84 protein-coding genes, 1 other RNA gene and 1 pseudogene (2 of these 86 running past the window's edge) are annotated in these 115,343 nt (G+C 41.9%); 32 read left to right on the plus strand and 54 right to left on the minus strand.

Annotation, left to right across the window (positions count from 1 at the left end; translation table 11 throughout):
• Positions 1–419 carry the start of a TonB-dependent receptor gene (locus MURRU_RS02515; RefSeq protein ID WP_014031845.1) on the minus strand. It extends 1,327 nt beyond the left edge of the window, so 419 of the gene's 1,746 nt are visible here — the first part of the coding sequence; its start codon is at positions 417–419; the stop codon falls past the left edge of the window.
• A 12-nt stretch (positions 420–431) separates the two neighbouring features.
• Complete coding sequence (locus tag MURRU_RS02520; protein WP_014031846.1) at positions 432–3,455, minus strand: tetratricopeptide repeat protein; 3,024 nt, start codon at positions 3,453–3,455, stop codon at positions 432–434.
• A gap of 312 nt (positions 3,456–3,767) precedes the next feature.
• Between MURRU_RS02520 and MURRU_RS02525 the strand changes: the two genes are divergently transcribed.
• The 4 genes from MURRU_RS02525 to ppgK all read left to right on the plus strand — a co-directional run bounded on the left by MURRU_RS02525 (position 3,768) and on the right by ppgK (position 7,065).
• Positions 3,768–4,313 (plus strand): LemA family protein, encoded by a 546-nt coding sequence (locus MURRU_RS02525; protein ID WP_014031847.1) that lies wholly within the window; start codon positions 3,768–3,770, stop codon positions 4,311–4,313.
• A 15-nt stretch (positions 4,314–4,328) separates the two neighbouring features.
• Positions 4,329–5,432: a DUF3137 domain-containing protein gene (locus MURRU_RS17280; RefSeq protein ID WP_014031848.1), complete on the plus strand. Its 1,104-nt coding sequence runs from the start codon at positions 4,329–4,331 to the stop codon at positions 5,430–5,432.
• 93 nt (positions 5,433–5,525) lie between these two features.
• The gene (locus MURRU_RS02535) at positions 5,526–6,209 is read left to right on the plus strand and encodes a cell division ATP-binding protein FtsE (protein WP_014031849.1); all 684 of its coding nucleotides are present in this window, start codon (positions 5,526–5,528) and stop codon (positions 6,207–6,209) included.
• A gap of 97 nt (positions 6,210–6,306) precedes the next feature.
• Positions 6,307–7,065 carry a polyphosphate--glucose phosphotransferase gene (gene ppgK, locus MURRU_RS02540; RefSeq protein WP_014031850.1) on the plus strand — a complete coding sequence of 253 codons (759 nt, stop codon included), beginning with the start codon at positions 6,307–6,309 and terminating at the stop codon, positions 7,063–7,065.
• Between the two features lie 212 nt (positions 7,066–7,277).
• On the opposite strand, the gene typA is transcribed toward ppgK, so the two are convergent.
• The 4 genes from typA to MURRU_RS02560 form a co-directional block, all read right to left on the minus strand.
• Positions 7,278–9,077, minus strand: coding sequence for a translational GTPase TypA (gene typA, locus MURRU_RS02545; protein WP_014031851.1), 1,800 nt, complete (start codon positions 9,075–9,077; stop codon positions 7,278–7,280).
• A 99-nt stretch (positions 9,078–9,176) separates the two neighbouring features.
• Positions 9,177–9,716, minus strand: coding sequence for a hypothetical protein (locus tag MURRU_RS02550; protein ID WP_014031852.1), 540 nt, complete (start codon positions 9,714–9,716; stop codon positions 9,177–9,179).
• A gap of 54 nt (positions 9,717–9,770) precedes the next feature.
• Positions 9,771–10,328, minus strand: coding sequence for a hypothetical protein (locus MURRU_RS02555; protein ID WP_014031853.1), 558 nt, complete (start codon positions 10,326–10,328; stop codon positions 9,771–9,773).
• Positions 10,329–10,393: 65 nt separating this feature from the next.
• The gene (locus tag MURRU_RS02560; protein ID WP_014031854.1) at positions 10,394–10,975 is read right to left on the minus strand and encodes a hypothetical protein; all 582 of its coding nucleotides are present in this window, start codon (positions 10,973–10,975) and stop codon (positions 10,394–10,396) included.
• Between the two features lie 73 nt (positions 10,976–11,048).
• Between MURRU_RS02560 and kdsA the strand changes: the two genes are divergently transcribed.
• The 6 genes from kdsA to MURRU_RS02590 all read left to right on the plus strand — a co-directional run bounded on the left by kdsA (position 11,049) and on the right by MURRU_RS02590 (position 17,436).
• Complete coding sequence (kdsA, locus tag MURRU_RS02565; protein WP_014031855.1) at positions 11,049–11,867, plus strand: 3-deoxy-8-phosphooctulonate synthase; 819 nt, start codon at positions 11,049–11,051, stop codon at positions 11,865–11,867.
• A 164-nt stretch (positions 11,868–12,031) separates the two neighbouring features.
• Positions 12,032–14,494, plus strand: a complete 2,463-nt coding sequence (locus MURRU_RS02570) for a TonB-dependent receptor (RefSeq protein ID WP_014031856.1) — start codon at positions 12,032–12,034, stop codon at positions 14,492–14,494.
• A gap of 10 nt (positions 14,495–14,504) precedes the next feature.
• Complete coding sequence (locus MURRU_RS02575) at positions 14,505–15,221, plus strand: DUF4198 domain-containing protein (protein ID WP_014031857.1); 717 nt, start codon at positions 14,505–14,507, stop codon at positions 15,219–15,221.
• A gap of 69 nt (positions 15,222–15,290) precedes the next feature.
• Positions 15,291–15,557: a hypothetical protein gene (locus MURRU_RS02580; RefSeq protein ID WP_148261467.1), complete on the plus strand. Its 267-nt coding sequence runs from the start codon at positions 15,291–15,293 to the stop codon at positions 15,555–15,557.
• Positions 15,558–15,560: 3 nt separating this feature from the next.
• Positions 15,561–15,860, plus strand: coding sequence for a hypothetical protein (locus tag MURRU_RS02585; RefSeq protein ID WP_014031859.1), 300 nt, complete (start codon positions 15,561–15,563; stop codon positions 15,858–15,860).
• A 4-nt stretch (positions 15,861–15,864) separates the two neighbouring features.
• Positions 15,865–17,436, plus strand: coding sequence for a PepSY-associated TM helix domain-containing protein (locus tag MURRU_RS02590; RefSeq protein ID WP_014031860.1), 1,572 nt, complete (start codon positions 15,865–15,867; stop codon positions 17,434–17,436).
• Here the strand turns inward: MURRU_RS02590 and MURRU_RS02595 are convergent.
• The 3 genes from MURRU_RS02595 to MURRU_RS02605 all read right to left on the minus strand — a co-directional run bounded on the left by MURRU_RS02595 (position 17,433) and on the right by MURRU_RS02605 (position 19,251).
• On the minus strand, positions 17,433–17,801 hold the full coding sequence (locus tag MURRU_RS02595; protein ID WP_014031861.1) for a DUF1801 domain-containing protein: 369 nt from the start codon (positions 17,799–17,801) through the stop codon (positions 17,433–17,435). The two genes, MURRU_RS02590 and MURRU_RS02595, sit on opposite strands and share 4 nt — an antisense overlap.
• 22 nt (positions 17,802–17,823) lie before the next feature.
• Positions 17,824–18,693, minus strand: a complete 870-nt coding sequence (locus MURRU_RS02600) for a DUF808 domain-containing protein (RefSeq protein ID WP_014031862.1) — start codon at positions 18,691–18,693, stop codon at positions 17,824–17,826.
• Positions 18,694–18,792: 99 nt separating this feature from the next.
• Positions 18,793–19,251, minus strand: coding sequence for a COG2426 family protein (locus MURRU_RS02605; RefSeq protein WP_014031863.1), 459 nt, complete (start codon positions 19,249–19,251; stop codon positions 18,793–18,795).
• Between the two features lie 214 nt (positions 19,252–19,465).
• Between MURRU_RS02605 and MURRU_RS02610 the strand changes: the two genes are divergently transcribed.
• A complete protein-coding gene (locus MURRU_RS02610; protein ID WP_014031864.1) occupies positions 19,466–20,581 on the plus strand; it encodes an Sb-PDE family phosphodiesterase in 1,116 nt (371 codons plus the stop codon).
• A 1-nt stretch (position 20,582) separates the two neighbouring features.
• On the opposite strand, the gene MURRU_RS02615 is transcribed toward MURRU_RS02610, so the two are convergent.
• Both MURRU_RS02615 and MURRU_RS02620 read right to left on the minus strand, forming a co-directional pair.
• Positions 20,583–20,762, minus strand: coding sequence for a hypothetical protein (locus MURRU_RS02615; RefSeq protein WP_041801249.1), 180 nt, complete (start codon positions 20,760–20,762; stop codon positions 20,583–20,585).
• A 170-nt stretch (positions 20,763–20,932) separates the two neighbouring features.
• Positions 20,933–22,138, minus strand: coding sequence for an NAD(P)-dependent oxidoreductase (locus MURRU_RS02620; RefSeq protein WP_014031866.1), 1,206 nt, complete (start codon positions 22,136–22,138; stop codon positions 20,933–20,935).
• Positions 22,139–22,437: 299 nt separating this feature from the next.
• Here MURRU_RS02620 and ssrA point away from each other — a divergent pair.
• The 3 genes from ssrA (at position 22,438) to MURRU_RS18050 (ending at position 24,160) form a co-directional block, all read left to right on the plus strand.
• Positions 22,438–22,838: a transfer-messenger RNA gene (gene ssrA / locus MURRU_RS17565) on the plus strand.
• A 197-nt stretch (positions 22,839–23,035) separates the two neighbouring features.
• Positions 23,036–23,536 carry a phage integrase SAM-like domain-containing protein gene (locus tag MURRU_RS18045; protein WP_049789082.1) on the plus strand — a complete coding sequence of 167 codons (501 nt, stop codon included), beginning with the start codon at positions 23,036–23,038 and terminating at the stop codon, positions 23,534–23,536.
• A gap of 87 nt (positions 23,537–23,623) precedes the next feature.
• The gene (locus tag MURRU_RS18050; protein ID WP_245545054.1) at positions 23,624–24,160 is read left to right on the plus strand and encodes a site-specific integrase; all 537 of its coding nucleotides are present in this window, start codon (positions 23,624–23,626) and stop codon (positions 24,158–24,160) included.
• 565 nt (positions 24,161–24,725) lie between these two features.
• Here MURRU_RS18050 and MURRU_RS02635 read toward each other — a convergent pair.
• Positions 24,726–24,983: a type II secretion system F family protein gene (locus MURRU_RS02635; protein WP_041801253.1), complete on the minus strand. Its 258-nt coding sequence runs from the start codon at positions 24,981–24,983 to the stop codon at positions 24,726–24,728.
• Between the two features lie 422 nt (positions 24,984–25,405).
• On the opposite strand from MURRU_RS02635, the pseudogene MURRU_RS18255 reads away from it, so the two are divergent.
• Positions 25,406–25,564, plus strand: a pseudogene (locus tag MURRU_RS18255) (transposase); the annotation flags it as partial.
• A gap of 103 nt (positions 25,565–25,667) precedes the next feature.
• The gene (locus MURRU_RS02640) at positions 25,668–26,819 is read left to right on the plus strand and encodes a transposase (protein WP_245545055.1); all 1,152 of its coding nucleotides are present in this window, start codon (positions 25,668–25,670) and stop codon (positions 26,817–26,819) included.
• Between the two features lie 164 nt (positions 26,820–26,983).
• On the opposite strand, the gene MURRU_RS02645 is transcribed toward MURRU_RS02640, so the two are convergent.
• Genes MURRU_RS02645 through MURRU_RS02670 form a run of 6 tightly spaced genes read right to left on the minus strand, consistent with a single transcriptional unit; the run spans position 26,984 to position 37,157 of the window.
• Complete coding sequence (locus MURRU_RS02645; RefSeq protein WP_014031868.1) at positions 26,984–28,375, minus strand: Ig-like domain-containing domain; 1,392 nt, start codon at positions 28,373–28,375, stop codon at positions 26,984–26,986.
• Between the two features lie 16 nt (positions 28,376–28,391).
• Positions 28,392–30,161, minus strand: a complete 1,770-nt coding sequence (locus tag MURRU_RS02650; protein ID WP_014031869.1) for an Ig-like domain-containing domain — start codon at positions 30,159–30,161, stop codon at positions 28,392–28,394.
• Between the two features lie 20 nt (positions 30,162–30,181).
• Complete coding sequence (locus MURRU_RS02655) at positions 30,182–31,666, minus strand: SLC13 family permease (protein ID WP_014031870.1); 1,485 nt, start codon at positions 31,664–31,666, stop codon at positions 30,182–30,184.
• Positions 31,663–32,436, minus strand: coding sequence for an SGNH/GDSL hydrolase family protein (locus tag MURRU_RS02660; RefSeq protein WP_148261468.1), 774 nt, complete (start codon positions 32,434–32,436; stop codon positions 31,663–31,665). The genes MURRU_RS02655 and MURRU_RS02660 overlap by 4 nt, the downstream gene beginning before the upstream one ends.
• Positions 32,437–32,469: 33 nt before the next feature.
• Positions 32,470–33,888, minus strand: a complete 1,419-nt coding sequence (locus MURRU_RS02665; RefSeq protein ID WP_014031872.1) for a SusD/RagB family nutrient-binding outer membrane lipoprotein — start codon at positions 33,886–33,888, stop codon at positions 32,470–32,472.
• A 17-nt stretch (positions 33,889–33,905) separates the two neighbouring features.
• Positions 33,906–37,157, minus strand: coding sequence for a SusC/RagA family TonB-linked outer membrane protein (locus MURRU_RS02670; RefSeq protein WP_014031873.1), 3,252 nt, complete (start codon positions 37,155–37,157; stop codon positions 33,906–33,908).
• 169 nt (positions 37,158–37,326) lie between these two features.
• On the opposite strand from MURRU_RS02670, the gene MURRU_RS02675 reads away from it, so the two are divergent.
• A complete protein-coding gene (locus tag MURRU_RS02675) occupies positions 37,327–38,487 on the plus strand; it encodes a hypothetical protein (RefSeq protein ID WP_014031874.1) in 1,161 nt (386 codons plus the stop codon).
• 9 nt (positions 38,488–38,496) lie between these two features.
• On the opposite strand, the gene pckA is transcribed toward MURRU_RS02675, so the two are convergent.
• The 9 genes from pckA to MURRU_RS02720 form a co-directional block, all read right to left on the minus strand.
• Entirely contained in the window at positions 38,497–40,113 is a 1,617-nt protein-coding gene (gene pckA, locus MURRU_RS02680) for a phosphoenolpyruvate carboxykinase (ATP) (protein ID WP_014031875.1), read from the minus strand.
• 96 nt (positions 40,114–40,209) lie between these two features.
• Complete coding sequence (locus MURRU_RS02685; protein ID WP_014031876.1) at positions 40,210–40,425, minus strand: hypothetical protein; 216 nt, start codon at positions 40,423–40,425, stop codon at positions 40,210–40,212.
• Between the two features lie 381 nt (positions 40,426–40,806).
• The gene (locus MURRU_RS02690) at positions 40,807–42,897 is read right to left on the minus strand and encodes an alpha-L-fucosidase (RefSeq protein ID WP_041801745.1); all 2,091 of its coding nucleotides are present in this window, start codon (positions 42,895–42,897) and stop codon (positions 40,807–40,809) included.
• Between the two features lie 55 nt (positions 42,898–42,952).
• Positions 42,953–43,654: an LrgB family protein gene (locus tag MURRU_RS02695; RefSeq protein WP_014031878.1), complete on the minus strand. Its 702-nt coding sequence runs from the start codon at positions 43,652–43,654 to the stop codon at positions 42,953–42,955.
• On the minus strand, positions 43,651–43,983 hold the full coding sequence (locus MURRU_RS02700) for a CidA/LrgA family protein (RefSeq protein ID WP_014031879.1): 333 nt from the start codon (positions 43,981–43,983) through the stop codon (positions 43,651–43,653). The genes MURRU_RS02695 and MURRU_RS02700 overlap by 4 nt, the downstream gene beginning before the upstream one ends.
• A 186-nt stretch (positions 43,984–44,169) precedes the next feature.
• The gene (locus MURRU_RS02705; protein WP_014031880.1) at positions 44,170–46,770 is read right to left on the minus strand and encodes a sodium:solute symporter family protein; all 2,601 of its coding nucleotides are present in this window, start codon (positions 46,768–46,770) and stop codon (positions 44,170–44,172) included.
• Positions 46,760–48,811 (minus strand): family 20 glycosylhydrolase, encoded by a 2,052-nt coding sequence (locus MURRU_RS02710; protein ID WP_041801255.1) that lies wholly within the window; start codon positions 48,809–48,811, stop codon positions 46,760–46,762. Before MURRU_RS02710 ends, MURRU_RS02705 begins: the two co-directional genes overlap by 11 nt.
• A gap of 42 nt (positions 48,812–48,853) precedes the next feature.
• On the minus strand, positions 48,854–50,452 hold the full coding sequence (locus tag MURRU_RS02715; protein ID WP_014031882.1) for a sialidase family protein: 1,599 nt from the start codon (positions 50,450–50,452) through the stop codon (positions 48,854–48,856).
• Entirely contained in the window at positions 50,452–51,618 is a 1,167-nt protein-coding gene (locus MURRU_RS02720) for a n-acyl-d-glucosamine 2-epimerase (RefSeq protein WP_014031883.1), read from the minus strand. The genes MURRU_RS02715 and MURRU_RS02720 overlap by 1 nt, the downstream gene beginning before the upstream one ends.
• 128 nt (positions 51,619–51,746) lie before the next feature.
• On the opposite strand from MURRU_RS02720, the gene MURRU_RS02725 reads away from it, so the two are divergent.
• Positions 51,747–52,475, plus strand: coding sequence for a FadR/GntR family transcriptional regulator (locus MURRU_RS02725; protein ID WP_014031884.1), 729 nt, complete (start codon positions 51,747–51,749; stop codon positions 52,473–52,475).
• Between the two features lie 299 nt (positions 52,476–52,774).
• Here MURRU_RS02725 and MURRU_RS02730 read toward each other — a convergent pair whose 3' ends face one another.
• From MURRU_RS02730 to MURRU_RS02740, 3 genes are all read right to left on the minus strand, one after another.
• Positions 52,775–54,277, minus strand: a complete 1,503-nt coding sequence (locus MURRU_RS02730) for a RagB/SusD family nutrient uptake outer membrane protein (protein WP_014031885.1) — start codon at positions 54,275–54,277, stop codon at positions 52,775–52,777.
• A gap of 10 nt (positions 54,278–54,287) precedes the next feature.
• Entirely contained in the window at positions 54,288–57,593 is a 3,306-nt protein-coding gene (locus MURRU_RS02735) for a SusC/RagA family TonB-linked outer membrane protein (RefSeq protein ID WP_014031886.1), read from the minus strand.
• Between the two features lie 87 nt (positions 57,594–57,680).
• Entirely contained in the window at positions 57,681–58,604 is a 924-nt protein-coding gene (locus tag MURRU_RS02740) for a dihydrodipicolinate synthase family protein (protein ID WP_014031887.1), read from the minus strand.
• A 414-nt stretch (positions 58,605–59,018) separates the two neighbouring features.
• Here MURRU_RS02740 and MURRU_RS02750 point away from each other — a divergent pair, with 414 nt between their 5' ends.
• Positions 59,019–59,642 (plus strand): HPP family protein, encoded by a 624-nt coding sequence (locus MURRU_RS02750; RefSeq protein ID WP_049789084.1) that lies wholly within the window; start codon positions 59,019–59,021, stop codon positions 59,640–59,642.
• Between the two features lie 259 nt (positions 59,643–59,901).
• Here the strand turns inward: MURRU_RS02750 and MURRU_RS02755 are convergent, their stop codons facing one another.
• The 8 genes from MURRU_RS02755 to MURRU_RS02790 all read right to left on the minus strand — a co-directional run bounded on the left by MURRU_RS02755 (position 59,902) and on the right by MURRU_RS02790 (position 75,975).
• Positions 59,902–61,725 (minus strand): helix-turn-helix domain-containing protein, encoded by a 1,824-nt coding sequence (locus tag MURRU_RS02755; protein WP_014031889.1) that lies wholly within the window; start codon positions 61,723–61,725, stop codon positions 59,902–59,904.
• Positions 61,726–62,275: 550 nt separating this feature from the next.
• A complete protein-coding gene (locus tag MURRU_RS02760) occupies positions 62,276–65,632 on the minus strand; it encodes a VCBS repeat-containing protein (protein WP_014031890.1) in 3,357 nt (1,118 codons plus the stop codon).
• A gap of 132 nt (positions 65,633–65,764) precedes the next feature.
• Positions 65,765–67,519, minus strand: coding sequence for a RagB/SusD family nutrient uptake outer membrane protein (locus MURRU_RS02765; RefSeq protein ID WP_014031891.1), 1,755 nt, complete (start codon positions 67,517–67,519; stop codon positions 65,765–65,767).
• 22 nt (positions 67,520–67,541) lie between these two features.
• Positions 67,542–70,748: a SusC/RagA family TonB-linked outer membrane protein gene (locus MURRU_RS02770; protein WP_014031892.1), complete on the minus strand. Its 3,207-nt coding sequence runs from the start codon at positions 70,746–70,748 to the stop codon at positions 67,542–67,544.
• 249 nt (positions 70,749–70,997) lie between these two features.
• Complete coding sequence (locus tag MURRU_RS02775; protein WP_014031893.1) at positions 70,998–71,705, minus strand: gluconate 2-dehydrogenase subunit 3 family protein; 708 nt, start codon at positions 71,703–71,705, stop codon at positions 70,998–71,000.
• 4 nt (positions 71,706–71,709) lie between these two features.
• Positions 71,710–73,431 carry a GMC family oxidoreductase gene (locus MURRU_RS02780; RefSeq protein ID WP_014031894.1) on the minus strand — a complete coding sequence of 574 codons (1,722 nt, stop codon included), beginning with the start codon at positions 73,429–73,431 and terminating at the stop codon, positions 71,710–71,712.
• 141 nt (positions 73,432–73,572) lie between these two features.
• Positions 73,573–74,775, minus strand: coding sequence for a multiheme c-type cytochrome (locus MURRU_RS02785; protein ID WP_148261469.1), 1,203 nt, complete (start codon positions 74,773–74,775; stop codon positions 73,573–73,575).
• Positions 74,776–75,081: 306 nt separating this feature from the next.
• Positions 75,082–75,975, minus strand: a complete 894-nt coding sequence (locus tag MURRU_RS02790) for a 3-keto-disaccharide hydrolase (RefSeq protein WP_014031897.1) — start codon at positions 75,973–75,975, stop codon at positions 75,082–75,084.
• A 612-nt stretch (positions 75,976–76,587) separates the two neighbouring features.
• Between MURRU_RS02790 and galK the strand changes: the two genes are divergently transcribed.
• On the plus strand, positions 76,588–77,742 hold the full coding sequence (galK, locus tag MURRU_RS02795; protein WP_014031898.1) for a galactokinase: 1,155 nt from the start codon (positions 76,588–76,590) through the stop codon (positions 77,740–77,742).
• Positions 77,743–77,812: 70 nt separating this feature from the next.
• Here galK and MURRU_RS02800 read toward each other — a convergent pair whose 3' ends face one another.
• The 3 genes from MURRU_RS02800 to MURRU_RS02810 form a co-directional block, all read right to left on the minus strand.
• Positions 77,813–81,139 (minus strand): VCBS repeat-containing protein, encoded by a 3,327-nt coding sequence (locus MURRU_RS02800; RefSeq protein ID WP_014031899.1) that lies wholly within the window; start codon positions 81,137–81,139, stop codon positions 77,813–77,815.
• A 121-nt stretch (positions 81,140–81,260) separates the two neighbouring features.
• Complete coding sequence (locus tag MURRU_RS02805; RefSeq protein WP_014031900.1) at positions 81,261–83,138, minus strand: RagB/SusD family nutrient uptake outer membrane protein; 1,878 nt, start codon at positions 83,136–83,138, stop codon at positions 81,261–81,263.
• A gap of 10 nt (positions 83,139–83,148) precedes the next feature.
• Entirely contained in the window at positions 83,149–86,373 is a 3,225-nt protein-coding gene (locus MURRU_RS02810) for a SusC/RagA family TonB-linked outer membrane protein (RefSeq protein ID WP_014031901.1), read from the minus strand.
• A 345-nt stretch (positions 86,374–86,718) separates the two neighbouring features.
• On the opposite strand from MURRU_RS02810, the gene MURRU_RS02815 reads away from it, so the two are divergent.
• From MURRU_RS02815 to MURRU_RS02855, 10 genes are all read left to right on the plus strand, one after another.
• The gene (locus MURRU_RS02815) at positions 86,719–87,690 is read left to right on the plus strand and encodes a GntR family transcriptional regulator (protein WP_245545056.1); all 972 of its coding nucleotides are present in this window, start codon (positions 86,719–86,721) and stop codon (positions 87,688–87,690) included.
• 43 nt (positions 87,691–87,733) lie between these two features.
• Positions 87,734–90,940: a beta-galactosidase, LacZ type gene (gene lacZ, locus MURRU_RS02820; protein ID WP_014031903.1), complete on the plus strand. Its 3,207-nt coding sequence runs from the start codon at positions 87,734–87,736 to the stop codon at positions 90,938–90,940.
• Between the two features lie 57 nt (positions 90,941–90,997).
• Positions 90,998–91,930, plus strand: a complete 933-nt coding sequence (locus tag MURRU_RS02825) for a hydroxypyruvate isomerase family protein (RefSeq protein WP_014031904.1) — start codon at positions 90,998–91,000, stop codon at positions 91,928–91,930.
• A 15-nt stretch (positions 91,931–91,945) separates the two neighbouring features.
• Positions 91,946–92,905, plus strand: a complete 960-nt coding sequence (locus tag MURRU_RS02830) for a formylglycine-generating enzyme family protein (protein WP_014031905.1) — start codon at positions 91,946–91,948, stop codon at positions 92,903–92,905.
• A gap of 25 nt (positions 92,906–92,930) precedes the next feature.
• Positions 92,931–94,262: a Gfo/Idh/MocA family protein gene (locus MURRU_RS02835; protein ID WP_014031906.1), complete on the plus strand. Its 1,332-nt coding sequence runs from the start codon at positions 92,931–92,933 to the stop codon at positions 94,260–94,262.
• Positions 94,263–94,573: 311 nt separating this feature from the next.
• Positions 94,574–94,705: a hypothetical protein gene (locus MURRU_RS18125; protein ID WP_014031907.1), complete on the plus strand. Its 132-nt coding sequence runs from the start codon at positions 94,574–94,576 to the stop codon at positions 94,703–94,705.
• 607 nt (positions 94,706–95,312) lie between these two features.
• Positions 95,313–96,287, plus strand: coding sequence for a fatty acid desaturase family protein (locus tag MURRU_RS02840; protein WP_014031909.1), 975 nt, complete (start codon positions 95,313–95,315; stop codon positions 96,285–96,287).
• Between the two features lie 6 nt (positions 96,288–96,293).
• The gene (locus MURRU_RS02845; RefSeq protein WP_014031910.1) at positions 96,294–97,448 is read left to right on the plus strand and encodes a DEAD/DEAH box helicase; all 1,155 of its coding nucleotides are present in this window, start codon (positions 96,294–96,296) and stop codon (positions 97,446–97,448) included.
• A 27-nt stretch (positions 97,449–97,475) separates the two neighbouring features.
• Positions 97,476–97,670 carry a cold-shock protein gene (locus MURRU_RS02850; protein ID WP_014031911.1) on the plus strand — a complete coding sequence of 65 codons (195 nt, stop codon included), beginning with the start codon at positions 97,476–97,478 and terminating at the stop codon, positions 97,668–97,670.
• 31 nt (positions 97,671–97,701) lie between these two features.
• The gene (locus tag MURRU_RS02855; RefSeq protein WP_014031912.1) at positions 97,702–97,896 is read left to right on the plus strand and encodes a cold-shock protein; all 195 of its coding nucleotides are present in this window, start codon (positions 97,702–97,704) and stop codon (positions 97,894–97,896) included.
• A 213-nt stretch (positions 97,897–98,109) separates the two neighbouring features.
• On the opposite strand, the gene MURRU_RS18130 is transcribed toward MURRU_RS02855, so the two are convergent.
• From MURRU_RS18130 to MURRU_RS02885, 8 genes are all read right to left on the minus strand, one after another.
• On the minus strand, positions 98,110–98,238 hold the full coding sequence (locus MURRU_RS18130) for a hypothetical protein (protein WP_281023860.1): 129 nt from the start codon (positions 98,236–98,238) through the stop codon (positions 98,110–98,112).
• Positions 98,239–98,274: 36 nt separating this feature from the next.
• Positions 98,275–98,415 (minus strand): hypothetical protein, encoded by a 141-nt coding sequence (locus MURRU_RS17870; RefSeq protein WP_187289868.1) that lies wholly within the window; start codon positions 98,413–98,415, stop codon positions 98,275–98,277.
• A 75-nt stretch (positions 98,416–98,490) separates the two neighbouring features.
• Positions 98,491–100,095 (minus strand): fibronectin type III domain-containing protein, encoded by a 1,605-nt coding sequence (locus tag MURRU_RS02860; RefSeq protein WP_014031913.1) that lies wholly within the window; start codon positions 100,093–100,095, stop codon positions 98,491–98,493.
• Positions 100,095–101,465 (minus strand): (R)-1-hydroxy-2-aminoethylphosphonate ammonia-lyase, encoded by a 1,371-nt coding sequence (gene pbfA, locus MURRU_RS02865; protein ID WP_014031914.1) that lies wholly within the window; start codon positions 101,463–101,465, stop codon positions 100,095–100,097. The genes MURRU_RS02860 and pbfA overlap by 1 nt, the downstream gene beginning before the upstream one ends.
• Positions 101,443–102,711, minus strand: a complete 1,269-nt coding sequence (locus MURRU_RS02870; protein ID WP_014031915.1) for a ComEC/Rec2 family competence protein — start codon at positions 102,709–102,711, stop codon at positions 101,443–101,445. The genes pbfA and MURRU_RS02870 overlap by 23 nt, the downstream gene beginning before the upstream one ends.
• A 2-nt stretch (positions 102,712–102,713) precedes the next feature.
• The gene (locus tag MURRU_RS02875; RefSeq protein WP_245545057.1) at positions 102,714–104,351 is read right to left on the minus strand and encodes an alkaline phosphatase family protein; all 1,638 of its coding nucleotides are present in this window, start codon (positions 104,349–104,351) and stop codon (positions 102,714–102,716) included.
• Between the two features lie 41 nt (positions 104,352–104,392).
• Positions 104,393–105,847 (minus strand): SusD/RagB family nutrient-binding outer membrane lipoprotein, encoded by a 1,455-nt coding sequence (locus MURRU_RS02880; protein WP_014031917.1) that lies wholly within the window; start codon positions 105,845–105,847, stop codon positions 104,393–104,395.
• A gap of 19 nt (positions 105,848–105,866) precedes the next feature.
• Positions 105,867–109,154, minus strand: coding sequence for a SusC/RagA family TonB-linked outer membrane protein (locus tag MURRU_RS02885; RefSeq protein ID WP_014031918.1), 3,288 nt, complete (start codon positions 109,152–109,154; stop codon positions 105,867–105,869).
• A 281-nt stretch (positions 109,155–109,435) separates the two neighbouring features.
• On the opposite strand from MURRU_RS02885, the gene MURRU_RS02890 reads away from it, so the two are divergent.
• The gene (locus tag MURRU_RS02890; RefSeq protein ID WP_014031919.1) at positions 109,436–110,002 is read left to right on the plus strand and encodes a helix-turn-helix domain-containing protein; all 567 of its coding nucleotides are present in this window, start codon (positions 109,436–109,438) and stop codon (positions 110,000–110,002) included.
• On the opposite strand, the gene MURRU_RS02895 is transcribed toward MURRU_RS02890, so the two are convergent.
• From MURRU_RS02895 to MURRU_RS02915, 5 genes are all read right to left on the minus strand, one after another.
• Positions 110,003–110,677, minus strand: coding sequence for a phosphonatase-like hydrolase (locus tag MURRU_RS02895; RefSeq protein ID WP_014031920.1), 675 nt, complete (start codon positions 110,675–110,677; stop codon positions 110,003–110,005).
• The gene (locus tag MURRU_RS02900) at positions 110,674–111,846 is read right to left on the minus strand and encodes a TIGR03364 family FAD-dependent oxidoreductase (protein WP_014031921.1); all 1,173 of its coding nucleotides are present in this window, start codon (positions 111,844–111,846) and stop codon (positions 110,674–110,676) included. Before MURRU_RS02900 ends, MURRU_RS02895 begins: the two co-directional genes overlap by 4 nt.
• Positions 111,836–113,116, minus strand: coding sequence for a DUF5690 family protein (locus tag MURRU_RS02905; RefSeq protein WP_014031922.1), 1,281 nt, complete (start codon positions 113,114–113,116; stop codon positions 111,836–111,838). Before MURRU_RS02905 ends, MURRU_RS02900 begins: the two co-directional genes overlap by 11 nt.
• Positions 113,117–113,379: 263 nt before the next feature.
• On the minus strand, positions 113,380–113,898 hold the full coding sequence (locus MURRU_RS02910; RefSeq protein WP_014031923.1) for a DUF5004 domain-containing protein: 519 nt from the start codon (positions 113,896–113,898) through the stop codon (positions 113,380–113,382).
• A 467-nt stretch (positions 113,899–114,365) separates the two neighbouring features.
• Positions 114,366–115,130 (minus strand): 3-keto-disaccharide hydrolase, encoded by a 765-nt coding sequence (locus MURRU_RS02915; protein ID WP_014031924.1) that lies wholly within the window; start codon positions 115,128–115,130, stop codon positions 114,366–114,368.
• 163 nt (positions 115,131–115,293) lie between these two features.
• Here MURRU_RS02915 and trxA point away from each other — a divergent pair, with 163 nt between their 5' ends.
• Positions 115,294–115,343, plus strand: the 5' end (the start) of a protein-coding gene (trxA, locus tag MURRU_RS02920) for a thioredoxin (RefSeq protein ID WP_014031925.1). It continues 250 nt past the right edge of the window; the window shows 50 of its 300 coding nt (coding positions 1–50); its start codon is at positions 115,294–115,296; the stop codon falls past the right edge of the window.

A 115,343-nucleotide genomic window follows, 5' to 3' on the forward strand; every position in this document is an offset into this window, starting at 1 on the left:
TCGCCACGTGACGAGTTGTGGGAGAGACCAAAATCCAACAGGTCTTCCCCTCTGTTAAAATCCCTACTGGTATAGAAATCCACCAAAGCATTGTTATAATTGCCCAAACCAACCGATGCATACGAATTGTACAAAGTGGGCGGTGGTGTTCTTTCAACTCCAGAAGCCTTGCCCTTTGCAGGCGTAAAGGTTGATGCCACTGGAACGGAAAATATGCTGTAATTGATTTTCTTCTTTTGAAGCACAATGGAATCGTTCAGCGATGGAGATGATTTGATTTTAAAGGCATCCGAAACGGTAGGGGAATACGGTTTTACCACCGTTACCGTTTCTGTACCAATGTTATCTTCTTCTTGGGCGATAACGGCTCCACAAAGGCTCAAAAAAAGTAATGAAAATATATAGGTTCTCTTTTGCATGCTGTGTCTCGTTTAATTTTCGTTGGGGTCTACGGATGAATTGCTTTCGGCTTCTTTGGCTTTGATCGTGGCCAGTTCAGTTTCTGCATCCGAAACGATTTCCTCAAATTCGGAAAAGTTGGTAATTACGCTTTCCAGAATATAGGTGGCCTGAAAAGCATCTCCCAAGTTGTAAAAATTCTTGGCCATGATCACCAATCCCTTTCCTGCCCACTCTTTGTAGGCTGCATAATCCTTGGCCAGTTTTTGAACGGATTCGTTGGATGCTTCAAAAGCCTGTTCCTTATTTTTAAAATAAGCATCGTAGTACCAAGCTTCGGCAGCGAGTTCTCCAGAAGCAATCTTTTTCACATCCTGGTAAGCCGTTTTTGCCAAAGTTTCATTATCGATGGCAATGGCAGAACGCGCTATCATTATCTGCGCATCACTCCTGATGCGGTCATCAATTTTAGGGGCGTTCAACACTTTTTCGGCATAAGCTATGGTCTGTGAGTAATCTTTTTGACCATAAAAACCTTTCATCAAATTGGATTGGGCAAAGGTTTTGTTCTCAGAAATATCTGCTGTGCCTTCCAACCTCTTCAAATAGGGAATGGCACTATTGTAATCTTGTTTTTCCACATAAATTTCGCAAACACGGGTCAAGGCCTGTTCGGTATATTCACCGTTTCCTCCATCGGCTACCGCTTTATACTTTGGCAGGGCCCTATCTTTTTCGCCATTGGCAAAATACAATTGTGCCAGAGCAAAATTGACGTTCTGGGTGTGCAATCCATTCGGGAATTCTTTCAGGTAATCTTCGTACCCGCGAATGGCTGCTGGGATTTTACCTTCAATTTGCTTTCTTTCGGCAGATTCAAAACTGGCATTGTCAAGTTCCCTATCTGTTACCTCGACAAAATCCAAGTTCCGCGCCCAAGCGGCATATTCGCTTACCCGACCTTCGTCCACATAAACCAATTTGGCTGTGGCAACGGCCTGTTTGGCTTCTTGGGTGTTGGGATATTTTTGAACCACTTCCTTGAGTTTGTCCAAAGCTTGCTCGTTACGGTTGGAATTGTAATAGACCAATCCAGACCGCAACAATCCGCGTGGTGCAAATTTGCTGCCCGAGTATTCATCCACAATGCGGTCGTAGGTTTGAAGCCCTAAATTTTCTTGGTTATTGTTGATATAGGAATTCCCCAATTCAAACAAGGCATCATCCCGTAGTGATGAGCTTGGGTACATGGTCAAAAATTCATTCAGACCATCAATTTTTGCTGAATTATTGCCTAAAAACCCATCACAAAGTGTTTTTTGGAATGCTGCATAATCCCGCTCGGGACCATTCATTTTTGATGAAGTATCGTAAGCCTTCATGGCCAATTGGTATTTGCTTGTCACAAAATAGCTGTCCCCCAATCGCAGATATCCATCATTTTTTCTTTGGTCGTCAATAGCATTGGAATTGACCACATTTTTAAAATAGGATATGGCATTATTGTAATCTTTTAATTTGAAATATGAGTATCCCAAATTGTAATCCAATTGAACATATTCCGGAAGCGATTTTGCCACCGGGGAATTTTGAAACTTAACAAAACCGACCAAGGCCTCCTCGAAACGGTTCAATCTGTAGGCAGATTCTGCCTTCCAATACAAGGCACGAGCTTCAAAACTGGAGTTTTCTGCACTTTTTAAGGATTTATCCAAGTTTTCCCAAGCTTCTTCGTAATCACCATCTATAAAAAGTTCTATTCCTCGATAGTAGGCCACTTTTTGATAGGTTTCTTTGCTAGCATAGTTTTTGTTCTCCTCCAATAGCTGCATCGCACCTTCAAAATTTCGGGAGGTAATGTAGGAGTCCACCAAAAGTTCTTGAATTTCCAATTGATGCTCATCCTTTGGATATTTTTCCAGATAAGTGGTCAACACCTGTGGAACGGGTTCGTAAGCATTACCTATTTCGTAGCTCAAACGGGCATAGTTCAACCAGGCATCTTTTTGGATTTCTGGACTGAACTCCATTTGCGAAGCATTTCGGAACGCGTTCAAAGCTTCTGACTTTTTATCCAGCTTTAAATAGCACTCCGCCAAATGGTAGTATGCATTTTGGGAAACTGCATTGCTTCCGCCCACAATTTTATTGAATTGCTGGATGGCTTTTTGATAATCGCCCAACTTGTAATGGCTGTAACCCAACAAATAGTAATCGGTGTTGTTCCATTTGCCACGTTTGCCCTTGTATTCTTCCAAATAGGGAATGGCCTCCGCATATTGTTCCAAATTGAAGTAACTCTCCCCGATAATTTTGTTGAGTTCTGAAACTTCTTGACGATTGGATTTTGGCAATTGCTTTTTGGCCATGGCGATGGCTTCTTCAAACTTACCGAGCTTAAAATTCAGGTCAGCTTGATAGTAGGACAGCTTCTCATCGAGCAATTCGGGGTCTTGAATTTGGTCGAATCGGGCGCTCGCGGAACTGTAATCGTCCTGTTCATAAGCAATGTACCCCAAATAATATTTGGCCTGTGAACCATATTTTTGGGAGGTGGTGACCTTATTCAAATAGCGTTCAGCTTCCTTTGGACGTTTAGATGCGTACAAAGCGTATCCGTTGTTAAAATTAAAACGGTCACGCTCCGAATACGGCATGGAATTTTCGTCCACCTTTTTGTACCATTTTAAAGCGTAAGGGTATTTTCCTGTCTCAAAATAGTAATCGGCCACGTCAAGAAATGCAGAGTTTCGTTTTGTGGATGTAGGATAACGCTCCACAAAATCTTCCATCATTTTATCGGCTCCCCGCTGATTTAGCCTTATGGCAGCATTTGCAGCATAATAAGCACTATTAGCTTCGGTTTCACCATCCTTGGTATTGGCCTTTACGGACTCAAAAATGTGCTGCGCGGCTTGGTACTGCTCATTATTATAGAGCGCCAAAGCATCTTGATAGGCTTTGTTTTCGTGGGTATAGATCTTGGTTTCCTGTGCTGAAAGCACAAAAAAACTTCCCATTAAAATGGGAAAAATAAAGAGGTTTTTTCGATTCATAGTGTTCTACGCTGTTCTCGATTGACTTTACTCATAACGTCAAAATTAAAGCCAAAGTATATTTAAAATGTCATTTGCCGAAATTTACGAACATCTGCTTGTACAACATCCATTAATTGTTACTTTTACCACCAAGTTGCCAGACAACCTCACTGGCCTGATGTTCCAAAAATACTTTTTCAGAGGATAATTCCTTTCGTTTTTGGAACAACAAATCCAAACCTCAACATTTTAGAATAAAGCATTAACCCCTTCAGCTTTGAAAAAAGGACAATCCAAGATTGTCCCAAGCGTTTAATGTAAATTTTTATTATGACCTACTTAATTAGTATTGTACTGGTCTTTTTGTTGCTTTTTATTTTTATATACAACAATCTGGTCAGCAAAAAGAACAAGACCGAAGAGGCTTACAGCAGCATTGATGTGATGTTGAAAAAAAGAACGGATCTTATTCCGCAGCTTGTAAATGCCGTAAAAGGCTACATGAAACACGAGAAGCAAATCCTGACGGACATTACGAAGCTAAGACAGCGAATAGTTGATCAAAAGGTGGACGATCGCGAGAGAATACAACTCGAAGACCAGTTGGGCGACAAACTTGGCAAGCTCCAAGTATCCGTTGAGGCCTACCCAGACCTCAAGGCCAGCGAAAATTTCCTTTTGTTGCAGAGCAGTTTAAATGAAGTGGAAGAACAACTTTCCGCTGCAAGACGGTCTTACAATGCAGCGATATATGCTTTCAATTCCGCTTTGGAGATGTTTCCTTCCAACATTGTTGCCAAATTGATGGGATACACCCAAAAACCCATGTTCACCATTGAGCCTTCGGAAGCCGAAGTTCCTAAAGTTTCAATCTAAAACTAACTTGTCATAATGGATTTTAGCAGCATTAAAAAACAACTGCTCCCTTTGCTGGTAGAGGCTGAACCACTTAGAAGAAAGTATCGCAAATACAAAGCGGTAAGCTTCTTTTTTATGCTCTTATTTTTAAGTGTTATAATAGCCCTTCCTCTTTTAATGTACTTTTTCAATTATAAATATATTGAATGGTTTGGGGGTTTGCACAAAAGTGAAATATGGCTCACATCCCTGCAAATGCCAATGTTTCTCTTTATTGGTGTTTTCTATGCTGTATATGCCATGGCCAACTCCCAAAAAAGAAAATACCTGGCTGTTGAGAAAGAAATCATGAGAAGTCTTTTGGAAAAAATTGTTCCCACATTCCAATTCGATGCGAACAAACAAATTGATGCCCGGGAAATCGCAAACAGCGAATTGCTGGCCAAGCACAACCCTTTTGTACAGGACAAGTCAAGGGAACAGATCTACAATATGAACCAAGGTGTGCTTTCCGGAAAAGTGGGCAGCACCTTTATTTCCATGGGAAACATCAAGATTGTTGGGCTACAAGTCAGCCCCTACCTTATGTACATTCCCTTCTATGCGCACATATACATGGCGTACACCTACCTAAAGCCCTGGTTCAAAAAAGGAAAAAGTATCGATGAAATGGGAAGCAGCTTTGTGGGGATGTTTGCCACTATGGATTTCAATAAAAAATTCAATGGCACCACCATTGTACTGCCCGATCAATATGAAAAAAGGATTGGGTACATGGCCAAGACCCTACAGTCCATGAACCTCAACCGAAATCAATTGGTGAACATGGAAGATACCGAGTTTGAAAATGAATTTGTGGTGTATAGTACCGACCAAACGGAAGCCCGTTACATCCTATCGCCCTCCTTAATGCAGCGAATCACTGCTTTCAAGAAAAAAGTAGGGAACTCAGTGCTTATGTCATTCAAAAACGACAAGCTTTACATGGCAGTCCAACTACCGTATGGCTTTCTGAGTTTACGGCAAAACCAAAATTTGGTCACCTCCAACGTACTTGAACTTTTTTATGAGGATATTACAACGGCCGTAGGCATCGTGGAAGACCTTAACCTGAATACCAAGATTTGGACAAAATAACATCCAGTTTTTCCAAAAAATAAGCTTTAACCATAAATTTTGATGTTGATCTCTTAATTTCAAATACTTTTGTGTAGCTTTTGAATTGAAATTATGCCCGAGACCATTGTTAAATTACAAGACGTAGCCGTATTCCAGAACGAGAACTTGGTTCTCAACAATATTGACCTTGAGGTTAAAAAAGGGGAGTTTGTTTATGTAATAGGAAAAACCGGTAGCGGGAAAAGTAGCTTTATGAAAACGCTTTATGCCGACCTTCCCCTAAAGCAAGGCACTGGGCAAGTAGTGGATTTTGACCTGAAAACACTCAAAGAAAAAGATATTCCCTTTTTACGCAGAAAACTGGGCATCGTTTTTCAGGATTTCAAGTTACTGCCAGACCGAAATATCAACAATAACCTGCGCTTTGTCCTGAAAGCAACCGGATGGACAGATTCCACCAAAATGGACGAAAAAATAGAGGAGGTATTGAATAAAGTCGGGATGAAGACCAAGGGTTTTAAGTTTCCGCACGAACTCTCTGGCGGCGAACAACAACGTATTGCCATTGCCCGTGCCCTTTTGAACGACCCAGAACTTATTTTGGCCGATGAGCCCACTGGAAACCTTGATCCACAGACCAGCGTAGAGGTCATGAAAGTGTTGCAGGATATCAATCAAAATGGGCGGACGATTATTATGGCCACACACGACTATGCCCTGATTTTGAAATACCCGCACAAAACCCTAAAATGTGATGGCAGTAAGGTTTTTGAAGTGATTCAAAAAGCGATATAATCATCAAAATATACGTGTAGCTCATTGATTTTCAATGCAATTACTTGATCACCAAAAGTTTTTGTTACTTTGTTCAAACTAATATTGCTTCCTATATATGGAAATTCTTGGTATAGATATAGGCGGATCGGGCATAAAAGGTGCCTTGGTAAACGCCGAAACTGGTGAAATGTTGACAGAACGTTTCCGAATTCCTACTCCAAAATCAAAAAAACCGAAAGACATGGCCAAAGTGGTGGCAGAAATTGTGGACCACTTTAATTACAAAGGCCCTGTAGGCTGTGGATTTCCATCCATAGTTAAAAATGGAATTTGTAAATCTCCGGGAAACTTAGACCCAAGTTGGGTTGGTGTAAATATTGATGAGCTTTTTACCGAGTACACAGGTCAAGAATTTACCGTTCTGAACGATGCCGATGCCGCAGGATATGCATCTATGAACTATGGTGTTGGAAAAGGTAAAGATGGGTTGGTCATTATGATCACCATCGGAACCGGACTGGGTAGCGGCGCTTTTTACAACGGCATACTTATCCCCAATTTTGAATTGGGACAAATTCCCTACAAAAAACACAAGAAAATTGAAAAATGGGCGGCTGCATCTGCCAAAGAAAAAGAAGATCTCGGTTTTAAAAAATGGGGTAAACGCTTCAATAAATTTTTAAAATTGGTGGAACTTATTGTATGTCCTGACCTTATTATCGTGGGTGGTGGAACCTCTAAAAAATGGGAGGAGTTCAGTCACCACATCAAAATTGAGACCAATGTGGTAAAGGCCGAGCTAATGAACCATGCCGGTATTATTGGAGCTGCCGTGTCCTGCTTGCGGGAACAGCATCATGGACATTTGCATTAATCTTTAGATCCAGGACTTACAGGAATCAAGAACCAAGACTTCCAGTGGTCATTCTGAATGAGCAAAGTGAATGAAGAATCTCAAAAATCCAGTTTCCATAAATGGATTCCGTGTCGAAGCACGGAATGACAGAGACCTCCATCTTTAAATGAAAAAAGCGAATGAAGATTAGTTTCCTCACTCGCTTTCCTAAAATTTAAAGCTGTTTATGATTAAACCACTTTATTTCTTTTTCTGTCCACCTCTTTTAGGTATATTTTTCTAATCCTTAGGTGATGTGGCGTTACCTCAACGTATTCATCTTTTTGGATGTATTCCAAAGCTTCTTCCAAGGAAAATTTGATAGCTGGCACAATCTTGGCCTTATCATCAGCTCCGGAAGAACGAACGTTGGATAGTTTTTTGGTCTTTGTTACGTTCACTGTCATATCATCTTGACGAGAGTTCTCACCGATTACCTGACCTTCATAAATATCCTCTCCTGGGTCAACAAAGAATTTACCTCTATCCTGAAGTTTATCAATAGAATAAGGAATCGCTGTTCCGTTTTCCATAGACACCAAAGAACCGTTCAATCGCTGTGGGATATCTCCTTTTAAGGGTTGATACTCCAAAAAACGGTGCGCCATAATGGCCTCACCTGCTGTAGCTGTCAACAATTGGTTTCTAAGACCGATGATGCCCCTGGATGGAATGATGAATTCACAAACCATTCGGGAACCTCTGGCTTCCATACTGGTCATTTCTCCTTTACGGATGGATACCATTTCCACAGCTTTACCGGATACTTCTTCCGGTAAATCGATGGTCAAGTTTTCCACAGGCTCACATTTTACACCATCAATCTCCTTGATGATTACCTGAGGCTGACCAATTTGAAGCTCGTAACCTTCCCTTCGCATGGTCTCTATCAATACAGAAAGGTGCAATACACCACGTCCATAGACCAAAAACTTATCGGCACTATCGGTTTCCTGAACGCGAAGTGCCAAGTTTTTCTCCAATTCCTTTTCCAAACGCTCCTTGATGTGACGGGAAGTAACAAACTTTCCGTCCTTACCAAAAAACGGACTATCGTTGATCGTGAAAAGCATACTCATGGTAGGCTCATCAATCGCGATGGTTTTTAGTTTTTCAGGATTTTCAAGATCCGCAACAGTATCACCAATCTCAAAACCTTCCATTCCCACAATGGCACAGATATCTCCTGCAACTACTTCTTCCACTTTCAAACGTCCCAGACCTTCGAAGGTGAAAAGTTCTTTGATTCTGGTCTTCACAATGGAACCATCTCTTTTTACCAAAGAAACCTGTTGTCCTTCGCGAAGTTTACCCCTTTGCAATCTACCAATGGCGATTCTTCCTGTAAACGAAGAAAAGTCCAGCGAGGTAATCAACATTTGGGTTGTACCTTCTTGTGGTTTAAATTCTGGTACATGCTCAATGACCATATCCAACAATGGCTCGATGCTTTCGGTAGGCTCTTTCCAATCCTCGCCCATCCAGTTGTTCTTGGCGGAACCATAAACGGTTGGAAAATCGAGCTGCCATTCTTCTGCACCCAATTCAAACATAAGGTCGAACACCTTTTCGTGCACTTCCTCCGGGGTACAGTTTTCTTTATCCACTTTGTTGATGACTACACAAGGCTTCAAACCAAGGTCAATCGCTTTTTGAAGCACAAAACGGGTCTGTGGCATTGGACCTTCGAAGGCATCTACCAGCAACAAAACCCCATCGGCCATGTTCAAAACACGCTCTACCTCACCACCGAAATCGGCGTGACCAGGGGTATCTATAATATTGATCTTAGTGTCTTTGTAAACAACGGAAACGTTTTTGGAAACGATGGTGATTCCGCGTTCCCTTTCCAGGTCGTTGTTGTCCAATATCAGGTCACCTTTGTTCTCGTTATCGCGGAACAACTGGCAATGGTACATAATTTTATCAACCAAGGTAGTCTTACCGTGGTCTACGTGTGCAATGATTGCAATGTTTTTGATTTTGGACATAACCTAAATTTTAAGCCCGCAAAGATACTGCTATTTTTTTCTTGTAAGCACACCTAAATGTTATTTTTATCTTATTGATTTAGTGGGAGTTCCGAAATACTATCCCCTTCTCACAACCCAACCGAGCTTTAAGGCAAGAAAAATACCGAAGTTGCTTTCAAATTCATCAAAGAAATAACCGGGGCCAACCTCGAATCGAAATTGCAGTCCTTTCTGACCTGTACGCTGTAGACCATAAACGGCACCAATGGCTCCAAAGTAATCGGAAACATAGTCCAAATCCCCGATTATCGCCTTCCCTCCTTGTATGGCGATGGTGGGTGCAATGTAGTTTCCCGTATTGCCTGCAATGTTTTTTCCTTTTGCTAGTCGTCTAGCAAAATTATAGTAATGTCGGTATTGTAGCCTCCCGATCGGGTATATCCCAAATCCACTTTCCAAAAAGTCTGATTCCCGGTACGCAAAACCCATGGTGGCCTCTGCCGCAATAGTTGAGTTTTGAGAAAGTCCTTGTTCGTAAATAATGCCTGGCAGCAGTACATTTAGGGTAAGTTGATGATTCTCAACGTTCTTTCCAGATTGAGCGATTGCGGTGGCTCCAATAGATAACAATAAAATTAAAGAAGAAATAGTTTTCATAAATGGTTAGTTTAAATTGTTTCTGGTTAAATCAAATACTATACCAGAACAATTCTACAAACCAACACACCAACGCTTTTCACTGATAATCCATCCAATGCTGAGGTTGATGACGGGCTGAATGGCTCCTTTAAAAGGTCCCACATAATAGCCAGCACCAGCATCAATGGAGAAACTAAAGCCTGAATCAAAACTGCGTTGAATCCCGTAAACCAGTCCACCATAGCCGTGAATACCATCCACTATTTGCCCCTCCACTAAACGGTCTCCTGGAGAAAAGATGGCCGCAGTTGGTGCAATATAATTGCCAGAATTCCCGTAAATGGACCTTCTACGCCTTTCTCGACTATTTAGATTGTGATAATATCTGTTTTGGATGGTTATGGCCGGAAAAAAATCGAAATCTTCCAGCGGTTTTGAACTAGCAGGTTCCAAAGCCGCTTGATACGCCACCCGAATATCCAAAGTACTGTTTACGCCCAGGGCCATTTCGTACTCGACACCAGGATTGATGGCATTGAGTTTAAACTGACGAATCTCGCAATTGGTCCCATATTGGGCATGCATAAAAAATCCAGATGACAGGAATGCTAAAAGTAGTAAGCGACGCATTGTAGGTTAATTTGGTAGTATTATAACCCCATCTTCATCAAAATAGTATGTTTTGATGGCTTTATTTAATCGAGATATGGGTTCTTTTGCTTTCTTTTGGTCGCTACCCATCCAAAAGTGAAGTTAAACAATGGTCCATAACCATCAAGTGCACCGTCTCCTTTATAATATCCAGCACCCAATTCAAGATTGAAATTGAAGCCTTTTTCATAGGTACGCTGAATGCCGTAAACCATTCCGTAAAACCCCAAATTAAAATCGTCCGGGCCTTCTACGTCCGTGGAAATTCGTAGCTGCGAAAAGAAAATGGCCTGCGCTGCAGCAATATAATTCCCGGAATTGCCTGAGGTATTCTTGTCCAACCTCTCCCTCCTATTAAAATTATGGTAATATCGGTAACGGTTATTCATGGCCAATCCAAACACATACCCCTCTTGGTACGTTGCGGTGGCCAAACCCAAGTTTGTAGAAACACTTTGGTTCTTAAAAAGTCCCAGCTCATACGTAAAGCCAGGGCTCAGTAAGTTCAATTTAAATTGATGGCGTTCCAAGTGCGGTAAATCAAAAGTTCCACCCTTTTCCTGCCATTGCGCTTGTGAAATGATTGGGAAAAAACAAAGAACAATAAAAACAATTTTATACTTCATGGTTGATGGTTTATCATGATAAATCTAAAAAGGATACCATTGTTTAATATTATATTTGTGCAAACTTTAAGAAATGGACATCACCAAAATTCCACAAATAAAACATACGGAAAGCGATAATTTTTTCTTGTTGGCAGGCCCCTGCGCCATTGAAGGCGAGGATATGGCCATGCGAATTGCTGAAAAAGTGGTTGCCATTACCAACAAGCTCAACATTCCCTATGTGTTTAAAGGGAGTTTTAAAAAAGCGAACCGTAGCCGTATTGATTCCTTTACTGGCATTGGCGATGAAAAGGCACTAAAAATCTTGAGAAAGGTTTCCGAGACGTTCAAAGTTCCCACTATTACCGACATCCATCAAATTTCTGATGCCACAATGGCCGCAGAATATGTGGATGTTCTTCAGATTCCCGCTTTTTTGGTGAGACAAACCGACTTGGTGGTTGCAGCTGCCGAAACAGGCAAAGTGGTCAACTTGAAGAAAGGGCAATTTATGAGTCCGGAAAGTATGCAGCATGCCGTGAAAAAAGTAATCGATTCTGGTAATGAACAGGTTTGGATCACCGATCGCGGAACCATGTTCGGCTACCAAGACATGATCGTGGATTTCCGTGGTGTCCCCACCATGAAGCAATATGCTCCTGTGGTTTTGGACGTTACCCATTCCCTACAACAACCCAACCAATCTTCGGGAGTTACGGGCGGTAGACCTGCTTTGATCGGGACAATGGCCCGAGCGGGAATCGCAGCTGGGGTTGATGGTCTTTTTATGGAAACGCATTTTGACCCTGCGAACGCCAAAAGTGACGGTGCCAACATGCTCGATTTAAGTTTATTGGAAAAACTACTGACGGATTTAACTGCCATCCGCAAGACCATCAATTCACTATAATAACGCTTTAAATTGTTAAAATTTTAATTTCATGACTCTGTAAATCAAGAACATAAAACACTTAAAAAAAACATTATTTATAATTAGTCTAAATATTTTTTGCTTGATTTAGCAGTGGGGCATACATTTGCACCTCAAACTTATTTAGACCAATTACAAATAAAATGAAACACATATTACTCATTCTTAGTTTTGCTGCTTTTTTCACTTCTCAAGCACAAACAGGAAACCTAAAAGGAAAAGTAACCGATCAAAGAAACAACCCACTTGGCAATGTCAATATTGCGGTGTCCAACACCAGTTTAGGTACAAATACGGATTATTCCGGGGAATACGAAATTTCCAACCTTGCCCCTGGCTCCTACACCTTGACGTTTTCGATGGTAGGTTTTGGCACACAGAACAAAACCGTGACCGTTTACGCCAACCAAACCACCAAGGTGCAAACCATCACTTTGGTGGAAAGGCAAGAACAACTCAATGAAGTTGTGGTTGAAGGCAATCAAGTAAACAAATTTTCCCGCAAGGCAAGTGTCTACGTGTCGAAAATGCCACTCAAAGACATCGAGAACCCCCAGGTTTACAATTCCATCTCAACTGAATTATTGCAAGATCAGGTCGTTACCAATTTTGATGACGCCCTTAAAAATGCGCCTGGAATCGATAAACTTTGGGAATCTACGGGTAGAGGAAGCGACGGTGCAGGTTACTTTTCATTGCGTGGATTTGCCGTGCAGCCCACAATGATCAACGGCTTGCCCGGTTTGACCAACGGCAGTCCTGATCCAGCAAATATTGAATCCATCGAAGTAATCAAAGGCCCATCGGGTACTTTGTATGGAAGTAGTTTGATTTCTTACGGTGGTTTGATCAACATCAACACCAAAAAACCATACTACGGTTTTGGAGGAAATATCTCTTACACTTCAGGCAGCTACGGATTGAACCGTGTGAGTGCCGACGTAAATACCACTTTGGGCAATCAAAACAACCTTGCCCTACGTGTGAACACGGCATACCACACACAAAACAGCTACCAAGATGCTGGATTTAGAAAGTCCTTCTTTTTTGCACCATCATTGGCGTTTCAGGCAAGTGATAGGCTTTCTTTCAACATCAATACAGAATTTTACAATGGCAGAAGCACCAACCAAACTATGTTGTTCCTAGATCGCGGGGCACCACTTCGTGTGACCAATCTTGATGAACTGGGGTATGATTTTAAACGCTCCTACACCAGTAACGACTTGTACATTGATACACCAACCTACAGTTTACAAGGTCAGATGAATTACATTTTAAGTGATTCTTGGACCTCCCAAACTGTAGTTTCCAGGTCCAATGCAAAATCTGACGGCTACTATTCCTACTTGTACGAGGTAACCACAACAGCCGAAGGTCTCTCAGAAACCCCTATTGCTGATGGCATTATTTTGGCTCGCTACACCAGCAACCAAAATTCTGAGACCTTGGGTACCGATATCCAACAAAATTTTATTGGGGATTTCAATATCGGAAGCATGCGCAATCGTATGGTTGTAGGCTTGGATTACCTTAAAACCAGAACCATCAATAACAGTACGGGCTATGGAAACCAAGGTTTTATATACGTAGGTAGAAATGTAGATGAATTCCAAGCTGTGGTTCCCGCTCTTCACAATGCTTTTGGCACACCTATGGGAACAGGTTTGTACGATTCCGGTGTGTTGACACAGGCAGGTGCCGATGCAGGGATAGCCACTTTGGCCAATCCTGGAGCACAATTTAGCGAGGCTGAGCAAGAAATTTTCAGTGCCTATGCCTCCAACGTGATCAACCTATTGCCAGAATTGTCCGCAATGGCCAGTTTGCGTGTGGACCGTTTTTCCAATGATGGGTACAATCAGACCGCTTTTTCACCAAAATTTGGATTGGTGTACCAACCCATCTTGAACAAAGTATCCTTATTCGCCAACTACATGAACGGATTCAGTAACGTAGCTCCCGTAACAGAATTATCTGATGGAAATACATCCGTGAGAGCTTTGAACCCAGAACACGCCAACCAGTTCGAAGTCGGCACCAAATTGAACTTGTTCAACGACAAACTTTCGGCCACCTTTAGCTACTACGATATTACTGTTAGCGATATGGCACAACGAATCGATACCGATGCCGACAACTATTTCTATACCCAAGATGGCGAACAGACAAGCAAAGGTTTTGAAGCCAGTATTGTCGCCTCTCCCCTTGATGGATTGAATATTATTGCAGGATACAGTTACAACGATAGCAAATTAGTGGAGGGAGATGCCAGTTTTATAGGTTTTAGACCAGAGAGCGCAGGCCCCATGAACTTGGCCAATATTTGGGCCAGCTACCGATTTGCACAAGGTACATTGGAGAACTTTGGACTTGGATTTGGAGGTAACTACGCCAGCGAGAACAAAATTTTTAATAGATCCAATGGTACGTTTGCCATTGATGAGTATACTATCCTAAATGCATCCACCTTTTACGATGCAAGAAATTTCAGAATCACTTTAAAGTTGGACAACATAGCCAACAAAGACTATTACAAAGGTTGGTCAACCATTAGTCCACAAAACTTGAGGAGTGTTTCTGCCAACTTCACTTATAAATTCTAAAAAAAATCAGATGAAAAAACTAATCGCAACCCTAATACTCATCACTTTGCCCGTATTGTCTGCCTCTGCACATTACCTTTGGATTGAGACCAACGGCAATGGAACCTTGGGCCAAGCACAAGAAGTTCGCGTGCATTATGGCGAATACACCTATGGTGTTATTGAAAAAGTGAAGGGAGAAGCTTTTCCCTTGGTTTCAAAATTCACATTATGGGTCATTGCTCCGGATGGCACAAAAACTGAATTGAGTACGAAAGCTAAGGAAGACCATTACCTTGCCAGCTTTACACCATCACAAAATGGCATTTACACCATTGCGCTGAACAACAATGAAATCGATGTGATCGATTATACCGAGTACGACTTCGGGATTTTTAAGACACATTATCATTCCACAGCAAAAGTTCAGGTGGGAACCGACGGTGATACAAAAACCGTGAATCCTGATGGAATTGTGGTGAAACAGTTGAAAAATGATGGTGAGGAAATTAAACTTCAAGTTTTGTACAAAGGCGAACCCATCGCAAAAAACGAGCTAAAAGTATATGTTTCCGATCTGTGGTCCAAAACATTGTACACCGACGACAATGGAGAGGTTTCCTTTGCCCTGCCATGGGATACCAAATACATTGTGGAGACCACGACAAAAGAGGAAATTCCAGGCACTTATAATGGTGATGACTATGAATTTATTTGGCACTGCGCCACCTATTGTATAAAACGATAACCTATGGTCACCGGGATTTCCTTTCTCACTTTTCTAGCCTTTTATTTGCTGTACTGTACATCTCAAAAAATGGCTGCCGTAGATACACTAGGTTTGGAGAAATGGACTGGTGTACATAAAAAAGCATCTCAATATGCCAGTTTGGCCCTAATGATTTTATCATTGGGGCTTAGCTGCTTTTACTGGGGTATTGGTTCGGGTACATTCACCTTTTTTATCCTTTTGATGACGATTGCCAGTTTGGTGATACTGCTAGCGCCATTGCGATTGTTGAACTACACCTTTTTAACCTTGATATTTGCTTGCTCCCTTATTTTCGAAACGCTATTGTTTTAAACTATGCCCGCCAATAAAAAATACCTGACTCCATCACCATGGCAACGATTTGCCAAAATATCCGCCGCCATATTTGGTGGATTTATTGTTGCGATTATGTTTCACATGGCATTGGCCAGTTGGTTCAACCATGTAGCCGTGATCATTACCAGTACATTTTCGGCTTTTGTTTTATGGGCGGTCTTAATGGTGGTTGCCTTTATGGGCAAAAATGGCTGGAAAGTTTGGGGCATTTATCTTTTGGCCAGCATAGTGCTCGGTGTCGTATGCTACTTCGGAAACCAAACCAACCCGATTCTATAAAACTATGGGAAACCGTATTTACAATATTTTATTCCACACACATACCGTAAGCGGTATTGTAATCAGCGTTGCGCTTTATGTAATTTTTTTTACCGGTTCTTTTTCCTTTTTTAGGGATGAAATCGCCAATTGGCAACGCGGGCATACCGTTAGCCAAGAAGATGCATTGCCCGGTAGCATTAACGGTTACCTTAGCGATCTTTCCGAAGCATATAACCTTTACGGCCGTGATGTGGAACTACGCCATTATTACAACGAGAGAAGCATTTCCGTTAGCCTAGGTGCATCCAAAGATTCGTTGGCTTCGGAAGATAATCAGGCTCCTGTATTCTTTTATTTGGATCCCGTTGCCAAAACCAAAACGGAAACTTATGCGGACAACTATCATTTGGGGGAATTCCTGTACCGCCTGCACTTTTTAGATCAAATCCCCTACCCTTACGGAAGATATTTGGCGGGATTGGTGGCCTTCTTCTTCCTATTTGCCATCATAACAGGCATCTTGGTACATTGGAACAAGATTGTTTCCAACTTTTACACCTTTAGGCCTTGGGCCAAGTTAAAAACCATGTGGACCGATGCACATACTGCATTAGGTGTCATTGGTTTTCCTTTTCAGTTTGTTTACGCCGTCACAGGAGCTTTCTTTTTGCTCAAAGGTATTTTGATTCTTCCCGTTGTGATGGGACTGTACGATGGTAATCAAAACAAATTGTTTGAAGATCTGGAGTACAATCATCCGGTTTACGAGTTTCAGAACGAAAAATTGGGCAACACCATCAATTTAGACCAATATGTTGAGGAAATGAAGGTGGATTGGGGCGATTTTAGGGTAACGGAAACCCACATTTTTAACTACGGAGACAAAAATATGCATGCCGCCATCAGCGGATATCTTGGTTACAACACCAAACTAAATGGTTTGGGATACCGTATTTACAAAATTGCTGACGGATCCATTGCTCAGGAAAAAGTGCCCGTTGCCAATACTTCGTATTTGGATGGGGTGAAAAACATGATGTTCCGCTTACATTTTGGCGATTATGCAGGTTATGGACTACGGGTAATTTCTTTTATCCTTGGTTTGGTATCGTGTTTTGTTATACTCTCAGGAATTATGATTTGGTTAGTGGCTCGGGACAAAAAGAACATCCCGGAAAAGCGTCGCAAGTTCAATAAGCAGGTAGCCAATTGGTATATGGCGATATGCCTTAGCTTGCTTCCCGTTACCGCTTTGGAATTCATCATCGTAAAGTTTGCACCAGAAGTGAATATGGGCTTCCTCTACCAAACGTATTTCCCCATCTGGTTGGTGGCAACGGTGTTCTTTATCCTTAAAAAGGACATCGCCTTCACCAACAAATGGACATTGATTTCAGGCGGAATTTTGGGTTTATTGGTTCCGATTGCAAACGGAATTGCCACGGGAAATTGGTTATTGACAGCTTATCAAAATGGATATCAGCAAATTCTTTTGGTGGATTTGCTATGGCTGCTTTTAGGCATTGTTTCACTTTGGATTGCCTTCTTTAAACTAAAAACCAAAAGGTCCGAACTGGTTCCGAGAAAAAGCTAACTTTTGTAAAATCCTTTGTGGTTAACAGATTTGGCTTCCTGCAATAGCTCCACAACCACCTCACCATTAATGTCGTCCATATTAAAATAACGTAGGGATTTCATCACTTTTCTCCCATCTGTGACCAATTTATCCAGATGGACGGTCAGGTGTGCCGAATTCCAAAGGCACATATCCACATATCCTTTTTTATGGGAGGCATTGAAGTAACAGAATGGTTTATCGTTCAAGTAATAGAATGGTAACCTATATTTGAAGTCCAGTTTTACCTCGGGCACTGTAGTTTCTACCAATACTTGTAATTGAATCAATATACTTTTGAACGGTTCGGGTTGATTAAGAATATAATTTTCGGCTGGGTTCATATACAATTTCTGTAGCAGTATCCTATTTCCTTTTAAACAGCTTTTTTGCCAATTTCATCAAAAAAACAGCTACCAAACCTATGACCAACCCAACCAGAAAATCCTTCAATAAACTAGGGAGACCAGGAAACAGGTGATGAAGATAATCTATATTGTGATTGAATATTCCCCCGGACACCAATAGCAATGCCAGGGTACCTACAATGGAAAGAGCCTTTATGATATGGGGCAATGCATTCACCAATACCCCGCCCACTTTGTCCGAAAAACTATCGTCCTGATCGTTCAGGCGAATCAGTCTGTACCCATAATCGTCCATCCGAACAATCAAGGCCACTATGCCATATACGCCAACAGTGGCCAACAGTGCCACCACGGAAACGGTTACAATCTGGATGGTCAGGGTTTCGTTGACCACGGTGCTCAATGCAATGATGACAATTTCAATGGAGAGAATAAAATCGGTGACAATGGCCTGCTTTATTTTTTTCTTCTCCAGTTCGGGCAACTCTTCTTCAGGAATATCAATGGGGTCTTCTACATGCCCTTCTTCTTTACGATGAAAAAGGTACTCATACACTTTCTCCGCACCTTCATACGCAAGGTACACCCCTCCTAGAATAAGTATAATTGTAATAGCAGTCGGAAGATAGGCACTCAACAAAAATGCGATGGGGAGAATGATCAGTTTATTTAAAAAAGAACCTTTGGTTATGGCCCAAAGCACAGGAATTTCCCTGTTGGACAAAAAACCGGTCGCTTTTTCGGCGTTTACCGCCAAATCATCTCCCAATATACCTGCTGTTTTCTTGGTTGCGATCTTGCTCATGGAAGCCACATCGTCCATAAGTGCTGAAATATCATCCAAAACAGCAAAAAAACCTGAAGCCATAAAAAATCTTATAAGGTTAGTGATCAATCAAGATTAAAAGCAAAATAAATAAATCCAACATGAACACACAGAAAAAACAGTAAAATACTGGAAATACTTCTAAGTGCCGCCTTCCATGGATAATAAAGTAGCGACCCAAATAATGACTGAAGAGAAAAATATTCCGATGGTATTGGCGGCAAAGGCTTCACGCTTTTTCATTTTGAACAAATACGCGGCAATACTTCCTGCGTAGACCCCTGTGCCGGGCAATGGAATCATAACAAACAGTACAATGCCCAAAAACCCGAAGCGCTGTATTTTTTTACCTGATCCTTTTTTGGCCCTCTGCCCCACAAAAACAGCGGACTTTTTATAGAATCGCCATTTGATCAAATGACGGTTGATGTACTCCAAAAAAAACATCATCATGGGAAAAACCAACACATTGGCACCAAAACAAACAACAAACACTAGGTACTCGTTCACCCCTTGGTACATCCCGTAAGGAATACCCACTTTCGCCTCCCCAAACGGTGAAAGGCTCCATAGTGCTGCTATTAATAGATCGATATGCAAAATGCAGGGGTTTTAAGCTGGCAAAACTAGTAAGGAATTTGCGTTTCACAGCTCTTTTTACCCTTAAAAATTTGCTAATTGTGATTTATAAAAAAGTCTAATTAGTTTCTAAAAACACATAACTACTTTACCCTGAGGTTAAATAGTTTGTAAAATATACTTCATGCGATTAAAGCATATCATATAGTTTTATAGTTTTGATAAAACCATCAAAATGAAATTCCAGCCTTTTTTTGCCGCACTTCTTGTAACTTCCTCTCTATTTGCACAAGAACATTCTCACCAAAGTTCCAGAACACTTGTTTTTCCTGATGTACCTGGATACAAAACCTTGAAGACAGACTTGCACCAGCACACTGTTTTTTCAGATGGCAATGTTTGGCCCAATATTAGGGTCATGGAAGCCCTTCGGGATAATTTGGATGTGATCTCTCTCACTGAACATCTTGAATACCAACCCCATAAAGTGGATATCCCCCACCCTGATAGGAACCGGTCTTACGAAATCGCCCTAAAAGAAGCAAAGGATCATGACCTTATTCTGGTTCACGGGTCCGAAATTACCCGACAAGCACCGATCGGACACAACAACGCCATATTTATTGAAGATGCGAACAAACTTCTTGTGGAGGATGCCGAGGAATCTTTTGCCGAAGCCAAGGAGCAAGGTGCCTTTGTTTTTTGGAACCACCCTGCTTGGTATGCCCAATCACCAAAAGGTAATCCGATTCTTAGCAATTTTCAAAAAGAGCGAATCAAAAAGGGAGAGTTGCATGGAATCGAGGTAATCAACACCGGGGATTATTCGGAAGAGTCGTTGGCACTGGCCATTGAAAACAACTTGACCATAATGGGAACCAGCGATATCCACGGACTTATTGATTGGGATTATGTGGAAAAGGGGCACGACCGCCCCATAACCTTGGTTTTTGCCAAAGAAAGGTCTATTGAATCCCTGAAAGAAGCTTTATTTGCTGGAAGAACGGTAGCCGTTTTTAATTCGCTTTTGGTAGGAAAAGAAGAAAATCTGGTTCCTTTACTCAACGCTTCATTACAATTTGAAAGAGCCAAGTACATTAATAACACTTCCGTTTTAGAGATTACCTTAAAAAATGTGACCAGCAGCGATTTGATATTCGAAAACCAAATGCCGTACACGTTCTACTCCAGTTCGCCGGTTTTTACAGTACCGGCCGGGGGCACCAAAACCCTACAGATCAAAACACTGGAAAAGAAGGCTGACCTTAAAATAAAGCTTAAAGCATTAGGTGCTTATACTGCTCCAAAAGAGCATCCCATTGTTACTTGGAATATTAGACTAGAGGAATAGTTTAAGCTACAGAGGAAAAAGAGGACCCGTTGATTACTTGGTCAAAGCCTGTCAATATTTTGCTGGCGTACTCTTTTGGGGTTTTGTCCGAGATAGACACCCATTTTTTGTCCACATCAACATCAAAGTAAAAACAGGAAAAGTCTGTATCAACATCTAATCGGGACAACAGGAATCGCATGATTCTAGGTCTGAGGCTGTATTCCAAATCGATACAAGTCCTTTGCATTGCTGGATTGTCATCTCCAGAAAACACCCAATTAAACGTCACAGGCTTTTAAGAATTAAGACATACAATATACTAAAAAACAATGCATTACCAACCTCTGAAAGGTGTTTTTGGCTAAAAAGCTATTCTTTTCCGTCAACATAATCTTGAAGGTAGGCGTACCGGGGGGTCAACTTACCGTTTTGCGTCATACGGGCCCTTTCTAGAACACCATCCTTATCGTTATTAAAAAAAGATGGTACCACGTGCTTGGAAAATGCTTCTCCAAAACCCACGCTGGCATCCCTTGGCAATTCGCACGGGAGGTTGTCCACGGCCATTACGGCAATGGCCTTTTTATTTTTAAAATCGGTTTCCGTTTCCGATTCAGGGTCATACCCATAAATTGGTTCGGCAATGGTGGACGGACGAATGGTGCTTGCAATGGGACCGTCGATGTCACAACTGATGTCGGCCACTACTTTTATGTTAAAATCGGGTTGTTTGGCATCTTCTCGGGTATACAGATAAGGAGCGCCATCACCATAAAAATGTCCTGCAATATAGAAATCGGTTACTTTTGCAAAACGAAAAAAGTCAGATTCGTAAGCCTCGGTGTTTTGGAAAAAATCGGCTTTGCTGCCTTTGGTTCCATCCTTACGTTTTACATAGTGAGACACATCGGTTTGGCAATATACAGGTTGCTTGAAGGATGTGGATAAATACTCACTGGGAGAAACGTGCCTCAATCCCATGGTATCGAGCATTTCCTTGGCACCACTGCCCACTCTTCCTTTTCCAGTAAGCAATATTTTTATGTTGGGGAGCTGTACTTTTTTAAGTTCCGAAATCAAAGCTTGTTGATCCAGAAGGGATTCCGCTTTAGGCAATTGATACAAGTTGTACTTTAAACCGTAGGCCCTGAATCCGTTGTAGGCTCCTACGATTCCGGCATAACGGCCAAAGGCGACCAATCTACTCCCTTTTGGATTGGTTATCACCTCATGATCGTACAGTTCTATGTTTTTATCCAAAATAGCTTGAAGCAACTCCCGGTTATAAGGCTGCTTTTTGATGGTATGGGAAAAGAAGAAATATTTTTTATTGGGAATCAATGCTTCGATGGGAACTTCCTTAACACCTAGAAGCACTTCACAAGTTTCCAAGTCCTTAACCACCTCAAGACCCTTATCGGCGTATTCTTGGTCCGAAAACACGCGAATTGGCGATGATTCGACCAGAATTTCGGCCTTTGGGTATTTGGAAAGGACATTTTGACACGCTGTCGGTGACAGTACGACCCTGCGATCGGGCGGATTTTTACGTTCCCTGATGATTCCGAACTTCATATAGTATTTTGGTATAATTGTTGACCAAAATAAGAGGAAAAGGCTGGGCAGGCAAACTTTTTATTGTTTGATGGATATAAGTTACCTTTGCCGACCGCGTTAGGGATAGAGGCAAGTACCTTGTACAGCCGATAGCCCGACCGAAATGTTGCGAAGCAATATTTTGGGAACGCCCACACTTTGACCGTGCTCAGTGCAGGCTAAGTTCTTTGAAAAAAAAGTGAGTTTACGTTTAGGCCCCTCGACTACGCTCAGGGCATAATTCGTATACGGTAAGCAAAGCTTACCTATCTCATTATGGGGCCGACCGGTTTTGACAGCAAGACCAATGGCGATGTAAGCATGTCGAGCGCTGGGATACAGCTCGTTAATCTCATGTTTCACACTTTTTAATTGGCGAAAATAATTACGCTCTTGCCGCATAATCTGAATTATAGTAGGATGTGCCTCGTCCCTACCAGGTAGGGAAGCGAGATGTTCCTGAATAGCCCTTGTTGACGGCGATTCGTTTAGGAGCACCAAAAAAGTCAACACAAGGGTGTTCGTTCGCTTTGGCGACACCTCTAAAACCTTAAGAAGATAAGTGTATATTAGGCCGTATCTGGTCAGGTATGCAACGAAAATTAAGCAGATACTAAGCATGTAGAAAGCATGGTTATTGCTTGTTTGGACGAGGGTTCGAATCCCTCCGGCTCCACTGAAACACCATCAAAACAACACAATAAACCTGTAAATTACTGATTTACAGGTTTTTTTTATTTTATTTGGCTTCATTTAATCTCAAATAATAGCATTAAAAAAGTTACCTATTCGGTGAGCCTTTTTTTTATTCAAAAACACTCACCGATTTCTTTGTAATTAATTGATTTTGTGTTGAATATAAAAAATATACCAAAAATGAGCCATTCTTTCTCTCAGCTATTTTATCTTAAAGGAAAACACAAAGAAAAAGACGTGAAAGTCCCTATATATCTGCGATTAACGGTAAATGGCCAACGAAGTGAATTGAGCGTTTCACGCAAAGTTGACCCACAAAAATGGAGTGCTCGGACGGGGAAAATGAAGGGAACGAACCTTGAAGCAAATGAATTGAACCAGTACTTGGACACCGTCAGAAGTAGAATAAATAAAATCCACCTTCAACTTGTAGAGGACAACAAACCTTTCACCTCATCAGATATGAAAAATTTGTATTTGGGCAAAGGTGGAAAGCTCAAAATGCTTATAGAGCTTTTTGATGAACATAACCAACAAACGAAAAAGCTCATTGGGATTGAATTTGCCCTCGTCACCTATAAGCGGTACCAAACCACCAGAAACCACATAGCCGAATTTTTAAAGTCTGAATTCGGAAAATCGGATATTCCGGTCCGAGATGTGGATTTGAAATTCATCTAGGGTTTCGAGTATTTTTTAAAGGTGGCTAAAAAATGTAATCATAATTCTGCCCTGAAGTACATCAATAATTTCAAGTAAATCATCCGAATGGCGGTGGCACATGAATGGATCAGTAAAGATCCTTTTTACATCTACAAGGTACAATTCAAAACCCTTGAGCGTGAATTTCTATCCAAACAAGAATTGCAGACATTGGTAGACAAAGAAATTACAGGAGAACACCTGAATGTTGTCCAGGATATGTTTGTTTTCTGTTGCTATACCGGACTCTCATATATCGATGTCCAAAAACTACATCCTGATAATATCACAACACACATTGATGGGAGCCTTTGGATAAAGTCCAAACGTACCAAAACAAAAACTCGATTGGGTATCCCTCTACTCCCAACTGCTCAGGCCATCCTTGAAAAATATCAGGACCACCCTAAAGTTTTCAATGGAGATTGTGTTTTGCCCGTTTTGAGCAATCAGAAGTCCAATGCCTATTTAAAGGAGATTGCCGATCTCTGTGGAATCAAAAAGAACCTGACCACACAACATTATGCCAAAATCATTGATAAGAAGGTGAGTGAGGATATGGCCACTTTAAAAGGAATTCTTGCAAAAGAGGGAAGAACATAACTAAAAAAAGTGGCTTGTCGGGGTGGTAGGCTTAACTGCCTACTCATAACCCACTGTTATTCATTTTATTATGTCATTTTTTCTAAATGTGCACACCTGATTGCACAACAAAACCGTGAAAAGAACTTCGGAGATATAATTTGCTCTCTTTTGGTTCCATTAAAGTACAAAAAAAGATTAAAGAAAATTGTAGAAAAAGATAGATTCTTACTTATTGAATTATGAGAAGGAAATTATGCTTATGTAAAAAATTCTAAGGATGACTAAACCATTTACAAAAGTATAATTATCTGACTATCATAAGAAAGAACTGTTATTTCAAATTCTGCACACCTTATTGCTCATTTAAGATAAAAATGGGAATTAGAACTTGTCCATTACAAAGTAAAAATACTGAAATCAGTTTAAAAAGAACCAAACTGCAAGAAGGATTCTTGGCCGAAACAGACAACATTAGATTTATTGCTTTGTAGAAAACTAATATCATTATCAAGCTGCTTTTCTATAAACATCTTTTGGTCTTTGGTATTCAATGGACTGGTGTCTTCTTCGATGGTTGTAATAATCAAAGTACTCCTCCAACAAAAAACCCAATCACCAAAATAATGATAGGTTCCATAATGGTCGACAACATTTTAAAATTCTGTTGCTCTTCAGTCACATATTGCTGATTCAGTTTTTTGAATATATATTCGGTTTGATTGGTCTCCTCAGCTACCTTCACCAAAGAAATGATTTTAAGGTCGAACACCTCATTTTCCAACAAACTCTGATGGAGATTTTCTGTTTTAGTATTTTGGACTTTATCGTATCTAGGGTACAAAAAACAGGTATATGATCACCTAGAATGGAAAAAAGTAAACGTAGTTAAATCACACATCAGTCACTGACCTACCCCATTTATAGTAAAACATTAGATGGTTCAAATTTTTCGTTTTAATGTTTTCATAATCTGTCCTATCCAATCAAGGAACAGAAGGTCTTCAGGGTCACTCCAATGCCTCCATGGTTTTGTAAAAAATCATGTAGTTGTAGGAATAGGGTTTTATCAATTTTCATAACAATAAAAGAGGCTGTCCAAAAAGGCAGTCTCTTTTTTGTTTAAAACTGTAAGGGATCGTAACTTTAGTTATGAGCCGAAAAATAGTATGGAAGACCAATGACTAGGACCAGTTGAGCCTTCTTCCGCCCAGTTAAGATGATCTGGTACCCAAAAACCATCCTGTCCGGATCGTCAATTCAATTTTGGAAGGTATAGATCTGGCCGTATTGGAAAGGACCTATAAGGGAGGGGGCGCCTCCAGCTATCACCCAAAGATACTGCTCAAGATATTGGTCTATGCCTATCTGCGCAACCTGTATTCCTCGCGCAAGATAGAGGAGGCCCTTGGGGAGAACCTCCATTTTATGTGGTTGGCCGGCACGGCACGGCCGGACCACAACACGATCAGCAACTTCCGTTCGGGAAAGCTGGGGGGGGCACTTCAGGAAGATCTTCGACCAAGTAGTGGTCCTATTGGCCGAGCAGGGACATCTGGGCCTAAGGGACATCTATGTGGACGGCACCAAGATAGAGGCCAATGCCAACCGCTATACCTTTGTATGGGCAAAGGGCATAAAGACCTCGCGCGAGCGTATCCAAAAGCAGTTGAAAGAACTCTGGAGCTATGTGGAAAAGGTGTACCGGGATGAGGAGCAGACCCCCAATATGCCCGACTTTGAAGCGATAGACCCGCAGAAGGTATCCGAGACCATAGACCGGATCGACCAAGCTTTGGAAGACAGGCCGATCGATAAAAAGGTAAGGCAAAAGCTGAACTACGCAAAAAGGAACTGGCCCAGGAACCTGGAGAGGTACGACCGTCAAGAGGGGCAAATGGGCGGCAGAAACAGTATGAGAAGGACCGATCCCGATGCCACCTTCATGCGCATGAAGGACGACCACATGCAGAACGGGCAGTTAAAACCGGGCTACAACCTGCAGGCCGGCACCAACAACCAGTTCATCGTCAATTACAGCCTTGCCCAGACCACCTCGGACACCACCGCGCTGATCGACCATGTGGAGGGATTCATCGAAAGTTACGGCCGGGCGCCCGACAAACTTACCGCCGATGCCGGTTATGGCAGCGAGGAGAACTATGCCCATCTGGAAAGCAATGGCATCGAGGCCTTCATGAAGTACGGCTACTTCCACAAGGAACAACTGGACGAAAAAAGGGGGACCTGTAAAAACCCGTTTGCGGCCGACAAACCATATTACGACGGCGAAGGGGGCCGGTACTTCTGCCCCCATGGGGCAGGCCATGCACCTTATGGGAAGTTATCGCAAACGGACCAAAACGGGACATGTACGGACAATCCACCGCTACCAAGCGGCCAATTGCGCGGGGCCTGCCATGGCTCCGAAGGGAACAGGGTCGTTGAGCGCAACCACAATCTGGCAAGGCTAAGGGCCACGGCCAGGGAAAGACTGCTAGGCGAAGAGGGGATCGCCCATCGTAAGCGAAGGTGCTGGGACGTCGAGGCCGTTTTCGGCAACATCAAACAGAATATGGGCTTCAAACGGTTCCTGTTAAGGGGCATCGATAAGGTGGAAACCGAAATAGGGCTCATTGCCATGGCACACAACCTTAGAAAGGCAACTTTTAGGGCATAGAGACCCTCTGGCCCAATTTTGACCACGGGAAATAAATCGAAAAAACGCAACATTAAGGCATACACCCACAAATCATCCCTAAATAAAAAGACCGCCCAAATGTTTTTAGACGGCCCCTTAAAATAACTAACTCAAATCAACTATATTTTTTTTAATGCATAGTGCTACTCAAATTCCATAACATATTGTTTAAATTCAGATGAGTTGAAAATACCATTGGCATCATGGCCCACATTGGGCACAATTACTTCCCTGTGATTGTGGGTAGATGGATAAAATGTTTCCATATACTCGTACATATTGCTCCCCCTGTTAAATCTATTGGATCCAAGCAAGGTAGCTTGACAATCTGTTGTATTGAGGGTTCCTGTAGTCGATGTATCATCACTCCCCAAGAAATAAATGGTGCTCCTGGAAACCTGCTGTTCGGTTAAGGTGCCAGCATCCACCCCATCCAGATATGGCACGGCAAACTCATACCCATACGGCCAATAATCGTAGCCAGTGCAGTCCATAGGTTCATAAAAGGTTCCTGCTTCCTCATCATAACGTTGTCCATCTGGGTAGTAGAAATACTGATTATTGGCTACAATATGCTGAAAATCGATTCCTTCATGGGAGTCTTGTACTTTATTTGCCAAAGCGTAGTGTTGCGTAAATGCCGCCCCCGAAGAATGCCCGGCAAGAAAAACAGTTTCAAGGTTCGGGAATTTTTCCGGATCGGAAAAACGGTTTACCAAACTATCCATAACCGTAAAGGAACTGATCGCGACATTGTTGTTACCAGCATTGGCCCCTTCACGCCATCTGGAATCGTTCCATACCAATCCATTTGAGGGAGCAGTTCCATTATCCTGAAAATGTGGTGCAATCACAAGTGTAGCTTCTTCCAGTTCCATGCTTCGTAAAGAATTGATCATGTAGCCGTAATAATCATCAGCATCACGATTGGCACCATGAACCACAACTACTACCTTGTCTATAAAATCCCAGACAAATTCTGCATCATCAATAAAGTCATAGTTTGCGTAAACATTAAAGGTTAATGGCTGTTCGGAATCATCCAAAAAGCTCAATTGCTGCATACAGTCTTCCGATGCGGATAAGCACGGAGTTTTAGCATTGGCGTTGGCACCCTCTGTTGTAAAGGAATAGGCAACCCCGTCCCGAAGTATTTTTCCTTCCGCACCAATTTGTCCCGAGTTCAAACCAAGCGTATGGACCGTATTGGGAGACATATCCTGAATATTGACCAATACTTTGGTTGATTGGTTAAGGTATTGCACCATATAAGGTACATTTTCCGACCCTGTGCTTACATAAAGTGCTTTTTCCAATGCTTCGGGAACCACAATGGCAGAAAAAACTAGCTCAATCGTACTGCTCACAGGAACATTTTGCATGTCATCCACAAATGGATTATCGTTTAGTTTAACTGATATTACACTCAGCGTACCTACCGATACATCCTCATCTTCACTACAACTAGTGAACCATAGGACAACTAGTCCCAAAAACAGTAGTTGAACATTCCCAATTCTATTCTTTTTATTCATCTTTCTATCTATTGATTTAATTGCAGGCCGGATACGTACAGGCCGATTCTTGTGTTGTTGTTGAACCTGCGGCACAATCCACTCCACCTACGGACCATGTTGCCCCTTCTTTATAGGCCCAGGACCCGGAATATTCCCAAGCGGCACCAGTTCCATCCACATTGGCATCTCCGTAAGTTTCTACTACGGTATTCCCATTAAAAAGTTCAATGGCGTCATCTCCATTTTGGTTCATGGATTCCGTTTCAATGATATGCTCGAACGAATCGGTACATCCACCAAAATAGGCGGCAATGGTAGCCTGTTCCCGAGCGAGGAGAATGTCATCCCCTTCCTCGACGGAAATGGCGGGCAAAGTAAACTCAATACCATCGGTACCTCCACCATTATTGGCGACTCCAATACTGTAAATGCTTAAATCCGAAATGTTTTTGTTGGCCTTTAAATGAACTGCCTTACCTCCGTTGGTTCCGCTACCTTCCCAGGTAAGTGCCAATACACCTTTTAGGGTAAGCGCTTCGGAACAGATCGGATATGGACATGCAGAAGTATCGACAGTAGTGGAGCCTACGGAGCAGTCTATACCACCAGTGGTCCAGAAACCATCAATTTTATAAGCCCACGAACCGGAGTACTCCCAAGATTCGCCAGTGCCATCCACATTAATATCTCCATACGTCTCTATCACAATATCCCCTTGGTACAATTCGATGGCATCATCTCCATTTTGGTTGATGGCAGATTCAGCTTGTAGCACATGTTCAAACTCACTGGCACACCCTCCAAAATATGTGGTGAGCAAAGCGGTTTCCCGTGCCACAAGGATATTATCTCCTGCGGAAACCGAGATTGCGGGCAATACAAACTCATTGCCATCTGTTCCGCCACCATTATTTGCTGTTCCCAAACCATACAAGCTCAAATCGGCTATATCTTGATTGGCCACAAGATGAACAGCCTTGCCATCGTTGGTACCTGAACCATCCCAAGTAAGTGCCATGATTCCTTTGAGTGACAATGCGGGCAATTGTTCGATTATGGTAATACTTGTGCTTTCTGAACTGTTTGAGGCATTGGTCACCTCCTCCAATGAAAGTTCGATGATCTCATTGCCTTCGTTTTCTCCGTCCAACAGCGTGGTGATTTCAAAAGAAATTGACAAGGAACCTTGAGGAATGATAATACTTTCTTCTCCTGAAGCATTGTAATCGGAATCTTTGGTTGCCGTTCCGCCGAAAATAACCGTGGCGGTCACATCGCTATTGGCTTCTTTGTTCAATGAAGCAGTAATAGTTGCGATTTGGCCATCCTCTTCCAATTCAGAAACATCGCTTGACAAAGTTAGGGTCGGCGGTACAAATGCTGCTGTGGTAAAGTTTATGGAGAAAGAGCTCTCAAATGATTCCCCTTCCACTCCATACGTTCCTTCGGGCAATGATACCGAGTAGCTGGTTTCATACTCCAACGAACTTGGAACTAAGCTAACCGTGGAATTTGTGTTTGAAAATTCAATATCGTAGTCTACCGCTCCAGAGCCTGATGAGAAATCCAAGGCCGAACCAATGGCCTCCATATCCAAGCTGTGTGAGAAAATTATCTGAATGGAAGTATTTACGGGAACATCCTCCACAGGGGTCTCAAAATTTGTCTCGGTGATGTTGGTGGTAAGTACGGTCAAGGAACCATCATCCAAAATGGTACCTTCGTCGTCGTCGTTACAACCTACAATGCATAAAAACACCAGAAAAAAGGCTATGTGCAATATTGGTTTTTTATAATTTTTCATGTTTAGTGATTTTTAGTTTGTTATTTGGTAATCTTATCAGTAATAAATGCGCTGAACTCCCTAGGGTGAAAGTCCCAAATCAGAGGTAATAAGTAGTACACCATAAGGGATAGAAACACAATGGAAATCAAGTTCATCCATATACCGCTCTTGGCCATATCGGATATTTTAAGATACCCTGAACCAAAAACTACGGCATTGGGCGGGGTTGCCACGGGAAGCATAAAGGCACAGGATGCTGCCACGGTGGTAGCCACCATTAATATGTAAGGATTAATATTGAGCCCTACCGCTATAGGTGCCAAAATGGGGAGCAACATGGCCGTAGTGGCCAAATTGGAAGTAACCTCGGTGATAAAGTTTACAGAGGCAACGATCACAACGATCAATACAATTAGGGCCAATCCCTGCAATAAACTCATTTGATTGCCCAACCATGCGGCCAATCCAGTGGTCTCAAAACCAGAAGCCAAGGCCATACCACCACCAAAAAGCAGTATAATGCCCCATGGTAATTTTACCGCATCTTCCCAGTTTATCAAGGGTTCTTTTTTGTTGTCACTTTTAATGGTGAACAACAGAATACCTGCGCACATGGCAATTATGGTATCATCAATGGCGGGTAGTAGTGGTTGAAGCACGAAAGATCTTGATATCCAAGCAAAGGCAGTAAAAATGAAAATACCCAGAATAATTTTTTCTTCTTTCTTCATTGGGCCCAATTGCTCTATCAACTGATTGATTTCCTTCCTTCCACCGGGAAACTCCTTTTGTTTAAAGGTAAAGGCAAACCTTGTTAGATAAATCCAAGCTATCACCAAAAGTGGAATAGCTATGGGCAATCCCCACTTGGCCCATTGCCAAAAAGTGATTTCTATGCCGTAGACCTCTTCCACATATCCGGCAAACACCAAGTTGGGCGGTGTTCCTATCAAGGTTGCCACCCCGCCTATGGAGGCACTGTATGCTATCCCCAGCATTAGTGCCTTACCGAATATCAAATTTTCGTCTTCACGGGTTGCTGGGTTATCCTTTAATTGTGTTACAATGGACATGGCGATGGGCAGCATCATCACCGAAGTGGCCGTATTGGATATCCACATGGATAAAAAGGCTGTGGCCACCATAAAGCCCAAAATGATTTTTGACACATTGGTTCCGATGATTCGGATGACATGTAAGGCAATCCGCTTGTGCAGGTTCCACTTTTCTATGGCGATGGCCAGCATAAAGCCTCCCATATACAAAAAAATGTATCTGTGCCCATAAGATGCGGTGGTACTCGATAAATCAACAGCTCCCGTAAGCGGAAATAGAATGATGGGCAAAAGCGCCGTGACACCAATGGGAATGGCCTCGGTTACCCACCAAATGGCCATCCACAAAGTTATTCCCAACATACTGAATGCACTCTCGGACATATCTGCAGGGGGATCAAAACTCTGTAAGATAAAAAAGACCAAGGGCCCAAGTACCAAGAATATATTTCTTTTTACCACCTTCATTTTTGGGTCTTATAAGGTTCAAAATTCATTTCATCCACCAATTGCCTCAAAAAGTTACCCGTGGTCGGCAAAACAAAGGACAGGTACAATTTTTCATCGTTTTTATCTACTGTTATCAAACGATCTGGAACGTCAGTTATCGATTCACCTGTAAGTAGTTTGGTAATGGTAAGTGCTATCAAATATGTCCCATCCGATGAAGGGTGTTTGTCATCAAAATAGAGTTCCAAGTCTGGTCTAAATGTCCTGGCCTTCATATAAACGGGACCCACTGGAAATACTTTGGCATTGAGCTCAGTGGCCAGGTCCATATACCCTTGGGTTATGGTTTCCTGCATCAATGGATTGGATTTATAAGCCCATGTCATATAAAAAATAGGTTCTGCTCCTTTGGAGCGAACGAGTTCGGCAAACTTGGCTCCGTATTCCTTAAACCGCTCGGGGGCTTCAATGGTACTTAGACTATGGTCGCCAAAAACCACATAATCCCATTTTTTTTCTTCAAGTAGTTGGCGGGTAATGGTTTCTTTTTCGCTTTTCCAATGTTGCTCCAAATTACTGCCTCCCACGGTAGATTGACGTGCAGCAATGTCCACCCCTTGTGTTTCCGCCATGGCTTCCACCAATTGGGGCATGTTCCAAAAATAGGTAAAGCTGTTTCCCACAAACAATATGTTGATCGGGCCTTGCTTTTCTTGGGCGTCCAGTTGAACGGGAATGTTCAGAACCAGGACAAAAACCCAAATACCGATATACTTAAAATGCTTCATTCTCATCATTTGAATATGCAATTCTTACTGATTTTATTGATTAACTGGTGTTTCGTCAAAAAAGTTTGGGATAGGACTTGGAACGTTGGTATTCCGGTCTATTTCAGATTGAGGATACAAGAACCTTTGTGGCAATTGGTTGCCCGTATTTGGTATAATCGGTACCTTCACCACGGATTCACCTTCGGTTCTTCGGGTATCGTTAAAAGACTCTATCTGTCCAAACAAGGTAATGTAACGTTCTTCCAAGATTTCGCGCAGCAAAGCATTTTCTGGACTGATATTGTCCACATTTTCCATACCTCCTGCTTCAAAGTCGGCCGCCACATAAGGTTCATAGACCACTTGGGAAGGGTCTACGTTTCTAAGATATCCCCCTATGTTCATAAATGCCCTGTAGTCGTTCAAATTGGAAAGACCCGCGCCAAAACCATTGATTCTTAATCCAGCCTCGGCCAAAATAAGCAGGTTTTCCTCATAGGTCACCAAAGGTGCCGGTGCATCCTGTGCGGCAAAACCATTGGACGTATTGGGCTGTATTCCGGTACTGTTTACCGTAAAAAGAAAATTATACCTTCCCGTCTCATCGGTCTTTGCGTTGCCCCTATAATTTGATGGAATGGGGTTACCTATCCCAGGATCAACCAGACTGGCCATATAATCGGAAACGACGACATCTGCTTGGCGAACCTCCACTGCAAAAAACTGATAGTTTAAGTTAGAGTTCTCGGCAGCTGTGCCATGTGGTCCGTACATGCTATTCTCCATAGAGCTGATACCATTGGATGCAGCATTCAAGGCACTTTGGTAATTCTTGGTGTGCATGTAAAAGCGTGCTTTAAGTGTATAGGCGACCTCAATCCATGCGTTGGCATTCCCATCAAAATAAATGTCCGAACCTGCACTTGGCCTTCCTGTTCCTTGGCTCAAAAGTGAAATGGCAGCATCCAAGGTGCTTTGTATTTTACCATAGACCGAAGTCTGACTTTCAAATACTGGGTCTGTTATAGCTACATTCCCTGCTTCATCAAAAGGTATATCACCATATAATGATGCGATAGATCCTGCTACTTGGGCCTGTAAAACCAATGCTATTCCTTGAGCTATGGGACCAATTTCCTCGTTCAAAGCAGTTTCTTCGGCAATCAATGCATTTCTATAAGCATTCACAAAGGCATCGTTCCAAAGTGCATCAAAATCGCTGGTGGTCACCGAATATTGGTAAAAACCTTCGTGCTGTCTGTCTATACCTCTATACTGGCCTGCGAAGATGGCAGCTCTACGAGCTGATTCCCCGCTTTGAAAAAGTAAATTACCCACTTCTGCACCGGTCAAAACCGTTCCATAGGAACTTTCCGTTAGGTTGTTCGGGTCGTTGTTAAGATCATCGACCAATTTGCTACAAGATACCAGTAGCGCGCAAAATATTACGATTGATATATAGCGTTTCATTTGTATAGTTTTTTTGATTAGAAGTTAAGTGTTAGGCTGAACAAATACGATTTGGTACTGGGGTTGTTGAAATAATCAATTCCCCTTGCAGCACTCACTCCGGAAAGATTGGTATCCGGGTCATTCCCTTCAAAAGGGGCCCATAAAAAAAGGTTTCTGCCTGTAACTGAAAACTCGGCGGATTGAAGGCCTATGGAATCTTTCATCCATTCATTGTTCAAACGATAGGATAAACTCAGCTCCCTTAATCGGGTCCAGGAACCATCTTCTATGTAAAGTTCATCATTTCCATTGCCAAAAAAACCACCATCTCCATTATACCATGCTTCGGTAAGGGCAACAGGACCTGCACCAAAATCGGCCACATTTCCCCTAAAGGTTTCACCTATATTGATCACGTTACCATCCGCTGTAAAATAGTTACGCGTCGCTGTCACTTCATTGGCGGTATCGTACCAAGTTCCCAAATCCCGCATTACGGATTTGGTACCTGCGTAAATATCCGCTCCTTGATAGGTTTCCAAAAGAGCGGTCAACCTAAAATTCTTGTAGGAAATACTGGTTGCCAACGATCCTTGCCAATCTGGGTTGGGATCCCCGATCACACCTTCTACCTGATCCTGTTCCGGAAAGCCATATTCATCATAAACAATGGCCCCATCTTCGTTGCGAAGCGTTCTAGATCCCCATAAAACACCTAACGGCTCACCTTCCACAGCCCTTGAACTAACTGCCGAAAGACCTCCAAGGTTCAAGGATTCTATACCGGCCAAATCGGTAACCTTATTACGGACTTGGGTAAAGGTCGCATCCATGGACCATGTAAAATCCTTGGTAGCTATGATTCGATATCCCAAATCAAGCTCATACCCTTTATTTTCAATCTCAGCACCATTGGTGTAAACAGAAGTATATCCTGTTGAATTGGCTTGGGGGAACTCCAACAGGACATCCTCTGTTACATTTGAAAAATAGGTTCCGCTAAGTGATAGTCTGTCCCGAAAGAAACGTAGGTCCGCTCCTAGTTCAATTTCTTTTTTTCGCTCAGGTTTTAAATTGGTATTCCCTCGACTGGAACTGGGCACAAAGGCACCATTTCCGAACAGTCCAAGGTTAAGCCCCCCTCCATAAGAATCACCGAAGGTTGGGGAAACATACACATTGGAGGTATTGTAGCGTGCCGGTTGTACCCCTACCTCCCCGTAAGAGGCACGTAATTTACCAAAGGAAAAAAATGTACTTTCCTTAAAGGGTTCCAATTCGGAGAATTGCCAAGCTACGGAAGTAGATGGGAAAATAAATGCTTTGTTATCGGCATCACCAAAAGTAGAGGCTGATTCTGCCCTGACCGTGGCATTCACATACAACATCTCATATAGGGAAAAAGACGTTGAGGAATATATTCCTGCCGTTCTTTCTTGACCTTGGGAGCTATTGGTCACAATGTTTTCAGGCAAAATATTGTCCGAATCGCGAATTCCACTATCCACATCCAAAAACTGTACAAAATTGGTTCCTACATAACCGTTCACAGCTCTTGACTTATCATTATAATTGAAGCCCAACAAGAAATCACCAGTTACATTATCGGTGAGGTTAAAATTGGTTTTGGCAATGTAATCCATATTAAAAATGGTATTGGTGGCCAATTCTTGGCTTATAAATCCAGAACGGAAAGCTCCTGAGGCGGATCCCGGAGTAAAAAACTCGTTTCTTTTTTCGCTGTAATGGTCCAATCCCACTCTGGCAATCAAGGTTAACCAAGAACTCGGCGTGGCGGTCAGTTCCACATTGGTGATAAAACGGTCCACCTTAGCCAAGTTCTCCTGTTCGTTAATTGTCCAAAGCGGATTGTTATAAGTGGGTGTTCCGTCAGCTCCCAGCGGCTCTCTGTACGATCTATGCCTATTGGATACAGGGGTGGCATCACTATTGGCATAATAATCCCCTCTATACCCCGATATATCAAAACCAACGGGATTTCTCAATAGACCAAGATACAGGCCGGAACTATTTGCCCCTTTTTCAATCCTATTGGAATTCGTACGCGAATAAGAGGAACTAATTCTCAAACTAATCTCATCAGTAAAATTATGACGGGCATTGAATCGCAATGTGGTTCTTCGGTAATCCGAATTGTTTCTTATAATCCCCTGTTGGTCCAGATTGCCCAAACTAAAGAACATGGAACTCTTTTGATTACCCCCACTTACGCTAAGGTTGTTTTCGAAAAAGTGGCCATTGCCAAAAATTTTGTCAAAGTTTGAATCATGGAAAGTCTCCCTGGAGTTCTTGGTCAAAATTGGGTAATATACATTTCCATCTTGGTCGAGATAAAACTCCCCTGAAGTATCCAATTCATCCAAACCTCCAGATCTTTCGGAGAGCTTATCTCCCCAAGAATCACGCGCCCTTTGGTCATAAACTCCATTATCACCCTGGCCAAACTTATCCTGAAAAGGATACTTTCGGTTGATCTCATCATAAGAGTAAGTACTTTTTAAACTCACGGAAAGCCTACTATTAAATTTTCCGCTTTTGGTAGTAATGTTGATTACCCCCCCAAGGGCTTGGGTCCCCCAAAGTGCTGCCGCAGAAGCGCCCTTCAAGACTGTAATGCTCTCGATATCGTTTGGATTGATGTCGTTCAACCGAGACTCTTGGTTCACACCGCCACTGTCACTGTTGCCTCTTACATCATTGCTAATGGGCACGCCATCCACAATAATAAGGGGTTGACTGTTTCGCGTAATGGACGATACACCACGTATTTGGATATACGAACCTGCTCCTGGGTCACTGGAGTTCCTGGTGATACGTACACCGGAAGATTTCCCTGATAGACTGTTGAGTACATTGGTTTCCCCCGATTCGGCAACCTTGTTCCCAGAAACGGTTGAACTGGCATAGCCCAATTCATCCTTTTGTTCCTTGAACCCCAATGAAGTGACGATGACCTCATCAAGAGCCTCTGCGCTCTCTTCCATTACAATGTCCAATGTGCTTCCACTTCCCACAGTTTTGGTCACAGGCGTAAAGCCTATATAACTAAATAGGAGTTGTGATGATTCATCCCTAATCGTAATTGTATAGTTCCCATCAAAATCCGATGTGGTACCATTGGTGGTTTCCTTTTCAATAATGGAAACACCGACCAATGGCTGCCCATTTTCATCGGTAACTGTTCCGGAAATATTTTTTTGAGAAATTACAATTTGAAAGGAAAGGACCGCAAGAAGCAAAATTGCATGCTTAAGTCTGAATTTCATTTTAAATGTTTTAAGTTTGATTAGTTTAGAGTGAAAAACTACCAAAAAAACAGAAGTTGTTGTTTTGATATTATTATACTTATGTGATTGACAATTATATAAATAATCATAGTTTATATTGTCACTTTAATAATTTTTATCAATTTTTATCAATTTTTAACCAACTTACATGCATAAAGAAGATGAGGTAAATAAAATCCATGAAGAATTTATCTCAAAGCTTGAACGTCATTACGGCAAATATGACCCAAGTACCAATAAATTCGAATCTACGAGCAACTCCAAGATTGCAAGGGATTTATTTTATAGTGATTCACAGTTCTCCAGATTAATCAACAATACTGCCTCTGAAGGTGAGCTGACCAGAGCGTTGCGAAATGTCCAACGGCTTTTGGATGTAAATGAACTTCGAGGAAAAGTAAACAAATTAAAAAACAGCCCAAAAGAAACCCCTACTGGCAATAAAAAGTATCTATGGACAATAGGGGTGATTCTGTTAGGGTTTGCCTTAACAACCGCATATTTTCTAACAAGACCTCATCAAGTAATCAACCATACTGGTAAGTTAACTGAACAGACTCGGTACGAAATGTTGCGGTGGGGCTTTGAAAACAACTATGTAAAGCCTTATGTTCGACTTAAGGAATTACCCGAAGATTGTTATTATCCCTGTTATAAATATCAGGGTAAATGGAGACTCAAGGAAGAATACAAAATTCCTTTCTTCAGGGAAAGAAATGGTTTTCACTATGTTGCCAAAGAAGTGGTCATGTACGCCCGATGTATGGATGAACGAGATGACCAAGGTGAATCCTTTGAGGGGTACGAATATCAAAAGCATGAGATTTGGTACGATAAAAGAGAGGTGCCCATAGACTCTTTTTTGACCAAGGGCAACAATCCAAAGTTGAGAACATTTTATATGAACTCAAATTTTGAGAATGACCCCAACTATGTCAAAATAGCCTATGTACATACCTTTTTCAAAACTGAGTTCAATATCGATGGTGAACAGATACAACGTTCAGGTAAAGCAATAGGGCGGGATATTGAATTTGTACCCCAAGAAATACTGGAAAAGGAAGCTCTTTCCACCGAACTTTTGAATGAGTTAAAAAGTGAAACCAACTCCATTGCCAAAAACCTTCTGGACGACTTCTCCAAACCCATTAACTGTAATCCCACAATGGCACCTGATTTGGATTTCAACCAGATTAAAGAAGGGGATGTACTCAGTTTTGATTGCCAATTCAGTACGGGAAGATTTCTTGTGGATTACAACAAATCTTACGTTTTTACCGATCAGTATATCAGTACTTTTTGTAGATAGGTCTGAAGCTTAAAAAGCATATCGCTGGGGTCCCCCTCTTCGGATTTCCTCGCTGGCATGCTCCTCAAACTTTTTAAAGTTCTCCCTAAAGGCATTGGTGAGCTTAAAGGCCGTTCTGTAATAGGCCTCGTCATCGTTCCAAGTGGCCCTTGGGCTGAGTACCTTAGTGGGCACCCCTGGGCACTCCCTTGGCTGCGCCACCCCAAATACGGAGTGGATATGGTACTTCTCATAATTGTAGAGTCCAAGTTCGCCGCTCAGCGCGGCACTGATCATCGCCCGTGTGTATTTCAGCTTCATCCTAGTGCCTACACCGTAGGGCCCGCCGGTCCATCCGGTGTTCACCAACCAAACGTCCACGCCCGACTCCTTCATCTTTTTGCTCAGCATCTCGGCATATTTGGCCGGGTGCAAGGGCATAAAGGGTGCGCCAAAGCAAGCTGAGAACGATGGCTGTGGCTCCACCACGCCCGCTTCCGTGCCGGCCACCTTGGCCGTGTAGCCCGAGATAAAGTGGTAGGCCGCCTGTGCCGGGGTCAGTTTGGAGATAGGGGGCAGCACCCCAAAGGCGTCTGCGGTGAGGAAGAAAATATTCTTTACGTTTTTCCCTATTGATGGCTGCTGGATGTTCTCGATATGGTGGATGGGATAGCTCACCCTGGTGTTCTGGGTTATGGAGGTGTCCGAAAAGTCCACGATTCTGTTGTCGTCCATGACCACATTCTCCAAAATCGCCCCCTTTTTGATGGCTCCGTAGATCTCCGGTTCCTTGTTCTTGGAAAGGTCGATCACCTTGGCATAACACCCCCCTTCAAAATTGAACACGGTATTGTCGGGCGTCCAACCGTGCTCATCGTCACCGATCAGTCTTCGGTTCGGGTCGGTGGACAGGGTGGTCTTTCCCGTTCCCGATAGGCCAAAGAAAATAGCGGTATCGCCCGATTCCCCAACGTTGGCCGAGCAGTGCATGGGCAGTGTGTTCCTGTAAACGGGCAAAATAAAGTTGAGTGCCGAAAATATTCCCTTTTTGATCTCCCCCGTATAGCCCGTTCCCCCGATAAGGGCGATCTTTCTACTAAAGTTAAGGATGGCGAAATTATGCTGTCGTGTACCGTCCACTTTGGGGTCCGCCATAAAGCCGGGCGCGTTCACCACGGTCCATTCCGGGTCAAATTCCTCCAGCTCCTCTTCCGTAGGACGAAGGAACATATTGTGGGCGAACATATTGGACCATGGGTATTCGTTGATTATCCTAATATTCAGTTTATAATCCGGGTCGGCACAGGCATACGAGTCCCTAACATACAATTCCTTTTTGTTGAGATAGGCAATGACCTTGTCATAAAGTGCATCGAACTTATCACTCTCGAAAGGGATATTGATATTCCCCCACCACACCTTGTCCTTGGTCATGTCATCCTTTACGATAAAGCGGTCCATGGGCGATCTTCCTGTAAATTCCCCAGTGTTCACGGCCAAGGCCCCGGAAGAAGCCTCTTTGCCCATCCCCTTTTCAATGGTAATGTGGTGGAGATCCTCGGGGGAAAGTTGGTAGTAGATGTTATTTGTGTTAAAATTTAATTTTTCAATATAAGCAGATACGTTGGCAGGCAGTAATAGTGACATAGTTTCTTGATATGTTAGTTTTAATATGCTTTCAAGAATATCAAAAAAATATCAAGAATTAAGGGTTTAACAACGTTTACTAAATTTTAATGATTTTTAATTCTTTTTCATAACCTTGTCCATTAGAAACTGAATTTTAGATTTCAATTCTTGCCATTTTGGGTCTTCATGCAGTATTTTTAATCGACTGTTTCTTTCCCACCCTGCCAAATCATACATACCTGCATCAATAGCTTTTTCTAGAGATTTGAAAGATGCAATTTCTATTATTGACTCTGGCATAAAGTATACCTGCATAATAATAATGCTCATAATCCTTGTTGTCCATTAATTCAGCTCCCTTGAAGATGAGGTCAGCCGTTTGGTGATAACTTCAGTTTTCTTGTTCCTTTTTCCCGTCGTGCATAAGCTCATCCCATGTTTTTTCAAATAAATTTAAGCTGCAGATGATACGTAAAATACTGAGTGATTTTTTTATTTCATGTAATCATTTTGCAAAAATCGGGCATAGTATACCACCCAAAACGGAAAAAAATGAGCATAGTTAAATTACAAATAAGTCATTGACCCACATTCATTTACATTTGAGTAAAAGTGGCTCAAACTTTCCGTTTTTAGTGGTTCTCATTGCCCGTCCCATCCAGCTATACCAGTACGCTATGCTTAGCTCCTTTCTGTTCCGTCGTCTATCTGCTACTCTTGGTGCGGATCTTGGGTCAAAACCCCTATTTCGGCAAAAGATGCCCGTGGATCTGTACCATCCACTCCCAAGGCACGCAATTTGATGTACCTGCCCTTTGTTGCGTGGAACATAACTTTTTGTTCAATCCTACTGTTGACAATATTACCGAACTCCCCCGCTGCCACAGGCTGCCAATTTCTATTATCTTCACTCACCAGAAATTCATAATGGGTAATGATTCCGAACGGATAGCGTTCTTGGTTGGGCCAGTAGGTAAAACCATTCAGCTCATGGGTACGTCCCAAATCGATTATAACCTCTTTTTGATTGGTCGCCCAAAAGGTTTCGGGATTATCGTCCATCAATTTTATCACATCTTTTTCTTCACTGATCGGAAAAACAAGCTTCCAATCATTTTTGGCTAGGTCAAAATATTTGACCACCATACCGCTAACCTGTCCATTTTCAGGATTTATTGCGATGGCCTTGACGGTAGTGGGTTTTTCCACCAAAAAAGGTGCAAGATATTTTTGTGAGTCCATGGAAGGCTCAGAACTATCCAACGTATAGAATACATCGACCGATCTGTCTGGCACCAAAAGGGAAACAAGACCTCTACGGTTCCTTGAAATGATGGGCTCCACCACCAGCTTGGGTGCTCGGTACAGTGCAAGGTTTGACAGCAGAATGGGGCCTTTGGATTCCAAAATGTCGATTTTTACCTTATCTGCCAAAACGGTTTCCCAGCGAAGAATGCGCTTATGGCCTACCGTTGTCTGTTCATCGAGTATTTTCCATTTTCCATCAACTCTTGCGCTCACGGTAAATTTTTTGATCCGTTGTCCCAAGGGAATAAATTCTTGCAGAACTATCCGGTTTACCTCGGTGGGTTCCTCGAACGAAACTGTGATAGTGGCCTTTGTAACACCGTCATCGGTAGCCCAATAGGTATCATTGTTGCCATCCAGCATATTTTTGGCCGAATAGTCGGGATAATCCCCTCGCGTGTTCGAAACCTCTATATTTTGACCGCCCGACAGTTCATGGGCAAAATCTTTGTCGATTTGTTCTTTGAGAGCCATCAACTGTTCCACATCCTTTTCATGTACCAATCCACGAGTATCCACCGGAAGGTTCAATAGCAAGGCGGCATTTCTACCAATAGCATTATAGTAAATATCCAGAAGATGGGGCAGCGTTTTCACCTGATGGTCTTCAGCGGCATGATAATACCACCCCGGCCGGATGGAAACATCGGCTTCGGCTGGCAGCCAATGGGTGCCGTCTTCATGGCCCGAACGCAGCTCTACGTAACGTGGCCAACCGGGATAGATCTCGTCTTTTCGCATAATATTCCAATTCGTCGCATTGGCCCAACCTTCTTCATTGCCCACCCAACGTACATCGGGCCCATTATCTCCAAAGATTACGGCATTGGGCTGCAACTTTCGAATCATGGCGGTGGTCCTTTCCCAATCGTAGTAGGTCTTACTATCGATTTTTCTGGACTCGTTGGCACCCCCATAATAGCCAGACCCTCCATTGGCCCCGTCAAACCAAATCTCGAACAATTCTCCATAATTGGTCAAAAGTTCCCGGAGCTGTTCATGGAAGATTTTCACATACTCGGGTTGACCATAATATTCATTGTTCCGATCCCAGGGTGAAAGGTATAGGCCGAGTTTCAGTCCATAGTCATTGCAGGCTTCGCTTAATTCCTTGACCACGTCTCCCTGACCATTTTTCCAAGGTGAATTTTTGACCGAATGCTCGGTAGTCTTGGTTGGCCATAGGCAAAAACCATCGTGGTGCTTGGCCGTAAGAACAATACCTTTCATGCCGGCTTCACGGGCCACCTTTGCCCATTGGCGGACATCCAAATTGGAGGGGTTGAACTGATTTGTCGATTCGGCCCCTGTTCCCCATTCCATATTGGTAAAGGTGTTCATATTGAAATGCACGAAGGCATAATATTCCATTTTGTGCCAGGCCATTTGCCTTTCCGAGGGGGTCGGTCCCACAGGTTCGGGCGGAGCAACTGTTTTGCAGCCCAACATTACTATGGGCAGAAGCATGTATAGTATGATACTTTTTATTGTCATGTATTGTTTGTCTTTTGGCTTCAAACTGTTTATTTTTTAAGTGTGGGCAAGCATATCATAAAAAACTGAACCAATCCAATATCAATGGGGTTAAAATTGCTGTGGCCACACCGTTTATACAAATGGCAAGACCGCCGTAAGCAGCGGCACTCCTGCCAATGTCCAGGGCCCGGGCCGTACCAATGCCATGGGAAGCCGTGCCTAGTGCAGTTCCTATGGCCGTTTCACTTTTAATACCAAATATCCTTAGAATATGTATCCCAAAGGCATTTCCAAAAATGCCCACGGCTATCACCACAGCGGCCGTAATTGCCGGTATTCCCGAAACCAATTTGGTAATTTCAATGGCTATGGGCGTGGTCACCGATTTAGCGGCCAATGACCTGACAATGAAACCGGGGGATTCCAACCAAATCAAGCTCAACAAGACTATAAATATACTGGAGACACCCCCAATGGTCACTGCGGTGAAAAATGGTATCAAATTGCTTTTGATTTCGTCATATTTTTCATGGAACAATACCCCTAGGGCAACCACGGAAGGTCCCAAAAAAAAGCTGATGTACTGCCCGCCTTTATCGTAGGTTTCAAAATTGATGTCCAAAGCCAGCAAAAGCAATATCAAAACCAAAACCGTAATAAAGATCGGAGTGGCCAAGGCCCACTTCAATTTCCGGTGAACTTTTTGGGCAAAAAAATAAACCGCCAACGTTAGAAAGACCCAAACCAAGGGCAATGTCAGAAAATATTCCTTCATTTCTCAAGTCTTTGTTGGATATGTCCGCTTATGATCAGTGTCAGGGAGGTACCGAAGGTCACCACTAGGGCCAAGGCACCCCAATGTTCCTTTACCACATCGAAATGGGCCATTAAGCCAACTCCATAAGGCACAAAAAAGAGCACCATATAGTTCAAGAGTTTATCCGCGGCCGGTTTAACCGAATCCAAGCTAATGACCTTCATTCTCAGAGCAAGGAAAATAAATATCATTCCTAAAATATTTCCTGCAATCGGAATATGGAAAAGATGCCTTAGGGCTTCGCCCAAGACCAAAAACAACATAATATAGCCGAGTGATTTCAACATTAACGTTTTTTGTTTTATTCCTATAAAGATGCATTTTTTTTAGAGACTGCATTTTTGGGTTGTCCCCAGCCATATATTGGTCGATTTTTGTTGCGTACCTGCCCAACCTTTCCTTAACCCATCCAATTTGAACGATTTTGAACTTCCAGCGATAGCCCCCTTTCATGGGCAATACTGCACAATTGATCAATCATTGCCCTTGGGTTTAAAAAATAGGCTGAACAGGTATCCGAAAACGAAACAGGAAACCAGCCCGAAGAACGCATACATTAAAAAACTGATATCTGTAAACACACTGATATACCATATCAAAACTGCACTGACAAAAAGGCCCAACAATGTTCCCTTTGCATTGGCCCTTTTTGTTAGCATCCCTAACAGGAACATTCCTCCCAGACCTCCAGTAAACAACCCAAGATACCTGTAAAACTCATCCCAAAGGGATTTTATGTTGGAATTGGCCATCCAAAGAGCCAGTAACATCCCGATCAGTCCCGTAATGACAGTAACCATTCTAGCGATACGCAATAAGCGCTTATCGGCCACGTCCCTTTTGAACCGTTTGTAGAAATCATTGCAAAAGGCAGTGGAAACGGAATTCAGGCTGCTACTAATGCTACTCATGGCCGCAGAAAAAATACCGGCCACCAAAAGGCCCGATACCCCTACGGGCAATTCTTTCACAATGTACATTGGAAAAATGGAGTCATTATTTGAAATGGTAGGGGACAAGCGTTCTGGAAATTCAGAGTAAAAAATGAACAGCAAAGTTCCAAGACCAAAGAAAATAACACTTGCAGGCAAAGTCAATATGGCGTTGGTATACAGCGTTTTTTTGGAATTCTTCACATCCGTGCTGGTCAGGTATCGCTGAACAATGGTCTGGTCGGTTCCCTGGGTTACCATGGCCGAAGCGAGCCCACCGAGTGTCACCACCCAAAATGTGGCTTTGGTAAAATCAAAATCCATATTGGCTATATTGAATTTTTGTTGTGCTGATGCGTAGCTAATCATGTCCCCAAAGGAACTTTCTGTATGCAACATAATCCATATAACGGCCAGAACACTTCCACCGAGCAGGATAATGACCTGCAGAACGTCCGTCCAAATCACGGCCTCGATTCCCCCGAAGGCGGTATAGGCAATACACAACAAACTCATCATTAGAATGCTGGTTTCAACAGGAATCCCCGTAACTATAGATATGGCCAATGAGGGCAATAAAAGTACAATACCGATACGCCCCAATTGAAATAGGATAAAGGACAGGCTACCAAAGGCCCTTGCCGTGTAATCAAAGCGGTCCTCCAAAAATTCGTAAGCCGTGGTAATCCTTAAACGATTGAAAAAAGGAATGAATACCAGGGAAATCAAAGGTGTAATGGCTATGGCAGCCATGTTCAACATAAAAAAGGACCAATCGGTGACAAATGCCTTTGCCGGAATGGCCATAAAGGTAATGGCACTCAGCAATGTCCCAAAAACACTGAGACCACTGGCCCACCAAGGAATCCGTCCCCCCCCGACAAAGTAATCGTTCGTGGACTTTTGTTTGTAAGAGAAATACACCCCAATAAGCAAGGAAAGCATAAGATAACCGAACAGTACGATATAGTTTATGGTGCCGAATGCCTGTACCGTCTCCCCTTCCGTAATTTTCTGCACCCTCGTAGTGCGGATACCAGGGGATGCCTCCCCTGAGACCATGATTACATCTTGGCCATCAGCAAAGGATAGAGCGGTAACGGGCAAAGGTCGATCAAGTGATTCGTATACAAACCACTTGCCGGTAATGGTATTGTAGGATAGTACCCCATTCGAAAACCCGGGATGATTCTTTAAAATTTCGTCCCGTTCCAATCTTAAGGCATTTAAAATGGAATCGTTCTGCTCTGATTGCATCCGTAATGCAATTTCTTCCAATGTATTGAAAAACACTTCATCGGAGCCACCATAAACCATAACATGCATCGACCCCATCGGCCTCCCATAAGCGCCCATCAAAACCTTGGGGGCATCATCGATCCGCAAGTCCCCGAGCTCTTGCCACTCTCCCGTATTAAGATCATAGGCCAAAAATGTGGTCAATGGTGTGGATTTTTGTCCTTCCTTTTGATTCCGCCCCCCTATGACAAATAATTTTCTGGAATGTTGGGTGTCCTGTACCGCCGCCATATGCAGGGCCCTTGGTTCTCCTGGAAAATCCGGTAATTTTTCCCAGGATTTTGTGGCCAGGGACAGCCGATAAAAAGAATTGGTGCTCCTTAGGGCGTTCTTTCCACCAATAACATAAACAAAACCGTTTTCCACTACTGCAGATGAATGAGCCAAGGGTTCGGGAAGCTTTGGATAGTCTGTCAAGGTAAAGGATTCCCCCCTAGGGTCAAAACTCAACAGAAGTACCTGATCGGTGCTCCCTTGGGCATTCTCCCCTCCTATCAAAAGGATACCCTCGTTCAGACCAACGGATGATCCATAAGCCAAAGGCCGAGGCAATGTTTGTGATGCAAGTTTCCACTGCTCCCCGTTGAGATAATAAATGGCGTCGCTCCAGACTTTTTTTCCACCTTCCCACGGAAAGCCATCGGGGAAATTGGCCCCACCCGCCGCAATCAAAACCCCATCTTGCTTGCCCCCCATCATTCCGGCAAAACCGGTTGAAGTATCGAGTTCCGTACCTAACAGGCTGGGCAGTTTTTCCAGAACAAGTTTTTGTTGATTCTGTCCCTTACACAGGCCAGAGATACTAATTAGGGCAACAACTATAATAAACCGTTTAATTGTCATAATGCTCCGTTTTAATTGCCAATCTATATTTTAACCCTTCGGCCTCTCGGATTCCCTCGACGGTTTCCCGTATCGGTATACAGCTAAACATCCATTTCCAAGAAGGCTTGCCAAAGGGTATCTTTAATACTATGCTATTCCACCCCTTTTTTAATGGGATTTTTGTCGGTTCACGATAAAAGTAATCTTCATCAAGAAAAGGAATTTCTTCCGATTGGGTAGCCAAGCCCGGCTGTTTCCATTGTGGGGGAGCAATTGGGCTTCCGTTCACCCATATTCTCGGTTGGGTATGGTGCCATTCACCCTGCTGTGGGAAAGGACCTCCTCGGCGTCCTCCCGATCTTGACCAACCATGAAAACCGATCCAAAAATCCTGAACACGATGGTCGGGGGAATATATTTGGGAGGTCGCATAAAAGGTCCCACGTTTTGCTTCGGCAATCGATGGAAATCCAAAAAAATGCTTCAAATGTAGGGTTCCACCAAAATATGGCCCTTCCCATTTAAACACCTTACCGTCAACCCTGTATCTGTTCTTAATTTCCGTTTCCACCGGAAAAGAAATGGAGAAATCGCCTCCATGATCAAAAGGGCCTATAATTTGCCATGGGATCCCAGAATGGGAAACATAGGGAAATTCTTTCTTTGCAAAGAACAAATCCCGATGCTTGATTACCTTTTCCTCGAATTGTTGGAAGGCAATATAAGCCGGTGTACCAGCTTTGGGCAACACGGTCCAATGCTGTTTGTCGTACCCAGGCCTACCGTTCCAAATGGCATCCGCATAAAACACCATGGAAGTATATATAGGGTTTTGACGTAAAATATCGCGTTCGTTGGACACATTGTTATCCGGCCACGCACACAATATCCCTCCCAATGCAAAATTATCGCCCCTGACTTGACGGCATGGCTGTTGAAAAAATAATCGTACCATTCCCGCCAATGGATCGAGATGATTGATATAATTGGCCCTGGAATCAATAAACTGCCTCCCTTTTGTTGGTGGATGCTGTGCCCACAATTGTTGAATAGTGACAATGTCCCTGCCCAACTCGATACCCTCCTTCCAAGTTATGACTTTTCGATTGTTTTCTTGGATATGGCTGGCAAGGGTTTCGATAAATTCGGTGGGAACTTCTTCCGCTTTATTTCTCACCTCATCTGTGCCCATGTGTATGTACGGCATCTCATTGGCATCGGCCAGCGCCATGAGTTCATCAAATAAATCCAATAGAATGGACAATACTTGGGGTTTGTTCATTTTACTGAAGCCAAAGGCCCGGCGGAACGCTTCCGTATGACCAGGTATGTCCAATTCGGGGATAACGGTAATGTTTCGCGCTTTGCAAAAGGCCAATATTTCCTTAAAATCCTCCTGAGTATAATATTGGGCAATATCTCTTGAAAACGCCTCATCCGATTGTAATTGTGGATATTTTCGGCTTTCCAACCGCCATCCCGGGTTATCTGTTAAATGCCAGTGGAAAATATTGTATTTGTAATTGGCAAGTACCTCAATCTGTTCCTTCAATTGATCTACGGATTGAAAGTTTCGCCCCGTATCGTGCATGAAGCCCCGAACCTTGAACGAAGGCCAATCCTTAATGTCGACAGAAGGTAAATGTCCATTGTTGTCCACTTTTCGAAAGAGTTGCTTTAAACTTGCGATAGCATAATAAGCCCCCGCTTTCGAATTTGCGGAAATTGTTACAACACTATCTATCTTAAGGATATATGCCTCATCATTGGGCCCGATGGTATCATTCCTTTGTAGGTTAATGGCGAGCCCTTGGGTATTATTCGGAATCCCATTGCCCTCTAAAAATTTACGAAGCATGAGGGCTTCATGGGGAAAAGCGTCGGAGTCCATGTAGAATCCATCAAACGTAAGACCTCTATCACCATACTCCACTTGCTTTGGGGTGGGTATAATGGGATATTGGTGTTTACCATCGATTTTGGACGATTGGCCATGCACATGGATGATTGAAATAAAGCAAAGGCAAACCACCCAAATCCAGCTCAGAAACTTTGCCATAAAATGAGTCGGAGGTAATAAAGGTAATTTCATCATTACGTTTTAAGAACCGATCAAATCACTCAATGGAATCTTTTGGAAATATAGTTCCTTTGTCCCTTCATAGAGAATCCCTAAGTGATTTTCATCAATCATCGAAAGACAGGAATACCCATAGGTATCATCGACATAGAGTTCGATTTGGTGCTCCTCAGGCCAGGACATCCCCAAATCAAAACTTGTCTTGACCGCAATATGGTTACGATGGGTCTTTGAGTCAGGATTTGAAAAAAACAGTATTTTTCCCCGTTCAGGATGCTTATAGGCAATAATACTTGCCATACAATTGGGTTCGATCAAAGCTTTACGGGAAGTCGGATGTTCAACCCATGTTTTTCCCATATCGCGGCTTGTTGCCACTGACCTGCCGTTCAGACTGTCTTTTCGGTTGGCCCTGTTTCGATCGTCACGCATATTGAGCATAAGAACCCCTCGGGAGACTTCCACCACCTGTGCCTCCGTGGTCTCCGATTTGGCACCGGTCCCCACTTGCCAGGATTTACCATTATCCCCACTGTAAATGACCGTTGAATGTGGTACCCTTTCAGCATTCTTATATTGGGCGGGAAATACCAAGGTGCCGTTTTCCATGGTAATCCCTGCGCCAGGACCATTAAAGAACAACTGCCATTCGGGTTGTTTGGTCATCTTTGTGATATTAATAGGGGACGACCATGTCAGGCCATCATCCTCACTTTTTACCAGCATGAGTTGCCCTGTCCTGTCAGGGGACATTCCAGGTTCGGAGGCATTCCATGCACGTTCACCAGGATACCCATGAAGCCAAAGGGCGGCAACCCAAATGGTGTTAGTCTTACGATCCACCAGCACAGCTGGATCACCTATACCGTTTTGATCCTCGGGCAATCCATCAAACTCACCCATATCCATGATTACCTTCATCGGCTCCCATGTCTGTCCACCATCGGTACTGCGGCTCATACCCACATCGATATCCTCTTGCAGGTCTACTGGGTCGTTATAACGGTTATCGTACACGGCTATCAAAGTGCCCTTATTCGTTGTCGCCATTCCAGGAATCCGATAGGTATCGATACCGTCTTGACCTTGTTGCCTAAGGGCAATGCCAAGGCGTTGTGGCCTAGATGCCACTTCCATATCAACTCCTAGCTGCGAACCATCGGAAAGGGTCACATTCGTTAATTTTACACCGATTTTTCCAGTTAAATTGGGGTTTTCGTTCAAACTAACGGACAACCAGAAGTATTGCGCGCCCTGTGACAAGGATTGGTTTCCCTTTACGGAGAACCTTGGTGCCAAGTCCGTGGTTTTTCCGACCACCGAAGCATTTTCGAAGTCGTCCTTAGTACCATAATACAAGGTAGCCATGGCCAAATCACCAATATCTGTTGTCCCCTCCAAAGAAAATCCAAATTCGGTCGCGCTCAAATCTTCGGGCGCATTTGGTACGTTCAGCTCGATTTCGAGGACTTGGTTCTTATCCTTTCCTGTTAAAACAGGCAAAACAGGTTGTTGAGCCTTTATTTCAATGGCATGGTTTTGTTTGGTACTGCATGAGAGAACCACAACAACAATGAGCCCCATAAAGATCCGTTTGAAAATACGATTGGTCAAATTCATTAAACTGTATTTTTATTTTCTATTTTTTCAAATGTTTTCCAGCATTGATAGAGGGCACGTGGAACATGGAAACATCCTTTCCACTTACCGCCTTTCAATGTTAAATTAGGGCGACCTTGCCTATTTAAATAGCCGAACCACTCACCATGGACCGGGTCCGGGAAATGGGTCCATGTATATTGGTGCACCTTTTCATACCATGCCCATATCTTTGGACATTCGGTAAGCTGGTACACTTTGGCCAGGGCCACCAAGGCCTCCAAATGCACCCACCACAATTTTTGGTCGTGCTCCAACTGTTGCGGCGGATATCCCTTGGCATCCATAAAGTAAAAAATTCCACCATATCGGTCGTCCCAACCAAAATCCAAAAGACGCAATACCGTTTCCTTTGCTCTTCGAATCAATGCAACATTCTCTCTACGGACTCCGATATCAGCTATGAACCACATCGCCTCCAGGCCATGTCCGGGATTGATCAAGCGTCCCTCAAAGGAGTCATTCAAGGTTCCATCGGTATTGACATTTTCATATATGAGTCCAGAGTCCTTTTTCAAGAACACTCCCATCACTTCATCGATACAGGTATCCAGGGTGTTTTCCACCTGATCGGGTTGGAGTACGGGTTCCAACTCCAAAACGAGATTGGACAGGATCATGGGCAGGGTAAAATTCTTTAATGCCCTTACACCGGTACTTTTTTCGTAGATTCCCTTGGGATCTCTACGCCTCTCCAAGATGTTGCGGTACGTCTGCTTGGCAATATCCGCTGCCTCATGGTCCCCCGAAGCCTTGGCGTATTGGGCAAAAGCCATGGCTGCAAAGCAATCTGAAAAAATATTGTAGGGCTGTATCAGTGGTCGACCTTCACAAGTCAATGAAAAATAAAAATTTCCCTGCTCATCCCTAGCGTTTTTTTTCAGGAACTCTATTCCGGATCGGGCAATGCCCAACCACGTCTCCCTGCTTTCCAAATTATTATAAAGCATGGAAAAAAGCCATACCTGTCTTCCTTGCAGCCAGACGAATTTGTCATTATCGTAAACCTTGCCTTTTTGATCGAGACAGGTAAAATAGCCCCCGTTTAACAAATCAAGCGAGTTTTCCTCCCAAAAAGGAAGAACATCTCCCAAAAGTGCATCTTTATAAATAGTTGAATATTTCATGTTATGTATGACATAATACAAATATATATAAATTTTGAATATATTTGTACTACGCTATGAAAGGAATTATGTTTATTTTGCCACCAAGGATAACCGATTATGCACTGAGGACATCAATTCATTAGTATATGAAGCAGTTAAAGAAATTAAAGCCGGTCGACACCCTTTCCCTGGTAGATAAGGTCGAATTGAGCTTACTGGAGTTTTTTAAAGAAAATGAGTTGGGACCCGGTGACCCCATTCCCAAAGAATTGGATTTCGCCAAAAGTCTCGGTGTCAGCAGAACAGTGGTAAGGGAAGCTCTTTTACGGTTAAGGACCCTAGGACTTATCGAATCCAAAAAGCATAGGGGCATGATATTAAAACAGCCCGACATCATCAATAATTTCGAACGCATCATGGATCCCACCCTGTTGGGTACTGAAACCTTAAAAAATCTCTTTGAGCTTCGTTTGATATTGGAAATGGGCATGGCCGACTTTCTTTTTGAGCACAAAACAACCAAGGAACTTGATGAACTGGAGGCAATAGTCGAGGAAGAAGAAGCTACCAGTACAGGTAAAGTTCGATTTACATTGGACAAAGAAGTGGCCTTCCATGGCAAACTCTATCAAATTTCAAAGAACGATACTCTTCAACGGTTCCAAGGTCTTTTGCTACCCGTATTTGAATATGTTTACTTAAGGGATACCGAAAATCGCGATCTCGATGAATACCATTATACAAAAGGTACCTTTGTCACCCACAGAATGCTTTTGGACAATTTAAAGGTAGGTACTCCCGAAACTTTCAGGAATGCAATGAGACGCCATCTCGAACCTCATTTTGACCATATCTTTAAATACGAAAAAAAATAGCATTTATTCATCTTCAGGGGGCACCACAGCATAAAATTAGGCAAACCAAAACTTTACCGTTTATTCGAAATCTTGGACAGCTGCCCTGGCACAGGCTGAGTTGACTTCTTAGTATGCTTGCAAAAAGTATTGGACAAAATAGACATAAGCATTGACACCATGGAACTTGTTTGCTTTATTTATGAAACCGAGCTGAAAAAAAGAGGGGCCGAACATATCAGCCCCTTGCACTTGAATTAAATAAAATTACAACTAAACTCAATAACTAACTCAAATAAATTTGCGTTCCAACACCTTTATTACCAACCCAGGGTTTGGTCCAACAATGGATTCCTGCCGATCATGTCATCCGAAATCGGCAACAATAGCTTATACTCGTCTCCAGGGTTAAGAAAACCAACGTTCTCAATGACATAACTATCACCTGCACGTCTTAGGTCCCACCAACGTTTCCCCTCTGCGATAAATTCTTTATATCGTTCGGTTAGGATTGCATTGGCATTATCGGTCTGGCTACCATTCACATAGGCATGGATACCCGGGTCATAATCCGTACCATAAGCCCTTTGACGTATCTGGTTGATCTCATTCGAGGGATCTTCGCCCAGATGGTTTTTTGCCTCGGCCAACAGCAATAGCACATCGGCATACCTATACAAGGGAACGTCGTTCTCAAAGATGCGTTCGGTGCCATCCATTCTACCCAAAAACTTGTTCAATATGGAACCGAAATAGGTCGGTTCATTATAGGTGGGGTATCCAACACCGCCATTATCATCGGTATACAACCTTATAAAAGTGGCGTCCTTTCTATCGTCCGCGTTGTCGTCCAAAAGCAGAATGGTTTTTTCGGATTGCCCATACCTATTGGCCCCAGCAATGATAAAATCACTCATCGATTCGCCCGAAGCGTTGAATTGGGGATTGATTTCCGTTGTTCGGCCTGTAAAACTATTATAGATATTGGAAGCTTCGTCCCTTTGATACTGTAGTGCAAAAATAAATTCACTGTTGCCCTCGTTGGACACCCCCCATAAATCATCGATAGTTGATACCAAGCTTACACCCATGGTTCCAATCTGTTGCAGGGCATTTTTAGCCTCAGTAAAGTCAGCATTGCCGCCATCCAATAAATTACCGGACCAGATATACACATCTCCCTTAAGTGCTAAGGTCGCAGCTTTGCTCCAGAAGTTTCTATTGCCTTCCCAGAATGAACTGTCCGAACCAAAGGCCGACAAAGAGGCTTCGATGTCCTTTTTTATCTGATCCATCACCTCGTTCTGTGGAGATCTTTCCCTGCTCAAACCATTGGGGTCGACATTTGTCAAAGGCTCCAAAATAATGGGTACATCGCCCCAAGTTTTCAACAAGGTATAATAGTACAATGCCCTTAATCCATAAGCCTGTCCCAACAAATGCTTCTTATCATTTTCATTGACAAACGATATGTTGGGCACATTGGCCAAGAAGTCGTTCACCCGATGTATTTGGGTATAAAATCCAGCCCATCCACCAAAGGGAGCAGTGGATGCCGTAAAACTGGATTCAATTAAAGAAAGGTTTGAGGGGGACTCATAGGTTCGCCCGCCCCATACATCACTACGTATTTCACCAAGAAGCCATAAGTCGCCCGCTTCAGCTCGCAAGCTTGCGAACAGCCCTGTATGGGCCGTTCGGGCACCTTCCTCAGAATCCCAAAATCCTCCTGTAGTCAGTTCACTTGGTGCATCCAGCTCCAATTCGCTTTCACAGGCATAGAAGCTTAAAATTGCCGTTATAATATAGATATACTTTTTCATCACTCTAATTTTAAAATGTTACGTTAAGTCCGATGGTAATCGTCTTCGGAACAGGAAATTCTCCATACTGCACCCCGCCAACTTCGGGCGTATCACCGCTCATACTTTTAAAATAATGCAAGTTCGATCCAGTGACATTAACACTCAATCTCTTGATAACATCATTAAAATATTCCGATGGAAAACTATAGCGAAGCGTTACTTCCCTTAGAGCCAGGTAATCACCTTTTTCCCAAAACTGTTCGTTCCCTTCTGTCTGCAGGCTGGCAACACTCTCGTTGCCCCTCCATACGTTCTTGGTTCCGTTCACGAATACAAATCGCGGCCACTCGGTATCCGTATTGTTTGGGGTCCATGAATCAAGGACCTCAACAGGCTGCGCCAAATTACCCTGTGTCTGTGCATACCCCTTGTTCCTAATGTGGTTCCAAACCAAATGCCCAGTGGCAAAATCAGTTTGTACAAACAAGCTGAAGTTTTTATAGGTAAGGCTAGTATTGAAACCACCAACAAGATCCGGAGTCGTTCGACCGATTACTTTCCTGTCCAGATTATTGATGACCCCATCTCCGTTTTGATCGACCCATTTTACATCACCTGCCCATCTTTGGTTTCTACTTGCTGCAGGTGCATACTCATCTGTAATGGAATTATCCGCATCGGCTTCTGCCTGATTGGCATAGATTTTCTCTTGTTCGAAAGCCACCACAAGATCGCCCCCAAAACGTTGTCCTTCCTGTAATCCACCGACCCACTCTTCCTGGCCGGTTTCTGGGTTCCAGATCAAACTCCCCCCCTGCCTATTGAGTTCATTGTCGTTTTCGGGCAGGGCCACCACATAATTTCTATTCCTAGTAAAAGTAGCGCCCATACTCCACGTGAAGTCTTCCTTTCTAAGGATATCACCATTGACCTGAAGCTCAAAGCCCCTGTTCCGGTAGGTACCATTGTTGGTCAGTATTCCACTAAATCCAGTGTAGTATGGCAATGTCAGACTTGCTAATTTGTCCTTGATATCCCTAGTATATGCATCCGCGATAAGTGATAATCTATTATCAAACAAGGCAACATCCAAACCGATATTGAAAGTAGTGGCTTTTTCCCATTTCAAATCAAGGGTAGCCAAGCTTGTATTGGCATATCCGGTCTGGCCATTGTACACCCCTTGGGAACCATATGAACCGTAGACCCCGTAATTGCTCAATACATCTTGGTTACCATTTACCCCGTAACTCAGTCTTGGTTTGAACTTGGTAATGGTCTTGTCCAATCCAGAATCTTGGAAAAAGTTTTCATTATGCGCATTCCAACCAAGAGAAACCCCTGGGAAGAACCCATATTTATTGTTCCCCAATCTTGAAGAACCGTCATTTCTGAAAGTAAAACCGACCAAATACCTATTGTCGTAATCGTATAACAACCTTCCAAAGGTCGAGGTGATGACGTATTCTGTTTCAAAGCTATAAGGTATCCCATTGGCTTCCGCCCCGGCATTGAGCGTCTCGATCAAATCCGTTGGGGAGTTTCGTGTTCCTGCAGATGTCTCAAAAAAGTTATCCTTAAAGTATTCAGCACCGATTAAGGCATTTACATTGTGAAGACCAAATCTTTTTGTGTAATTCAAAGTTCCGGTAATTTGATTTCTCAAAACCCTGTCCAAACCAACCGATGCTTCCCTTGCCGTACGCAATGGCCCCTCGGTACTTCCTGTCCTAAAGGCCCGGTTAAAGCTCTCATTATGATTGTTGATTGCAAAATGACTGCCGCTCAAGGAAAAGGTCAGGTCATTAATGATATCCCAATCCAGACCTACCGAAAGCTGAAGACGCTGCTCCAAGTTTTTTCTCACAAACTTATCTTGATAATATAGTGGATTACCAAATCCTTGGTTTTGGCCCACCGCATACTGATCGGAAAATGTTCCGTCAGGATTGCTATCATAGGTCCTTGAAGTAGAGGCCTGCCCTTGAAACCTCCTAAATACGGTATCTTCACTTCCCAAAGGACTAAGGTTTAAATTGGAATGTGAATACAAAATATTGGAATTTACCTCAACATTGTTCGTAACCTTGTACGAACCGCTAAACTTACCTGAGTATCGTTTAAACCCTGAACCCAAAATAAGTCCTTGGTTATCCAATAGACCAAGACCAAGATAATAGGTGCCTTTTTCATTACCCCCATCAAAAGAAAGATAATGATCCTTGGATTCACTGTTCTGATAAATACGATCTCCCACATCCTTATTGTCATAAAATATGATCTGTTGACCGGGATTTAAAATATCCGGAATGGACTGCCATCCTGGCTGATTCAGCAAATACTGGTTGCCCGCAGTTAAAAGCTGCGTAGTAAACGGGTCATTTGTTGCATTGTTACCGGTCCCCGCGCTTTGGTTACCATCCAAGAATGCACCAAAAGCCCCTGGATTATTGGTAGCCTCCCTGAACCACGCAATGGATTGCCTGTTATAATTGATGTGATCTGCCGCTCCAAGATATTGCTGGTCATTACGCTCACTATTGATACTGTATCGGTACTTGTAATTGATGGAAGACCTACCTGCCTTACCCTTTTTGGTTGTGATCAAGATTACCCCGTTGGCTGACCTAGCCCCATAAATGGCAGTTGCAGCGGCATCCTTTAGAACCTCCATTGATTCAATATCGTCGGAATTCAATGCATAAAAAGAACTGGGCACTCCATCCACCAAAATCAAGGGTGCATCATTTCCACTAAAATTGGTACCCCCACGCAATACAACCTGTGGTGTGGAGCCTGGTTGACCAGATGTATTGGTGACCCTAAGCCCCGCAACAGTACCCTGCAATGCCGTCGCAGGATTGGATCTGGTTGCACTTTCCAATACTTTGGTGTCCAGTTTTGATACCGAGGAGGTTAGGGTGGACCGGGACTGACTTCCATAGCCTGTCACTACAACTTCATCCAACACCGCTGTGCTTTGGCCCAAGGTCACATTAATAATCGTTTGATTGGACACGACCTCTTCTTGGGGCGTGAATCCAATATAACTGAAGATCAAGGTATCGCCGATATTAGCTTCAATGGAATAATTTCCATCAAAATCGGATTGCGCACCATTGGCAGTACCCTTGACCAAAACGGTCGCACCCGGAAGTGGCACACCTTGTTCATCGGTAATGACCCCTGTAATCTGGGCGGCCTGAGCATACACCGTTACCGTAGCTACATTCAGCAGCATTAGAAGAAAGAAAAGAATCAATGTCCTATTCATTCCCAGAATCTTCAGTAGACCCGACGCTGCATTTTGTTCTGCATACTTTGAGAGTTTCATAGATTTAAAAGTTTGATTAATTAAGTGTTATGGACAAATATATATATTTATTTGTATTATGTATTACATAATAATAAAAATTAAAAACTAAACTACAGAATCCCCGTGAAATGGCTTCGCCAGATAACCGGAAAGCCCTTCCTTTTCAAAGGATCGGATCGCTTGGCTCAATAAGCTATCATTGAATGTCTTGTGTGGAAAACGGCTTGGCCCCATATCCAATCCAAAATATCGCATAAAGCTTTTGCCACCGCCGTGATATCCTCCCAAAGCCTCCAATACCTGGACAAAATGTATCGCCTTGCCTTGAAGTTTCCTGGCAGCGTCCCATCTATCTTGGTCTACCTGTCTTGCGACTTCATGGTAAAGGGGGGCCAAATGATTATATGTACTCCCCACCCATCCTTGGGCACCCACCCTTATACTATCAATGTATTTTTCATCGATTCCAAAGAACATATCCAAGGAGCCATCACCCTTGTGGACACACTGCTTGAAATCGGACAGATTATCTTCTGTGTACTTAATGCCTGCAAAGTTTGGAATCTGTTCTTTGGCCTTTTCTATAAAACCCAACATGGGCAAACTGACCTTAGTAAGTATAGGAATATGGTAATAATAAAAAGGAATACCGGGTGCAGCCTGAGCAATTTGTTTGCAATAAAACACCAAATCATCCAATGTTTTTGGACGAAAATAAAATGGGGGCAAAGCAGCCGTGGCATCCACCATATCCGCACTGTGGGCGGCAAGTTCCACTGCTTCCTTAAGATTGTTATGGCCAACATGGTTAATCAAAAAAAGGCCTTCCGACCTTTGTTGCGACCAAACCTCTATCAATTCTTTTCGTTCTATTGAACTCAAGGCCGTAAAGTCCCCTGTAGACCCGTTGACAAATGCTCCCGATACCTTGTTCGCTACCAAAAAGCTGCCATAACCCTCGATAATATCCGTGTTAAGCAACCCGTTCTGATCCATCGGCGCATAGGTTGCTGCTATAATTCCTTTCATAAATTGTATTATGTATTACATAACAAAGTAATTGTTTTTTTTGTAATTATTCAAACAATTCCTTGTTTTATCTGTAACAAGATTTTCGTGAACCTCTTCAAATCAACTTTTAGGAGTCCTCGATGACCACTTTCAAAAAAGGGTATCCAAGCCATGTAGTTTTTCCTTTTAGAAAGAATAGTCATGCTGTGATTACCATCCTCTCGGCACATACCGTGTTGACCAGCCAACATAATTGCATCAAATTGTGCCAACAATAAAATGCGATTACGTTCCAAAGGATGTTCTATTGCTCTTTCATGCTGATTTACAATACTTTAAATTGTTTTTCCATTTGACCAAACAAACAAACAGCTGTGATTGCATTTAATTTTAGCTATTTGGATACCTAACTTTGGAGCCCAATGGCACCTTATGATCCGTAAAAAGATAAAACGTACCTATAGAGTCGGTAAATACATTTTTTACAAGGAGACTGTGGTAGATTACCGGGAAACCTTTTGGTCCTTTGTAAGCTCATTTCTTGGAATGGCCTTGATCGGTTATGTACAGAGCCTGTACTTATTGCCGCTTGAAAATGTTTTCCTGATCGGTTCGTTCGGCGCTACCTGTGTATTGATATATGGAACAGTCCATAGCCCTCTTGCACAACCTAGAAATTTGATCGGTGGGCACCTTATATCGGCATTGATAGGGGTAACCGTGTACAAAGTGACGCCCGAGCCTATCTGGGTCAGCGCTCCATTGGCCGTTTCCCTATCCATCATCGCAATGCAGTACACCAAGACCCTGCACCCTCCGGGAGGGGCCACTGCGCTGATCGCTGTAATCGGAACGCAACATGTCAGGTCGCTCGGCTATCTCTATGTATTGTTTCCCGTACTGTCCGGAGTGCTTATTCTATTTGTCGTAGCTATCATATGCAACAATATGACCCGCCAAAGAAAATATCCGTCGAACATCAATTTTTCAAACAGGGCCAAAGACATTGGCCCGCCCCTAAAAAAAACCTTCAAAAAAATACAAAGGAATCTGTAACGCCCTGTTATAGGCTATCCGATCTATAATATTTCCAATGGCATGGAGGTGGACTTTGCCAAAAAGAGAGAAAGCCGGTCGACCATAAGTTGTCGGCATTGATTGATTTCTTTTGGAAAGGAATTGACAAACGGTCAAACAAAAATAGTATATCTCCCTTTTGCGGAAATATTGAGCTTAACGCATATCCCAATAAATTACTGACAATGAATCCAATAATAAGGATTGGAATCACGACATACCTCATATGAAACTAAAATCAAAGCTCTTCCTTATTGAGTTTTTCTATAAAATAAGAGGGCAAGATTCCCAAACGTTTTTTAAAGGCAGAATAAAATGTGTTAAGGTTGTTAAATCCGCTTGAAGTTGCAATATAGGATAACTTATTTTTACGGTACTCTTTGTCTTCCAATAATCTATTTAAAAGATGATTTATCCTAAGTCCATTTATATAATTATTAAAATTGGACTTTTTTTCATGGTTAATTACCTGAGAAAGGTATTTCTGATTTGTTTGCAATAAATCTGCCAAACTACGCAGATTACATTTAGGGTCAAGAAAAAAAGTTTCTTCTTCCAACCTATCGAGTTTGGTAAGTATTATTTCCTTTATATCCTCATCCAGATAATCCTTGTCGGGAATAGGTTTGGCAATTTGTTCATTGGATTTATTTTCCTTCCCGATGGTAAACTTCTTTTTTTGATTAAGTTTTTCAACGGCCAGTTCCCGTGTTCTATAATATAATAGCTTATTTTTCCTTTTTAACTTAAAGTATGAAAGTGTTGCAAAAATTCCGGAAACCAAGAGAATAACCAATATTATGGTTAGGAAACGATATCGTTCTTCTTGCGACTTGGATTTAAGTTCCAAAATTTCCTTTTGTCTTGATATTTGTGAAATTCGCCTACTAGCCTCCAATATCCTTAATCGCTGTTCGGATTCGATGGTAAAAAGAGAATCCTTTAAGGATAAATGCAAATTGGAGAAATAAACCGCTTCTTCCGAATTGCCCATTGACTTGTTTATTGTAGACAATGATTTGCTTACTTCCTTAACAACATCAAATGCTTTAATTTTCTTTGCTGACTGATAGGCCTTATTATAATCAATTATGGCACTTAGACTATCACCTTTATGCAAACTTAGAGCAGCCATTAAAACATGTGCTCTCGGCTTTCTAAATCTATAGTTGTTAGAATCGATCAATACCATTGCCCTCTCCAAAAATTCCTCTGCTTTTTCCAACTCTAATTCTTCCAAATAAATGGCAGCTATGTTCATGTACACGGCACTTTGAATATAATTGCCCGGGGCATCTACAGAACTTTCCAACTCCAGATAAAAATCATAGATTTCGCGGGCTTTTTTACTCCCTTCAAGTTTATGGGTCATTCTGGCTATTTCATCAACTTTTGGGAAAATAAACCTGGCTTCTTTCAACTCCAATATATGGCCAAGTCCCTTTAAGCAATTGTCAAGTGCTTTTTCATAATCTCCCAATCTTAAATAGAAATGAGAAATTGCAGAATATGCCCGCATCAAACTGTATTGATCATTTAGTTCCTCCCCTTTTTCCAGCAAATTCAAGGCAGTTTCATACGCCAAATCATACTCACCTCTTTCAGTATAGATATACGACCTGAGTGTTTCGCTATCAGCCTCTATCTTACTGAACAATGTACATTTATCATTTGATTCCACCTGATTGATAATGTCCAATGCATTATCAAATTCACCATGAACGAAAAATATGAACGCTTGATTCAAGGAGGCTCTCAAATATCCTCTATCATAGCCCAAATCGGTTGCAAGCCCATATGCTTCGTCATTGTACTTTTTGGCAAGTTCGGTTGATTTAAAAATATAGTGAATGAACAAATCCAGACAAGCGTCCACTCTATATTCTCCCTTTGATCGGGCGTGGCTTTCCAGTAGAGTTTCTTGGCTAAGAAAACTATGATTATCCACCATTTCTTTTATACCCTTAAAATAAGGCTCAAGTCTATTAGAAGATTCTTCTTGGCAATATATTGGCATAATGGCCAAATACAGCAATATGGCCACTGTGTGTTTTAATGACATTTTGAGCGTTAGTTAGTTTAGTTGCATTACACAAGTGATTATACTTGAAAGGCATCCCATTATTTAGAAATGCGTTTCCATAATACTTATGAAGTTGGTTTTATACAATCTACGATTTAATTTTGTTTCTGTACAAATTCACCCAATCATTTTATATCGGATAAATAATTAAAGTACCTAAATTTTAAACATTTGGAAAGATTGCATCGAATACACATCTCATTTTTGTGAATGACACAAAAATGAGCTATTAACATTGTAAAAAAGTCGTTGATATTTTTGCCCTTCAAAAAAAGCAATGCTGGATTACTACAACATTGCTTTTGAACTAAACTTGAATTAAATCTCAACTAACTCAAAATTTTATGGGTTTTAATCCAATTACAATTTTTCGAGAGAAGTTAAAACTGTATAATAAACTAACTTCATTAAAGATAAATTATTCAAAGTATTCAAAAACAATTAATTGGAATAATAAAAATCAAATTCATGAATTTTAGCACCAATTTTTTAATGCATGTGATTATTTGTTCAGAGATGCGTAATTCAATTAAAATGAGGTATTCACGCTATTAGTTGAATTGGTTTTACCTTTAAAAACCAATAGCTTGTCCTTATTTTGTGTCACAAAAAAAAGATAGCCGCCCAATGCGTGATTTACCCTCACAATAGACTTGGCATCGCCCGGGACCAAAAATCCGCTGGTTGATGTTTTTTCACTTATAAAATCCCCTTGTCCATTACCTTTTAAAAATATGCCGTTAAGGGCATCGTATCTTCCAATAAAAGTTTCATTCCCAAAATCATTTCCTATCCCAAGAATATCCTTGTGGCCATCTCCATCCATATCACAAAGCAATATATCGTTTAAAGGTGCTAGTTGAGCCGCTGCAGGTAATTGGTGAAGATTAAATTTACCGTTGCCTAGGTTTTCCAAATAGGCGCTTTTATCAAAATTACCCTTTAAGATTAAGGCATTCTTGATTTCCTCCTCACTGAATAAAGTGTTCAAAGTAGCTTCTGCGTATTCCTTAAAATAGTCAAACTTTTTTCTAAACAAGGGGCTTTGCAAGTTTAAATCACCCCAATAATTGAAAGGATACGGTTTATACGTTCCCTTATCATCTTTAATATAAACAAAGCAAATGGGGTCTTGACTGCCATTTTTGTCAAAATCCTTGCCTACCATATGGACAGGCCGTTCCTTAGATGGTTGAAAAAAATTGTTGCTGCCCAAATTTCCGGCAACAAAGTCAATATCCCCATCCCCGTCCATGTCGCTGGATTTTATGCATTCCCACCAACCGATATAATCATCAATTCCAGTTTCTTTAATTATTTTAAAAGATGTTGTCTCATTTTTGAAAAAAGTAATGGGCATATATTCACCCAAGACTATCAAATCTGGTCTATTATCCCCATCGTAGTCAGACCATATTGCATCTGTTACCATTCCAACTTTATGTAGATCTGGCGCATATTCACGGGTAACATCCTTTAAGATACCTTTATCGTTTTTCAATAAATAGCTTTTTTCAGCTGCCGGGTATTTACCTGCTGGTGTACGTCCTCCAACAAATAAGTCCAAATAGCCATCTTTATCAAAATCCACGGATTTTACCACCGACCCACTTGTACTTATCTCGGGCATCCTATCCTGATCCACGACAAAGTTTCCATGTCCATCATTAATAAGAATCCGATCTTTGTAAAATTCACTGCCAGGCTCAAACTCGTTACTCCCAGAAACCATATATAGGTCTAGGTCGCCATCATTCTCCAGGTCAAACAACTCCATATCCACTTCCTCGTAGCCCATGTCCTGTTCGTTGTCGAATATCATGTGCTCTTCAAAATTTCCATTTGCATTTTGAATATACACTACGGGAGAATGATTTGCAGAACTTCCAACAATGACATCATCGTATGAATCGCCATTGATATCACCCACGGCCAAACAGGGGCCATGTTGTGAAAATTTATGCGGCAGGGTTCGTTGTTGGGTGTTAAAATCTACAAAATCCTGCTCCACATGCTTATAGTTTATACCCAACTCATCTGAAACTTCAGATAATTCCCGGTCATCCAACGAGTCCATATTAATTTTTAATATGTCCGCATTGCTCAGAATTTCACTAGTTTCATAATCAATCTCAATCAATTGATTGGGTTGAATATTGTTCATTTTATTATAATTTCCATCCGGCCAATGTATTTCAAGCTCGGAAATCATTTCATTAGATCCTATTCCAAAATGAACAATAGGCTCCATGGAAGACATATAACCCCTACTGAGATAATGTTGGTAATATTGCTTTTGTCCTTTACCATAGCGAATCAAAACCTTTGCTCCAATAGCTAATGGGTTTTCTTTATTTCCTTTTAAAAGAACCCTTAGAAAATTATTTTTCCCAAAAGACTCAGATTCCGATTGGTTTTTAAAAATGAATGCTTCTTCATTGATGTTATTGACAACATAATCCAAATCTCCATCCAAATCCAAATCAGCGTAAGCCGCTCCGTTGGAAAAGGAAGGAACATTCAATCCCCATGTATTCCCTACTTCTTCAAAAGTCCAATCCCCTTTATTTCTGTATCCATAATTTGGTATTTTAACCACCGGGATGGAGTCCAATATCTGAGCAGGGGTCAAAAATGATGCAGCCCCCAACCTAAAGTCACCAAAATCCCTATCCGTAATATCCCTCGGAAAACCATTTGTAATCAATAAATCGCGAAATCCATCATTGTCAACATCAACGAAAAGTGGGGCCCAACTCCAATCAGTTTTGGAAACTCCCGCCATCAGACCAATCTCACTAAAATCACCCCCAGAACTCGATCCCTTATGCAGCATATTTCGCATATATTGGTACTGATAATCAAAACGTTCGTTCAAGGTATACTCTAGATAATTGGTACGGCCTATGGTTGTTTTCATTCTTTGGTTGCTTTCTCCCAACATATCCAAGGTTATAATGTCAAGTAAGCCGTCATTGTCGTAATCGGCAATGTCCGATCCCATTGAAAACTTACTCTGATGCTTTATATAGTCCTCAATTTGATTTGTAAATGTTCCGTCTCCATTGTTTATGTACAGTAAGTCGTTGGTCAAATAATCATTGCTGACATGGATATCCGGCCAACCATCATAGTTTAAATCTGAAACAGCCAGTCCCAAACCAAAACCTTCATGCACAATACCGGCCTCAATGGTTACATCGCTAAAGATTCCATTCCCATTATTATGGTACAACCTATCATTACTTTTTGCAGATCCATCATCGATTTTTGGACGATAATTGGAGGGCAATGTATGTACTTGTTGGTTATTGAGTACATATAAATCCAAAAACCCATCCTTATCATAGTCAAAAAAAGTAGCGTTCATACTATTTCCAGAATCATCGATACCGTACTCAGCTGCCATTTCACGGAACTTGGGCACACCGTTCTTATCAGATCCCTGATTGACGAAAAGCAGGTTCCTTCTTTGACCTCCTTTTTCTTTCATGGCTGTACAGACGTATGCATCCAGCCAGCCATCCAAATTAATGTCGACCACCGCAACTCCCGTACACCAATTATTCTCTGCTCCGATACCAGAATCCTTGCCAACTTCCTTAAATTTAAAATCGCCTTCATTTAAATAAAGCTGATTCGCCACTTGGTTGCCAGTAAATAATATGTCGCTTTTGCCATCATTGTTAAAATCCGCTACGGCTACACCGCCACCGTTAAAAATATATTCATTTGTTAGAATATTGAAACTATCGGTTTCCACAATCTTATTATTGAAATATATGCCCGTACTTTCGACATTCAATTGCTTGAACAATACCCGAGGGGGGTTCTGGCATGAGAATATCAAAACATAAATAACAATAAGGGTGATAATCTTTTTCATTTTTAACCTTTTATCAATATTCACTTATCTGGATTCGTTCTCAAAAGTTGAAGGCCCTTAATTCTAAAAGGCCATGATATGAAATTATCAAGGCCTTTTGATTTTAGGTGTTAAAAATATTTATTTTATCTTTTAGTAGGCGGGGTCTTGTGTCAGTGTAGGCTGACCATCTTTTACCGATCTATCTATTGCCTCTATCGGAATAGGGAAAAATTCATTTTTACCCTCTTGAAAGGATCTGCCCTCTAAATACGTTCTATGTTCGGACTCACTTTGTATATACTGGTTTAAAACTTCAGCAGCGATACCCCAACGTTGAAGATCAAAAAATCGATGTCCTTCCATGGAAAATTCCAATCTAGTTTCAAAGCGTACGGCTCTCCTGGCCATGTCTTTATCTGTCCATGGTGATTCATACTCGGAAATTTCATAATTTGCCGCAGCTTCTCCATCGACGATGGTAAAATCATTTCTTTCTTCACCTTGCGTGGCCAATGGAACAAAGCCTTCTGGATTGGCTGCTCTGGCTCTAATCTGATTTACCAAGCCTCTGGCAACCTCCAAATCACCGATTTCCACTTCGACTTCAGCAAGCCATAGAATAATCATGTCCAAACGCATAATTCTGTAGTTGTTGGCCGATAGATTTCCCCACCCCCCTTGTCCAAAAGCCTCTGGTTCTGCCACATGCTTCATACTAAAAAAAGGTCCGGCATAAGTTAGGTCACGTACAAAATCGGTCTGATAAATTTTAAATCCTTTGTATAGAATTCCTGGTCTGCCTACGGAATGGTCTAATCTTGGGTCCAATGGACCGTCATAAGTTGACAATGTGGTAACAGGATCAACCGTAGCTGGCACATCTTCAGCATCAAAGGTCTCCAACATGGGAAGCCCACCCTCTGTTTTAAAAGCATTTACCAAGTTTTGTGATACCTGATAAAATCCACAGCAACCCCATGGATCAGTATATGGGTGAGCAAGACCAATACCTCTATTCGCTGCATCTCCCGTGGCACTACTAATGGCGTACTGAACCTCGAATATGGATTCCGAATTGTTTCGGGTAGCGACCAAAAAATTGTCTTGGTACTTTTCTTCTAATGAGAAAGGGCCATTATTTAGGATGTCCTCCAAAATAGGTTTTGCCTCTTGTAATTTCGTTGTGTTCGCAGAACCGTCCGAATTCCATCCCTGATACATTTTGGCCTTGGCCAAAAAGGCTTTGGCGGCCCAGCTTGTTGGTCTACCAACTTCACTTTGCGTTTCGGGCAACACTGCGGCCGCGGCTTCAAAATCAGCTTCAATTAATGGCCAGATTTCTCGGTCATTAGGCACCTTGGTACTTTCAAGGTCGTTCAATTCAAAATCTTCATCGCTGATATAAGTGGGCATTCTCCACATTTTTCTTGCCTCAAAGTGAAACAGCCCCCGCAAAAATCTAGCTTCTGCAACTATCTGTTGTTTTTGCTCCTCTGTAGCATCCTCAACTTTTTCCAAAGTATTTATTACATTATTGGTAGCAGCAACCCCTTTGTAAAGCCCTCTCCATTTATCCCTTACGTGAACATTGAACGACTGAAAGTCGTATGCCTCAATAAAGGATTGTTCTGGTTGATCACCGGCATCTGTGCCCTTAAGAGCATCATCAGAAGCCAAGTTAAACACCCAGTTATGAATATCATTATGCCATGTCTGTCCCTCCAAACCACCACCGGGAAGCATGGTATAGGCTCCGAGCAGAAGCCCGTTGACGCCATCTAAAGTAGCAACATCCGCTTCACTGAACTGGCCCTGTGGCTGTCTATCCAAAAAATCGTTATTACAACTCAATACCAAAGCAATCACGCCAAGTATTCCAAGTAAAGTCGAAATTATCTTTTTCATTTTTATAAACATTTAATTTGTATTATTTAAGTGTAACATTTAACCCTAGCGTTATCGTTTTTGATACTGGTTGGGCTCCGCCATCATAACCTAAAGTAAGGTTTCTTCTTGAGTCATCTGCATTGCTCAATTGAACTTCCGGATTAAGACCTGAATATTTGGTAAAAGTGGCCATGTTCTGAGCTTGCACGTATACTTGAGCTTTATCTAGACCCATAGTGGATAATATTTTATCAGGGAAATTATAGGTCAATTGTATATTCTTTAGTCTGAAGAAACTTCCATCCTCTATCAAGTAGGATGAAGGCCTACTACTGATCTGATCATTGGCGTCCATAATCGGTGAAGTGGCATTGGGGTTGGCCGCCACCCAAGTACTTGGGTCTGCTGTTGGATTGGTCGGTTGCCATGCTTCGTACAATGCCCTGGTGCTTCGGTTACCTTGAAAGGTATTGAAATCTGCAAAATATCTCACATAGTTGAATACATCATTCCCCTGGGAGCCATTTCCGAAGATGTTCAATTCCAAGTTTTTATAGCTTAAATTAATATTGACACCATAAGTGAAATCAGGGTGAGGACTTCCAATAACAGTCCGGTCATCGTCATTAATGACACCATCGTTGTTGACGTCGGCCACCTTGAATTTACCAGGGGCATTATAATCGCCGTAAGGTGCCCAGGCATCAGCTTCTGCTTGGGATTGGAAAATTCCCAAGTTTCTGAACCCATAAAAAGAAGATAAGGGCAAACCTGCCTCGGTTATGGACAGTGCAGGTATTCTCCTACTTTGACCAAAAATTCGAGTGCTCTCCCCTTCCAACGCATCAACATTGTTCTTATACGCAGAAAGATTGGCACTGACATCATAGGAGAAATCTCCTTTTTTATCACCATAACTGATTCCCAAATCAAAACCTTTATTGGTCATCTGTCCTACATTAAAGGCAGGTTCATCCGCTTGACCTGCAGTATAGGTGACAGGAACATTGATCAACATGTCGGTAGTAACCCGTTTCCAAAGGTCCAAGTTCAGTGAGACCTTGTTGTTCAGCATCACCAAATCTAGCCCAATGTTATTTGAGGTTGTCGCCTCCCATTTGGCATTAGGGTTTCCAAAAGCTCTTGGTGCAAAACCAATCTGTGGGGTACCTGTAGAACCATCCACTGGATATCCCCCTGTTAAAATATCGGAACGGTAGGTAGTAAATGCATTATAGTCACCTATTTGCTGGTTTCCTGTTTTACCCCAACCATACCTTAATTTTAAGTTATCGATCCATGTGACATCTTCCATAAACTTTTCATCAGAAATCCTCCAACCCAAACTAAAGGCAGGAAAAAATGCACTTCTGGAAGCTTGTTGAAACCTAGAAGATGAATCATTTCTCAAAATAACTTGGGCCAAGTATTTCCCGTTGTAGTCGTAGTTTAACTGACCAAACTGAGACCATAACGTATAATCTTGCCAAACAAATCCTCTATTGGTCGCCGTAGTGGCATCTCCCAGATCCAAATAACTCAAAATATTTGTTGTTTCAAAAGCAAATCGTTGCCTACTGGCCTCTAAACGTTCTTCAAATTGCTGAATGGATTCCACGCCAACGAATGCCTTAAAATTATGATTTTCATTAAAGGTTTTGGAATAGGTCAAGGTATTCGTCCATGTCCACTGGTACTCATATTGTTCTCTAGCTGTGGAACTGTTGATAAAGTTGCCCTCCACATACTCAGGCTGTGGACGCCCTAAATCTCTCTGCCGCTGTATTCTTCCATCCAATCCAAAACTGGTCCGTAATTCAAGGTTTGGAATCACCTCATAGTTTGCATAGACATTTCCCAATAGTCTTAAACTATATCTCCTATCATCTCTGTCCCTGTAAAGTCTGGCATATGGATTGAAATTGTTACCTAAATTGGCACCTCTACTACCTGCAAAATTACCGGCAATGTCATAAATTGGAAGCAAAGGGTGGTGCTTATAGGACCCAGAAACGGGACTCTGCTCATCATCATTGGACACAAACCCCTTAAGGTTATCAAATGAAGCAGTGAAATTTTCGCCAATGGTCAGCCGTTTATTCAAAGCTTTAAACTCTGTGTTTGCCCTTAGTGATATTCTATCATAACTAAAGAACTTAACTATACTTTCTTGTGAAAAATATCCCAAGCTAAAGGCATAACGCGCCATTTCCGTAGCTCCTGAAGCCGAAATATTGTGGCTTAAAATGGGAGCAGATCTTGATACTTCCTGCCACCAATTGGTATCGGCAGCACGTGTAATAGCATATATATTACCAGGTTCCAATGCATAAAGACTCGGATCCGTACCAGGATCACCTTCAAAAGCACCACTTGGAAAAACATAATCAGGTATGGTCACTTCGCCATTGGGCCCGAACGTATACTGTCCGTGACTGGGGGTCTTGCCCGCGTACAAATCGGCCAAATATAAATAAGTGCCCAAATCTTCGGCATTTAATGCCTCCACATCGTTGGCTGGGGATTGAATCCCATAATACGTATTGTAGCTAATCGTCGGTTTTCCCATTTTACCCTTTTTTGTGGTGATAATGATAACTCCATTTGCAGCCCTAGATCCATAAATGGAAGCTGACGAAGCATCTTTTAGAACCTGCAAGGACTCAATATCATTAGGGTTTAAATTAGATTGCCTTTGAGAGGGGACACCATCTATAATATATAAGGGATCGTTATTTCCCAACGTCCCGAAACCACGGATACGAACTGTAGCCTCACCTCCCGGTCTGGCATCGTTAATGATTGTTACACCGGCCGCTCTACCCTGTAATTGTTGAGAAAATGTGGTTGCTGGTACAGATTTAAGTTCTTCCGTATCCACAACGGTCACGGCTCCTGTCAAATCTTTCTTGGCCTGTGAACCATATCCCGTTACTACAATTTCATCCAATCGGTTGGCATCCTCTTCCATGGTTACATTTATGGTACTTTGACCATTGACGGGAACTTGAATGGTCTTATACCCTATATAGCTGATAACCAAGGTAGCGTCACTAGCAGCTTCAATGCTGAAATTACCGTCAAAATCGGTTTGTGTCCCATTTGTAGTCCCCTTGACCAGAACGTTTGCCCCTGGCAAGGGTCCTGTTTCGTCAGATACCGTACCTGTAATGCTCTGGGCCTGTATAAAACCCGTACAAAGTACAGCAGCCAAAAACAAAATACTCTTGAAAAAAGGTTTTTTCATAATCAAATTTTAGGTTGTTTGTGTTAGTTAAATAGTTGAAAATCCAAAAAATCCATGATGGAAAATATAAAATTGAATTAGGTAAACATAAATGATAAAGACCACACTTTATTATAGATGTGTTATTATACATCTTCAAATTCATGAATTTTATAATTATTATCTCTTACTATTGCTATATTTATATATTTTTTCTTAAAACTTCATTCTTGGTTGTTTTATAGAATTTGCTATCAAAAGGACAAGACTTCAAGTCAATAGATTTCCGTTTTCATCCCATTCCGCTATTTCGTTACGCTTGCTTTGATCAACGCATTTTGAAATCCATTCAGGGTCGTAAGCCACTCCATGCTGATCCAGTACATCTTGAGGAACACCATCCCATATGTTTGGTTGATTTCCTTTATAGCCCAAATCTGCAATACCTTCTTTTGAAGTGTAATATCCTGTCACGGTCAAGTTTCGCATAATCGCAAAGAATTGAATTTCGAGAGGTTGTACATCCAAAGGAATTGCCGCATCATGAAAAGCTATGGTGTCTAAGATTTGTTTTTGCTGCTCCAACGCTGCCTTCTTGAACTCAAGATTAAAAAGCTTGTTGCTTTCATGATCAAGCCACATCAACCCACCTTTTAAAGTGAGTTCGAATTCCGGTATATCCTTGGCAATAAATTCAATGAATTCTGGAACTTTGGCCTCAATTGGACCTCCATAAGGTTCTTTAGGCGGTAAAATGATGGTGCTTAAAACGGCAATGGTCTCCAATTCATGGTCTGCAAATAACTTTTGGGCATTCAATTTTGCTATTCGTTCCAACTCTTCTGGGGTTCTTCCAAAATGTGCAGTGTCTATTTTACTTGGTATATTCATATCCACATCCGACTTGCAGCCATAAAAGGCCAAAGCAGAGGCACCAGCCCCCATAATCATGGTTTGTATACTTTTCCTCCTGTCCATTGATTTATATATTTTGTTGTTTCAGTTGTTCGATGATATAATCCGATGCTCGCCACGACAAAGCCAAAATGGTCCATGTACAATTTTTATCGGCTTGAGAAGTAAAAGGACCCGCATCAACAATAAAGACATTGTCTACATCATGCAATTGGTTGAATTTATTGGTCACGGAAGTCTTGGGGTCATTTCCCATTCGTGTTGTTCCTACTTCATGAATTATTCTTCCTGGAGCGAGTAAACCATAGTCCATATCGGCAGTAGGTTTATCCCCAAGAGGTTCACCGCCCATATTGTGAATGATTTCCTCAAAGGTATCTTGCATGTGTTTGGCTTGTTTGATCTCTAAATCAGACCATTTATACTTAAATTTAAGAACAGGTATTCCGAATTTATCCACTGTAGTAGGGTCTATCTCGCAGTAATTCTCTTTACGCGCAATACCTTCACCGCGTCCGGCCATCTGAATCACTGAACCGTAATATTTCTTTACATCGTCACGCAAAACATCCCCATATCCTCCTACATTCAGGCCAAAGAATTTATTGAACTCATTGGTGTTGAAGCCGAAACCATAATTTGGTTGTCGCATCCCGCCACCAATTTCAATATGATATCCACGAGGAAAATCCAATTTGTCATTGTCGCCCCACCAAGGGGAATAAACATGCATTCCGCCGGTACCATCCTCGTTATAAGTGACTTTACGGTTCATTAACCCTGGGATGAATGCGGAACGGCTGGCTCCAGTGGAATCGTGCAGATATTTTCCCACATGGTCACTACTGTTGCCCAGTCCGTTGGGATGATGCTTGCTTTTTGAGTTCAACAGAATTCTGGCAGAACTACAAGCAGAAGCAGCAAGTACTACAACTTTCCCTTTAAGTTTGTATTCCTTTCTATCATCTTTACTGATATAGGATACACCAGTCGCTTTACCTTCATCATCCGTAGTAACTTCACGCACCACTGAATTGACAAATATTTTGATTCTTCCCCCACTTTTTTGTGCTGGGAATATTAAGCAACTTCCGGATGAGAAATCAGCATAGACGGAGCAAGATCTGGAACATTGTCCACAGTAAAAACAAACGCCCCTTTCGTTATTTATCCGTTTGGTAAGCATAGAAAGGCGACCTGGTATGACCGGTACTCCTGTTTTCTTTGCTCCATCTATATAAAATAGCTCATGAAGTCTAGGTTTTGGAGGAGGCAGAAAAAAACCATCAGGATCATTTTCCAATCCTTCATTTGTACCAAATACTCCGATTAGTTTATCGACCTTATCGTAATAGGGCTTTACATCTTCATAGCCTATGGGCCAATCTTCGCCGTGGCCATCACGTGTTTTCCCCTTAAAATCCTTTGGGCCAAAACGTAGTGAAATCCTGCCCCAATGATTGGTTCTACCTCCCAGCATGTGGGAGCGAAACCAATCAAATTTAGTGCCGGGCTCATGGGTGTAGGGTTCTCCCTCTATTTCCCATCCCCCATAGGCCATATCCCAACCTCCGAAAGGCCTTGTGGTGCCCGCTCCCCTATTTGGGGATTCATAAGGCCATTTTAGCTGGGTCATTGTTTTGGGGTCAGCAGGGTCAAAAAATGGACCTGCCTCCACTATAGCAACGTTCAATCCGGCATCGGCCAATTGCTTGGCTGCCATACCTCCCCCAGCTCCAGAACCTACAATGATCACATCATATAATTCTGGTGCTACTTTTATCTGCATAATAGATTTCCTTTAAAATGATTTTTGGAAAAATACTATGGCAGCCTATAATATTTACATATTTAAAAACAAAACAGCTTTAAATTCAAGAATTTTATAGGGTTTTACTCTTTATGTTATTCAAAGTACTTTTTCTAGTGGTCAACTTTTGGAACCTTCATTTTTCTTATTTTGTAGAATACTATCTATATAAACACCGATGAGGTGTGTCCGGATATTGACCGATGTTTCATCATTTGTATCTCCAAGCTTTACTTTCATGGTTTGAGAAGGAAAAAGTGGCATATGACAGGAGATGCAATTATCCCGTGAATTGAAGTTTGAAGTGGTGTGCAAGTTTTCCGGGGTTGAATGACATTCGATACATTTGGAATTAAAATGTTCTTCATTCCCACGTTGATTTTGGTGTGGGTCATGACATGTGGTACAGCTCATTGTAGCTGAATTTTTATAACACTTACTGCTTTTAAGAAGGCCGTATTGATTACCATGTACATCAAGTTCAGCCTCTGGTCTTCCAAAGTTGTAGTTCTTGGCGTATTTATCCAATCTTTCGCCGGTTACAAAAGAAAAGGGATTGTCCTTTACTTGAATAGCACGCAGACCTGAATGGCATTGAACACAAATATCCATTTTTAATTGTCGGCTCAATGTGTCTATTTTAATAACTACATCTCCTGTGCTATTCGTTAAGTTCCCTGATCTAAAGTCAACATGTTTCTTTAATGGACCGTGGCACCGTTCACAGTCTATACCATACATAAAGGATTCTCTTTCATAAACATTGGTATTGCCTATAAAGTTTTTGTTTTTAGCAAAGGTTACATGACATTTAATACAATTATCCGTTACAGGTCTTGAATACTTATGATTGGGAAAACCTGGGCTATTTATCCAGCTATCGATCAACCTAAAATAAGAGGCCTGTAACTGAAAAAGCGAATCCCCCTTAAATGTTAAGTAAGATTGTCCCTTAACGCCTGAACCTATTACAACATCAAGATTGGATTTATCGATTAATCCGCCTGTAGTTTTGGAATACGTATTTTGAACATATGTCTGTTCATCACGAGCAACTTCCACCTCAACATCTGTTAGTTCTAACTGGTTGGACCATTTATCAAAATGGTTCTTTAGAGTTTGCCCATTTACAATCGTAGAGGAATTATAATGTGAAGATTCCACATGGGTCTGGTATATATTTTTATGACAAGGTATACAGGAAGACGAACCGGCAAACCGATCACCATTATAATGAACCGGCATTTCTTGAGGGACTAATTTATATTCCCCTACTTCTTCATACTGAATACTCAAAATTGCACCTATAACAGCTATAGCCACTATCAAGCATAATATAGAGACTCTTTTAATCAACTTTGGAGATGGATATAATTAAATAAATTATGGTTCCTCTAAGGAAACCAATTTTTATGGCAAAGCGAAATTATGAACCTAAAAACAGTAATAAATTTTAAATGCAAAAACCAATTTTGAAAATATTCAAAAACATTTGTATTGAAAAAATCTATAACCCCCACATTCTTAGGAATGTAGCCACCCCTGATCTTTAGGACAGGTTTTCTACAAAACCAGGATTGAGAAAATCATACCTAGCATTGGAACCACATTTAATCTAACGCAATCAACTTAGTAGATACATTTTGAGTTGTCGGATTTTACATAATAAGATTTATAATTCTTTGCTTTTTTATCTGTACAACCACATAGATCCAATAATTCAATGGATTTAAAATCGATGGGGGCGGTCTCCGCCTGAATTGAAATATAACCTTCCTTTACGGGTTTGCCCACTTCATATGCACTATCAAGATAACCGTTAACCATACCCCCACCGATCGTCGGCTTACCATATCCCAACACAACTTTGTTGTCCAAGATATGTTGCATTATTGAATCCCCCAGAACCAGTGCCTCAATGGTCACCCATCCATCACCGGGATAGGTCTTGGATGTAGAAGGAATACAATGGTCTATAATCAACGAATCATTAATCACCACATTGGTTCCAGGTGTACATAGATTTCCATTGGTTCGATCGTGAGTACCATCGCCTCCTAGTAGCTGCAATTCCAACGAAATAGGGAAATCTTGATCAAGCCCCATAGTCCTTGGGTCTTGAGAATGCAGCATTAAACCATTGTTACGAATGGCCCATTCAGGTCCTCCCAACATTTGCTCCCCTACAAAACGATACGTTACCTTGAGTTTGTAATATGAAAACTTCTTTTTGTAGAATAAATGACCAAAGGTGCCATTAAAGCTGTCTTTTTCCTGATACCTAACGCTTAGAAGACTGTCTTTGAAAACAAAGGAGTCGTTATAATTTTCCCCCAGGGGATAGCCCGTAAATTTAGGTGTCCAGTCTTGATAATTGGTCCCATCAAATAGTGCGATCCATTCTTCCTTATTGGAATTATTTTTCTTAGGGGCACAGTTTGAGAAAAAAATAAAAGCTAAAACTGAAGCAATTAATGTTAGTGGTTTTAAACAGGATGGAATATCCATTTTTTTGGGTTTCATATTTACCAAGGTTTTGGACAATAAAGGGTTACTTTCAATTTTAAAGGTCCCATGTAAATTTATGGATGTTTTTCAATTTACTCCTTATTTTTTCATTCCAATAGGATACCTTCAAGTCTTTTTGTCAAGTACAAATAAAATTGTGACCGATCGGCCGTTGATTTATTTTTTTTAGATATTGACAATTTATCTGACAAAGAAGGTTAATCGATAGGATTTTGCCATCGATTCCATTTTTTTATGGAGAAGTTACCAATGTTTAAATCATTGCAAGCATTCTGTAACCCAAATGGTAACCCTATCGAGCTTATAGTCCCATATAACAATTGCCGCCAAGTATCCAATTCATTACCCTTACCGACTAATAGGTATGTTATTTCTCAAAAATTGATTTATCTTTTTATAAATCACAAGTTTTATGTCTCATTTACTAATAAAAAAGCAGGTATTTTGTAATTTTGACATACTTGCATGAAATATTCCAAACTCCTAATAACAGTATGGAATCCGTCCTGATTACAGGAAAAAGTTTAAGCACCCTTATGTTGAATTCTTTTTGTCGGTCAACTCAAGGGAAAAGTTGGTCCAAGTGACCTTTTTATTTATATAATTTTGATAGAAAGATATATATTCTCGAATCGGCTAAAAACCGACATAACGGTCACATCCCCCGGAAGAATCAACATCATAGGAGAACATACGGATTACAACAACGGTTATGTACTGCCTGGTGCAATCGATAAAACCATTACTTTTAAATTAGGGAAGAACAACACTGAAAAATGTTGTAGAATTTACAGCAAGGGTTTTGGTGATATACTTGAATTTGACTTGGATTCGATTACCAAGAAACCCGAGGGATGGGAAAATTATGTGCTTGGGGTAATTCATGAAATTTTACAACGAACCCATAAGTTAAAAGGCTTTGACTGCACCATTGAAAGCCACCTACCTGTTGGATCGGGAGTAAGTTCTTCCGCTGCCCTGGAATGTGGTCTTGCCTTTGGATTAAATACCCTTTTTGAACTTGGCCTTACAAAATGGGAAATAATTGAATTATCCCAAACAGCGGAACACGAATTTGTGGGCACCAAATGTGGTATCATGGATCAGTTTGCCTCGGTAATGGGCAAAAAGGACCATGTAATGTTTTTGGATTGCATGACATTGGATTTTGAATATATCCCCATGGATATAGAACCTTACCGTATTCTATTGTTGAATACCAATGTTGCCCATAATTTGGCATCTAGCGCATATAATATTCGGAGAAGCCAATGTGAAAAAGGTTTGGCCGTACTTCGGAAAAACTTTGGCAAAGACATTACCTTTAGGAATGTCACCACAACAATGCTCCATCAATGCAAAGAGGAACTGGGTGAAACCATTTTCAATAGGTGTAGTTATGTAATCGAAGAAAATTTAAGAGTTTTTAAGGCCGTAACGGCCTTAAAAGAAAAGAACCTTATAAAATTTGGTCAATTATTGTACCAGACCCATGAGGGATTGCGCCATAAATACGAAGTAAGTTGTCCTGAGCTTGATTTCCTTGTCGATTTTGCAAAAGATAAAACTGATGTACTTGGCGCCCGAATGATGGGAGGCGGATTCGGAGGCTGTACCCTTAACATTGTACATGAAGAAGCTATCGATGATTTTATAAAAGAAGCGGGCTCAGTTTACCACGAGCGGTTTTCCAACACATTGACTTTTTTCCAAACTGTTCCAAGCCAAGGGACCACCATCTCAAGTGAGAATGTGCGTTGACACCTCACTTGGTTGACTTTAACAGTACGGCCATGAGTTGTGGAATATACCACTACCCATTGCAACAATTTTAGTTGTTGAATTGATACGTTTTTATATCTTTTCCAGATATGCCAAGCAATAATTTATTGTCTATTTGGACAGCACTCCTAACATCACCTTTTATATGCAAACCAGATCGGGATTGTGGAACATATTTGAAGGATCCTTTCCCATCACCCAAAAGCAGCGTTCCATAATTAGCATCAAATTTTCCAAGCCGAAGTTTGAAAAACTGATTGTTGCCCAACAGCAATATATCGACAGTGCCATCATGGTCAAAGTCTTCTATTACGGTTCCATAAACAATTGAATATTGCACTTGTTCAGGCAAGGTTGCCATAGTATACTTACCATTTGGAGTGCTCAACATTAAAGATGTATACATATGATTGGCGGTTAATTTCTTGGACTTTTCCAATTCTTTTGGCGTGAAGATATCTTCCAATGTAGCATCTGCAAAACTCTCGTACGTTGTAAATTTTGAACGGAGATATGCCAATTGTCCCAAAAGCTCATTTCGGGTTACATAAGGATATTCCTTTCCCTGAATGTAAAAATTGAGAATGGGATCTACCGAACCATTTTGATCGTAATCGGCGTGGTACAATGCTGCGGGTTCTTCTTGGGATGCCTTGAACTGTGAATTTGTACCAAGGTTTCCCATAACTAAATCGGGGCGGCCATCCCCATTAAAATCGCCAACATCAATGGAATTCCAAAGACCACGGTATTCCCTGTCCAAAAGATTACTGGTTTCGTTTTTGAGCACCCCTGATCTGTTCATAAAAAAAGTGATGGGCATCCATTCTCCGACAACCACCAAATCCTTACCACCGTCATTGTCAAGATCTAACCAAACTGCATCGGTTATCATACCAGCTTCTTCCAATTCAGGAGCCAATCTTTGGGTAGCGTCCACAAAACGGCCGTTACCCTTGTTTTCCAACATATAGCTTCTTGGACTTTCCGGATATCTTCCCGGTATTACCCTACCGCCCACAAAAATATCCAGATCCCCATCTCCATCGATATCCGCAGTTCTTACGGTTTCACTATTTGTAGGCATTTCCGGGAGACGGTCTGTGCCATCGGTAAATCCTCCCTTTCCATTGCCTAGATATAACCTATCCTGCAGCAATGGATCTTCAGTATTAAAATTATGGTATCCGCCACCGGCCACATAAATATCAAGAAATCCGTCACCATTGGCATCGAATACGGCAGCGTCACTGTCATGGTATTCTTTATATTGGGAAAAAATACCCACTTTATGTTCGGCAAATGCACCATTTCTTCCCTGCAAGAATATATGTGCTGGTTTTCCTTTGGAACCTCCTATAAAAAGGTCATTAAGACCATCGTTGTTATAATCCCCTTTGACGATGCTTGGCGTGTTATGGGAATATTGGGATATAAGCAATGATTGGCGTTTAAAATCATTGACCGCTGATGGTTTGTCGGTATACTTCACTGGAGAGTCCACTTCACTGAACAAGGTAGAAGTGCTTGAAAATTCCTTCTTCCCTTTATCGGCATCAGTTTCCTTAAGCACTATTAATTTATCCACTGGAACTTGGGCAATCGTTTCCAGTCCTCCCCTATTCCACCGTACAACTATGGAATCAATGGTACTGTTTTGACCCAATCCAAAGTGCAGGATTGGGGATACCGTGGATAAATATCCTCTGGTGGGCATTTGAACCAGGGTCTGTTTCAAGGAATCTTGGTAAACCGTTACTTGGGCTCCGATTCCCTGTGTATTGCCCCCTTCACCTTCCAATTTTAACTGAATAAAATGGGAATCCCCAGAATTAGTATTGTTTTGATAAATGGAAGCTGGCTTATTGATATTGTTGATGACCAAGTCCAGGTCACCATCATTATCCAAATCGGCATAGGCCGCTCCATTACTATTGGCAGGCTCGTCCAACCCAAATTTTTTAGTGCTATTGGTATAATTGTTATTGCTGCTATGGGTATAAAGGTAATTGCTGAGCTTTGAAGATGGCATTTTTTCGATGAGTTCGAGTACATCCTTCCGTTTAAAACGCCCTTTGGATTTAACTAGGTTATCCATGTAATCGATAAAATCCAGATTGGTGTAATCCCGTAAGTACCCATTGGTCACAAAAAGATCTTTCCAGCCATCATTATCATAGTCGGCCCAAAGAGCGGCCCAACTCCAATCGGTATTGGAAATTCCAGCCATCTGTCCAATTTCACTAAAACTTCCATTACCATTGTTGACCTGCAACATATTCCGCATGTATTGATAATGAAAGCCACTGCGCACATTCAAATCAAATTTGTCATAATTGTCCGGTGAAAGCAATAATTTTTGTCTACGATTATCTTCTGGGAGCATATCCAAAGTGAAAATGTCCTGCAAGCCGTCATTGTTAACATCGGCTATATCGTTCCCCATAGAGAAATGACTCGTATGTCCAAGTTGTTCCCTTAAATCATTGATAAATGTTCCATCCTTTTGATTGATGTACAAGTAATCCGGTACGGCATAATCATTGGAAACATAAAAGTCCGACCACCCATCATTATTGAAATCCCCAATTCCAATACCCAAACCATAGGTTAGTGCGGAACCATTGATACCCGCATTGACCGTTACATCGGAAAAACGACCATTATCTTGCTGATATAGCCTAATTCCCTGCAAAGGATCGTCCATTTCCAAAAATCGTTTTGTGTTTGCTACATTGAGTATGGGCAGGGATTTTGGATTATGGTTCAGTAGAATCATATCAAGGTCACCATCGCGGTCGTAATCAAAAAAATAACCCTGGTTGCTGAATGCACTGCTAGCCAATCCATATTTTTCTGCTTGCTCCTCAAAAATGGGTATTCCATTGGAGTCGTTCCCCATATTGATGAACAATTGGTTTGTTCTTTTTTTGGGAGGCAATGCTCCGGAATAACAGAGGTAAAGGTCCATTCGGCCATCCCCATTAACATCGGCGGCGGTGATACCTGTTTTCCACGGTCCTGTCCTTCCTCCAACCTTTGCAATGGCGGTAATGTCTTTGAATTTCATTCCTCCCAAATTAAGGTAGCATTTATTCTCACCTGTATTGGATGTAAAATAAAGGTCGATCAAGCCGTCATCGTTAAAATCAGCTGTCGCCACTCCCCCGCCATTATATAGGTATTCGTACATCAAAACATTTAGGTTAGGGCCTTCCTGTAACGTGTTTTGAAAATGAACTCCAGAAAAATCAGGGGAAATAGATTGAAAAACAGCAGCTTCACTATTTGCTTTTTTAGCATCAATTGTCTTTTTATCTGTTTTGTCGCAACTAAAAAGAAAGGAGAGCAATAGTAAACATAGAGAATACCTCATTATGTTGTTTTTGATTCAAGGCAATAAAAAAAGAACCCTACCCCCGACTATTAGGGGTAGGACTCAAAGGTATTAAAACTAAAAAACTCAAACTAAATGAAATAAATCAAAATTCATTGGATTAATAACCGGGATTTTGAACCAGTAAGTCATTACGATTAATTTCATCTCTACTAAGAGGCATAAAGTACATTTTATCTTCCCAGGTCCTAGTTTCGTTTTCCGTATTGTCCACCACATTATAGGTGTAATCATACACTTCTGGGTCATATCGATAAGGGACGTGTGGTGTGGCACCAGTCTTCAATGTTGCTGTTACCCTGATTACTTTTATTCCCCTACCCAAGGTTTCAGGGGCAATCAACCATCTACGTGCATCAAAATAACGTTGTTCTTCATACGCAAGCTCGATTCTACGCTCATTGCGGTATAGTTCCATAAGTTCACTTCCTGTGGCAGTAACCGCGGGCATTCCAGCCCTATATCTTATCCGATTCAACCATAGAATGGCCTCATCTTCGTCACCTGTTTCCAAACAGGCTTCCACATAATTCAAAGCAATCTCTGTGTAGCGGATAAATGGCCATGGTACCAATTGTGCACTTGACATATTGTCTGCTACAGATGGGTCGGGATCGATAAATTTACGTACGTAATATCCTGTTCTGGACCCGTTCCAGTTCTCTATAACGGAATTTCGTGTGTCCACACCCGCTATAGTACCACCGGCACCATCATCATAAGTTCCGGTCTGTATTTGATCATAGGGATCAATTGATACTACATCACTAGGGCGTGGTTTCCAATCTGCACCATCATATAATATGGTCGCATAAAATCTAGGATCTCTGTCCGTGTAAGGAGCAGCAGCATGATCAGGGTTTTCCCAATCAAACTTGGAACCATCCATCATTTCATAATCATCCACCAATTGTTGTATGGGCGTATTACCTGCCCAGTTATGATAACCATTGGGTCCATTATTGATTCCTTGATGAATTCCTCCAAGAGGCCAATTGTTTTCCACTGTATATAAGGCACTATGGGTTCTCTCAAAAAGTATATCGGAATGGGCACCCGCATCCGCAGCTCCACTACCACCTCCCATGGAAAGGGCTACATAATTTGCTTCTCCTTCTTCAGGGGAAACAGGAGCATTTAAATCTAGTTTATATCCCGAAGTTGCATCCAACAATGCTTTGGAAGCCGCCTTAGCTGCATTCCATCTTGTTGTTCTATCGCCGGAAGTGTAGGCCACCAATTCCAAATCGGAGTAGCTACCATGTGCCGAGGATTGGGAAGATACGGTTGGGCCATGTCTTAAATCACTGGCCGCATATAACAATACTCTTGACTTTAATCCCATCGCACTGAGGTCCGAAGCCCTTCCAGGAGTAGCTCCTTTATCCTTAAGCAATGTAATGGCCTGCTCCAAATCATTTAAAATGAAATTGATACATTCTTCATAAGTGCCACGGGCAACGGAATAATCTTCATCCAATCCATAAGGTTGGTCTATTATTGGTGAACCTCCATAATATCTCACAACTTGGTGGTAATAATAAGCTCTGAGAAAATAGGATTCTCCTAACAGCCTATCCCTTAGTTCATCATCACCAAAAGTAGCTTCAGGTAATTCCGCTATGGCAATATTGGCCTGTCTAATGGCTGAAAAAAGTTCATCCCATTGAGGAATTATATTTGTGTTTCCAGTTCCTGTCGGTGACAAGGTGCCCTCGGTAATTACATTAATTCCCCTGCCTGAGTGGGTGAACATGGCCTCATCGGTCAAAGAAGCCAATCCCTCCTCTTCAAAACCTCCATAATTTAAATGTGAGTAAACACCGAACACAAACGCTTCTGAAAGTGCACCATCGCCCCAGGTCGCATCTGAGGATATTTTATCCAAGGGTTTGGTTTCCAAATAATCTTCCGAACACGATATGGGAACGATTGCCATCGCAGCAATCAATATGGTATAGAGTTTTATATTTTTCATAACAATCAAATTAAAATTTTACTTTAAATCCAGTGTTTATAACTCTAGCTTGTGGATAAAACTGTCCGCTGTTTACTGTGGATTCAGGGTCGTAAATATCATTTTTTGCCCAAGTGAATACATTGTTGGCACTTACATATAAACTGAAGCCGGAAAGCCCCAAAGGCTCCAGTAGTTTATCTGGGAAATTGTAAGCCAATTGTATATTTTTAAGCCTTATGTAATCCTTACTAAATAAATAGTAGGTATTGTTTCCATAGCTTCCACCCGTATAATAGGTATCTCCCCTAGTTGCCAACCTTGGGTGTACACTGCTCGGGTTGTTTATACTCCAACGGTTATTATAAGAATACTGCAAATAATTACCAATATCTCCCGATTCTGTTTGAATAGGTAGAGAGGCGCCTGTCGCTCCTTGAAATAATACTGCCAAAGTAAAATTCTTGTATGCTGCATTAAAGTTGGCACCAAAATTAAATTTGGGGATGATGTTTTCTTCAAGTCGAACTTGGTCATCCCCATTGATGACGCCATCACCATTTACATCCTTGAATTTCATGTCACCTGGTCTAAGTGTTGGGGTTACCTCACTATAATCCAATGTGTTGGCTGATATATCAGCTTCGTCCCTAAACACTCCGTCATATTCATACACAAAATAGGCTCCGATAGGTTTCCCTTCTTGACGTTGGTATTCTGGCGCTCCTGGAATTTCGTCCATAAAAACCACTTCGTTTTTGGCATAACCTCCATTGATTCCAACATCCCATTTAATGCCATCCTGGCTACCTCCATAATAATTTACGGCAAATTCAAAGCCCTTGTTGGCAACCTCGCCCGCATTTACTGGTGGAAGTTTGTCCGAAATACCGGAAGAACCAGGAGTAGATCCAGTTTCACGAATCAAAATTTGATCCCTTTTATTATAGAAATATTCGAAACTCATGCTTAAAGAGTTATCAAAAAGATATGTATCCAACCCCAGGTTAAAGTTATTGGCCCGTTCCCATGTAAAATTAGGATTGGCCAAAAGTGCTTCTTCCAAAGTGTTCGCCACAGCTCCATTTATAGGAAATTGGTTCGGAGAATATGTTGACAAATAAGCGTATTCCTGTAACGAGCCATCAAAAAATACTTGATCGTTACCCATTTGACCATAAGACCCCCTTAATTTAAGATAATTGATGGCATCAACATTAAACCAATCCTCATTGGAAACGTTCCATCCCACTAAAAACCCAGGGAAGAAACCGAATCTATCATCAGCGGGGAAAATATAAGACCCATCATATCTCCAGATGAATTCAGCTAAATATTTTTGTTTATAATCGTATTGAACACGACCATAATACCCTAAACGAGCTCTGTCAAATGCCCTACCGTCAACCTCCTGTCCATCGGAACCACCAAAAAAAAGTTGATCAATGGAAGGAGAAATAAAGTTTCTGCTGTATGCTGAAAAGAACTCATTTTGAAAACGCTCACGTGTAACACCCGCCATAACGTTAAGGGAATGCACATCGTTAAAAACACGATCGTAATTTAGTAAAGCGGTAAGGTTGGTGTTGAGATTGTTTTCCGAGGACTGGGTCAACCTTGGATCTGTAAAACTAGACCGTATGTTGGCCGTAAGTATAGGTTCGCCTGTATTAATATAGGTTTCCCTATCCAATGAATACAACTCCCATGGCACTTGCCAAAGTTTTCTTCTAATTTGACTTTGGTCAATACCTGCTAATAATGTCAACTTCAAACCTTCTATCCAAGGTTGTGTAATATCCACCGAGCCCGTGAACTGTAAATAATCAGTAGGTTGACTATCATATCCCGTGGCATTTGTAGTAATAACCACCGGCTGCTGTCCGTTTTCAATATCTGGGCCAGGTTCACCAGTAGGCCAAATAGCCGGGTCTGTAGGTCGACCTCTCATCAACATCCTGAAAATGGCCCCTGAACCTTCGGTTGGGTAACGCCTATCTTCCTTTCTATAGGCAAAACCAAGTTTTGTCTGAATATAATCATTTACCTTGATGTCCGTGTTGATTCTAAAATTATACTGTTGGTAACGGGTAGATGAGTTTTTATAATATGCATCTTGATCAAAGTATCCAATTGAGGAATAGTATTTTACATTTTCTCCACCTCCCCTAATTGAAAGGTTATGCCTGCTCTGCATAGACCATTCTTTAAAAGTGGAATCAAACCAGTCTGTATTCGGGTATAGCCAAGGATCGGTACCTTGTGCATAGCCTTGAACGGATTCTGGGGAAAAAGCAGCATTTACTGTTTCATCACTTGAAGGAATGGTATAGTTTCCCGAATTACCAAATGCATTCCAAGCTGCTCCCCATTCACCAACGGGAATGTTACTGTTAAAAATGGTAATCTCATTCATGATATCGGCATATTGCACAGCACCTGCCATATCGGGTACCTTGGTAGGTTGGGCCATACCAAAATCTGCGGTATAGGTAACTTCAGGCTTACCTACCCTACCCTGTTTTGTGGTTACAATGATAGCTCCATTGGCCGCCCTTGCACCATAAATAGCGGCTGAGGCATCTTTTAACACTGAAATATTTTCAATATCACTTCCGTTTAACCTTCCTATACCTCCATCACGATCGGGAATACCATCTATAACTATCAAAGGGCTACTGTTTCCCAAAGTATTGGTACCACGTATGCTAATACTGGCGGCATCGCTCCCAGGTTCGCCGCTGGTCTGAATCACCACCAAACCAGGTAAACGCCCCGATAATGAATTGGATACACTAATTGTTGGTGAAGTTTCCAATATATCTCCCTTAACAGCTGCCACTGCACCGGTGACCGTTGCCTTTTTCTGGGTACCATACCCAACTACAACAACTTCATCCAGGGAGGAAAGGTCTTCGTCCATTGCTAAATTTATAGTTGTTTGATTATTAACAGCAACCTCTACGGTCTTGAATCCTATTGAGCTAAACCGCAGGGTTGTTGTGCCTTGAATTCCAGAAATGGAATAGTTTCCATCAAAATCTGTAATGGTCCCCTTTGAAGAATCGTTTATGTCAATAATAGTGACACCCGGTAAAGGTTGGCCATCTGAAGAGGCCGTTACTGTTCCTGTGACAGTGATACCTTGAGCCTGTGCGGTGGAAAACAATACACCTCCAAAAAACAGGACAAAGGTTAAGAAAATACAGGGCGTACTACCCAAATATCTCCTATTCAATGACGATTGGTTGTTCATAATCGAATGTTTGTTGTTTAGTTATTAGTTCGTGCGAGCAGCACAATTTTCATCAAGACCTCGAAAAATTTCAAAAAATCTATGATACTCTGTGCTACTGTTGCTAAATTAGTGTTAAATTTGAAATATCAAAACTTTAGAAGTGTTTTTTTGACAAATAACCAATTTGAACTTAATAATATTGACTATTTAACACCATAGCTATTAAGAGGTAATCCACAAAACAGTAATATGGATGTGCATCCTCGCAATTTGAAAGTATTTTTGAGATTGAACAGATTAACCGAATAATGTTGAAACATGCCATTACTAGATAGAATATTGGACTTACAAAACAGCCATTTATTGTCAAAGCATGAAATACTGGTTCAAAGTGTGGTGGATGCCATAGGAGATAATGAATTTCAAGTTGGTGACAAACTACCCTCAATAAATATTATGGTTCGCGATGTGGGATATGCCAGAAAAACCATTGTAAAGGCATACGAGGAGTTAAAGGACAGAGGACTTGTGGAATCAAAAAACAAACAAGGTTATTTTGTCATCAGTCAAGAAACAGGAGTTGTACTTAGGGTGGCGTTGTTACTATTTGCCTTCCAGAGTTTTCAAGAAGATTTTTACAACACCCTAAGAGAGGAACTTGGAAAAAAATTTCAAGTAGATGTGTTTTTTCACCATAACAACATCTCCATATTTGAAACAATGATTACGAATATCAAAGGGAAATATGGCATGTATGTAATCGCTCCCATACAAGACGATGCGGTAAAACCCATGCTGCAGACCATAGCCCCGAACAAATTGATATTGGTTGATAGATATTTGGATCTAGGTCCAGAGTATTCATTTATAGCTCAAGAGTTTGAAAACGCTACATACAGCACCTTGGTAAAATTATTGCCCGATATAAAAAAATATAAGAGCATGGTACTGTTCTTCAATTCCAAAACAGACTATTCACCAATAGGAATCCGAAGGGCCTATGAAAGGTTTTTAAAAGACCATGGTATTAAAGGCTCTATCGAAGAGAATTATATCTCGGGAACTATTAAAAAAGACACACTGTATTTTATAAAAAATGATTCCATTCTATGGACCTTCCTTAAGGATTGCAACCAAGGGCATTGTGTGCTTGGCAAAGACCTGGGTATCCTTTCCTATGATGATAATGTGCTCAAAGAGATTATTATGGGAGGTATAACCACTATATCCACTAATTTTAAGGAAATGGCCAAAATAGCAGCAAAATATGTTATGGATGGAAACGAAATAAGAACCATTATCCCCACAAACCTTATTAGCCGTAGTTCACTTTAAATACAATAGATAAAAATTAACAACCTCTAACCTCAATAGTAACATGACAAACAAATGGCAATTCATAATACTACTGGTTTTGCTTCCCAATTTGATCATAAACGCACAAGATAGCGTGCCCGATTGGGAAAATCCAAAAATTATTACAATCAATACAGAGGAGCCGCATGCCTCCTTTTATCATTACAATGACCATGCTTTGGATGCACCGCATGAAACGCTTTCCAATTACCTATCCCTAAATGGGACCTGGAAGTTTCACTGGTCACCCAAACCTGCCGATAGACCCGAAGATTTTTATACCGAAAATTACGATGTATCCCATTGGAACAACATTGATGTACCTTCCGACTGGCAAATGAGGGGATATGGCTATCCCATTTACACCAATATCGAATATCCTTTCCCAAAAAATGCGCCTTTTATTCCACATGACAATAATCCTGTGGGCAGCTATAAACGAAAATTCAATCTGGGCAAAGATTGGGCTTCCAAGCAGGTATACATTCATTTTGGAGGAGTCAATTCAGCATTTTATCTATGGGTGAACGGACAAAAGGTTGGTTACAGTGAAGGTTCAAAAACTCCGGCCGAATTCAATATCACCCCATACATCAAACAAGGAGAAAACGACATTGCCGTGGAGGTATACCGTTGGTGTGACGGTTCCTATCTGGAGGACCAGGACTTCTGGCGTTTAAGTGGAATTGAACGGGATGTTATCCTGTACGCCACCAATCCCATCAGATTTCAAAACATTATCTCAAGGGCATCCCTAGATAGTGAACATTACAAAAATGGGCAACTTGAGCTCGAAGTAAGGGTAAATGCAGCACAAAAAGCAACGAATTTGCAAATAGAGGCCAAAGTGCTTGACGGAGCAAAGGAAATTACATCCTTACACGGTTCCCTTGGCACCAGAGAAGATGGTACGGGCAAATTGACCTTGGAGAAAAACGGATTGACCATTTCCCCTTGGTCTGCAGAAAATCCAAAATTGTACGATCTTCAAATCGTACTGAAGGATTCCAATGGCAATCAACTCGATGCGACAACATTTAAGATTGGTTTCCGAACCAGTGAAATAAAAAATGGCCAATTGTGGGTCAACGGACAGCCCATTCTTCTTAAAGGTGTGAACAGGCACGAGCATGATCCCGTCAATGGACATGTCGTGAGCAAGGAGTCAATGCTAGCAGATATCAAAAACTTCAAAAAATACAACATCAATGCCGTTAGAACCTCGCATTACCCCAATGATCCCCTATGGTACCAACTTTGTGACCAATACGGCATTTATGTAATCGATGAGGCGAACATAGAATCCCACGGTTACGGTTACAATAAAGGAGAAACTTTGGCACAGGATCCACAATTCCAAGAAATGCACCTAAACCGCATTCAAAGAGTGGTGAAAAGAGATATTAACCACCCTTCGGTTATTATTTGGTCTATGGGCAACGAAGCCGGTAGCGGCAGCAATTTTGTAACCCCTTACAATTGGATCCACGAATATGACCCCAATCGTCCAGTACACTATGAACGGGCCGGAAGGGCCAATGATAGTATTCATTATAAAGGAAGGATTACCGATATCGTAAGTTGGATGTACCATGAACAAAACGATGTGGACAAACGGTATTTTGAGAGGGACAACAAAAAACCACTAAGTGAGCAACGCCCATTTATCTGGTGCGAGTACAGTCACGCCATGGGAAACAGCAGTGGAAACTTCAAAGATTATTGGGATTGGGTAAGAAGTCACCCTAGAGCCCAAGGAGGATTCATTTGGGACTGGATGGACCAAGGTCTGGAACAGACCACTTCCACGGGGGAAAAATACTTTGCCTATGGAGGGGATTTTGAACCGGAAGGCGTGCATTCCGATGAAAACTTTTGTGCCAATGGACTGATGGGATCGGACCTAAGGCCACATCCCGGTCTCTTCGAAGTGAAAAAAGTCTATCAAAATGTGCTGTTCTCCAAATTGGACAATACTACATACGAGATTTTCAACGAGAATTTCTTCACCACAACCGAGCAGTACGAATTTAAGGCCATTTTATTGGAAAATGGCATTGAGGTGGCATCACAAACCCTTACAGTTCCAGCTATTGAACCACAACAAAAGCACAAGGTCACCATCAATTTTAATTATAACTTGGATGCATCCAAAGAATATTACATCAATGTGTTCGGAGCCTTAAAAAGGGATACCCCCTTATTGCCCAAAGGTGAGGTTTTGGTTTCAGAACAGTTTAAGTTACACGATGGCGATATATCGCTAAATATCTTAAACGAGCCACATAAAATCAAAACCAAAACATCCAAGGACGAACAATCTTACACCGTATCGGTGGGTGAATACACCTATGTGTTCGGCAAGGACGGTTTTGGACTGAATGCCTTGAAAAAAGGCGATATGGATCTGTTACTTGAACCGGTGAAATTGACATTTTGGAGAGCGCCCATTGATAATGATTTTGGTGCATGGAATTCTTGGAACGCTCCAAAAGATGTAGATTACTTTGGCTATAGAAATGCTGCGGACAAAAAGGTATTGATTGGTTTCGACCATAAAAAGAATAAGGATGGAACCCATTCGTTCCACTATAAATTCGATTACAAAGATTTACAGGCAACAAATACCATCATCTACACAGTGGACAAAAATGGAGGATTGAAAATATCTTGCAAGTTCTCACCCGAAAACCCCGAGAAGTTGAAATACATGCCACGCTACGGTATGGTTTTCGTATTGGATAATCAATATCAAAATACAGAATACTACGGTAGGGGTCCTCATGAAAATTATATAGACCGAAAAACAGCATCCTTTGTAGGTTTGTACAAATCCAAAGTAGCTGATTTTTATGTACCCTACATCAGGCCCCAAGAAAATGGCAATAGAACAGATGTGCGCTTTGCATTGCTCACCAATGAATTGGGCAGTGGCCTAAATTTTGTTTCGGAAAACACACCCTTCTCCTTTTCGGCACACCATAACCCTATGTCGGATTTTGATTCGGAATCCAACAAAAAAGCACAACGGCACACCACGGACATTCAACCCAAAAAGGCAGTGTACCTTCATATTGATTATGGACAGACAGGTGTAGGTGGGGATAATAGCTGGAGTATGGACGGATTGGCCAATGATGAATATAAACTGGATGTCTCCAATGCATCCTTCACGTTCGGTATATATCCTAGTGACATAATAAACCTAAATCAGACTAACCGAGATTAAAGCTTTTGTCCAGCAACCCGTTCGGCAATAGTATATTTTAAAATAAAAACCATCAAAATGAAGCGTAGAAATTTTGTAAAAGACAATCTAATGCTCTCTGGGGCATTAAGTGTTGGCATGACCGGACTATTTGCCCAGAATTCAAGTAAAAACAAATTGGATTTTGAGGTGCCGGCCACTTTCAACCTCAAGTATGCCCCACATTTGGGCATGTTCAAAGAATCTGCAGGCGACGACCCCATTGACCAGCTTAACTTTATGGCGGATATGGGCTTTGCCGCTTTTGAAGATAACGGTATGAAAGGCCGCTCCATAAGCCTACAGGAACAAATGGCCAGCACCATGGAAAAGCGAGGTATTGCAATGGGGGTGTTTGTTGCCCATGAGATTTCGTGGAACAAGCCCAACCTTACCAATGGGGATGCTACACTCCGTGAAAAATTTCTGAAGGAAATCAAAGAATCCATCGAGGTTGCAAAAAGGGTAAATGCCAAATGGATGACCGTGGTGCCAGGCCATGTGGACCTTCAACTGCGCAAAGGATACCAAACAGCCAATGTTGTGGAATCACTCAAACAGGCCAGTGCCCTTTTGGAGCCTCATGGATTGACCATGGTCTTGGAACCGCTAAACTTTAGGGACCACCCAGGACTTTTTCTTACAGATAGCCCCCAAGCCTTTGAAATATGCAAAGCCGTTGACAGTCCATCCTGCAAAATCCTTTTTGATATTTACCATCAACAAATACAGGAGGGCAACCTTATTCCCAACATAGATGCAACGTGGGACGAGATTGCTTATTTTCAAGTAGGTGACAACCCAGGCAGAAAAGAGCCAACAACCGGTGAAATAAATTACAGGAATGTTTTTAAACATATCCACTCTAAAGGATTTCAAGGTATTGTAGGAATGGAACATGGCAATTCAAAAGCAGGTAAAGCAGGTGAAACGGCTGTAATCGAGGCCTACAAAGTCAGTGATTCCTTTTAAACCTTAATAAACATTATGACAATAAAATCAATCGGGATACTCTATTTGCTTTTGGGCACCATGGTAATGGGATATGGACAAAAAACATCTAATTACACCCAAAGCTTGCCAGGCGTGGATATCGAATTTGAAATGGTTGCTATTCCTTCCGGCACTTTTCTAATGGGAAGCCCAAAAGATGAGCTTGGCAGAAAATCTGATGAAGGTCCAGTTCGGGAGATTGAGGTTGAGGGCTTTTGGATGTCCAAATTTGAAATCACTTGGGAGGTGTACAATCTTTTTATTGAAAGGGCCATAGATAATCTTGAGAACGAAGCTAAGGTCACTGAGGTCAATCTCGAAATCGATGCCGTTTCCGGTGCCACTACCCCTTATGTTGATATGAGTTTGGGTATGGGACGGGAAGAAGGTTATCCTGCAGTAAACATTACACAAAGAGCAGCTTCCGCATTCTGCGAATGGCTTTCCGCTATAACTGGTCGTTATTACCGATTGCCCACAGAAGTGGAATGGGAATACGCAGCACGGGCCGGGAGCGACCAACCTTATTATTTTGGGGTTGACCCATCAGAATTAAGCGATCATGCATGGTTTGATCAAAACAGCGGTGGGGCTTACCATAAAGTAGGAACAAAAAAACCAAATCCTTGGGGACTTTACGATATTTATGGCAACGTTGCCGAATGGACCTTGGATCAATATAATGAAAATGGTTATGCGGATGCCAAACTACCTTTTGAGCCAGTTATCAATGAATACCCAATTGCCATTCGAGGTGGCTCCTTCAGGGATGGTCCACAACAACTGCGCAGTGCATCAAGATTGGCATCCAACCCTATTTGGAAACAAAGAGATCCGCAATTTCCACGAAGTAAATGGTGGTTCACCGATGCTGGATTTGTGGGTTTTAGGGTCGTCCGCCCAGTTACACCCCCTGCTCCAGAAAATTATTACGACTATTGGATTAAAAACTAACACCAAATTTTAAAATTTAAATACAATGAAACATAAAGACCAACCGAATGCCAACTCCAGAAGAGAGTTTATCAAAAATGCCTCTATTGCATCTAGCGCCATAATTGTGCCATCACTGGGCACCAATGCCATGGTGAATGTTTTTAACGAAAAAAAGTTGAAAATCGCCCTAGTAGGTTGCGGGGGCCGGGGAACCGGTGCTGCGAACCAAGCCCTTGAAGCCGATGATCATGTGGAATTGGTCGCCATGGCCGATTTGTTCGAAGACCAGTTAAATTCTAGCTATGGCCATTTGAACGAAAAATATAAGGACACGGGGAAAATCAATGTAAAAGACAAACATAAGTTTGTTGGGTTTGATGGCTTTAAAAAAGCCATTGATCTTGCCGATGTGGTGATTCTGACAACCCCGCCCGGCTTTAGGCCTTACCATTTTGCCTATGCCATTGAAAACGATAAGCATGTTTTTATGGAAAAGCCTGTGGCAACAGATGTACCCGGGATACGCAAAGTACTTGAAACCGCTAAACTGGCCGAACAAAAAAAACTGAATGTTGTTGTTGGACTTCAACGACATTACCAAGAAAATTATATCAAGGTCAATTCAATCATCAAAAATGGTGATTTGGGCAAAATTGTGGCCGGACAGGTGTATTGGAACAGTGCCGGTGTGTGGGTACGCCAACGAAAGCCCGAACAATCCGAACTTGAGTATCAGATGAGAAACTGGTATTATTTCAATTGGATTTGTGGCGACCACATTCTGGAACAGCACATCCACAATATTGATGTGGCCAACTGGTTTATTGGAGAGTATCCGATTTCCGCCCAAGGTATGGGAGGAAGAATGGTGAGGAAAGGACCTGATCATGGTGAGATATTCGACCATCACTTTGTAGAATTCACCTATCCAAGTGGAGCGGTAATTTCAAGTCAATGTCGCCATCAACCCAATACCATGTACAAGGTTGGCGAGGCGTTTCAACTGACCAACGGAACAGTAGAGACAAACGATGCAGGTGTAGCAAAAATATATGACCTTTCTGGGAACGAGACACAAGCTATCAACAATTCGATGGGCCATAACCCCTATCAAGAGGAGCATAATGAACTTTTTGCTTCCATTCGAAACAAAGGAGTCATCAATGATGCTTTTAACGGTGCAAAAAGTACAATGACAGCGATAATGGGACGAATGGCGACCTACAGTGGAAAAGTCATAAACTGGGAGGAGGCCCTGGCATCAAATCTACAGCTCATGCCCGAGGAAATCACATGGGATTCTCCGACACCGACAAGCCCAGATGAAAATGGCAACTACCCTGTCCCGGTGCCAGGCCGGGCCAAAGTTCTTTAGTAGACATTATCGATAGGATATGATAAAAAGAGGCACATAAAATATTTGGTGATGAGACATGTTAATGAACCAGTGACCAATACACTACGCTTACTAAGCCGTAAGAACTAAAAGGGCACGATCAAAGAAGACCATGCCCTTTCCATCGAAAGAGTTCTTCCGGTGGAAAATAATCCGAATGTATCCCCTAAAGTATACAATGAAGTTATTTAAACTTTTTTTGGATTGAAAGATAGGGCTACGGGCATTTGTGTTACCACACCCAAATACCATAGCCCACGTACTAAGTACTCGACAAAGATACCATAGAAATGGCCGCGGATTTGCCCTATTCCAAGGAAGATAGGGAACTGGCAGACTCTTCCCTATGGTTGGAACAACTTATGGACAGTGGAATGTTCAAGAATGTTGCCAAGAAATTCCTAACCTCCAGGGAACCCTGATCCTTTGGGACAGGTTTGAACCTTGGATACCTGTGTCGGTATCACCGATCCACATTTCCTTTGCGATATCCGCGTGAGGGATTGCAATGAAAAGCCCTGACTCAGATAGCAAAGGCCTTGTAACGGAAAGCCCGGTCCCGAAGGAACACGCCAAAGAAACATTGCCGTAGGCATAAGGTGTTGGACGGTTTCTATGATGAAAGGAGGGAAACCCGTTATTTAAAACGCGCACACTTATTGGGATAGTGTCGTTTTGCAGACCCTTGATTCCCTTTGCATGAAGTTTTCGTTGCAGATCCATTGCAAATCAAGTTATTTAAATTACATTTGTGGCTGTTCTATTCTTTAGAACTCTCAAAATAGTAATATCAACTGCCGATGGCAGTCCCTCGTTAAGCAATTCTAATACGGTCTTACTTCACGTTTTTTACCCATTTTGAAGTAAGTCATTGTTTAACAAAATCTACATTTTATTAAAAATCCATCTTTTCAATCATCGGTAGGCTCCGATTTTTCCAGAACATTAAAAAAACGCGTTTCGGAATATTTCAAAACCACAAAGAAAACCAGGCACGGCAACCGTCAAATGCTTTTTAAGAGCATCTGTATGTTACTGTTATTTTTCGCCCCCTTAGCTATCATCATTTTTTCAACCCTTACAAGTGTCCCATTGTTGTTTGGATTGTACATTTTGAGCGGATTCGGTATGGCAGGTATTGGCATGGGCGTAATGCACGACGCCATTCATGGTTCTTTTTCAAGGAACAAAATGGTCAACAAACTCATGGGGTACACGATCAATCTGATCGGTGCCAATGACAAGGTCTGGAGGCTGCAACACAATGTTTTGCACCATAGCTATACCAATATAGAAGATCATGACGATGATATTAACGCGCCATTTTTCCTGAGGTTCTCACCTCACGCCAAAAAGAACAAGCTCCATAAATACCAGCATTACTATGCATGGTTCTTTTATGGTCTGTCAACGGTTTCATGGGTCACTTCCAAGGATTTTGTCCGGTACGCCAGGTATTACAAAATGGGCCTGGTGAAAAATCGAAGGACATACATCGAAGGAATCTTTAAGATGGCCGCCTGGAAGATATTATATTTTTCCTATGCGCTGGTCCTGCCGATTCTGTTGACCGCTATTTCACCATGGCTGGTGGTCCTTGCCTTTTTGGCCATGCACTTTGTGACTGGATTGAGTATCACCTTGGTCTTCCAAACGGCCCACGTTACCCCCAATGCCTCATTCCCCTTACCGGATACCCATGGAAATTTGGAGTCCGAACGTTTGGCACATCAACTGGAGACCACATGTAACTTTGCGCCAAAGAGTGCATGGTTATCGTGGATGGTAGGAGGTCTGACCAATCAGATAGAACATCATCTTTTCCCAAATATATCACATATACATTACCGCAACATAGCACCGATAGTAAAACGTACGGCCGAAGAGTTTGGCTTGCCCTATCACTCCAACGGATCTTTTGCATCCGCGATTTTCAAACACTTTAAAATGCTCCGCGATTTGGGGCAAATGGAATTACAGACAATTCCAACACATCAAAACTAAAATACTATGCATTATAATAAAAAGCACCGGACAGGTACGTCCGGCAAACGGCCCGTGTCCAGGTTAAATCCTGAACTACTTGTCAAAAAATCAACATCGACAAATACCGAACCCTATGTTTCAGATAGAAATTTTGAACAATTCCATTTACATGGGGAACTTCGTAAAAACATTGCCCATAAGGGCTATCGATCGCCTTCTGAAATTCAGGACAGGTGTTTCGACCACCTGCTGAAAGGGAAAAACTTAGTGGGCATTGCGGCCACAGGTACAGGTAAAACAGGGGCATTCCTTATCCCCATGGTACAGCAGATGCTTACCGCCAACAACGTTTCCGGTCTAGTGGTAGTGCCCACCCGGGAATTGGCACAACAGGTACAGTCCGAATTCAGGTCATTGACCAAAGGTACCCGGCTCACGTCTGCATGCTTTATCGGAGGAACAAATGTGGGCAGGGACATATCCTCGGCAAGGGGAAACCTGGACCTTATTGTGGGCACACCGGGGAGGCTGAACGATTTGATTGACCGAAGGGCATTGAGAATTGATACCAGATCGACCCTGGTTTTGGATGAGTTTGACAGAATGTTGGACATGGGGTTCATCAAAGATATACAAAAGCTTGTTTCTGGCATGCGAAACCGAAAGCAGACCATGTTGTTCTCGGCGACCTTGGACCCGAACCAGGAAAAACTGATCCAGCAGATCACCGGGGCGGCAACACGTGTAAATGTGTCAAGCGGAACCAGATCGAGCGATAACGTCGATCAACATATCATCCGAGTGAAGAACAGTGAAAATAAATTTGATGTATTGTTCAAGCTGGTAAACGAATCTTCTTTTGAAAAAGTGCTGTTGTTCGCAGAAACGAAAAGAGGGGTGGATAAATTAAGCAAGCAATTGAAGAATTCCGGGATTAGATCGGATGTCATTCATGGGAACAAGTCACAGAACTATCGCTCAAGGGCAATAGAGCTGTTCAAGTCGGGCAGCACAAAAATATTGGTGGCAACGGATGTTGCTGCTAGGGGAATTGATATCAAGGGGGTAACCCATGTGATCAACTATCAATTGCCCCAAACAATGGATAGCTATATCCATAGGATAGGTAGGACGGGCCGTGCATCTGCCACTGGAGTGGCCTACACGTTCGTCAATTAAATAACAAAACGTTTAACAAATACAATTATGCAAGAAGGAACAGTAAAGTTTTTCAACACCGAAAAAGGGTATGGGTTTATTACCCCAACAAATTCAAAAGCGGACATCTTTGTCCACAACAGTGGACTCATCCATGAGATTATGGAAAACGATGGGGTCTCATTTGAAACGGAGCAAGGCCAGAAAGGACTCAATGCGGTCAACGTAAGGCGAATCGACTGATTATTCAACAAAACATTTAACAAATACAATTATGCAAAAAGGAACAGTAAAGTTTTTCAACAACGATAAAGGGTATGGGTTTATCACCCCGACAAATTCCAACGAGGATATTTTTGTGCACTCATCGGGGTTGATCGATGAAGTAAGGGAAAATGACGAAGTACATTATGAAACGGAGCAGGGTCAGAAAGGACTAAATGCAGTCAATGTTGAAGTGATCGATTAACATTAATTATTCCATCTCTTTTTGAGAGGTGAATTTTTTTTGAACGAAAAAAGACCGTTTGTGCAAATGGTCTTTTTTTGTCATCAAGTTGGATGGGACGGATAACGAGAAACGGTTAATTTGAACCACCTTAAATTTTAACATAGTTAACTAAAATTAAGTCACATATTGACAGTTTTACCGTGCTCATTTTATTCCGGCATGGGTGGTATACTAGGTCCGGCGTTTCCACTCATCCGCCATTCCTGTCAATATCTCATTATAGCCAGGGTAGGAAAACCACATTGAATTGGTCAAGTCCACTTTGCTTCCCAATTTTCGATTTCCATGTATTTGACCCATTTTTGACACTTGGCTCCAGAAAAAGGCATCAACGTCTCACGTCTTTCTTTGGGAGTATCTCTCCAAAAATGTCTTTTTTAGTGTAGCTGTATCCTTCATATAGGCTTTATTGGCCACCAAAAGCGAGTCGGCTCCAGTGAACAATTCCTGCCAACGGAACCCATAAAGGGTGATCAAGATTACTTTGGTTTCCTCTGTTTTTGGACATGAAGATTAACAAGTGCCGCAACGGCAGCCATCAAAAACAAAATTCTATTTATCATTTTCCTGTGGTGTTTTAAATGATGCTATTTGGGACCAATCACTCCAATTTAGGTTCTGATCACGGTATCGGACCCTCCAATAATAGGTAGTATTTGGTTGTAATCGTTTGGTTTTTTCATCGGTCAAATCGTCCTCTTTTTGACGGTTTTCCATGTAATACCAGTTTTCGAACTGTTTCCAGCTGTCCAAATCCAACTTTTCAAAATCAGAGGTTTGGGAGACTTGCCAATGTGCAGCTGCATGAAAAGCACCGCTCAGCGAACTTGAAAACTCACCAGCTTTCAAGATGGCAAATTCTTCTTTTACCATTTCATTATTGACTGGGAAAATCGGTTTGGGAGGGTTGGGCTTTTTCTCCAATCGCCAAATGGTAATGCTGTCGCGAAGCTCGTTCTGCCTGGACTTAATGTTATTCCCTTGACTGATTCTCTTAATCTTGAATTTAGGATCGTTCCGGTTACCATCAACCTCGACCATGACAAAACCGTATTCGTCTTGGGTAACGGTAAACTCATCATAGTCCCTTCCTTCAAACTCGCCCCAATTGTCGATAGCTCCACCTGCTGAGGCCACATTAATCCACAAATGTTTGTGATCTCGGGACTGTCCACGCGAATACCCATGGGTGTGTCCAAAAAAGTGGATACTTGGCTTTCCTGTTTTGGTGGAAAACGCTTCCAGCATTTTTACCACCTTCCCTGTGGATTCTTCTTCTCCTGGAATCCAAAGTTCTGATTTATGTGGATGGTGCAATTGTGCAAACACAAAATCAATATCATCGTTCTTTTCGGTATCTGCCAGCACTTGTTCCAACCACTCGTATTGTTCGCGGAGGTCGCGGTAACCGTCATTGGAATTCAATCCTATGATTCTTGTATTGCCATAATCTTTGTACCACCAATGTTCGGCATAGGCAGGTGTTCCGTTTTCCGGAAGGCTAAAATATTTGAAGTAAAAAACAGAATTTCTCTCATGATTTCCCAAAACGGGATACACGGGAACCTTTGCAAAAAGTTTTTGGCCGGGATCAAAAAAATGTTCCTTCCATTGATAGTATTTACTCCCGGTGGTCACTAAATCACCAGGAATCATAACCATGGCCAAATTGTTCGATAATTTGCCCCCATGCGCTTGTTCTAGATATTGAAGCACCCCTTGATTCACGATCTCGGAAAATTTGTTGGGGTGCTGACTATCATATTGCATATCGCTCATGGCCACAATATTGAAGGACTCTTCGTCACTTGAAAACGGTGGTGTCTTGAACTGGAAAATGTCCGATCTTACCTTTCCTGTTTTTACACGATAATAGTACTCCGTGAAACGTTTGAGCCCCTCCAATTTCACGGTGTGGACCCTTGAATCGGAAAAATTGATATCCTCTGCCTTTCCAGTGGTTTTTTTGCCCAGTTTTTTGGTGGTTCCCCACTCCACAATACTTTCTTCCCCGCTAGAGGTTTCCCACATGATCACCATGGAATTGGGTTCAGCATCCTGCAAATAGGGTTGTACAAGAATTTCAGGTTTGGTCTGGGCAGGGAGCTGTACCAATCCCAAACTAAAAACAATAAGTAAACAGTTAATTTTTTTCATTAGACTATGGTGTTGGTTTTTAAAAAGGCACGGTTCAAAATTTCAAAGGCTTTTTCCAGTTCTTCCCTGGTTATGGTCAACGGAGGCGAAAGTTGGAGTACGTTTCCTTTGGAAACTTTAAAACTCAATCCCTGTTTTAGACACTCGTACATAATTTCTTCGGCTTCGGCGGTTGCTTTTTCCTTGGTAGTTCTATCGGTTACCAGTTCAATGCCCCAAAGCAAGCCCACGCCACGTACATCCCCAATCATGGAATATTTACGGTGCATTTTGTAAAGGTTTTTCCGCATAAACTCTTGATCTTCCTTTACTTTTTGAAGAATATCTTCGTCTTCGAGCACTTCCAATAAGGTTAATCCCGCTATGGAACCCAACGGACTTTTTTCGTGCGTATAGTGTCCGAGCGAAATATCACCGAACTTGTTGTACTCCTCCCGGGTCACAATGGCTGCCTGTGGAAAAATTCCTCCACCCAGACCTTTGCCCAAACATAGAATGTCAGGTTCAATATCAAAAAGCTCATAGGCAAACATTTTGCCCGTGCGTCCGAAGGCGATGGGGATTTCATCCAAAATCAGTATCACCCCATGCTTGTCGCACAACGCTTTTGCTCCTTTCCAGAATTTTTTTGATGGGATCTGAACATCTGTATTACGAATGGTTTCCGCCAAAAACGCCCCGATCTGACGGTCTTTTTCCAAAACATATTGCAAATATCCCAAAGCTTTTTCCTCATTACCTTCGAAAATACCACGATAGGTGATTGGGGGCGGAATACGCTCCACACCTGGCATTAATGGCCCCATATGTTCCTGAAAAACGGACTCGCCGCCTATACTTATGGCATCCAAAGAGGCTCCGTGGAACGAATCCCAGAATGAGACTACTTTGTGTTTTCCGGTTACGGCCCTTGCCAATTTTAGGGCAATTCCAATAGCAGAGCTTCCATTTGGCGTAAGCAAAATACGGTCAAGGCCCTTGGGAGTATATGAGGTTAGTTTCTCAGCAAATCGAATAGCTGTTTCATTGGCATACCTCCGGGTGGAGAAGGTAAGGCTTTGCAGTTGCTCTGTTAAGCGAGAAACCATTTTTGGGTGGGAAAACCCAATTTGATGTACGTTGTTCCCATGAAAATCGAGATACTTTTTTCCTGATACACTTTCAATGTGCGAGCCTTCACAATTCTGGAGCACATCCAAACAAGGAGTGGACATAGATTGATGTATAAAGTACTTGGCATCTTTTTCCAATAGGTTTTTGGTTTCTTCGTCCACTTCTTGCCGCAACCATTCAGCCCTGGCAGAGGTTAGATTAATGTCGCCTTCAACAACAGATTCTAAGTTGTGCTTATCGCGCTTTATACGGTCCATGTTCACTTAAAATTTTTCGTCCTTCTGTGGTGTCGTCCAGCACATAAACTTTATAGGCATCACCATTGTTGTACACCCGAATAACTATATGCCCATTCTGACTTTTATAAAGATCCAACTTACCACCGATCACATCTTTTGCACCTTGCAGCATAACGGTTGAAAATATATCCCGGTCGCCAGGATATAATTTGGTCGATGTTATTCTTCGCAGTACTTCTTCTCCTGGATGGTCCGCTGTCCAGTTTTGCTGAATCCAGACTCGAGGGCGAATCGTACGCACATAAAATGGGTTCTGTGAGTCACGGTTCCCGTGATGATTCAACGTGGCCACATCCACGGGTCCGACAATTGGTGCAATATGGGATTCCACATCGTTAATATCGGTCTGTCCAAAGCTATTGATGCCAGAAATATCCCCTCCGGTGTAATAATTAAACTTGCCATAATCAATACGGATTACGCTGCTCAACGAATTTTCCCCGGGATACTCTCCTTCTTTAAAAAGGGGATAAAACGAATCGTCGTAGCCTGTCCAAATATTCCCGTTGGAGGCTATGTTTTGAACAGAAAAGTTGGGATAATCCTTTGGATGATTTTTTAATGTAATCTGATAGTTACTTCCTACCTGTAAAGCTTCATTTTCCAGACCAACTTTTCCTGATTGATATGCAATGAATTTCCAATATTCCTTCAAGGTTGGAATCATTCCGTAGGCGTCCTTGGAAAATCGTTCTTTAGATTGTACTTGCTCGTTGGTTAGATCAATAGGATAATCAAAACCACGGTCGATCAATTTTTTAATCGGAATCAGTGTACCCACTTCCATAATCCCTGTAAGCTGGTATCCTCCTTTGGCAATTGAACGCAACGAATCAATCTCCCCGAAATGGTCGTCGTGGTAATGGGAGATCAATGCATAATCCAACTTGCGCTCTTGTTTTTTGGACAAGAACTGATCTATATAATCTACAATCCACTCGGGGGCAGTTTTACTCCTGTTCGGAACCAATTTGGCATTTCTGCTCGATGTTGTCCTTGGATGGGTTTCGGACATATCGCCAGCATCCACCAACATGGTCGTACCATCGGGAAATACCATAAAAGTGGCATCGCCCCTACCTGTATTGATATGGTGGATATCCAAAAATCCAGGTTGCCAATCGGGCAATTGTTTTTGCCCGTGTGAAAGTTGCACCATTAGAATAATGATGAAGAGATAAGGTCTTTTGAGGTTGAAATGCATACTTATTTTTCTCTATACAATTGATTTGCTGGAATGATTTGTTTTGGGGTGTCGGGACCTGAATATTTTACGTCCAGATGATAGCCCCCTCCTCCATTAAAAAACTCTATACGAACCAAATGTCTCCCCTTGGAAAGTTCAAACGCCCCGCTACGCTCCATTACACCATGGTCGCCATCGTTGTCCACGATTTCGATACCGTTAACATAAAGCTTGCTTCCATCATCACTATTGGTGAAAAAAGTATATTTCCCTGCTTCCTGCACTTCCAAATAACTTTCAAAAGCAACAGCAACTTGCTCTTGTGGCATCGCTTCTGATAATGCCTGCTTATGTGAAAAATCAGTTACAAAACCTTCAAGAATCGGATTGAAATCAGCAAAATCAGGTAATTTCTTTATTCCGTTCACCTGATACACCCAAAATTTTACTGGATCTTGCTTTGTTTTTGACACAATTCTGAAGCTTCCTTCGGCAACAGTGCTCACCAATTGATCGTTCTGAAAGATACCTGCTTTGATAATGTTGGTCTGTTTCAAATAAAAAGTGTCCTGGTAGACTTGGCTATTTTCCAATGTTGGTACTTTGTTTCCAATGGTGTACCGAATCTGTCCCACATTATTTGGGTTTAGCATCACCACTGCAACAGAATCCGCTTTAAAAACTCCCCCAGCTGGTTCAAAATAGCCAGCATCCGGAAGAATTTTTGGCGTGGTTATCTGCTCTTTTCGCCCATAGATCAGTTTTGGGGCTTCATTTCCTGTAAAAGCGCCTTTTACGGGTCTGCCTATCCAAGCTTGAGGTGTTTGCAAGCCCATGGCGTAGGCAACGGTAGGCGCATTATCGTATTGATACACGGTTTCTTCTATTTTGTAGCCTTTTTTGATTCCTGCACCGTACAAAATGAATGGTATTTCCATTTCAGCCAAGCTTTCCCCTCCATGACCAAAGCCCAATCCTCCGTGATCTGCTGATACGATGAACATGGTTTTTTCAAAAATGCCTGCTTCTTTTGTGGCATCCAAAATTTTAGCAATCAGGGCGTCTGCTTTTTCCACAGACTTATAATAATCGGGAGTACCGTGGCCTTGGGCATGACCCGCGTGATCTACATGATCCAAATGCACAAAAGTGAGCGTTGGCGTATTTTTTTTGATGTAGTCCACTGCGGCTTTGGTCGTCTTGTCCTCATGGTCCCCGTCAATATCAAAATCAACATCCTCTTTTTCGAACAAACGTCCAAAACCATCCCAATCGTAGATGGCTCCAACATGAGCTTCTGGCTGCTGGTCTTTAAAAAGGGTGAATATGGTTGGGAATGTCCCGTTTTCGGTAACGACTACGGGTGGCAACTGATGGTCGAACTTTTCCCAACCGTTGGAGGTTACTCCGTGTTGTTCCGTATCGGCCCCCATAACCATACTGGCCCAATTGGGACTGGAGCTAGATGGAAGCACAGGCCTGGCATGCATAGTTGCCGAACCATTTTGAATCATCGTATCCAATGTCGGTGTACTTGCTTTTTGAATCCCGTTGGGACTCATTCCATCAACCCCGATGACAATAATATGTTCGATTCCTTTTGGAGTTTGCTCCTTTTTGGAAGAACAAGACCACAGGAACAGAATCCCTGTGGTCATGATCATTGATTGTTTTGCTAATTTAAACAACATATAATATTCTAGTTTTCCCACCAAACTTTGGTGGTAATTTGATCTCCACCAATTCTGTTGGCAGCTTCGGTATAGTTCGCGTTGTTCAAAGATTCTTCATTGCTTGGGTATTCGAACCTACTAGGGTATACATCATAGAAAGCATCCGGTCCTGGCTCAATTGTGGCAGGAAAACCGGTTCTTTTGTACTCGATGAATCCTTGGTAATCGGTATAGAACAAGTTGATGTACTTCTGGGTCATGATGGTTTCCAAGCTATTGTCAAAAGCAACTCCTGAACTTGTTAGATAATCTGCTGGCAAATCCACGCCCCAGTATTCAAAATTGGCTGTTACCCCTTTTTCATAAAATGTTTGGGCATCGGCATTGATCCACCCTCTTTGGGCCGCTTCTGCCAAAATAAACTGTACTTCGGAATACAGCATCAACCTTGCTTGGTTGGTATTTGGCTGAAAGTAGAAATAATCAATATTGAATTTGGAAAGGAATGCATCCCCTCCTTGGTAGGTGTATGCAGGTCCATCCACTACCCCGTTCAACATACCAACAATCTCTGGGGTACCTTGCTCAACGGAATTGGTAGTTGGATCCGCAAAGAACTCCAGCCGTGGATCTTTCAACCCTTCCAACATTGTTACAAAATGCTCGGAAATCCTGTATTCGTTATAAGATCCCACACGGTAAACGGACTCTTCGGTCACTGGGTGTGCATCTGGGTTTGCAGCCAAGAATGTAAGGGTTGCATTATCTTCATTGGATTCCATTATCGGGAATTGACCTGGGTTGTTATAGATTTCAGCAATCACTTCAGAAGCTACCGATGGTGAAACTTCGCTTAAGCGAAGTGCCAAACGCATCCGCAGTGAATTGGCAAACTTTCTCCACATTTCCAAATCACCATCAAAGAGCAAATCCCCTTTGATTTGGGTTAAGTTGGCTCCCGACAATAGCGTGTTGGCAGTGGCAAGTTCGGCCAACATGTCGGTGTAGATTGCCTCTTGCTCATCATACATGGGCGTGTAGTTTTCCTCACTGGCTTGGTTTACCTCGGAGTAAGGAATATCTCCCCACATATCGGTTAATATACTGTAAGCCCAGGTCTGCATAATTTTGGAGACGGCCACATAACTCTTCAGGTCTGTCTCATTAGCCAATTCCTCCAATTCTTTGGCATCCCTAATGGCATAGTAATAATCGTTCCATGCTCCGCCCTGATCGCCCCAATCGAACAAATCGAAAGAGGTAAATACGATTCGGGCCCCATATTGCCCCATAAGGTTTCCTTCGCTCCAAGACCCACCTACGGCTTCCCTAATGGACCTTCTTTGAAGGTTTGTCAGGAGAAGTTCGGGGTTTTGGTTAATGTTCAAGGCAACATCAGGGTTCTCGTTGCTCACGTCAAACTTGTCACAAGACCCAAGAGTCATTGCAAGTACTGTCGCTATTAAAAATATCTTTTTCATGTTATTATTGTTAACCTGATTAAAATTCTACGTTGATTGCAAATCCTAAACTACGTGTTGTAGGCACAGTGGCATTTTCCACCCCTGGCACATAGCTTCCACCCCCGAAGGACAACAATTCCGGGTCTCCGTGGTTAAAATCCTTGGCCCATAGCCAAAGATTGGTTCCTATTACAGAAAAGCTGAGTTTTTTGATGTCGTCTCCCTTAAATAATTTGGTAGGAAAATCATAGGTAAGTCTAGCCTCTCTAAGTTTAATGAAGGTAGCGTCATAAATACCCTCAGTATCATTGTCCCTTCTGTATCTGTTGTTGTGGTAAGCATTGGCAGGCACAATTACATCATTGGGCACATAGCCACCATCTTGCAATTTTACGCCATCACCAATAATACCATCGGTTTGAGTTACTCCATCGTCATTGGTATAAGAAAGTCCTGAATCCGAGATACCCGGATGTGGCCCTCCATACTCCGGCGAACGCCCCCAAAGGGTTTCTACTACGTTCCCGGATGTTGCAGCAATCAAACGTGTTCTGGAAAGCAGCTCCCCCCCTTGTCTCCAATCAAACAAAAAGTTAAGTGAAAGATTTTTGAAGGTCACGGTGTTGTTCCATCCCAAGGTGAAGTCGGGATTAAAATTTCCGAGTTTTCTCAAGGTATTGTCCTGTTGCACCAAACCTTCGTTAAAGATTACCTGTCCGTTATATGGACTATTCTCATCTTCTACTTTTACCAAACCAGTTCCCCACATATCACCGAGGGAACCTCCTTCTTCCGCAATAAGTGAAATTCCGTTGCCACCATATTGGTATCTTTGCACACCATCGGCCAATTCCAGAACCCTGTTTCGGTTCAAACCAAAGTTGAAAGAAGAATTCCAATTAAAGTCCTCGTTGCGAATTGGATTAACTCCCAACATAACTTCCAAACCTTGATTACGTATTTTACCAGCGTTAATGGTTCGTGCAGTCTTACCGGAGGTAATTGGCAAATCGATATCCAAAATTTGGTTCCTGGAAACTGTATTATAGTACGTAGCGTCCAAGGAGAGTTTATTGTTAAAGAACCTCAAATCGGTACCGAACTCGTAAGATGTCTGTATCTCTGGTTTTAAATCAAAGTTGGGCAACGTATTGGAAGGACTGGCCGTGGGATTGTCTCCTACTGGAGTTCCCAAGGCATAGAAGTCTGAAAGCCTGTAGGCATCGGTATCACTACCAACCTGTGCCCAACCACCCCTTAGTTTGGCAAAACTAAGAACATCCTGGCTTCCGAAATCGAACAAATCGGAAAGCACCACACTCAGGGATGCCGAGGGATAGAAATAGGAATTGTTTTGCTCCGGCAAGGTGGAGGACCAGTCGTTACGTGCCGTTAAATCCAAATAAATACTGTTGTTCCAACCCAACTGTGCAAATGCATACAAAGAATTGATTTGTTTCTCCGGACGGCTTGTGCGCTGCACCAAGGCTCCATCTACATTGGAAAAAGAGTAGATTCCTGGAATCAGCAGCTTGTTGGCCATCAAGGAGTTGAAGTGATTCTTCTGTACCATTCTGTTTCCACCAAAGTTGGCATTCACATGGAATTTATCGGTAACATTCTTATCATAGGTCAACAAGAAATCCAAGTTGGTCTCCTGAAAATTGATTTTATCTTCCCTGTACTGACCGTTAGGGAAACGTTGGGTCGAGTAAGCTCTTTTTATGAATCGGTATTCCGAAAAGAAATCCCGGCCACCACGCAGCATAAATTTGAAATCATTACTGATATCATAGGTTGCAGAAAGGTTTCCTATAATCCTGTCCTTGGCCAACCCATTGGTATTCTCATACATGGTAAAATATGGGTTGTCGTGGTAATTATAGTTGTAGTTGAACTGCTGGAAGCCTTCCAAACCATCTTGCCAGTAGTTTCTCAAACTATTTACATTGACCTGTTGACCCCACCAGATAAACAGATACATGACAGATTCGGTACCATATCCATTAACATGGCGGTTATCCGAGTCTGAACGGATATAATTGATTTTGGAAGACACCTTTAATCTATCTGTAATTTGATAATCCCCAGAAGCAGAAATGGTGTTTCGCTTAATGTCGGTATTGGGAACAATACCCTTGTTGTCCAAGTTGGTATAGCTCACTCTGTAGTTACCATTGTCGTTGGACCCGTAGAAAGAAACGGTATTGATCAAAGTTCTACCGGTTTCCATAAATTCTTCGGCAGGATTCCCACCGTACACAAATGGTGTAGGTGTAATGGTTCCCCTTCTATCCAAATCAACACCGGAAGACCCAAGCACATAATCCAATCCGTGAACATCACCACCACGAAGTCCATTTGATGTTGGAGAATCGTGCTGTGCACGCAAAGTTCCATCCAACAATGGACCCCAAGATTCGTCTACACCATCGTAGGTTCCGCTTCCGTAACCGTCCACAAATTGAAAATCAAAATTTTTACCTTGACCATATACTCCTTGATATTCTGGAGCTTTTAGAACACTTTCAAAAGTAGTTTTGGAGCTAAAACTGATTCCGCCTTTACGACCTTTTCCAGACTTTGTTGTAATAATGACCGCCCCGTTCGCAGCCCTGGAACCGTAAAGTGCCGTTGCATTTGCACCTTTGAGTACCGAGATGGATTCCACATCATTCGGATTGATTTCGGCCGCCCCGTTACCGTAGTCCAGATTCATATTGGAAGCACCACCCAAAGTATTGGTCCGGGTATCGGTGTTGTTATTAATTGGAATACCATCCACAATAAATAGCGGTTGGTTGTCTCCCTGCATGGAAGAGTACCCCCTGATCACCACAGATGATGATTGCCCAGGACCGCTGCCATTGGTGACCACCTGAACACCTGCTGTTCTACCTGATAATGTACTTACCGTATTAGTACTGGTCGACTGTGAAATTTCTTCACCTGCAACTTTTTGAACAGAATAGCCCAAGGATTCTTCATCCCTAGTAATGTTAAGGGCGGTTACAACAACCTCATCCAATAGCTGGGAATCCTCTCGCAGCACAATGGTTGCATTACTTTTTCCAGCAGTGTCAAAATCTTGGGCAATATACCCAATGTAGGAAATCACCAAGATTTCGTTACCACCGGGCAACTCTATCTCAAAATTTCCATCAAAGTCTGTTGCAACGCCATTGGCGCTACCTTTTGCAACAACCGATGCACCGGGCAACGGAACGTTGTTTTGGTCTAATACCTTTCCTGAAAAGGTGACTTGCGAATAGCCAATTATACTTACCGTAAATGCAAGTAGAAATGCTACAATCGATTTTTTCATTTGTTGAGTATTTGTAAAATTGGGTTAATTATTTATCAACAAATATCCAACACAAGAGTTAGGGCTAGCCTTAAAACAGATTAAAAAAATGATACGGAAAGGTTAAATGAAACAGCTTAATGTTAGGTAAACATTATTTACAAATACTCAATTTTTATAACACTCTGTCAATTTAGAATTTATAAGTATATCCTAGTGCTGTAGTGGATTAGTCATTTTTTTTAAGCATATTTACATGACGCAAAAACATTATAAATACTAAAATTTATTTCCCACCAAAAATGGAGGATTACCTGATCGGCATTGGAAAACGAATCAAAGAAATACGCAAGAACAATAAAATGACCATTAACGATGTTGCAATCAGTGCCGGGGTTACTGCCGGGCTCATATCCCGTATTGAAAATGGCCGCACCATTCCCTCTCTTCCCGTTTTTCTAAAAATAGTGGATGCTTTGAAAACCGAAATGATTGATTTTTTTGAGGGTATTCCCAAAGCCAACGGCCACAATTTTTTGGTGACCCGTAAAAACGAACTGTCCATTATTGAAAAGGAAGACGAAGCTGTTGGATTTACCTATAATTACATTTTTGGCAAACAATTGAATTCGGTCGGTTTTGAGAGCGTGCTTTTGGAAGTTGAACCAAATTCCAAAAGAGAGAAGGTAGTGACAGATGCCTTTGAGTTTAAATACATCTTGACTGGGGAATGCTATTATGAAATTGGTGACCAAGAAGTATTGCTAAAAGAGGGGGATTCCATTTTCTTTGATGGTAGAATCCCCCATGTACCTATCAACCGGGGAAAAGTTCCCTCGAAAATGTTGGTTGTATATTTTTTTATTTGATCAAGGAAAGAGTACATCGGCCAAATCCGCTAGTGAATCCAATATCATGGAAGGTTCGGCAGTGGCCAATTGTTCACGTGTTTGAGCACCGGTCAACACTCCAACGGTCCAACCACAATTGGCATTTTTTCCTTCTTCAATATCAATGACCGAGTCACCTGCCTTTATCACATTCGCTGAAGCGGTAATACCAAACATGGCCATGGCCTTGTCTATCATTTCAGAAGAGGGCCTTCCGTGTACCACATCATCCGCGGTAATCAATCCATCAATCTGCTGTCCTGGAACCCAGCCCAATTTGTTTAAAAGTGATTGTGCCGTTTTTTGGTCGTAGCCAGTATTGAGAACAACTTTTACATCTTTGTTTTTCAATAATTTAAACAATTCTTCAACACCATCATAAGAGGTCACCTCCAAATTGTTATAGGCTTCTTCCAACATATCTTTAAAATCTTTAAAGACTGAATTTGCATCTATTTCCGTTGTTTTGGTCTCTTCCAAAATATCCGCTATCGCCTTAAATTTTTCCTTGCCGGCCCCAAACCTCAATACGGTTTCCAAGGAAACCTCCACACCATGTTTAGCGAAAGCATCCCTAACGGTTTTGTACACCACATTATCCTCGTTTACCGTGGTACCTGCCATATCAAAAACGGCCAGTTGTATTTTCTTCATAAGTTAATTTTCTGCTTATTAAATATAGTGGCAATATGCTTCTTTGAGAATCCTGCGCTGCCAGTCATTCCCTTTCCCCCGATTCCAGTTACAATATGGATATTGTCATCAATGGTTTTTTGAAAAAGATCGCTGTTCTTGCATTGTGAGTAGATCCCATACCATCTTTTCTGGATTTGATAGGTGGGCAGGTCGATTACTTTTTTAGCCTCCTCAATCATAAAGTTATCGATATCCATATCCAAGTCATACCCTAAATCTTCAATTTTGCCGGCATCGGCATATTGGTGGGAGTCTCCCAAAATTACGGAGCCATCCGCTGCTTGTTTAAAGAGGATATGCACGCCCCATTTCTTTTGGGGACTTCCCTTTGGTTCATTTTCCTTGATCTGTGAGTAGGAAGGACATTCATGGAATGCTTCGTATCTGCGGATGGACCATCCTGTTAAGATGGATCCCCTTAATTTGAAATTACCCTGCGGTTTAGTTTGCATCATCTGTAATTTGGAAACCTCAAGTTCGCTGGATGAGAACATCGCAGGATACAGGTTTTTAAAATCGCTTCCGTTACAGATAACAACTTTACTGCCGAACACCTCTTCATCTTTCGTGCTTTGGACTGTAACATTTTCTCCTGTGGATTCACAGGAAATGACCGGGAAATCGAACTTAATGTCCAATCCTCTTTGAGTCACCAAGTATTTCTGAAGTCTATGAATCATTGTTCTTGGCTCTACCGTAACTTCTTCAGGAAAAAAAAGCCCCGCCGTCACATAATCCGTTCGAAGTCCTGAATATTTTTCCAAACACTGGTGTCTCGTGAGCAATTGGGATTCGTAACCGTTGGAACTGTTTATGGCACCAAGCTCAACCAACAATTGTTCTTCCTCTTCATTGGAGGCCAAATATACCGTTCCATTCTGACGGATACTGATATCGAACCTAGATTGAATCCCTTTATAGATACGAAGACTTTCACGGCCGAATTGTTGCCATTTGGTATTCATGCCCGATGGAACCACTTGCCCAAAATTCTGCGTGGTCGCTCCTTTTGGATAGGCATCCTTTTCCACCAAACAAACTTTAAGGCCCAATTCTAGGGCATGATACGCATGAAAAGTCCCTAACACACCTCCGCCTACAATGACGGCATCATATTTATTGTCCATAATCCAATTCCTTGTTGAGTTGTTCAGCTTTACTGCGAGAGGCAAAGTGAGCGAATAAAATTAGTGTACTACAAATACCTATAAAAGCCACGGCGTACGTACCGTACACAAAAAAATTGAGCCAGGACAAACTGGCCTGTCCAAAGTTTTTATAAAGCAGCACCAAAACGCTGCCCACATAACCAAAGGCATCGGCAATATAAATAAGAAAACCTGAATTTCCCTTTACCTTAAAGGTGGCAATAAAACGATCAAAAAATAGACAGTTGAACGGCACATAACAAATATAGAGTCCAAAACCAGTACAAACCATCCATACAAAAGGGTCCAAAATCCCAACTTGAAACATTAGGGTGCTCCCCCCCAAAACCACTGTTCCCAAAATGAGAAGCACATGATAGGTAAGCAAGGCCTTAAAATTATCCTTGATGTAAAAAATGGCACCAATAATCAAGAGCACCACAATGGCAATGATAATCTCTGAAGTTGAAAATACGGAAACGTCGCCACGGTACCCGATACTGTCCCAAAGTTCACGGGCAAAGTTGTCCCTAAAATCCCGAAATGCCGTCAAAAAAGTATAAAACACTATGATGAGAAGCAAGGGGAACAAAAACTTTTTCACCAAGTCCTTTCTGTCCCGGGCAGTCATAGGGATGCGCTCCGTTCGGTTGGCAATATCCTCTGTAGTCGGCGGGGGAACGCGTTGCAACAAAAAAGAGCACAACAAAAGGGGAACAAAAAACAGGGCTCCTGTAACTGAAGGCATCCAAAATTCGCCAACGCCCCAAAATTGCATCACATAAAGTCCTACGGATTTCACCACACCGCTGGACACAATAAAGCTTGCAGACAACACCACGCCCAAAATATCGGTAAACCGCCTGCCCTCGATATAAGAAAAAACAATCCCCCAGATCATTCCCAAAGGAAAACCGTTAAGGAACATAAGGGGGATATTGTAGGGCGCGGGTACCCAGGCAAAAAGCACTAAAGATATCTCAGCAAAAATAATCAGGGAAATCAAATACAGTAACCTACGGTTGGGCGTAAGCTCCGAGATAACCTTGATTCCAACAAACTTGGAAAGAGCATAGCCCAACACTTGGGCTATGACCAGCAGAATTTTGTAATCGACCCCCATAAATGCCAGTCCATCAAAAGTAGCAACGGAGAAAGGCTTTCTAAAGGCGTACATGCAAAAATAGGTGCCAAAGGCGGCCAAAGAGGCATGCAGGAGAAAGATTACGTTGGATCGTTTTTTGGACATGCAATGATGAATCGAAAAGTTTACAAATACTAAATTTGTTTTTCAAATTACTCACTTTTATTGAAAAGAACGGCTATTCCTAAGATTAAAAAAACGTTAGTTTAAATGTGCAATGTTAATCCTTAACAAATTTGAGCTTGGTCTAAACTGGAAACGGGCAAAGCATACCATCCACGCCTAAAGAAAAAAGTCAACAAAAAAGAGGCTAAAAAGGTAGCCTCTATATTGGTTATGTCTTGGACATCGAGTGAAGTTTTTTTTTATTAGGGTATTAAGGAATATGTAAAATCAATTCTTGTTTGAACTACAGTTCCTGTCACCTCTGTTACACTATAAATTTCTGAAAAAGTGAATTGAGAGGAATCCTCGTTAAATTCCAAGGTAGTGGTTTGCAAACTGCAGGAAGATACCAAACTAAGGTTTTGAGACGCCAATTCCCATGTTCCAGTTGATGCAACAACGTACTCACAATCTTCTACATATTTTCCCAGTTCGTAAGCATACGACCTATCTTCCTCAAATGTATAAGAAGCATCTTTTTTACATTCAGCGTATTGTGCAAATAGGTCAGTAGATGGGTTGTCCGTGTTATCATCCGTCAGATCCAATTCTTTGACAGCCACAATTCCAGAAAGTACCCACTCCCCTACCAATTTTTGCTCATTGGCACTAAGGTCTCCCGTAAAATCTTCGGCACATTCCACCCCGTCATCCGAAGTACACGATAAAAGCATTGCACCAATACACATCACGATTCCAGCATTAAAAAGCTTTTCTTTCATTTTGATTTGAATTTTATTGTTTAATAAATGATGGGCAAGAGTGCAAATGGTTGTGTGTTGATTCTAAAAAATCTCTTTCCAAAACCTTATCCAATTAAAACGGTCAATGTCTATTAAGTCGAATTCACAAAATCGCCTTAGCTTCACATAAAAGTAAGTCTAATAAGGCATTGAGCACTTTCCTAAAATAGAGGTCACCGGTGTTTATGTGAACGAAACGCCTATTGCCTATTCCCCTATATTGAAGAACAAGAGGATGATGAAATTGCGGATGAGTTGTGGCACAATTGCAAGCCAAGTTCAAGAAACTCACAGAAAAACCATCAAAAAAGAGAAGCCCAATTTATTGATTGTTTGCAGAAATTCTATTTTTTTTCGCAATACCAACGTCTACGGGAGCACTACCAGAAAACTGCCTAATGAGCGCTCCGAAAGTCCCTGTACTTATCATCTGATAAAGGATTTGCTTAGAGTTCCCTGATTTTTATATTTCGGAACCAAGTTTCAAAATACCAATACTGCAGTGCTATTTTGCCCTCGGTGGTCCGGCCAAACTCAGGATATTTGGAGAAATGGGTCCCTGCAATCTTTTCTTTCCATTGAGGCGTGCTGAAATCTTCCTCAGCAGTGAGAACTCCATTCAGGTAAAATGTTACTTTCCCATCCACTTGTTTTATTCGGGTCTTGTTCCACTCCCCTTGTTTTACCTCCACTTTATTTTGTTGAGGTTGAAAAACGTACAAACAACCCGGCCTTTTCTCTGGAACATTATAATCCATGTGGTCTGCTCCCAACATTTGATATTCTGGACCACTTTGCCATGCGGTTGGAACATCCGGCATTTCTATTACATTTATAAAAATTCCGCTATTTCCGTTCCCCGCCACCTTCCATTCCAATACTAGTTCATAATCGTCATAAGGCTGATCGGTAACCAAATCGCCTGCCGTTAAAGATTCATCGTTGGTATTGCTATGCAGTTCACCATCCACAACTTCCCAAACCGAATTGGCATTAGGACCGTTGTACAAGTGCCATCCGTCCATCGTCTCTCCATCAAAAAGCAACTTCCATCCTTCTTTCTTTTCTACATCCAACAATTGGTTATGGGCAGCATTTTCTATGGCAGCTTTTTTGGTTCGCCAAGTATTGGACTCTTCCTTTTTGTTCTCGCTCTTACAGGAAGCCAACACCAATAATGCGATAATACATCGGGTAATTCTTGAATACATTTGTGGTTTAGTTTGATTTATAGTGCAGTCGCTAAAGATAAAAAAAGAAATTCATCCAATGTTGCCCAGATATGTATCAATATAAATTTTGATGATTAAGTGACCTAAGTCACTTTGGGAAAAATCGGGTTTTTATAAATTGCAGTCTATAATTTTTAGAAAAATGAAAGGAAATTTTGCAGCTTTGATCAATAGCGACCAATTAACGCTAGT

The organism is Allomuricauda ruestringensis DSM 13258 (assembly GCF_000224085.1).
Taxonomy (GTDB): Bacteria; Bacteroidota; Bacteroidia; order Flavobacteriales; family Flavobacteriaceae; genus Flagellimonas; species Flagellimonas ruestringensis.

What these genes read in the sequence shown, in the direction of transcription:
- MURRU_RS02520 (WP_014031846.1), bottom strand. Translation starts at nt 3,455, where the DNA reads ATGAATCGAAAAAACCTCTTTATTTTTCCCATTTTAATGGGAAGTTTT.
- MURRU_RS02525 (WP_014031847.1), top strand. Translation starts at nt 3,768, where the DNA reads ATGACCTACTTAATTAGTATTGTACTGGTCTTTTTGTTGCTTTTTATT.
- MURRU_RS17280 (WP_014031848.1), top strand. Translation starts at nt 4,329, where the DNA reads ATGGATTTTAGCAGCATTAAAAAACAACTGCTCCCTTTGCTGGTAGAG.
- MURRU_RS02535 (WP_014031849.1), top strand. Translation starts at nt 5,526, where the DNA reads ATGCCCGAGACCATTGTTAAATTACAAGACGTAGCCGTATTCCAGAAC.
- ppgK (WP_014031850.1), top strand. Translation starts at nt 6,307, where the DNA reads ATGGAAATTCTTGGTATAGATATAGGCGGATCGGGCATAAAAGGTGCC.
- typA (WP_014031851.1), bottom strand. Translation starts at nt 9,077, where the DNA reads ATGTCCAAAATCAAAAACATTGCAATCATTGCACACGTAGACCACGGT.
- MURRU_RS02550 (WP_014031852.1), bottom strand. Translation starts at nt 9,716, where the DNA reads ATGAAAACTATTTCTTCTTTAATTTTATTGTTATCTATTGGAGCCACC.
- MURRU_RS02555 (WP_014031853.1), bottom strand. Translation starts at nt 10,328, where the DNA reads ATGCGTCGCTTACTACTTTTAGCATTCCTGTCATCTGGATTTTTTATG.
- MURRU_RS02560 (WP_014031854.1), bottom strand. Translation starts at nt 10,975, where the DNA reads ATGAAGTATAAAATTGTTTTTATTGTTCTTTGTTTTTTCCCAATCATT.
- kdsA (WP_014031855.1), top strand. Translation starts at nt 11,049, where the DNA reads ATGGACATCACCAAAATTCCACAAATAAAACATACGGAAAGCGATAAT.
- MURRU_RS02570 (WP_014031856.1), top strand. Translation starts at nt 12,032, where the DNA reads ATGAAACACATATTACTCATTCTTAGTTTTGCTGCTTTTTTCACTTCT.
- MURRU_RS02575 (WP_014031857.1), top strand. Translation starts at nt 14,505, where the DNA reads ATGAAAAAACTAATCGCAACCCTAATACTCATCACTTTGCCCGTATTG.
- MURRU_RS02580 (WP_148261467.1), top strand. Translation starts at nt 15,291, where the DNA reads ATGGCTGCCGTAGATACACTAGGTTTGGAGAAATGGACTGGTGTACAT.
- MURRU_RS02585 (WP_014031859.1), top strand. Translation starts at nt 15,561, where the DNA reads ATGCCCGCCAATAAAAAATACCTGACTCCATCACCATGGCAACGATTT.
- MURRU_RS02590 (WP_014031860.1), top strand. Translation starts at nt 15,865, where the DNA reads ATGGGAAACCGTATTTACAATATTTTATTCCACACACATACCGTAAGC.
- MURRU_RS02595 (WP_014031861.1), bottom strand. Translation starts at nt 17,801, where the DNA reads ATGAACCCAGCCGAAAATTATATTCTTAATCAACCCGAACCGTTCAAA.
- MURRU_RS02600 (WP_014031862.1), bottom strand. Translation starts at nt 18,693, where the DNA reads ATGGCTTCAGGTTTTTTTGCTGTTTTGGATGATATTTCAGCACTTATG.
- MURRU_RS02610 (WP_014031864.1), top strand. Translation starts at nt 19,466, where the DNA reads ATGAAATTCCAGCCTTTTTTTGCCGCACTTCTTGTAACTTCCTCTCTA.
- MURRU_RS02615 (WP_041801249.1), bottom strand. Translation starts at nt 20,762, where the DNA reads ATGCGATTCCTGTTGTCCCGATTAGATGTTGATACAGACTTTTCCTGT.
- MURRU_RS02620 (WP_014031866.1), bottom strand. Translation starts at nt 22,138, where the DNA reads ATGAAGTTCGGAATCATCAGGGAACGTAAAAATCCGCCCGATCGCAGG.
- MURRU_RS18045 (WP_049789082.1), top strand. Translation starts at nt 23,036, where the DNA reads ATGAGCCATTCTTTCTCTCAGCTATTTTATCTTAAAGGAAAACACAAA.
- MURRU_RS18050 (WP_245545054.1), top strand. Translation starts at nt 23,624, where the DNA reads ATGGCGGTGGCACATGAATGGATCAGTAAAGATCCTTTTTACATCTAC.
- MURRU_RS02645 (WP_014031868.1), bottom strand. Translation starts at nt 28,375, where the DNA reads ATGAATAAAAAGAATAGAATTGGGAATGTTCAACTACTGTTTTTGGGA.
- MURRU_RS02650 (WP_014031869.1), bottom strand. Translation starts at nt 30,161, where the DNA reads ATGAAAAATTATAAAAAACCAATATTGCACATAGCCTTTTTTCTGGTG.
- MURRU_RS02655 (WP_014031870.1), bottom strand. Translation starts at nt 31,666, where the DNA reads ATGAAGGTGGTAAAAAGAAATATATTCTTGGTACTTGGGCCCTTGGTC.
- MURRU_RS02660 (WP_148261468.1), bottom strand. Translation starts at nt 32,436, where the DNA reads ATGAAGCATTTTAAGTATATCGGTATTTGGGTTTTTGTCCTGGTTCTG.
- MURRU_RS02665 (WP_014031872.1), bottom strand. Translation starts at nt 33,888, where the DNA reads ATGAAACGCTATATATCAATCGTAATATTTTGCGCGCTACTGGTATCT.
- MURRU_RS02670 (WP_014031873.1), bottom strand. Translation starts at nt 37,157, where the DNA reads ATGAAATTCAGACTTAAGCATGCAATTTTGCTTCTTGCGGTCCTTTCC.
- MURRU_RS02675 (WP_014031874.1), top strand. Translation starts at nt 37,327, where the DNA reads ATGCATAAAGAAGATGAGGTAAATAAAATCCATGAAGAATTTATCTCA.
- pckA (WP_014031875.1), bottom strand. Translation starts at nt 40,113, where the DNA reads ATGTCACTATTACTGCCTGCCAACGTATCTGCTTATATTGAAAAATTA.
- MURRU_RS02685 (WP_014031876.1), bottom strand. Translation starts at nt 40,425, where the DNA reads ATGAGCATTATTATTATGCAGGTATACTTTATGCCAGAGTCAATAATA.
- MURRU_RS02690 (WP_041801745.1), bottom strand. Translation starts at nt 42,897, where the DNA reads ATGACAATAAAAAGTATCATACTATACATGCTTCTGCCCATAGTAATG.
- MURRU_RS02695 (WP_014031878.1), bottom strand. Translation starts at nt 43,654, where the DNA reads ATGAAGGAATATTTTCTGACATTGCCCTTGGTTTGGGTCTTTCTAACG.
- MURRU_RS02700 (WP_014031879.1), bottom strand. Translation starts at nt 43,983, where the DNA reads ATGTTGAAATCACTCGGCTATATTATGTTGTTTTTGGTCTTGGGCGAA.
- MURRU_RS02705 (WP_014031880.1), bottom strand. Translation starts at nt 46,770, where the DNA reads ATGACAATTAAACGGTTTATTATAGTTGTTGCCCTAATTAGTATCTCT.
- MURRU_RS02710 (WP_041801255.1), bottom strand. Translation starts at nt 48,811, where the DNA reads ATGGCAAAGTTTCTGAGCTGGATTTGGGTGGTTTGCCTTTGCTTTATT.
- MURRU_RS02715 (WP_014031882.1), bottom strand. Translation starts at nt 50,452, where the DNA reads ATGAATTTGACCAATCGTATTTTCAAACGGATCTTTATGGGGCTCATT.
- MURRU_RS02720 (WP_014031883.1), bottom strand. Translation starts at nt 51,618, where the DNA reads ATGAAATATTCAACTATTTATAAAGATGCACTTTTGGGAGATGTTCTT.
- MURRU_RS02725 (WP_014031884.1), top strand. Translation starts at nt 51,747, where the DNA reads ATGAAGCAGTTAAAGAAATTAAAGCCGGTCGACACCCTTTCCCTGGTA.
- MURRU_RS02730 (WP_014031885.1), bottom strand. Translation starts at nt 54,277, where the DNA reads ATGAAAAAGTATATCTATATTATAACGGCAATTTTAAGCTTCTATGCC.
- MURRU_RS02735 (WP_014031886.1), bottom strand. Translation starts at nt 57,593, where the DNA reads ATGAAACTCTCAAAGTATGCAGAACAAAATGCAGCGTCGGGTCTACTG.
- MURRU_RS02740 (WP_014031887.1), bottom strand. Translation starts at nt 58,604, where the DNA reads ATGAAAGGAATTATAGCAGCAACCTATGCGCCGATGGATCAGAACGGG.
- MURRU_RS02750 (WP_049789084.1), top strand. Translation starts at nt 59,019, where the DNA reads ATGATCCGTAAAAAGATAAAACGTACCTATAGAGTCGGTAAATACATT.
- MURRU_RS02755 (WP_014031889.1), bottom strand. Translation starts at nt 61,725, where the DNA reads ATGTCATTAAAACACACAGTGGCCATATTGCTGTATTTGGCCATTATG.
- MURRU_RS02760 (WP_014031890.1), bottom strand. Translation starts at nt 65,632, where the DNA reads ATGAAAAAGATTATCACCCTTATTGTTATTTATGTTTTGATATTCTCA.
- MURRU_RS02765 (WP_014031891.1), bottom strand. Translation starts at nt 67,519, where the DNA reads ATGAAAAAGATAATTTCGACTTTACTTGGAATACTTGGCGTGATTGCT.
- MURRU_RS02770 (WP_014031892.1), bottom strand. Translation starts at nt 70,748, where the DNA reads ATGAAAAAACCTTTTTTCAAGAGTATTTTGTTTTTGGCTGCTGTACTT.
- MURRU_RS02775 (WP_014031893.1), bottom strand. Translation starts at nt 71,705, where the DNA reads ATGGACAGGAGGAAAAGTATACAAACCATGATTATGGGGGCTGGTGCC.
- MURRU_RS02780 (WP_014031894.1), bottom strand. Translation starts at nt 73,431, where the DNA reads ATGCAGATAAAAGTAGCACCAGAATTATATGATGTGATCATTGTAGGT.
- MURRU_RS02790 (WP_014031897.1), bottom strand. Translation starts at nt 75,975, where the DNA reads ATGAAACCCAAAAAAATGGATATTCCATCCTGTTTAAAACCACTAACA.
- MURRU_RS02800 (WP_014031899.1), bottom strand. Translation starts at nt 81,139, where the DNA reads ATGAGGTATTCTCTATGTTTACTATTGCTCTCCTTTCTTTTTAGTTGC.
- MURRU_RS02805 (WP_014031900.1), bottom strand. Translation starts at nt 83,138, where the DNA reads ATGAAAAATATAAAACTCTATACCATATTGATTGCTGCGATGGCAATC.
- MURRU_RS02810 (WP_014031901.1), bottom strand. Translation starts at nt 86,373, where the DNA reads ATGAACAACCAATCGTCATTGAATAGGAGATATTTGGGTAGTACGCCC.
- lacZ (WP_014031903.1), top strand. Translation starts at nt 87,734, where the DNA reads ATGACAAACAAATGGCAATTCATAATACTACTGGTTTTGCTTCCCAAT.
- MURRU_RS02825 (WP_014031904.1), top strand. Translation starts at nt 90,998, where the DNA reads ATGAAGCGTAGAAATTTTGTAAAAGACAATCTAATGCTCTCTGGGGCA.
- MURRU_RS02830 (WP_014031905.1), top strand. Translation starts at nt 91,946, where the DNA reads ATGACAATAAAATCAATCGGGATACTCTATTTGCTTTTGGGCACCATG.
- MURRU_RS02835 (WP_014031906.1), top strand. Translation starts at nt 92,931, where the DNA reads ATGAAACATAAAGACCAACCGAATGCCAACTCCAGAAGAGAGTTTATC.
- MURRU_RS18125 (WP_014031907.1), top strand. Translation starts at nt 94,574, where the DNA reads ATGGCCGCGGATTTGCCCTATTCCAAGGAAGATAGGGAACTGGCAGAC.
- MURRU_RS02840 (WP_014031909.1), top strand. Translation starts at nt 95,313, where the DNA reads ATGTTACTGTTATTTTTCGCCCCCTTAGCTATCATCATTTTTTCAACC.
- MURRU_RS02845 (WP_014031910.1), top strand. Translation starts at nt 96,294, where the DNA reads ATGCATTATAATAAAAAGCACCGGACAGGTACGTCCGGCAAACGGCCC.
- MURRU_RS02850 (WP_014031911.1), top strand. Translation starts at nt 97,476, where the DNA reads ATGCAAGAAGGAACAGTAAAGTTTTTCAACACCGAAAAAGGGTATGGG.
- MURRU_RS02855 (WP_014031912.1), top strand. Translation starts at nt 97,702, where the DNA reads ATGCAAAAAGGAACAGTAAAGTTTTTCAACAACGATAAAGGGTATGGG.
- MURRU_RS18130 (WP_281023860.1), bottom strand. Translation starts at nt 98,238, where the DNA reads ATGGGTCAAATACATGGAAATCGAAAATTGGGAAGCAAAGTGGACTTG.
- MURRU_RS02860 (WP_014031913.1), bottom strand. Translation starts at nt 100,095, where the DNA reads ATGAAAAAAATTAACTGTTTACTTATTGTTTTTAGTTTGGGATTGGTA.
- pbfA (WP_014031914.1), bottom strand. Translation starts at nt 101,465, where the DNA reads ATGGACCGTATAAAGCGCGATAAGCACAACTTAGAATCTGTTGTTGAA.
- MURRU_RS02870 (WP_014031915.1), bottom strand. Translation starts at nt 102,711, where the DNA reads ATGCATTTCAACCTCAAAAGACCTTATCTCTTCATCATTATTCTAATG.
- MURRU_RS02875 (WP_245545057.1), bottom strand. Translation starts at nt 104,351, where the DNA reads ATGACCACAGGGATTCTGTTCCTGTGGTCTTGTTCTTCCAAAAAGGAG.
- MURRU_RS02880 (WP_014031917.1), bottom strand. Translation starts at nt 105,847, where the DNA reads ATGAAAAAGATATTTTTAATAGCGACAGTACTTGCAATGACTCTTGGG.
- MURRU_RS02885 (WP_014031918.1), bottom strand. Translation starts at nt 109,154, where the DNA reads ATGAAAAAATCGATTGTAGCATTTCTACTTGCATTTACGGTAAGTATA.
- MURRU_RS02890 (WP_014031919.1), top strand. Translation starts at nt 109,436, where the DNA reads ATGGAGGATTACCTGATCGGCATTGGAAAACGAATCAAAGAAATACGC.
- MURRU_RS02895 (WP_014031920.1), bottom strand. Translation starts at nt 110,677, where the DNA reads ATGAAGAAAATACAACTGGCCGTTTTTGATATGGCAGGTACCACGGTA.
- MURRU_RS02900 (WP_014031921.1), bottom strand. Translation starts at nt 111,846, where the DNA reads ATGGACAATAAATATGATGCCGTCATTGTAGGCGGAGGTGTGTTAGGG.
- MURRU_RS02905 (WP_014031922.1), bottom strand. Translation starts at nt 113,116, where the DNA reads ATGTCCAAAAAACGATCCAACGTAATCTTTCTCCTGCATGCCTCTTTG.
- MURRU_RS02910 (WP_014031923.1), bottom strand. Translation starts at nt 113,898, where the DNA reads ATGAAAGAAAAGCTTTTTAATGCTGGAATCGTGATGTGTATTGGTGCA.
- MURRU_RS02915 (WP_014031924.1), bottom strand. Translation starts at nt 115,130, where the DNA reads ATGTATTCAAGAATTACCCGATGTATTATCGCATTATTGGTGTTGGCT.